This window comes from Streptomyces sp. NEAU-YJ-81 (assembly GCF_017592595.1).
Taxonomy (GTDB): Bacteria; Actinomycetota; Actinomycetes; order Streptomycetales; family Streptomycetaceae; genus Streptomyces; species Streptomyces hygroscopicus_B.
In genome coordinates this window covers 57,672-169,170 of sequence record NZ_JAGFNO010000002.1, presented here as the reverse complement: position 1 = coordinate 169,170, position 111,499 = coordinate 57,672, and the positions used below count along the sequence as shown (strand labels likewise).

Genomic DNA, 111,499 nt, shown 5'->3' with positions numbered 1-111,499 from the left:
ATCCGCCACCGAGAGCGGCGCCAAGCGAACGTTCACCGTGCGCGCCGGAGAAGCGAACGGTGACCGCATGCGGCTGAGCGTCTACGACATGCTCATCGGTCCGATCTATACACCGCGCGCCTTTTTCTACCGGGAGACGCTCGACGGCGAGGCGCTCCGCGCCTCCCTCGCCAGGACATTGCGCAACTTCCCGATCCTTTCCGGCCGCATGAAGAGGGATCCCGACGGCGGCCTCAGTGTGCTCTGCGACGACGGCGGTGTGCGCTTCGTCGAGGCATACGCATCCGAGCCCATGCCGGACTACGGGCCTCGCCATACGGCGAAAAAGGGGCTGGAGCGCCATCTCAGTCACGCCATGCCGTTCTGGGTAGTTGACCACGATACGCCGCTTTTCACGGTGAAACTCACCCATATGAAGGGCGGGGGCTCCATCCTGGGCCTCACGATGAACCACGCCGTGGCCGACGGGTCCAGCTATATGAGCTTCCTGGAGAGCTGGGTGAACGAGCACCGGGGCCTCGGATACGCCAAACCCAACCACGACCGCGGCGTCATCGACACGCTCGGCGCGTCGGCCACAGGTGACACCCGTACGGGCGGCGCCCATCTCACGGTCACCGGGCGAGCCCAGAAGGCCGCCTTCATCGGCCGCGCCCTGATGGGCAGCCTCGGCAACGTGACGACGGTGACCACCCGCTTCACGGCCGCCGAACTGGCCACGATGAAGGACACCGCGATGGCCGACCTCGCGGGCACGGAGCGGTGGGTGTCGACCAATGACGCGCTGACCGCCCATCTGTGGAAAGTGCTCGGCGAATTGCGTGACCGCCCCGACGCGAGCGAGGAAAGGCTCGGCCTCATCGCCGACTTCCGTTCGTTCGCCGGCGAATCCATACCGGATGACTACTGGGGCAACGCCGTCACCAACACCCGGCCCGGAATGACCGCGGCCGAACTGCGCGCCCGCCCTCTCGGCGAGGTCGCCGCGGCGGTCCGCGCGGGCCATGCCATGAACACGGAGGAGAGGATCCGCGAGGAAACGGCGTTCCTCTGCGCCGAACGCGATGCGGGACGCTTCAAGCGCCTCATGAACACCATGGGCCTGGACGCGTTCGACAGCACCATCGCGATCAACAACTGGTCGAGACTCCCCTTCTACCGCATCGATTTCGGCCAGGGCGCCCCGTTCTGGTACGACTTCACCTCGATCCCCATTGCCTGGACCGTGCACATAGCGCCGACCCCGGCCGACCAGAACGGCGCCCGCGATGTGCATATGGCACTGCCCCGCACCCAGGCCCGGGCCCTTCAGGAGCCGTCCTGGGCGAGCCGGTTCCACCGTTACGCGGAGTCCGGCGAGACATTTCCGCTGACTTTCATGGACGCCAAAGCCAAGCGGTAAGGAAAGCCAAGCGGTGAGGAAAGCGGCACGGAAGGTCGCGCGACCATAAAACGCCGGGGCTAACCCTCGTCGTCCTCCTCCTTGCCCGCGAGTTCGAACCAGACCCCCTTCGCGTACGTGCCGACCGTGTCCCCCTCCGCCGTCCCCCACGCGTCGGCCAGGGCCGCCACCAGTCCGAGGCCGCGGCCGTGGAGACGATCGCCCTCGGGGAGGCGTGCGGCGGTGGGGAGTTCGGCGGAGGCGTCGTAGACCAGGACGCGGAAGCGGGGCGGCTCGATCACCACGCGCAGCATGAGGGAGTCGCCCTCGGCGTGCAGAAACGCGTTGGTGGCCAGCTCCGAGGTGCACAGCGTCGCCGTGTCGACCAGTTCCTCCTGCCCCACGGAGTTCAGGACGCAGGCCACGAAGTCCCGGCAGACCTTGGGGGAGGTCGCGTGGCGGCTGCTCTGGAGGGTGTAGACGTACGGGTCCCTGGAGGGAACCGGCGGGCGGTGTGGGGGACGGTCGTCGGACTCGTGATCGGAATCCATGGGGCAACTCCCTGTGAGGGGGCCGACAGCGCGCGTACCGTTACGGCGATCAACGCGCAGTAGCGGCAACGACACCTACGGTAGAGGTTTTCACCTAACTAGTGCCACCGAGTCGTCGAAATTAGTGAGTAGATAGACCCATTCGTGGCCACGCGCCACACTGGGTGACGACCCACGAGGAAGGCAGGCATGGCTTCGAGGACCACCATCACGGCACGTCAGCGCCGACTTGGCACGGAGCTTCGGAGGATGCGCGAGCACGCGGGTCTTACCATCCAGGAAGCGGCCGACCGACTGGGCACCAACCGCTCGCATGTCACCAACATGGAGCTGGCCCGGTTCGGCGTCAGCGAAGAGCGCGTACGCACACTCGCCGCCAACTACGCCTGCCCGGAGGAGGCGTACGTGGATGCGCTGGTCGCGATGGCGACCGAGCGCAAGCGTGGCTGGTGGGAGGAGTACCGGGGGACACTCGGCGCCGCCGGTCTCGATCTGGCAGAACTGGAGTACTTCGCCACGAGCCTGCGCGTCGTGGAGCTGATGCACATCCCTGGACTCCTGCAGACCGAGGACTACGCCCGGTCGGTACTGAGCACGGCCGTCCCCGGCTGGTCTGCCACAGAGCTCCGCCGAAGACTCTCCCACCGTATGAAGCGCCGGGACATCCTGGACCGGGACGAGCCTCCATCCTGCACATTCATCATCCACGAGACCGCGCTCCGCGTACGGTTCGGCGATCGGCGCGTGCTGTGCGCGCAGCTCGACAGCCTGCTGGAGTCCTCGGACCGCCCGAACGTCTCCGTTCGGGTCGTCCCGATCGCGGCCGGAGGATTCCACGTCGCCGGTATCTCCGTTACCTACGCCACGGGTCCGGTGCCGCAGTTGGATACCGTTCAACTCGACGTCGCGCAGGACGCGGCGTTCCTCGACGGGGAGTCCCAGCTTCTGAACTACCGGGCGGTCATGGACCGGACCGAAGAGCTGGCGTTGTCAGAGAAGGAGTCACGTGACTTCATCCGCGAGACCGTTCAACACATGTGAGGGCGAAAGAATGTCCGAGGCCAACTGGCGCAAGTCGTCGTACTCCGGCGCGGGGGACGGAAACTCCTGCATAGAACTCGCCCTCATAGGCACGACCGTCGCCCTCCGCGAGAGCGACGACCCCCGCACCGTCCTCGCCACGACCCCCGTGAAGCTGGGAGCCCTGCTCCGGTCCATCAAGGCGGGCGAGCTCGATCACCTCGCGGCGGCACCGAAGGCGTAAAGGACCTACGTCCAGGGGACCAGGTGCTGCCCCCACCATGAGCGGAGGCCGGTGCCGGGGCCGCGGCGTTACGGTCGGCGGTATGGAACCGACCCGCACCGACCTCGATCTTGACGCCTATCTGGCCCGTATCGGCTGGACGGGCGACCGGCGCCCCGCGCCCACCGCGGAGACGCTGCGGGCGGTGCATCGGGCACACCTCATGACCATCCCGTTCGAGAACCTCGAGCCCCTCCTCGGCTCGGCCCCCTCCCTCGCCCTCCCCGACCTCGAGGCCAAGCTGGTCCGCAGTCGGCGCGGCGGTTACTGCTACGAGCACAACACGCTGCTGACCGCCGCCCTCACCGCCCTCGGCTTCGGCGTCACCGGCCTCTCCGGCCGCGTCCGGGTCGGAGCGGCCCCCGGGGCGGTCCGTCCGCGCACCCACATGCTGCTGCTGGTCGAGATCCCGGGCGAGGAGCGGCGTTATGTGGCCGATGTGGGCTTCGGCAGCATCGGCAGCCTCCTGGAGGCCGTGCCGCTCGTGGCCGGCACCGAGTTCCACGACGGCCCCCGCCGCCATCGCTACGTCCGCGAGCCGCACCCCGGGGGGCTGGAGGACCTGTGGGTGTTCCAGGCGTTCCTCGACGGCTCCTGGCAGGACCAGTACGCCTTCACCCGGGAGCCCTGCCACCCGTCCGACTACGTGGTGATCAACTGGTACGTCGCCACCAGCCCGCGTTCGCCCTTCCAGCACAGCCTCTACGTCCAGCGCACCACCCTGGGCCGCCATCTCTCCCTGTCCGGGCGGACCCTGGTCGAGACCGGTTCCGACGGCACCCGTAAGGAGCGCCAACTCGCCGACAGCGACGAGGTGCTGGGCGTTCTCGCCGCCGACTTTTGCATCGAATTGCCCCCGGACACGGTCCTGCCGGACTGACCCCTCCGCCCACCGCGCCCACGACTCCCCCACCACGCCGGGCCGTCCAGCCCCTTCGACCGAGGAGAAACAGCAAGTTGCCGACTGTTGATTCGGTTGTTGGCCGTGGTTGGCCGGGGTGTCGCTCGATGGGGTGAACGGGACCGCTTGTGGGGGTGTTGGGGGCGTGGGGAATGCATGATCGGTGATGGCGAGTTCGTTCGAGACGGCCGAGGGGGGTGGCTGGTGGCGCGCAAGCGGGGGAGGGAGCGTGAGCTGCGTGTGATCGCTGCCCCGTTCACGGTGGCCGCTCCGTGCGGGGGGCGGATCCGGGACCGGCTGAAGGATCTGACGGCGGCGGATGTGAAGGTCCTGACGCTGGTCGGCGAGCATCTGGGCCACCACCAGCGGGCCGATCTCGCCGCACGCGCCCGGACGGGGAACGTTCCGGCGCGGCAGACCGGGCGGGCGGAGCGGAAGAAGCAGCTGACGGCGGTGTCCTCGTCGCGGTGGGCGGGCGCGATGACCCGGGTATCGGAAGACCAGTACCAGCTGTCGATGCGCTGCCTGATCGATGAACGGGCCGGTCTGCGCTGCCGCATCCGGAAGATCGAGCAGCGGCTGGCGGTGGCGTGCGGGCACAGGCAGGGCCGGGTGCGCGGGTATGCCGACCGGGCTGAGCGCTGGCAGAAACAGCGACACCTGAGCAAGCTCCAAGCCCGGCTGGCGGTGGTGGAGCAGCAGATCGACCAGGGGCGACCGTCGGTCACGGTGGGCGGGCGCCGGCTGGCCAGGACCCGTCACCGCCTCGCGGAGACCGGCCTGACCGAGGCCGACTGGCGGAAGCGGTGGGATGCTGCCCGCCTGTTCCTGACCGCCGACGGCGAGTCCGGGGCCCCGCACGGCAACTACACCATCACCGTCGACCCCGCAGATGGCTCGCTCACGCTGGTGCTGCCAGAACCCTTGCGGTATCTGTCCAACGCCCCGCGCGGCCGCTACCGGCTCTCGTGCACGGTCACCTTCCATCACCGCCGCCCGGAGTGGCTGGACCGGGTCAGCGCCCACCGGGCCGTGCGCTACGACATCGTCTATGACCCCGCCCGCGACCGCTGGTACCTGGACGCCTCCTGGTCCACCAGCACCACCCCACCCCCCAGCCCGGAAGAGATCCCGGCGCCCGGCGCGAGGCTGCTCGCCGTCGACCTCAACGCCGACCACCTCGCCACCATCGTCCTCGACCCACACGGCAACCCCATCGGCGAACCCCACACGATCCCGCTAAAGCCAACCGGCCCCACCACCACACAGGACGGACACCTGCGAGCGGCCATCACCCGCCTCATCGCCCTCGCCCACGAGCACGACTGCGCCGCCATCGTGATCGAGAACCTGGGCTTCTCCGACGCCCGCACCACCGGCCGGGAGACCATGGGACGCGGCCGCCGGGGCAAGGCCTTCCGCCGCACCGTGGCCCAGATCCCCACCGCACGCTTCCGCGAACGACTGCGCTCCATGGCCTGTCACCAGGGCCTGGCCGTCATCGCCGTCGACCCCGCATACACCTCGATCTGGGGCGAGAGGTACTGGAAGAACCCACTCCAGCAGCAGACCAAGACCACCGTCACCCGGCACCACAGTGCCGCTGTGGCGATCGGACGGCGTGGCCTGGGACACAGGATCCGGCGTCGGCCAGGTGTGACCGCACCCGACCAGAGGATCGGGCGGCGGAGAGCTACCGGCCAGACCGCATCCCTGCCCAGGCCACGCGGGACCACGAGCCCACCCAGGACAGCGGGCACGCCCCACCAGGGCGGCAAGACCCGACCGCGCCGAAGTGACCAACTCGTGCCGCTCCCCGACCTCGAAGACCGTTCGCGAGGTCACCAGGCCCCAAACAGCCTGGTCTGTGATGAGTTGGCGGACACCGGCCAACTTCCATAGGAGCGGTGGCTCTCCACACCGGCCCCGGTCATGGCACGATCATCCCGCGAATGGGCCGATGGGAGGATGCAGAGACGGATGGAACATGAGTAAAGACAAACTGTCCGTATCGGACCAGGATCTGTCGGATCTCATCAAAGACCTTGAGGGAATGCTCAGTTACCTTGAGGAACAGATCGAGCGTCTCGGCCACCTGAAGCAGTCGGTCGACCCGGACGACCACAAGGGGCCCGCCGCCGCCGCGTACAAGAAGCTGGAGCGCGACGCCTATATGGACGCCGTGCGGATCAGGCAGCTACTGACCCGCATCGAGGAGGCGGCCAAGCAGCGCGGGGAGAGCCCGAACGAGCGGTACGAGGAGCTGCGGCACCGCTTTCAGTCACTGCAGAAGCCGTCGTCGCAGAAGCCGTCGTCGTAGGGGGAGCCGGGACCGCGCGTGTCCGGACCACACGTGCCCGGATCGCGGGTGTCCGGACCGTAGGCAGCCCGGCCGTGGGTATCCGGAACGCCGGTGTCGGGGCGGAGTTCGCGGCTGACCAGGCGGTAGTAGTCGATCGCCTTGGCCATGCCGAGCGCCCCGGCGACCGCGAAGACGATGCCGATACCGGCGACGGTGCCGAAGCTCTCCGTACCGATGTCCGCGAAGACGGCGAACCCGCCCAGTGCCAGCCCGAGGCAGGTCAGCACGATGGACGGACCCAGCCAGAGGAGCGCGCCGCCGGAGACGCGCCAGTGCGGCAGCGTCTGGGGATCACGCTCCAGCTCCGCCCAGTCGCGGAGGCACGCGCCAACGAAGACGTCGCGCCGGATGCCCGAGGCCACGCCGAGGCTGGAGGGGACCGTGGCGCCCAGGGCGAGACCCAGGAAGATCACGCCCAGCACGTGCTCGATGATCTCGCCCTTCACCAGGAACTGGAACCCCGAGACCGCGAGGCTCCACCCCAGCGCGAAGACGAGCGTGGACAGCCACAGCAGCAGCGCCCGATGCGGCGCCAGATACCACCGCGCCAGCGCCCCCATCGCCCGCGCCCGCTCGTCGAGCAACCCGGCGCGGTCCTTCCACGGCCGCTCGTCCGGGCCGGGCGGCGGTGGCGGAAGCTCGATGGGCGGCGTCATGACGTCCTTCCTCATGGCACTCATGGCACTGCTGGCACGCACGTCACTCGTGGCACTCACAGCACAGCGGGATACGCCGACGCAGTCTCTCAGCTCACGTGGTCACTCCTCATGCGAAGTCCCCGCCTGCGAAGCCCCCGCTTGACCTTCTCACTGATGTGAGGGTTTCACGATGCCCATCAAGCGAACCGAACCGAACCGCCGCACCGCACCTATGAGGTGAGCTCTGATGGACAACCAGCTCTTCGACTACAGCCCCATCGTCGAGCGCGAACCGATCCACTGGCCGGACGGCGCCCGCGTGGCCTTCTACGTCGGGCTGAACGTCGAGCACTACCAGGTCGACCGCCCCTCGACCAGTATCTTCGCCGACACCAGGGCGCTGGCGCCCGACCCGCTCAACTACGGGTGGCGGGACTACGGGCCCCGGGTGGGCATCTGGCGGCTGATCGAGAGCCTGGACCGGCACCAGGTGCGGGCGAGCGTGATGCTCAACTCCGACGTCGCCGAGCGCTACCCCCAGATCATCCGGGCCGGCCGCGAGCGGAACTGGGTGTGGGCGGCGCACGGCAAGAACAACTCGATCCTCCAGGCGGACATGTCCCCCGAGGAGGAGCGCGCCTACCTCACCGAGGTGATCGACACCATCGAGAAGGCCACCGGCAGCAGGCCGCGCGGCTGGCTGGGACCGGCGCTGACCGAGACCTTCCGGACCCCGGAACTCCTGGCCGAGCTGGGGCTGAGGTACGTGCTCGACTGGGCCAACGACGACCAGCCGTACCGGCTGAACGTGCCGGGCATGCTGAGCGTGCCGTATTCGATCGAGGTCAACGACGTCCAGATGTTCGTGGGCAAGAGCCTCAGCGGGCCGGATTTCGTCCGGATCGTCAAAGACCAGCTGGACCAGCTCTACGCCGACGCGGCCACCAGCGGCCGGGTGATGTCCCTGGTGCTGCATCCGTTCGTGATCAACCAGCCGTTCCGGCACAAGTACGTGGACCAGGCGCTGGAGTACGTCGTGAACCACCCCGGGGTGTGGGTGACGACCAGCGACGAGATCGCCGAGCACTACGCCGGTACGGCGTGACGGCGTGACGGCGTGACGGCGTGACGGCGAGGCTTTGGCGGACGCCGAGATTCTGGCTCTAGCGGGCGAGCAGCTCCCGCAGGTGCTTGGCGATGTCGGCGGGTGCCTCCTCGGCCATGAAGTGGCCGTAGCCGACGGTGTGGTGCTCCAGGTCGTCGGCCCAGGCGCGCCACACCGCCGCCGCGTCATAGCCGAGGGCGGCGCCCCAGTCCTGCTGGAGCACGGTGACCGGCATCGTCAGCCGGCGCCCGGCGTCCCGGTCGGCCCGGTCGTGGTCGACGTCGACACCGGCGGAGGCGCGGTAGTCGGCCACGATCGAGGGCACCGCGGCGCGGCAGGCGTCCAGATAAGCGGTGCGGACCTCGGCGGGGATGGCCCCCGGGTCGCCCGCCCACAGGTCCAGGAAGTGGCCGAAGAAGTCGTCGGGACAGGCGGCGATCATCCGCTCGGGCAGCCCCGGGGGCTGGGCCATCAGATAGAGGTGGAAGCCGACCGCGGCGGTGGTGCCGCACATCACGTCCCACATGTCGAGGGTCGGCAGCACGTCCAGGCAGGCGAGATGGGTGATCGCCGCGGGGTGATCGAGGCCCGCCCGGAAGGCGACCAGGGCGCCACGGTCATGCCCGGCCAGGGCAAAGCGGTCATGGCCGAGGGCGCGGGCCAGGGCGACGATGTCGGCGGCCATGGTGCGCTTGGCGTAGGCGGCGCCGTCGGCTTCAGCGTCGGCATCGGCATCGGCATCGGCAGTGGCGTCGGTGTCGGCGGCCGGTTTGTCGCTGGCGCCGTAACCGCGCAGGTCGGGGCAGATCACGGTGTGGTCGGCCGCGAGGTCGGCGGCGACATGCCGCCACATCAGGTGGGTCTGCGGGAAGCCGTGCAGCAGCACGAGGGGACTGCCCGACCCCGCGACGGCCGCGTTCAGGGACACGCCGTCGGCGACGGGGACGCGCCGGTAGTCGAAGCCGGGGATGAGAAGGCCCATGTTTCCGCCCTTGCTGTGGATGGTCCAGGTGACCAGGTGTGACCAGTTGCCTGTCAGCCTGCCGGGTGCGGATGAGCATCCGATCAGCGCGCTACGGTGACCGCATGCGGGTCGGGTTCGGAGTGCTGGGGCCGGTGGTGGCCTGGGACGCCGACGAGTGCGCCATCGCGTTGAAGGGGCCACGGCACCGCGCGGTGCTGGCCCGGCTGATCGTCGCCCGCCGTCGCGTCGTACCCGTATCCCGGCTGGTCGACGACCTGTGGACGGAGCCGCCCCCGGGGGCGGTCGGCGCGGTGCGTACGTTCGTGGCCGCGCTGCGCCGCGCGCTGGAGCCACAGCGCCCGCCCCGCACCCCGGCCCGGCTGCTGGTCACCGAGGGGCCCGGATACGCGCTGCGCGCCGATGCGGACGCGGTGGACGCCTGGCGCTTCGAACAGGACGTGTCCGCCGCCGCGACCCTGCGGCCGGACGGCGCGCTGCCCCGGCTGGAGGCGGCGCTGAGCCGGTGGCGCGGCCCCGCGTACGCGGAGTTCGCCGACGAGGACTGGGCCCGGGGCGAACGCTCCCGGCTGGCGGAGCTGCGGCTGCACGCCGTCGAACGGCAGGCGGAGGCCCGGCTGGCGCTGGGCCGAGCCGCCGAGGCGGTCCCGGACCTGGAGGCGCATCTGGCCGAGCACCCCTGGCGTGAGGGCGCGTGGCGGGCGCTGGCCCTCGCGCTGTACCGCACCGGCCGCCAGGGCGACGCGCTGGCGGTCCTGCGGCGGGCCCGGACGCTGCTCGTCGAGCAACTGGGCGTGGACCCGGGCCCGGAACTGCGCCGCCTGGAGACGGACATCCTCGACCAGGCACCCCACCTCGACCCCGCCACGGCCCGGGGCGGGACGGCCGCCCAGGTATGGGCGGAAGCGGCCGCCGCCTACGACCGCACGGTGGCCTCCGGCGCGCGGGCCCGTCTGGAGTCCACGGTCGGCCTGCTCCGCGACCTCTCGATGGCGGGGGGCGGCGGCCTGCGGACGGCCCGACAGCAACGCGTGGCCGCCGTCGCGGCGGCGGAGGAACTGGGCGACCCGGAACTGACCGCCCGGGTCATCGGCGCCTACGACGTCCCGGCAATCTGGACCCGCCTGGACGACCCGGAACAGGCGGCGTCGATCGTAGCCGCAGCCGAACACACCTTGGCCGCGCTCGCGGCCGGTCCCGGGGTGCCAGACGAAGGGGCTCCTGGCGTCGAGCCGCCTGGCTATGGGGGGCCCGGTCGTGGGGCGCCTGACCATGGGGGGCCTGGCCACGGGGCGCCCGGTCGTGGAGCGCCTGACCATGGTGGGCCTGACCACGGGGCGCCCGGTCGTGGAGCAATCGGCCCAGGGGCGCCCGGCCCCAAGGCAACCGGCCAGGAGTCCTCAGACCACGAGGCGCCCGCTCACGGGGCCCCCGGCCACGGGGCGCCCAGCCATGAGACAACCGTGCACGGGACGCCCGATCACGAGGCAACCGGCCCCGGCGCGCCCGACCACGAAGCACCGGGGCGCGCGGTGACCGGGCACGAGGGCCGCGGTCACGAGGCGCCGGGCAACGAGGTCCCCAGCCATGGGGCAACCGATCACGAGGGCCCTGCTCACGAGGCCCCCAGCCACGGGGCAACCGGCCGCGACACGCTTGGCCACGGCGTGCCGGAGCGCGCGGCGACCGGGCACGAGTTGCCCAGCCGCCGGGCCTTCGGCCACGAGACCGTCGGGCTCGGGAGCACCGCCCCTGGGGGAAACCTCGGCGCGACCGCCCACAGCACGCTCGGGCACGGCCCTACGGGCGACGCGGTCCCGCGTCATGAGGCGGTGCGGGCCCGGCTGTTGGCCACGATTGCCGTCGAGTCGCGTGGCGGTCGTTCCGAACGTGGCCGCCAAGCGGCCCGGCAGGCCGAGGAGATCGCCCGGCGGCTGGACGATCCCGCGCTGCTGGCGTTCGCCCTCAACGGTGTCTTCATGCAGACCTTCGACCACGCGGGGCTGGCCCCCCGCCGGGACGCGACCGGAGCCGAGCTGATCGCCCTGTCGGCCCGGCACGGCCTGGTCACCTTCGAGGTGCTCGGCCATCTCATCCGGCTCCAGGCCCGCAGCGCGCTCGCGGACTTCGCGTCGGCCGACCGGCACGCGGCCGCCGCCGACCATCTGGGCGAGCGCCATGAGCGGCCGCTGGTAAGCGTGTTCACCGAGTGGTACCGGGCACTACGGCTGGCCGCGACGGGGCAGGCGACCGAGGCCGAGGCGGCCTACCGGGACGCGGCCACACGGCTGGACGGCGCCGGGATGCCCGGTCTGGAGCACGGTCTGCTGCCGCTCGCGCTGCTCTGCCTGCGCGTGGAACAGGGGCGGCCCGCCCCGACCGACGCGGACCTCGACTGGGGGCCGTACGCGCCCTGGGCCCGCCCGCTGGTGCTACTGGCCCGGGACCACCGCGCCGAGGCCGCGGCGGCGCTGCGCGCGGTCCCGGAGCCGCCCCGCGATCTGCTGCTGGAGGCCCTGTGGTGTCTCACCGGCCGGGCGGCCATCGCCGTCGGCGACCGGGAGACAATGGCGCGCGCCCGCGCCGCCCTTGCCCCGGCGGCGGCGGAACTGGCCGGGGCGGGCAGCGGACTGCTCACCCTGGGCCCGGTCTCCCGGCACCTCGCCGATCTCGCCCATGCCCTCCGGTGAGGGCGTGACCGGGGGCGGTACGGTCGGGACGGCACTACGGCCGGGGGCGGAGTGCGGCAGGGGACGGCACCGCCAGGGCACACGGTACGGCCGGGGCGGCTCGGCCCGGGATGGCAGACGGCACGGCCCGCGACGGCACTACGGCCAGGGCGTGGGGTACGCCGGGGGCACGGGGTACGACCGGGGACGGCACCGCCAGGGGCCGTACAGCCGGGGCGCGCGGTACGGCCGAAGGCCGCACAGCCAGGGATCGGGGCACGGCCGGGGCCGCCGCACAGCCAAGGCGCAGGGCACAAACCGGGGCCGCCGTACAGCCAGAGCGCTCGGTACAGCCGAAGGCGCGCCACACAACCGAGGCGCGCCGTATGGCTCAGCTCTCGTCCGTGAGCGCTTCGAAGCGCCAGCGGTGCACCGCGCGTCGGGCCAAGTCCTCCCCCGGTTCGGGGAGTTCCGGCAGGCCCGGGGTGTCGTAGGCACCGTCCCACCAGGTGATGACGAGGACGCGGTCCTCGGGCGCGCGGAAGGTCTCGCGGCGCAGCGGGGCCGGGTCGAGGGGCTGGCGGGCGGCCCACGCCAGCAGCTCCTCGCCCTTCCCCGCCACGGCTCGGGCTTCCCACATCAGCGCGACGGTCATGCGTACAGGTTCTTCCGGCTCAGCTCGTGCACATGGTCGTGGGAGTGGGCGTGGGAGTGCGCGTTCGGGTCCGGGACATGCGGATCGGTCACCGGAAGCGAGGAGTCCGCCGACAGGTCCCAGGCCGAGGCGGACCGTCCCCGCGCCACCATCTCCGCGCCCAGCGCCGCGACCATCGCCCCGTTGTCCGTGCACAGCTTCGGCCGCGGCACCCGCAGGGTGAGGCCCGCGTCCTCGCAGCGGCGTGCGGCCATGGCCCGCAGCCGGGAGTTGGCGGCGACGCCGCCGCCGATCATCAGATGCTCCACGCCCTCGTCCTTGCAGGCGCGGACGGCCTTACGGGTCAGCACGTCCACGACCGCCTCCTGGAAGGAGGCCGAGACATCGGCGACCGGGACCTCCTCGCCCGCCGCCCGCTTCGCCTCGATCCAGCGGGCGACCGCGGTCTTCAGCCCCGAGAAGGAGAAGTCATACGCGGCATCCCGCGGACCGGTCAGCCCGCGCGGGAAGGCGATCGCGTCCGGGTCGCCCTCGCGGGCGATGCGGTCGATGACGGGGCCGCCGGGGAAGCCCAGGTTCAGCACCCGGGCGATCTTGTCGAACGCCTCGCCCGCCGCGTCGTCGATGGTCGAGCCGAGCGGGCGGACGTCGGAGGTGATGTCGGGCGCGAGGAGCAGCGAGGAGTGGCCGCCGCTCACCAGCAGCGCCATCGTCGGCTCGGGCAGCGGCCCGTGCTCCAACTGGTCGACGCAGATGTGGGAGGCGAGGTGGTTGACGCCGTAGAGCGGCTTGCCGAGGGCGTAGGCGTACGCCTTGGCGGCCGAGACGCCGACCAGCAGCGCGCCCGCGAGCCCGGGGCCCGCGGTGACGGCGATGCCGTCGAGGTCGGAGGCGGCGACCCCGGCCTCCTTCAGCGCACGCTGGATCGTGGGGACCATCGCCTCCAGATGGGCGCGGCTGGCGACCTCGGGGACGACACCGCCGAAGCGGGCGTGCTCGTCCACGCTGGAGGCGACGGCGTCGGCGAGGAGGGTGTGGCCGCGGACGATGCCGACGCCGGTCTCGTCGCAGGAGGTCTCGATGCCGAGGACGAGGGGTTCGTCAGCCATGGGTCTCGGTTCCTTGTACTGAGGTCGAGGGGTTCGCGGTGTTCGCGGAATTCGCTGTGTTCGCTGTGTTCGCTGTGGACGCGCTGGTCTCGGTGGACGCGCCGGCGTCAACGGGCGCGCCGGTCTCGGTGGGCACACCAGCCTCGGGGGACACACCACTCTCGGGGGACACACCAACCTCGCCGTCCGCGGCAGTCGCGATGCCCGCCGTCGTCACACCCGGCGCCGCCGGGTCGGACAGCCGCATGACCAGGGCGTCCACATTGCCGGGCTGGTAGTAGCCCCTGCGTATGCCGATGGGCTCGAAGCCGAAGCGCTCGTACAGCCGCTGCGCGCGGGCGTTGTCGACCCGCACCTCCAGCAGCACCTCACGGCATTCGAAGGCGGTGGCGGCCGTAAGGAGGTCGGTGAGGAGGCGGGCGCCGAGGCCGGTGCCCCAGTGGTCGCGGGCGGAGGCGATGGTCTGGACGTCGCCGGTGCGGTCGAAGACGGCGAGCCCGGCGTATCCGACCAGCCGGGGCCCGCTCTCCGCCACCACATAGTGCCGGGTGGCGTCCCGGCCCCGGGCATGGGCGAGCTCGGACCAGAACATCCCCCGCGACCAGGCGTCCTCGGGGAACAGCTCCTCTTCGAGCTCCATCACCCGGTCCAGGTCCCACCAGCGCATCTCGCGCAGCGTCACGGTCGCGCCGCTCACTTCGGGGTGACCACCTTGTAGTTGGCGGGCACCTTGGCGTCGGGCCGGCGCAGATACAGGGGCCGGGGCGGCGGCAGCTCCTCGCCGCGCGCCAGCTTCTCGGCGGCGAGCGAGGCGAGCGCCCCGGCCGACTGGTACTCCGGCATCCCGGGCGGTACGTCGGCGAAGGCCGCCGGGTAGAGCAGCGCGCCCGCGCCGACCGCGGGCAGCCCGGCGACCCGCTCGGCGAGATCGGCCGGGTGGTCGACGGCGGGCTCGGTGACGCGGGTCCGGGCGTCGTCGTAGCGCGCCCAGTAGACCTCCTTGCGCCGCGCGTCCGTGGCCACGACGAAGGGGCCGTCCAGACCGGCCCGCCCGGCGGCGTACGCGATCCCGTCCAGGGTGCACAGCCCGTGGACGGGGACGCCGAGGGCCGACCCGAAGGTGGCCGCGGTCACCAGGCCCACGCGCAGTCCGGTGTACGGGCCGGGGCCCGCCCCGACGACGATCTCCGTCACCGCGGCCAGTTCGGTGCCCGCCTCTTTCAGCGTCCGGTGCACGGCGGGCAGCAGCAGCTCGCCGTGGCGCCGGGCGTCCACGTCCGAGGACTCGGCGATCACTGCGGAGCCGTCGTGCAGGGCGACGGTCACGGCGGGGGTGGCGGTATCAAGAGCGAGCAACAGCACGAGAACAGCCTACGGCGCGCCGGAAGGTCGTTCTTTCGTACCGACCTTTCGTACCGACGGTGGAACAGCTCGGTCACCGGTCGGCCGGAGCGCGGCGGGGCGGCGGGCGCCGGTGCTACCGTCACCGTAAGTGTGTACGGGCCGTCAGCACGTACTGACCGCAGGAGAGGGTTGCCGCCGTGCCAAGGAGCAGTACCGGGCCTGCTGTGGCCGTACTCACCGCCGCCGCGCTGGGCGTCGTCGGGTTCCTCGGCTACCAGGCCGCCGCGACCGCACCCGACCATCCCACCCAGGCCCGGCCCGGGTCGCACTCCGCCGAGTCCAAGAAGAAGGACAAGGACGGGGCGGGGTCGAAGCAGAAGTCCACCGCCCTTCCGGCCGGCTCCGGCACCGGCGTACGGGTCGTCTACGCACTGGGCGACAAGCGGGTCTGGCTGGTCGGTGCCGACGGTAAGGCCACCGACACCTTCCAGGTGGGCCCGAGCCCGGCCAGCCCCGACCCGGGGACCTATTCCGTGACCTCGCGCAACAAGGGCGGGGTCGGATCGGACGGAGTACAGGTCGAGCACGTCGTCGTCTTCCACTCGGAAGGGGGGGTCGTGTTCGGTTTCAGTGCGGCGGTGGACGGGTCGATGCCGGACCCGAACGCGCGCAAGCGGACCGGGGCCGTCCGGGAGAGCCGGGCGGACAGTGCGGCGATGTGGGACTTCGCCCAGGTGGACACGAAGGTCGTCGTCATCCCGTAGTCCGGTACCCGGTAGTCCCGTAGCCCGTAGTCCGTAGTCCGTAGCGGAGATGACGCAGCCGCGACGGGCGCTACGCCGCGTCGCGCCCCTCGTCGTCCGCCTCGAGCTCGGACTCGGACTCGACTGACGCGGGCGTCTGGGCGGACGCGGGAGTCTCCTCCTCGGCCGGCCGCGGGGGCGTCGAGACCGCGCTCGCCGCCGCACACGCCGCCAGGAGCTCCGACATCGACGGTGACCGGTCGTCGCGCGCGCCGGTCCCGGCCACAGGGTCGTGGGCCGACATGGATGCCTCCTGAGGGTGCTGGGGCAGTCGAGCGGAGTTAGGCAGACCTAACCCACGCTTTCTCCCCCCATGTGACCACGGGCGATGCCCGGAATGCAACAGCATGCCGACGGCTTGTCGGAAACTACCCGGCATCTGCACGCGAGCTCTACCCGGCGGCCCTGCCAGGCCGGGCCGCCCGCGGCGCTACCCCGCTGCGCTACCCGGCGAGCGACGCCAGGTCCTCCCCCGCCCAGCGGGGGCCGACGCCCGTCACCACCACGTCCCGTACGTCGTCCACATCGGCGGCCATCGCGTCCGTGACCGCCATGTCGCTGCCCACCGTCCGCTGGATCACCACATGCAGCCGGTCCTCCGCCAGCCCCTCGACCTTCCCCTCGCCCCACTCCACGGCCACCACCGAATCCGGCAGGGAGACGTCGAGGTCCAGGTCCTCCATCTCGTCGAGGCCGCCGTTCAGCCGGTACGCGTCGACATGGACCAACGGCGGGCCATCGCCCAGCGAGGGGTGCACCCGGGCGATCACGAAGGTGGGGGAGGTGACGGCACCACGGACGCCGAGGCCCTCGCCCAGGCCCCGCGTCAGGGTCGTCTTGCCCGCGCCGAGTTCACCGGTGAGCAGGACCAGATCCCCGGGGCGCAGCAGCTTGGCGAGTCTGCGGCCCAGGTCCCGCATCTGGTCGGGAGAAGTGACGGTGATGCGCGTGCCTACGTCCATACCCGCCGATGGTACGGGCCCGAAAAGCCCAGCGCGGACCGGTACGAACGCCCTGGCCGGGCGGTCGGACAGCCGGGCTGACGGCCACGCGGAGACCGTCGGTCGGGACAGGCACCCGGGCCCACCGGGTACGGGCACCCGGCCGCCGGATACGGGCCACCGGACCGCCGAGGCCAGACGCTGGGCCGCCAGGAACGGGCACCGAGCCGCCAGGAACGGCCACCGGACCGACGCGGACACGCACGCACCGAGCACCGGCGACAGCCACGGGCCCACCGGAAACGGCTGCCGGGCCACCGGAGACGAGCATCGGCCGACCAGGGACGAGCACCTAGCCGCCAGGCACGAGCACCACTCCGCCAAAACACGCGCACCGCCCCGCCAGTCGGGCCCCCGCCCCTCAGCCCGACACGCCCCACTTCGCCCGGTCGCCCGCCCCGTCCACGGCCCGCGAGAGCAGCTCGGTCAGGTGGCCGTTGACCACCTCGGGATGCTCGAGGATCACCAGATGCCCGGCCTCTTCGAGGATCACCAGCTCGGCCCCGGGAAGCAGCTCCGCGATCGCCTCGCTGTGTTCCATCGGGGTGATCAGGTCCTTGTCGCCCGCGAGCACCAGCACCGGCCGCCCGTCGAAGTGCGGCAGCGCGGCCGCCTTGTCGTGGGCGATGAACGCCGGGTAGAACTCCGCGACCACATCGATCGGCGTCGCCTCGATCAGCCGCTCGGCGAACCGCGCGACCCCCGGGTCCACGTCCTTCGAGCCGAACGAATAGCGCTTGATCAGCCCCGCGAAGAGATCGGCGGTCGCCCGCCTCCCCCGCTCGACCAGGTCGGCCTGCCAGCCCAGCGCCTTGAGCAGCCCCGGCAGCACCCGCCGCACCGCGTTCACCCCGACCACCGGGAGGCCGAAGCTGACCTCGCCCAGCCGCCCCGCCGAGGTGCCGATGAAGGCCGCGCCGATCACGCGCTCGCGCACCAGGTCGGGGTACTGCGCGGCGAGCGCCATCATCGTCATCCCGCCCATGGAGTGGCCGACCAGCACCAGCGGGCCCTCGGGCGCGGCCGCGTCTATGACCGCTTTCAGATCGCGGCCGAGCTGGTCGATGCTGATCGCCTCGCCGTCCGCCTGGGCGCAGCCGCGCGCCGAGCGGCCGTGGCAGCGCTGGTCCCAGTAGACGGTGCGGACCACCTCGCGCAGCGCGGAGCGCTGGAAGTGCCAGGAGTCCTGGCCGAGGCAGTAGCCATGGCTGAAGACCATGGTGACGGGGGTGGGGGTGCGGCGCCCGAACCGCCGCTTGCGCCGCGGCGAGGGCGCGGCGGCGTTCTCCCGCACCTCTTCGACCTCGTAGTAGAGCTCGGTGCCGTCGTCGGCGATCGCCCTGCCCGGAGTGCCGCGCAGCGTGCCGTACGGGCCCTCGGCGTCCAGTGCGAGCCGGGCCTTGCGTCGTACGCCGCGGCCGACCGTCAGCCGCTCTAGCGCGACGCCCGCGGCCGCCCCCGCCGCGAGCACGCCGATCGTGGCTCCCGCGAATCCGGCGCCCCGGCGCCAGCTCACGGCTGTGGCCCCCGCCGCGACTCTCGTCGCCATCTCTGCCGTACTGCCGGCCGTGCTCTCGTCGCCCATGGTCAGTTCCCTGTGCCCCCGTCCTCACCTACATAAACGCGGGGGATCCGGGCCGAGATTCGCGTCACGATCTCATAGGCGATCGAGCCCACCGCACGTGCCCAGTCCTCGGCGGTCGGCTCGCCCCGGTCACCCGGACCGAACAGCACCGCCTCGTCCCCCGGGGCGGCGGTGTCCCCGCCCAAGTCCACCACGAACTGGTCCATGGCGACCGTACCCGCGATGGTCCGCCACTTTCCCGCGACCAGCACCGGGCCGGTGCCCGAGGCATGGCGCGGAATGCCGTCCCCGTACCCGACGGGCACCAGCGCGAGGGTCGTCTCGCCGGGGGTCACATAGCGGTGCCCGTAGGAGACGCCGTGCCCGCCCGGCACCCGCTTGACGGAGGCGAGCGCGGCGGAGAGCGTCATCACCGGCCGCAGGCCGAAGTCGGCGGCCGTGCCGAGTTCGGGGCTCGGGGAGATGCCATAGGTGGCGATGCCGGTCCGGACGAGGTCGAAGTGGGACTCGGGCACGGTCAGGGTCGCCGGGGAGTTGGCCAGATGGCGCACCTCCGGCCGCAGCCCCGCCTGCTCGGCGTGCGCCACCATTTCGCGGAAGACCGACAGCTGGGCGCCGATGGACGGATGGCCCGGCTCGTCCGCGCAGGCGAAGTGGGACCACAGCCCCGTCACCCGAATGGCCCCTTCGGCCTCGGCCGCGCGGGCCTCGTCGACCAGGGCGGGCCAGTCGGCGGGCTGGCAGCCGCTACGGCCGAGCCCGGTGTCCGCCTTGAGGTGGAGCCGCGCCGTACGGCCGCACGCGCGCGCTGCCGCGACGGCCTCGCGCAGCGCCCACAGCCCGCTGGCCGAAACGTCGATATCCGCCTCGATCGCCTGCCGCCAAGGCCCGCCGGGCGTCCACAGCCAGCACATCAGCCGGCCCGTGTCCCCCGCCGCCCGCAGCCCGAGCGCCTCCTCGGGCGTGGCCGCGCCCAGCCAGCTCGCGCCCGCCTTACGGGCGGCGCGCGCACACGGGATCATGCCGTGGCCATAGGCGTCCGACTTGACCACGGTCATCAGCTCGGCCGTGGGCGCCGCGTCGCGCAGCACCCTTACGTTGGCCCGTAGGGCGGCCAGATCGACCACGGCACGGGCGCGCATCGGTGTCTCGTCCATCTCCGTCAGTCTCTCAGGCCGATCAGCCCACCGGAGTGTGTGCTTCCACGCACGGAGTGCCCTCTGTTCGGGAGACTAAGAGCATGAGGATTGCCTACAGCGTGGAGACCGTAAGGGCCGCCGAGCGCGAACTGATGGCGCGGCTGCCCGAAGGAGCGCTTATGCAGCGCGCGGCGGCGGGGCTCGCGGCCGCGTGCGCCGATCTGCTGGGCCGGGTGTACGGCTCCCGGGTGGCCCTGCTCGTCGGCAGCGGCGACAACGGCGGTGACGCGCTCTACGCGGGCGCCCGGCTGGCCCGGCGCGGCGCCGGGGTCACGGCGGTGCTGCTCAACCCCGAACGGGCGCACGGGGGCGGCCTTGCCGCCTTGCGGGCGGCGGGCGGGCGGGTGGTGACCGCCGGTGGCGGGGCGGCGGGCGGCAGCGCGGCAGCGGACGGCGCGGCAAGCGGCGGCGCGGCGACAGGCAGTGGCCCGGCAGCGGGCGGGAACGCGGCGGCGGACGGCCGCGCCGAAGCGGCCGTCGCGCGCGCCGATCTCGTCATCGACGGAATCGTCGGCATCGGCGGCAAGGGCGGGCTGCGGCCCGACGCGGAGCGGCTGGTCCGGGCGGTGCGCGGCATCGCCGTCGCCGTGGACCTGCCCAGCGGGGTCGACGCCGACACCGGCGAGGTACGCGGCTCCGCCGTGCGCGCGAACGCCACGATCACCTTCGGCGCGTACAAGCCGGGGCTGCTCATCGACCCCGCCCACACTCACGCGGGCGCCCTGCGGCTGATCGACATCGGCCTGGACGCCCATCTTCCGGCCGACCCCGACGTGGAGGCGCTGCAGCACGAGGACGTGGCGGCGCTGCTGCCCCGGCCCACGCCCGAGAGCGACAAGTACCGGCGCGGCGTGGTGGGCGTCGTCGCGGGCTCCGCCCGCTACCCGGGCGCGGCCGTCCTGGCCGTCTCGGGCGCGCTGCGGGGCGGCGGGGGGGCGGTGCGCTACGTCGGCCCCGCCGCCGACGACGTCATCTCGCGCTTCCCCGAAACCCTCGTCCACACCGGGCCCCCGGCCAAGGCGGGCCGCGTCCAGTCATGGGTCGTCGGCCCCGGCCTCGGCGACGGCGCGGCGGCCAAGCACTCCCTGGACGACGTCCTCGCCTCCGACGTCCCGGTCCTGGTCGACGCCGATGGGCTCCACCTGCTGCCCACCGGCAGCGACCTGCGCAAACGCGAGGCGGCCACCGTCCTCACCCCGCATGCGGGCGAGGCCGCGGCGCTGCTCGGCGTGAGCCGCGAGGAGGTCGAGTCGGGCCGCCTCGCCGCCGTGCGGGCCCTGTCCGAACGCTACGGCGCGACCGTCCTCCTGAAGGGGTCCACCACACTGATCGCCGCCGAGCACCAGCCGGTACGCGTCAACCCCACCGGCACCGGCTGGCTGGCCACGGCGGGCAGCGGCGATGTGCTCTCCGGCCTGATCGGCTCCCTGCTCGCCACGGGCCTCCCCGCCCGCGATGCCGCCTCCGTCGGCGCCTACCTCCACGGCCTCGCCGCCCGCCGCGCCACGACCCCGCATGGCGCCCCTATCGCCGCGTACGACGTCTCGACGGCGCTGACGGACACGTGGCGGGACGTGCTGGCCTGAGTGCGGGTGCGTGGGTGGTGCGCCTGCCGTTCGTGGTGGGTGCCGGGGGCGGGGCCTCCGGTGCGGTGCCCTGGACCGCATATTTACGGCGCCGGTGCCCGGAGGTGTGGAGTGGGCCGGAGATTGGCGCCACAAATATGCGTAAGCGTCCAGGACACCACCCCTGCGACCCCACCCCCTCCCGTCGTCCCGCGACCACCCGCCGGTGGCCCCGGCCAGGTCCCCGGTCGCCCGGTGGCGGGTACCGGGCGGGGTGGGTACGACCCCGTCCCTCCCGCCTCGTCTGCGGCTACCCGCCGGTCGGCCCGGCCCGATCCATCACTCGGTCGCCGTCCTCTTCGTGGGCAGGCAGCCGTCCGCCACTGCCCCGTGAGGACGGGCGGCGGACGTTCGGGCTGATGGAGCTCGCCGTACGGGCCCCGTGGCGCCGTCTGGGGGTGGCACGCCGGATGCATGAAGCGGTGCTCACCGACACCACGGTGGAGCGCGTGCACGACCGGGCCATGATCATCTCGGTGCCAATCACGGTTCGATTGATCCTCGAGGCCGAAACGCCCTCTAACCGGCTGGGTGCGTGCAGTAGGACGTCCTGGTGTCCCCCACCCCGACGAGCACGGCATGGGTGACGAGTTCGGCGAAGTCCGGCCCCAGCTCGGCATGGCGAAACAACGCCCGGAAGACGATGGGCGCAGCGAACAGGTCCAGCAGGAGGTCAATATCGAGCTGCTTTACCTCGCCCCGTTCCTGCGCTCTGCGCAGGGAGACCACGCAGGCATTCCTGCGGGGTTCCCAGACGATGGCGAGGAATTCCTCGTGCAGCTGGGGATCGTTGGCGAGGTCGGCCAGCAGTGCGGGGATCACGCGGCTGAGGGCGGGATCGGCCATGCCGACGCGCAGCGCCTCCAGGTGCCCGATGATGTCGCAGTGCAGGCAGCCGGTGTCGATCTCCACGACGCCGACCCGTTCGTGCGCCATGGCCGCGACGACCAGGTGCTGCTGGCTCTTCCAGCGGCGGCGGATGGCCGGCTTGGTGGTGCCCGCGCGGGCGGCGACGGCCTCCATGGTCAGCGCCGAGTAGCCGACCTCCCGCACCAGTTCGGACACCGCGGCCAGCACGGCACGGTCGATGCGCTCGTCGCGTCGGCGTGCCATCGCACCTCCCTGCTGCCGCCGTGATCCGCCCACCTTACCGAGGAAGCAGCACCACCTTGCCGAACGGCGTTCCGCGTTCCAGCAGCTCCAGGGCGTGCTCGGCGTCGGTGAGCGCAAGACGCTGATGGAGCACGGGCGAGAGCAGGCCCTCGGTCCACAGCTCCGTGATCTCCTGCCAGGAGCGGCCCAACTCCTGCGGTGTCACCGAGTTCAGACTGAACGCCAGCAGCGTCGGCGACTTGTGGAAATCGCTCAGCAGCGTGGAGAGAAGGTCTTCGCCCGGAGCACCACCGGCGCCGCCACACATCACATAGCGTCCGTTGTCGCGCAGTAGTTTCAGGTACCGGCCCATGTCCGGGCCCGCGACCGTGTCCACGATCACGTCGTAGGTCTGGTCGGGGGCGGCGGAGGCAGTCCGGTCCACGATCCGCGCGGCGCCCAACTCCAGCAGACGCTCGCCACGGGCCGCTGAGGAAGTGACCGCGGTGACCTCGGTTCCACGAGCGGATGCGATCTGTGTTGCCAGCGAACCGATTCCGCCGCCCGCACCGCGGACGAGAACGTGTTCACCTGCCGCCGTCCCCGCTCGGTGCAGCGCGATCTCGGCGACGAGCGCGTTCACGCCCAGCGCGACCGCCTCGGCGGAGTCGGCCTCCTGCGGCACCGGCAGGACCCGGTCTGCGTCGACGACGACTCGCTCGGCGTAACCGCCGAGGGCGGGTATGGCCAGTACCCGCCGACCGACCAGATCGCCGGGCGCACCCGGTCCGGCCGCCTGTACTCGGCCGACGACTTCCACCCCTGGCACGGAGCCCGGGCCGGGAATGCCCCGGTACTCGCCTCGGCTGAGCATGACGTCGACATAGCCCGCGCCGATCACGTCGGCCTCGACGAGTACCTGGCCGGGCCCGGGTGCCGGCTGTGGCACGTCGATCAGGCCAAGCGCCCCGGACGGCTGCACGACCGCTGCTCGCATAGTGACCACCTCTCAATACGTTCCGATCCGCATCGGAACGATACGCCGGGTGTGGGCACCTGTTCAAGGCATTCACGCCGTCGAGGCGCCGAATACCGCCGGGCCACTCGGCCGGCATCCACGCCCCTTGGTGGTCGCCGACGAGGCGGGAGGGACGGGGTCGTACCCACCCCGCCCGGCACCCGCCACCGGGCGGTCCGGAACCTGGCCGGGGCCGGTGCCACCGGCGGGGAGCCGCGAGTGAGACGGGAGGGGGTGGGGTCGCAGGGGTGGTGTCCTGGACGCTTTCGCATATTTGTGGCGCCAATCCCCGGCCCACTCCACACCTCCGGGCACCGGCGCCGTAAATATGCGGTCCAGGGCACCGCACCGGAGGCCCCGCCCCCGGCACCCACCACACAACCGACCGCGCACCCCAGCAACCACCACGCACCCGCACCCGCAAGCCGCACCCACGCACCCGCACCCGCAAGCCGCACCCAGCGGACCCCGCGGACCCCGCGGACCCCTCACCCCTCCGCGATCACCACCGCCGACGCGACCCCCGCGTCATGGCTCAGGGAGACATGCAGCCCCCGCACCCCCAGCCGCTCCGCGCACACGGCGACCGTGCCGCGGACGGAGAGGCGGGGGCGGCCGCTGGGTTCGGTGAGGATCTCGGCGTCCGTCCAGCGGAGACCGCCGGGGGCGCCCAGGGACTTGGCCAGGGCCTCCTTGGCCGCGAAGCGGGCTGCCAGGGAGGCCATGCCACGGCGTTCCCCGCTCGGCAGCCACAGCTCGCGCTCGACGAAGAGGCGGTCCGCCATCCCGGGCGTGCGCTCCAGCGCTTCCGCGAAACGGTCGATACCGGCCACGTCGATGCCCACGCCGACGATCACGCCGTCATCCGTCGGGTCACTCCACGGTCACCGACTTGGCGAGGTTCCTCGGCTGGTCGACCTCGTTGCCGCGCGCCGTGGCCAGCTCGCATGCGAAGACCTGCAGCGGCACGGTCGCGACCAGGGGCTGCAGCAACGTAGGCGTGGCGGGGATCTCGATCAGGTGGTCGGCATACGGGGCCACCGTCTCGTCCCCGCGCTCGGCGATGACGATCGTGCGGGCGCCGCGCGCCCGGATCTCCTGGATGTTGGAGACGATCTTGTCGTGGAGGACCGACCGCCCACGCGGCGATGGGACGACTACCACGACCGGTACGTCCTGCTCGATCAGCGCGATCGGCCCGTGCTTCAGCTCACCCGCCGCGAAGCCCTCGGCGTGCATGTACGCGAGCTCCTTGAGCTTGAGCGCGCCCTCCAGGGCGACCGGGTAGCCCACGTGGCGGCCCAGGAACAGCACGGTGTTCTTCTTCGCCAGGGTCCGGGCCAGCTCGCGCACCGGCTCCATGGTCTCCAGGACCTGGTCCACCTGGGTCGCGATCTCCGACAGTTCGCGGATCACGGAAAGGATCTCGTCGCCCCACTTGGTGCCGCGCACCTGGCCCAGGTAGAGCGCCACCAGGTAGCAGGCCACGAGCTGGGTGAGGAACGCCTTGGTGGAGGCGACGGCGACCTCGGGCCCGGCGTGGGTGTAGAGCACGGCGTCCGACTCGCGCGGGATGGTGGAGCCGTTCGTATTGCAGATGGCCAGCACCTTCGCGCCCTGCTCCCGCGCGTGCCGCAGCGCCATCAGGGTGTCCATGGTCTCGCCGGACTGGGAGATGGCGATCACCAGCGTCCGCTGGTCCAGGATCGGATCGCGGTAGCGGAACTCGCTGGCCAGCTCCGTCTCGCAGGGGATCCGGGTCCAGTGCTCGATGGCGTACTTGGCGATCATGCCGGCGTGGTAGGCGGTGCCGCACGCCACGATCACGACCTTGCTGACCTCGCGCAGCACCGAGGCCGGGATGCGCACCTCGTCCAGGCAGAGGTTCCCGGCCAGGTCGATCCGGCCGAGCAGGGTGTCCGCGACGGCCTTCGGCTGCTCGGCGATCTCCTTGAGCATGAAGTAGTCGTAGCCGCCCTTCTCGGCGGCGGAGGCGTCCCAGTCCACGTGGTACGGGCGGACCTCGGCCGGCGCCCCGTCGAAGTCGGTGACGACCACACCCTCCCGGCGGGCCTCCACGACCTGGTCCTGGCCCAGCTCGATGGCCTCGCGGGTGTGCGCGATGAAGGCTGCCACGTCGGAGGCGAGGAACGCCTCGTCCTCCCCGACGCCGACGACCAGCGGCGAGTTGCGGCGCGCCCCGACCACCACATCGGGCGCGTCCGCGTGCACCGCGACCAGGGTGAAGGCGCCCTCCAGGCGGCGGCAGACCTGCCGCATCGCCTCGGCGAGGTCGCTACAGGACGAGAACGACTCGGCGAGCAGATGCGCCACGACCTCGGTGTCGGTCTCGGAGGCCAGGTCGTGGCCGCGCTCGGCCAGCTCCGCGCGGAGCGCGGCGAAGTTCTCGATGATGCCGTTGTGGACGACCGAGACCCGGCCCGCGTTGTCCAGGTGCGGATGGGCGTTGGCGTCGGTCGGGCCGCCGTGGGTGGCCCACCGGGTGTGGCCGATGCCGGTACTGCCGGTGGGCAGCGGGCGGTCGGCCAGCTCCTTCTCCAGGTTGGCCAACTTGCCCGCCTTCTTGGCGGCCGCCAGCCCACCATCGGCCAGCACGGCGACGCCCGCCGAGTCATAGCCGCGGTACTCCAGCCGCTTGAGTCCGGCGAGGACGACATCGAGGGCCGACTGCCCTCCCACATAACCAACGATTCCGCACATGGACGCAGCGTACGACCCCCGGCCCCGGGCCAGGGTGACCGACCCCACGCCGGGGCACCGCTCACTCGGCCGGTCCCTGGCATGACAATGAGGGGGTGATCACGTCAAGCGCGCGCGCGGCGCGCACCGTGCGCGGCCCGCAGCGGCGGAGCGGCGAGGCGACCCCGTATGTGGATCTGTCCCGCGCCGAGTGGAGCGCGCTGCGGGACAAGACCCCGCTGCCGCTGACCGCCGAGGAGGTGGAGAAGCTGCGGGGACTCGGCGACGTCATCGACCTCGAAGAGGTGCGGGACGTCTATCTGCCGCTGTCCCGGCTGCTCAACCTCTATGTGGCCGCCACCGGCAATCTGCGCGGCGCGCTCAACACCTTCCTCGGCGACACCAAGCGGGGCAACGGCGCCCAGCCCGGTACGCCCTTCGTCATCGGCGTGGCGGGCAGCGTCGCGGTCGGCAAGTCGACCACCGCCCGGCTGCTCCAGGCGCTGCTGGCCCGCTGGCCCGAGCATCCGCGGGTGGAGCTGATCACCACCGACGGCTTTCTGTACCCCAACGCCGAGCTGCGGCGCCGCGGGCTGATGTCCCGTAAAGGGTTCCCCGAGAGTTACGACCGCAGGGCGCTGACCCGCTTCGTCGCCGATGTGAAGGCGGGCCGGGCGGAGGTGTCGGCGCCGGTCTACTCACACCTGATCTACGACATCGTGCCGGACGAGCGGCAGACCGTGCACCGCCCCGACATCCTGATCGTCGAGGGGCTCAATGTGCTGCAGCCCGCGCTGCCGGGGAACGACGGGCTGACCCGGGTGGGGCTCGCGGACTTCTTCGACTTCAGCGTGTACGTGGACGCCCGGACCGAGGACATCGAGCGCTGGTACCTGGGACGCTTCAGGAAGCTGCGCGAGACGGCCTTCCAGGACCCCTCCTCGTACTTCCGCAAGTACACCCAGGTCTCCGAGGAGGAGGCGCTGGACTACGGCCGGATGATCTGGCGGACCATCAACAAGCCCAATCTGAAGCAGAATGTCCAGCCCACGCGGGGCCGGGCGACGCTGGTGCTGCGCAAGGGGCCGGACCACAAGGTCCAGCGGCTGTCCCTGCGCAAGCTGTGAGGAGCGTACGTACACCATGCTGCACTTGCGGTTGATCGTCCCCGCTGAGCGCACCGAGGCGGTGGTGCGCGCCGTCGAGAGGACGGTCGGCACCACCCATCTGGTGGTGCTGCCGGGCGCCGCCCGCGACCCCGCGGGGGACGTCGTCATGTGCGACGTGGCGCGCGAGGCCGGGGACGGTCTGCTGAGCGAGCTACGCGAGCTGGGGCTGGACGAGACCGGGTCGATCGCGGTGGAGAACATCGACCTGTCGCTGTCCAAGCGCGCCGACAAGGCGGAGGAGGAGGCGCCCGGCGAGGGAGCGGACGCGGTCCTGTGGGAGCACCTGGCCGACGCCACCCATGAGGAGTCCACCCTCTCGGTCACCTACCTCGCCTTTCTCGTCATCGCGACGATGATCGCGGCATGCGGTGTGGTGCTGGACAACGCGATCCTGATCGTCGGCGCGATGGCGGTCGGCCCGGAGTTCGGGCCGCTGGCGGGGCTGTGCACCGCGCTGGTGCGGCGCGCGCCGCGGCTGGCCGCCCGCTCGGCGATCGCGCTGCTGGTCGGGTTCGCCGCGGCGATGGCGCTGACCACCGGCTTCGGCATCGTGATGGACGCATTGGGTCTCTTCAGCAAGGAGATGCTGGACACCGCCCGGCCGAACACGGACTTCATCTGGAAGCCGGACATGTTCTCGTTCGTGGTCGCCGTGCTCGCGGGAATCGCCGGAACGCTCTCGCTGACCTCGGCGAAGTCCGGCGCGCTGGTGGGTGTGGCGATCTCGGTGACGACGGTGCCGGCGGCGGCCAATGCGGCGGTGGCACTCGGGTATGGGGAGATCGAGCAGATGTGGGGCTCTACGGAGCAGTTGCTGCTGAATCTGGTGGGGATCGTGGTGGCGGGGACGCTGACGTTGGGCGTGCAGAAGGTTTTGTGGGGGCGGCGGGGGTAGCCTCCCCCACCCCGCCCCGCCAGCGATATGCGGCTCCGACATTCGAGGAGCGGGGCCCAGGGGCGGAACCCCGGCAGGAGCCGGGCCCCAGGACCCCACCCGGCGGAACCGCATATCGAGGCTGCGGGAAGGGGCGGGGAGGGGAAAGATCCGCTAGCCCAGGGCCGACTTCACCGCGTCCGCCAGGCGTCCGGCGACCGAGCGGGCCTGTTCGATGTCGGCGGCCTCGACCATGACCCGCACCAGCGGCTCCGTGCCCGACGGGCGGAGGAGTACTCGGCCGGTCTCGCCCAGCTCGCGCTCCGCCTCGGCGACGGCCGCGGCCAGGTCGGCGCTGGAGGCGACGCGGGACTTGTCCACGTCGGGGACGTTGACCAGCACCTGGGGCAGTCGCTCCATGACGGCGGCGAGGTCGGCCAGGCTGCGGCCGGTCGCGGCGACGCGGGCCGCCAGCAGCAGTCCGGTGAGCGTGCCGTCACCGGTGGTGGCGTGGTCGAGGACGATCACATGGCCGGACTGCTCGCCGCCGAGCGCGTAGCCGCGGGTCTTCATCTCCTCCAGGACATAGCGGTCCCCGACCGCCGTCTGGACCAGCTCGACGCCCTCGCGCTTCATGGCCAGCTTGAAGCCGAGGTTGGACATCACGGTGCCGACCACCGCGTCCCCCCGCAGCTCGCCAGCCTCGCGCAGGGCCAGGGCCAGGACGGCGAGGATCTGGTCGCCGTCGACCTCGCGGCCACTCCCGTCCACCGCGAGACAGCGGTCGGCGTCCCCGTCGTGGGCGATGCCGAGGTCCGCGCGGTGCTCCACGACGGCGGCCTGGAGCCGGGCGAGGTGGGTGGAGCCGTAGCCGTCGTTGATGTTGAGGCCGTCCGGGTCGGTGCCGATCGTGATGACCTCGGCCCCGGCGCGTGCGAACGCCTCCGGGGAGACCCGGGCGGCGGCGCCGTGCGCGCCGTCGATGACGACCTTGAGGCCGTCGAGCCGGTTGGGGAGGGCGCCGACCAGATGGGCCACGTAGGCGTCGAAGCCCTCCTCGTAGGGCCGGAGCCGGCCCACCCCTGCGCCCGTCGGCCGGTCCCACGGCTCACCGGAGGCATGCGAGCGGTAGGTGGTCTCGATACGGTCTTCCAGCTCGTCGGCCAGCTTGTGGCCGCCGCGGGCGAAGAACTTGATCCCGTTGTCGGGCATCGGGTTGTGGCTCGCGGAGAGCATCACCCCGAGGTCCGCGTCCAGCGCCCCGGTCAGATGCGCGACGGCCGGCGTGGGCAGCACGCCGACCCGCAGGACGTCCACTCCGGCGCTGGCCAGCCCCGCCACCACGGCCGCCTCCAGGAACTCCCCGGACGCTCGCGGATCCCGCCCGACCACCGCCACCGGCCGGTGGCCCTCGAAGGTTCCCGCCTCGGCGAGCACATGCGCCGCCGCTACCGAGAGGCCGAGCGCCATCTCAGCCGTCAGATCGACGTTGGCGACGCCGCGCACACCATCCGTACCGAAGAGTCGTCCCACTGGTGTCCTCCGAAGTTACGAGCTGGGGGGCAGAAGCTTGCTTGTAGGTATACGCCCCCTGGTGGCGATAGCCGAACGCCCCGGGGCACAGGTGGTGCCGCCGGGGCGTTCGGGTGAAGCAGCGGTGCCGCGATGGGCGTCAGCGCTTGCTGTACTGAGGCGCCTTGCGGGCCTTCTTCAGACCGGCCTTCTTACGCTCGGTGGCGCGGTCGTCACGGGTCAGGAAGCCGGCCTTCTTGAGGGGGGCGCGGTTGTTGTCCACGTCCGCCTCGTTCAGCGCGCGGGCGATGCCCAGACGGAGCGCACCGGCCTGGCCGGACACGCCGCCGCCCGCGATGCGGGCGATCACGTCGTAGCGGTCGTCCAGCTCGAGCACCTTGAAGGGCTCGTTGACTTCCTGCTGGTGAACCTTGTTGGGGAAGTACTCCTCGAGAGTACGACCGTTGATCTTCCACTGCCCGCTGCCCGGCACGATGCGGACGCGCGCCACGGCGTTCTTGCGACGCCCGGTGCCGGCGGCCGGCTGCGGGTCACCGAAGCGGGAAGCGAGCGACTCGGAGGTGTACTCCGACTCGACCGTCTCAACGCTCTCGGTGGTGTACTCCTCGACCTCGATGGGGGTCTCGGCGGTGGTCTCGGCCACGATGCTCCTCAGATTCTCTTCGTCGTAAGGGGTGGCCGGGACTACTGCGCGACCTGGGTGATCTCGAACGGGACCGGCTGCTGAGCGGCGTGCGGGTGCTGGTCACCCGAGTACACCTTCAGCTTCGAGAGCATCTGACGGCCCAGGGTGTTCTTCGGGAGCATGCCCTTGATGGCCTTCTCGACGGCCTTCTCCGGGTTCTTCTCCAGCAGCTCGTCGTAGCGGATGGAGCGCAGACCACCCGGGTAGCCGGAGTGGCGGTACGCCATCTTCTGGGTCCGCTTGTTGCCGGAGAGGTGCACCTTGTCGGCGTTGATGATGATGACGAAGTCACCAGTGTCGACATGCGGCGCGTACACCGGCTTGTGCTTGCCCCGCAAGAGGGTGGCGGCCTGAGTGGCCAGACGGCCGAGAACAACGTCGGTGGCGTCGATGACGTGCCACTGACGCTGGACGTCGCCGGGCTTGGGGCTGAACGTACGCACGGTCGTAGCCTTCGCTTCTTCAGTGAGTGGGGTCTCCCCGGATCCGCTAGGACCGAGGGGACGGGTCCGGACAAGGCCACCCGGACGATCACGACAGCCTTGGCCGCACCTCGGTGACGCATCCGAGTGCCTGCCGCTGGTCATCGGCCCGGTGGACCGGCGTAACGGCCTCTCACGTGAGAACGAGCAAGCCAATACGCATAACGAACTGGCAGAATACCGGCCCGCCCCACCGCGGGTCAAAACGCCCCCGCGCTTGCGGGGATCCGTCAACCGCATGCGATCGCGGCCCGCACCCCTGGAGCGCCGACCGAGCCCGCACGCCTCACAGGAGCTCCGTCCACCGCCGGGAGGCGCCTGCCCGCAGGGACACCACGGCCATCCTGGCCGAACGCGGACATCACAACATCACAACACCCCCGCGAGTCAAAACGCCCGCGCGCGGCGGATGGGCCCCCCGACGCGGGCCGGTCGCGGGCCGCGCCCGGCGTCCCACCGGTGGGTCCAAAGCGTCACCCGGCCGGTCTAAGATGCGCGCCATGAGCTTTGGGCAAGGGGGGCCTTACGGGCCCGGGGGATCTCAGCCGCCTCAGCCGTCGACACCGGACTGGTCGGCGCTCGCCGACCAGTCCGCCGCGCGCAACCGGCGCCGCAAGCTGCTCTTCATCGGCGGCGGGGCGCTGGCCACCGCCGCCGTCGCCGCGATCGTCGCCACCGCCGTGGTCAGCAGCGGCCACAAGGACAAGGGCGGCGGCGACTCGGCCGGCGGGCTGCCCACCCCCCAGGACCTCCCCAGCGAGTCGGCGGCGCCCGAGCCCACCTTCTCCGATGTCGCCCCGCCCGCGCCGCCGAAGCCGCTGGACATCATCTCCAGTGCGCGGCGGGACAAGGCGCCGCTGTCCGCGGCCACCCTCTTCCCGGAGAAGCGCGCCGCGAAGGACGACCGCTCGTACACCAAGGCGGCGTCCGCCTCCACGACGAGCTGCGCCGCCGGCACCCAGGGGGCGCTCGGCTCGGTGCTGACGAACAACGGCTGCCGCAAGCTGCTGCGGGCCACCTTCTCCCGGGACGGGGTCGCGGTGACGGTCGGCGTCGCGGTCTTCGACGGCACGGCGGCGGCCGAGAAGGCCAAGGACCAGTACAAGCCCAATATCGCCTCGCTGACCGGCGGGGGCGTGCCGGCCTTCTGCCGCCGGACCGCCTGTCAGAGCTCGGCGAACGCGATCGGGCGGTACGCCTACTTCACGATCTCCGGCTATACGTCGGGCAAGGCGGTCACGGCGTCGGACACCGCCACCCTCCAGGCCGGGCGCGATGTGGCCGACTACACCTTCCGCCGCATCCTGGCCCGCGGCAGCGCCCAGGCGTCGGCGGAGGCGGCCGCCACCACCGCCAACTGAGCCGCCGCCGGCTGAGCCCCCGGTCCCCCCACCGGGGGGATCGGGGATCCGCTACGACGCTGCGCCCCGCGCGGCCTTCTCCACCTTCGCCACCTGGGCGTCCACCAGCGCGGCCGGGACCTCGGACTTCGTGGGGTCCGAGATGTTCGTCCCGAAGAACACCATCAGCTGCGGCCCGGACCGCACCACCGTGAACTTGATGACGGCCTTGTTCTCGCTCGCGTCATGCAGGCCGAAGGCCAGCGCCTCGTCCCCCGCCTTCGGCGCTTCGAGCTGTGCCACCTTCTTGACGTCCGACTTCTCCCCGGAGCCGTCCTTCGCCGCGAACCCGCCCTGGCAGGCGGTCGCCGCCTCGCGCAGGTCCTTGATCGTCTGCTCGGCGTCGCCCGGTCCGTAGGAGGAGACCCGGATCAGGCCGATGCCGCCGATCTTCGCCTTGGTGAGGTCGGTGGCGTAGGAGCGGTGGACGCTGGCCTTGGGCGCCGGGTCGTACTGGGACCCCATCAGCGCGGCCAGCGGCTGGCACTCGGCCTTCCCCGACTTGGCCGACCCGCCCTCGCTGATCTCCTTGTCGGTCATCTTCTGGATTTCGAACCCCTTGAGCTCACCGCTCGCCAGGGTGGCCCGCTCCAGGGCGGACGCGGACAGCGACTTCGCGGCCGGGGCGGTGCTCGCGGGCTTGTCGTCCTGCTTGGCGCCGTCGGACTTGCCGTCGCCGGAGTCGCTGCCGCATCCGGTCATCAGCCCCAGCGCCGCCACCGCCGCGATGGCCGCGCCCATGGTCCGCTTCGCACCGGACTCGTTCATTTCTCTGTCCACCCCTGGTCGATATCGGGCCCGTACGGCCACCGCACGGACACCCCGCAGACTCCCAGAACACCGGGAGGGTTGTACTCCCTTTCCCGAATGTGGTGGATCCCATATCACCATGCGCATAAGCAACCTTCGCGGCCCAGACCAGTCTTACGGACCGATCGGTCCTTTCTGGCTCCATACCGGCATCACGCCGACCCCAAATCAGCCCAATGCGGCCCGGTTCGGAACCAAAACACAGCACGGCCTCGGAGGGGAGGGCACGCCGCGGCGGATCAGCTACGCCGGGCGTACATCACCGTGAAGATTTCTTTCCTGCTCCACAACGCCTATGGCATCGGTGGCACCATCCGGTCGACCTTCAATGTGGCCGGGGCGCTCGCCGCCCACCACACCGTGGAGATCGTCTCCCTGATCCGCACCATCGACGCCCCGAACCTCCCCCTCCACCCCGCCGTACGGCTCAGACCCCTGATCGACCTGCGCCCCCACGACGACGGAGCCCGGGCCAACGACCTCGGCCATCCGCTGCTGTCGCGGCCCAGCGCCCATGTCCCGGACGCCGAGGCCAGGGGCACCACCAACTTCAACGCCCTCACCGATGAACGCGTCGCCGGCCATCTCGACCGCACCGACGCCGATGTCGTCATCGCCACCCGCCCCGGCCTGGTCATCTACCTCGCCACGCTCGGCCGCACCGGCCGCTTTCTGCGGATCGGCCAGGAGCACCGCCTCTACGGCACCCACCGCGCCGAGATCCGCGCCGCCTGCGACGCCGCCATACCCCATCTCGACGCGTACACCTCCGTCTCCGAGGCGGACGCGGCCACCCACCGGGCCCACCTCCCCGGCGTCACCACCCGGCTCACCGCCCTGCCCAACGGGGTGCCCGCCACCGGGATCGAGCCCTCCGACGGCCGCGCCAAACTGGTCGTGGCCGCGGGCCGGCTTATCCCGGTCAAGCGCTACGACCTGCTGGTGGCCGCCTGGGAGACGGTCGCCGCCAAACATCCCGACTGGCGGTTGCGCATCTACGGCCGCGGCCCCCAACTCCCCGCGCTGCGCCGCCAGATCGACAAGCTCGGGCTGGCCGGTCACATCACCCTGATGGGCGCCCACTCCCCCATCGAGACCGAGTGGGCCAAGGGCGCGATCGCCGCCGTCACCTCCCGCGAGGAGTCCTTCGGCATGACGATCGTCGAGGCGATGCACTGCGGGGTGCCCGTGGTCGCCACCGACTGCCCGCACGGGCCGGGCGAGATCATCACCGACGGCCGGGACGGGCTGCTGGTGCCGCCCGGCGACGCCGACGGGATCGCCAAGGGGCTGCTGACCCTGATCGAGGACGGCGAACTGCGCCGCTCGATGGGCGAGGCGGCCCGTATCGCGGCGCGGCGGTACGCCCCCGAGCGCGTGGCGGCCTCCTACGAGCGGCTCATCGAGGAACTCCGCACCGCCCGCGGCACCGAGGCCCCGGCCGGGCGGCGCCGTACGGTCACGCCCCTGCGCGGCCGGGCGGCCGGGACGCCGCTGACCGTCACCCTCAAGGGCGCGGTCAAGCAGCTCGTCCGCAGGCCGCTGCGGCCCGTCGCGTCCTGCCGGGTCACCGCCGAGGGCAATCTGTCGGTGCTGCTGGAGCCCGCCGAGGTGCGCGGCGGCGAGCTCGAACTGACCGTCACCCGCCGGAAGAGCGACGAGGCGCCGCTCCGCGTTCCGCTTCTGCCCCCGGCGGGCATCGCGCCGTCCGCGCCCTGGACGGCCACGCTCGACCGGGCGACGCTCGATCTCGCCGAGGGCCGCTGGGATCTGCATGTGGTCCGCCGCTCCGACGGCGTCCGCCGCCGGGTCGGCTGCCGCTTCGCCGAGGGGCGCGGGCTGTTGGACCTGGAGCCGCTGCCCGGCTCCCCCGTCGCCTGGTGGATCCCCTACGCCACCGTCGACGGCTTTCTCGCGCTGCGCGCCTGGCGGCGCCCGGTCCATGCCGAGGCCCGGGTGATCCGCATGGACGCCGAGGGGCTCGCCGTCGAAGGCACCCTGTACGGGGCGCGCTTCGGGCCCGGCGCCGCCCCGACCGCGGTGGCCACTCCGTCCCGCGGCCCGGCCCGCTCGTTCCTCACCGGCGCCACGGCGCTGGACGGCGGCCGGTTCCGCTTCACCGTCCCGTACGAGCGGATCCAGCAGGCCCGTACGGGCGACGAGGGGGCCGCCGCCTGGACCCTGACGCTCCATAAGTCCGCCGGGTCCGAGACCCCGATCCCGATCGGCCGCATCGTGGGCGACATTGTGGACCGCGATAAAACGGACCTCTTCCCGGTCACCCACGGTGTCCGACCCCACCTCACCCGCACCGGCGACCTCAGCATCATCTCCCCCATCACAGACAATTGAGAGACGTGAGTCATAGGTGCGGTGTTTGCCGCGGAGATCATCGGTAACACTCGGTGATACCAGCCTCGAGCGAGGAAAACTCTGCGGAAGGCACAGCGATGTCAACTGTCACGCTCATCATCCTGGTGGCGGCCCTGGCCGCCATGGCCGGCCTTGTGATCGCCCCCTCGGTCCGGCAGGGCCGCAAGGGCGAACTGCCGGTCCGAAGCCTGCCCTCGGAAGCCAGGGAGCAGTACACGGCGCGGTGGGCGGGAGTGCAGGAGCGATTCGTGGACTCTCCCGGGTGGGCGCTGCGCGAAGCCGACCGGCTGCTGGGCGCCTTGGCCGTCGACCGCGGCTATCCGGCCGAGTCCGACGACAAGCGGATGGACGCGCTGTCCATCCGTCACCCCGAGGAGATCGACGGCTACCGCCGACTGCACGCCATGGCGGCACAGGTACACGATGGCGAGGCCGCCCAGACCGCCGAAGCCGCCACCGAGCGGATGCGGGAGGCGCTGGTCGCGGCGCGGCCCCTGTTCGAGCAACTCGTGCGCGCACAGCCGCACGACGAGCGCCCGCTCCCGCCCCCGGTCCCCCGTCAGCGGGATCTTCAGCAGGGCCGTATCCCGCGGCAGCGCCTCGGCCCGGCCGCCGATCACTGACCGGTGAGCCGCACCGCCAGCGCGAGGGTGTCATCCGGATGCAGGATCACCGTGTGCATATCCTCCGCGATGGCGCCGGGGACCTCCTCGATCGGGCTCTGCAGATGCTTGTGCGCGGCCTCGATCAGGCGCCTCTCGCCCTCGATCGGGTCCCGGCGGCTCTCGGTGAGCCCGTCGGTGTAGAGCAGGAGGAGGTCCCCGGGGGCCAGCCGCTCGGTCAGCGGGGTCTCGCTCCCGGGCAGCGGAAAGCCGACCCCGCGCCCCCGGGCCTCCAGATACCGGGCCGTTCCGTCGCGGCGCAGCAACAGCGCGGGCGGATGGCTCCCGTTGGCCAGCCACAGCTCACCGGTGACCGGATCGATCCGGGCGAGCAGCACGGTGGCCATCACGGCCCGGTCGAAGGGGTGCAGGATCTCGTCGGTGCGGGCCACGATCGACTGGAGGCGGTGGCCCTCCAGGGCCAGGGTGCGCACCGCGTGGGTGACGTTGAGCGCGCTGCGCGTACTGGTCACCCCATGGCCCAGCGCGTCCACGATGGTGATGTGGACGGTGCCGTCGGGCAGCACGAACCAGTCGTACAGATCCCCGCCGGTCGGCGCGTCGGTGCCGGCCGGCTCGTAGTGCACGGCGAGTTCGAGACCGTCGGCCTCGATGAGCGGCGGGCGCAGCGCGTCCTCCAGCTCCCGCAGGGTCTGGCCGTGCGCGGTGCGCAACTGCTTGTCCCGCTCGTCGAGCTGGACGTAGAGCGCGAGCACCCCGCTGTTGGTCTCCTCGAGTTCGTCCTTGAGGCGGCGGTGCTCGGCGGTGAGCGCGTCGGCGGCGGCCAGAACGGCGCGCAACTCCTCCGCGGCGAGGGCCTCGTCGCCGGGGGCCTCCTCGGCGTCGTCCACCGGCGGGCCCGCCGGGAGGCGCCAGACCACCTCGTCCTCGGTCACCGCGTCGGGGGCCATCGGCAGCTCCGCCGCCGCCGGCCCCGTATCGCCCGGCGTCCGCAGCACCACCGTGAGCAGCCCGGCGCCCGGGTCGTACGCCCACTTGAGGCCGGTCTCCCGCCCGGCGCGCAGCGCCGCCCCGGCGGCCTCGGCGGCGGACAGCACAAGGCGCCCCCGGACCTCCGGGTCCAGGGCGTGCTCCCGGGCCAGCGCCCGAACGGCCCGGCTGAGCCCGGCCGTCGTGGCGCAGGTGAGGTTCCTCGTCGTCATGGAAGCCTTAAGGGTGACCTGGCCGCGAGCACCGTGGCGTCGTCGCGGACGCGGCGATGGCCATGGGCGAGTGCGGCGGACAGCAGGGACGGCGGAAGACGGAGCACGGAAGGGGGCGGGTCCAGCGCCCAGCGGGCGTCTATACCGTCGCTGTGCAGCACCGCCGTGGCGCCCTGGGACAGCGGGAAGCCGTGGACGCGCGGGGTGGGCATGCCCCAGCCGACGATCCCGGGCTGTCCGGTCAGCCGGTGCTCGACCCCGCCCGGGGTCAGGGCGAGGGCGCGGATGTTGCCGATACCGCAGTAGTCGGCGCGATCGGCGTGCAGCCGCAGCAGCCCCACGGCGGCCCCGCGAGTGTGCCGCAGGGCCCGGTTCATCCGGGTGAGCACGTCCGGCAGCGGCCGGTCGGGGTCGGTGTGGAAGGTCCGCAGCGCCGCCTGGGCCGCCTCCTCGGCGGCCCGGCCATGGCCGAGGCCGTCGAGGACGACCGCGGTGCGGGCGGCGTCCGTGTCGACGATCCCGCGGGCATCGCCACAGCCCTCCTCCCCTTCGGCGGGCAGACAGATCGCGCCCACCCCCTGCCACTCCGGCCGCTGCTCGCCCGGCGCGGTGAGGCGGGCGCAGGCCCAGGTGCCCGCGCCGGTGCCGTCGGTGCTGCGCATGGTGAAGTGGGTCGCCATCCTTTTGACGGCGCCGAGCCCGACCCCCAGCGTGCCGGAGGTGGTGTAGCCGTCGGCCAGACAGCGCTCGGGGTCGTGCATACCGGGGCCGCGGTCGGCGGCGAGGATCTCCACCCCGTGGCCCAGCGGCAGCGGCTGGACGTAGAGCGTGCCGTCGCTGGCGTGCTTGTCCAGGTTGGTCGCCAGCTCCGAGGCGATCACCGCCGCCTGATCGGGCAGTGCCCCCGGCAGCTCGCAGTCCCGGGCCACCGCACGCGCCGTCTCGGCGGCCAGATGCACGGCGCTGTGGTGGTCGACGCGCACCTGGGCGGTGGGCACCGTGAACGGACGGGTCACCGGACCGCCCAGCGGGTGACGACCACGACGGTGCCCTCGCCCGGGCCGGTGCGCACCGTGAACTCGTCCATCAGCCGCCGGGCGCCGCCCAGCCCGTGGCCCAGGCCCGAGCCGGTGGTGAAGCCGTCGGTGAGCGCCGCCTCCAGGTCCGCGATGCCCGGCCCCTCGTCCTTGACGGTCAGCCGCAGCCCCCGCCGCCCGGAGGGCTCGCGCGGATAGTCGAGGGTGACGGTGCCGCCGCCCCCGTGGACATAGGCGTTACGGGCGAGCTCGCTGGCGGCCGTGACCACACGGGTCTGGTCCACCAGGCCGAAGCCCACATCGATGGTGGCCGCGCGCACCGCGTGGCGGACCGTCAGCAGGTCCTCCTCCGTGCGCACCGGATACGTGGCCGGCGCGGGCGGGCGCCGGCTCTCCGCCCGCGCGGGCCGCTTGGGTCCGTGGGAGGCGAGGGTGAATTCACCGGGCAGTGCCACGTCGGGCCCCTTCCGGGGGCTGCGGGGCCTGACGCCACCCCAGCGCGGCCAGCCCCTGCTCCGGATTGAGTGCGGTCTCCACACCGACCAGTTCGATCCCCAGCTCGACCAGGGTGATCGCCACTGGCGGTCGCATCCCGGCCACGATCACCCGGGCCCCCAGCAGCCGGGCCACCGTGGTCAGCTCCATCAGCGTCCGGGCCACGAAGGAGTCGATGACCTCCAGCCGGGAGATGTCGATGAGCACCCCACGGGCGCCCTCGGCCGAGATCCGCTCGGTGAGCTCCTCGGTGAAGGCGATGGCGGCCCGGTCGTCGAGCTCATTGAGCAGGCCGGTGACCAGGACATCTCCCAGTCGCAGAATCGGAACGCCGGGCGAGCGATGACCGTTCACCGACCATCTCCTTCGTCACCGTCGGGACCGGGCCCGTCGATCAGCTTGATCGCGGCGGCCAGCGCGTCGGCCAGCGTCGCCCGCGTGAGGATGGTGGACAGATCGATGCCGAGCTGGGCGATGGTCTGGGCGATCGAGGGGCGGACCCCGCTGATCACGCAGTCCGCGCCCATGAGCCGCACCGCGTTGACGGTCTGCATCAGATGCTGGGCGACGGCGGTGTCCACCGTCGGCACACCCGTGATGTCGATGATCGCGACCAGCGCCTCATGGTCCTGGATGGCCTGGAGCAGATTCTCCATCACCACCTGGGTCCGGGCGGTGTCCAGCGTGCCGATCAGCGGCACCGCAAGCACCTGCCGCCACAGCCGCACCACCGGTGTCGACTGCTCCATCAACTGCTGGCTCTGCCGGCGGATGATCTCCTCCCGGCCCTCCACATACGTCTCGAAGGACAGCGCCCCGGCCACATCCAGCAGCCGGTTCATGAAGACGGCCGAGGCGAACAGCTCCTCGGCGTCCCGAGTGTCCCGCTGCACCGCCTTGAGCAGCGCCTCCTTGAGCGCCAGCACCGCGAGCGAGGTCGCCGTCGGCGTGGCCCCCGCCCGCGCCCGGCGCATCGACAGCCCCACCACGGCCTCGTGCAGCCCCGGGGTGGAGGTCACCACCCGGTCCACCGGCACTCCGCTCTGCAGGCCGGGAACCAGCGCCTCGATCAAGGCGTCGGCCTCCTCGCGGAGTTCGGCCTCGCCGATGTCGGTGTCAAGCAGGGCCTGCTCCATCTGCAGCTCGACCCAGCGATCGGCGATTTCCTCGTCGCGCTCCTGAAGAGCCCTGGTCAGGCGCTCTCGCACAGCGGCCTCGCTGGTACTCACGCGGATCCCTTCGCGGTCGGCGACCGTGGTCGGTTGGCAAATTTTATCGATCTTCCGGAGGCCCCGGAAGTCGCATCATGCCGATCGCCCCGCCGCCTTGACTCACTCGCCCAGTCGTCGGCACACGAAGCGCGTGGCGAGTACCCAATGATCGGCCGCCCACACCCGCCGTTTTCAGCAGCAGCCGGAACCGATCGCCGTCGCGCCCGGCAGGGAGCGCTTGTTGCGGGACTCCCGGTTACGGGCGGCGAGTTGGTCATCGGCCGGATAGCCGACCTCCTCCAGGGTCAGGCCATGAGGACGGACGACATGGACGGCGGAGTCGCGCACCCCCGCGGCGAGCACCTTGGCCGGCCAGTCCGGGGGACGGTGGCCGTCGCCGACGAAGAGCAGGGCGCCCACCAGCGAGCGCACCATGTTGTGGCAGAAGGCGTCCGCCCGCACCGTCGCCGTGATGACCCCGTCCGTACCGCGCACCCAGTCCAGCCGCTGGAGGGTGCGGATGGTGGTGGCGCCGTCGCGCTTCTTGCAGTACGCGGCGAAGTCGTGCTCGCCCAGGAGCCGTTCACCGGCCGCGTTCATGGCGGCCACGTCCAACGGCCAGTCATGCCACAGCACATGGCCGCGCAGCAGCGGATCGACCCCGCCGGGGTGGTCGGTGACCCGGTAGGCGTAGCGCCGCCAGATCGCGGAGAAGCGTGCGTTGAACCCGGACGGGGCCCGCTCGACCTTCCAGACCCGTACGTCATGGGGCAGCCGGCCGGCGAGCCGCCGCAGCAGCCTGTCCCGGTGCTCGGCCCATAGCGCCTCCGGGAGATCCACATGCGCCACCTGGCCGCGGGCATGGACCCCCGCGTCGGTGCGGCCCGCGACGGTCAGCTCAAAGGTCTCCGAGGAGCGCGTCACCGTCCGCAGCGCGCTCTCCAGCTCGCCCTGCACGGTGCGCCGCTCGCGCTGCTTGGCCCAGCCCGAGAAGTCCTTGCCGTCGTAAGCAAGATCCAGCCGGACCCGTACGAAACCGGGCGCCGCCTCGTCACTCACCCAACTGTTCCTCTCCATGCGGAACGGGCCCGCTCCCAGATTCTGGGGGCGGGCCCGTCCGTGACAACGAAAGCCGTAGCGACGCCTCAGGCGTCCTTCGGCTCCTCGGCGGCCGGAGCCTCAGTCGCCTCGGCCTCAGCGGCCGGGGCCTCGGTGGCCTCGTCCTTCTTGAGGTTCGCGGCGGCCGTGTCACCGGCAGCGTCCTTGGCGGTGCGCTTGGTGGCGGCCTCGGCCTCGCCGACGGCCTCCTGCTGCACGGTCAGCGCCTCGACCAGCTCGATGACCGCCATCGGGGCGTTGTCGCCACGACGGTTACCGATCTTGGTGATGCGGGTGTAGCCACCCGGCCGGTTCTCGTAGCGCGGCCCGATCTCGGTGAAGAGGGTGTGCACGACGCTCTTGTCGCGGATGGTCTGCAGCACCAGACGGCGGTTGTGAAGGTCGCCCTTCTTCGCCTTGGTGACCAGCTTCTCCGCGACCGGGCGCAGGCGGCGGGCCTTCGCCTCGGTGGTGGTGATCCGGCCGTGCTCGAACAGCGCGGTGGCGAGGTTCGCCAGCAGGAGCCGCTCGTGCGCAGCGCTGCCGCCCAGACGGGCGCCCTTGGTGGGCTTCGGCATTGGTGTATCTCCTAGGTGTCTGCACCGGCCGTATGAGGTACCGGTGTCAGTTACCGGCGAGCGGCCGCCCGCCGGAAATTTTCGTCGCCCGCCGCACGGACTCGATCAAGCTCAGCGAGATCAAGCCCGTCCGGCGATTGAGGACAGCGCCTCAGCCTCAGCGGCGGGACAGCGATCAGTACTGCTCGGTCTCGACGAAACCCGCATCCGCGTCGTCATCAGCGCCGAAGGCGTCAGCGGCGGCGGTCGGGTCGAATCCGGGCGGGCTGTCCTTGAGCGCCAGGCCCATACCGGCCAGCTTCGCCTTGACCTCGTCGATCGACTTGGCGCCGAAGTTCCGGATGTCGAGCAGGTCCGCCTCGGACCGCGCCACGAGCTCACCCACGGAGTGGATGCCCTCGCGCTTGAGGCAGTTGTACGAGCGGACGGTGAGCTCGAGCTCCTCGATCGGCAGCGCCAGATCGGCGGCGAGGGCGGCGTCCGTCGGGGACGGGCCCATGTCGATGCCCTCGGCGTCCACGTTCAGCTCGCGGGCCAGGCCGAACAGCTCGACCAGGGTCTTACCGGCCGACGCCATGGCGTCACGCGGCCGCATGGCCTGCTTGGTCTCGACGTCGACGATCAGCTTGTCGAAGTCGGTGCGCTGCTCGACACGGGTCGCCTCGACCTTGTAGGTGACCTTGAGCACCGGCGAGTAGATGGAGTCGACCGGGATCCGGCCGATCTCCTGGCCGACCTGCTTGTTCTGCACGGCGGAGACGTAACCGCGGCCACGCTCGACCGTGAGCTCCATCTCCAGCTTGCCCTTGCCGTTCAGCGTGGCCAGGACCAGGTCGGGGTTGTGCACCTCGACACCGGCCGGCGGGGCGATATCGGCGGCGGTGACCAGACCCGGGCCCTGCTTGCGCAGGTACATCACGACCGGCTCGTCGTGCTCCGAGGAGACGACGAGCTGCTTGATGTTGAGGATCAGGTCGGTGACGTCCTCCTTGACGCCCGGCACGGTGGTGAACTCGTGCAGGACCCCGTCGATCCGGATGCTGGTGACGGCCGCACCGGGGATCGAGGAGAGGAGCGTACGACGCAGGGAGTTTCCGAGGGTGTAGCCGAAGCCCGGCTCCAGCGGCTCGATCACGAACCGGGAGCGGAACTCGTCGACGACCTCTTCGGTCAACGAAGGACGCTGAGCGATCAGCATGGGGTTTGCCTCCAGTCTTCGGCGCCCGCTATTTGACGCCGAACCCTTCAATGGTACGGGCGGTACGCGCCAAATGGCTCCGTACCGCCCGTATCGCCTTTGTCTACTACTTGGAGTAGAGCTCGACGATCAGCTGCTCCTGCACCTGGGTGTCGATCACCTGGCGCTCGGGCATGGAGTGCACGAGGATCCGCAGCTGCGACGGAATGGCCTCCAGCCACGCCGGCACCGTGCGCTCGCCCGCCTCGGCCTGAGCCACCTGGAAGGGGGTCAGGGTCCGGGACTTCGTGCGGACCTCGATGATGTCGTTCACGGTGACGCGGGCCGACGGGATGTCGGTCTTGCGGCCGTTCACGGTGATGTGTCCGTGGCGGACCAGCTGACGGGCGTGGTCGCGGGACTTGGCGAAGCCGGCCCGGTAGACCACGTTGTCGAGGCGGGTCTCGAGGATGCGAAGCAAGTTCTCACCGGTCTTGCCGGACTTCTTGTTCGCCTCCGCGTAGTAGCCACGGAACTGCTTCTCAAGGACGCCGTAGATGCGGGTCGCCTTCTGCTTCTCACGGAGCTGCAGCAGGTACTCGCTGTCCTTGGTGCGCCCGCGACCGTGCTCACCCGGGGGGTAAGGACGGATCTCGATCGGGCACTTCGCGCTCTCGCACTTGCTCCCCTTGAGGAAGAGCTTCTGCTTCTCCCGACGGCAACGCTTGCAGTCGGCCCCGGTGTAACGCGCCATGTTTCTGTTGTCTCCTACTTCAGCCGGTCAGACGCGCCGACGCTTGGGCGGGCGGCATCCGTTGTGCGGAGTCGGAGTGACGTCCTGGATCGAACCCACCTCCAGGCCGGTGGCCTGGAGCGAGCGGATCGCGGTCTCACGGCCGGAGCCCGGACCCTTGACGAACACGTCGACCTTGCGCATGCCGTGCTCCTGCGCGCGGCGGGCGGCCGACTCGGCGGCCATCTGCGCGGCGAACGGAGTGGACTTGCGCGAGCCCTTGAAGCCGACGTGGCCGGCAGAGGCCCAAGAGATCACATTCCCGGTCGGGTCCGTGATCGAGACGATGGTGTTGTTGAACGTGCTCTTGATGTGAGCGTGCCCGTGGGCGACGTTCTTCTTCTCCTTGCGGCGCACCTTCTTGGCGCCGGCCGTCCTGCTCTTCGGAGGCATTCCTGAATTCTCCCGTGGAGGTGGTCGGTCCTACAGCTCGGACCGCTTGACAGCGTCCGGTGCGGACTACTTCTTGCCCGGCTTCTTCTTACCGGCGATGGCGCGACGCGGGCCCTTGCGGGTGCGGGCGTTGGTGCTGGTGCGCTGGCCGTGGACCGGAAGGCCGCGGCGGTGGCGCAGACCCTGGTAGCAGCCGATCTCGACCTTGCGGCGGATGTCGGCCTGGATCTCGCGACGGAGGTCACCCTCGGTCTTGATGTTGTTGTCCACGTACTCGCGGATCTTGACCAGGTCTTCTTCGCCCAGGTCACGAACGCGGGTGTCCGGGCTCACACCGGTGTTGGCGAGCGTCTGCTGGGCAAGGGTGCGACCGATGCCGAAGACGTAGGTGAGGGCGACCTCAACGCGCTTTTCGCGCGGGAGATCAACGCCTGCGAGGCGTGCCATGAATCTGGCTCCAGATGGTTGTCGGAGGTCTTCCGCAGCACCACTCCCGGCCACCGTTCGCACGGCTGCCGGGTCCCCGGCCTCCGACCGGGGGTGTCGTCCCCGCGAGGCGGGAACGGGTGACTGCGTATGTACGCAAAGTTATGACGTCGCGCGAAGATGCTGCGAGTGGTGCAGGATTCCGGCCGGTGTGCGTCAGCCCTGGCGCTGCTTGTGGCGCAGGTTGTCGCAAATGACCATGACCCGGCCGTGGCGGCGGATCACCTTGCACTTGTCGCAGATCTTCTTGACGCTCGGCTTGACCTTCATGGTGTGAGGTTCTCCGGGTCGTGAGATCTACTTGTAGCGGTAGACGATCCGTCCGCGCGTGAGGTCGTACGGAGACAGCTCCACCACGACCCGGTCATCGGGCAAAATGCGGATGTAGTGCATACGCATCTTGCCGCTGATGTGCGCGAGGACCTTGTGACCGTTCTGAAGCTCCACCTTGAACATCGCGTTCGGCAGAGACTCGATCACGGTGCCCTCGATTTCGATGGCGCCTTGCTTCTTGGCCATGTCCTGCTTTCGGGATCGGCTACCTTGATCGGCCCGCCACATGCGGGAGGGCATGCGTGAGCCGACGTGTCAGTCTACGTCAGGGCATCCCGAAACACGAATCCGGGGCATGATGCCCCGGGATCGAGATCTTTATGCCCACGGAGATCGTCAGGCCAGGGGATCGGGCGCGGTCTCCACACCCAGCTCGGCCAGCTTGGCCTTGCCGCCGTCCACGGCGGTCAGCACCAGCGGGCCCTCCTCGGTCAGCGCGACCGAGTGCTCCCAGTGGCTGGACCAGGTGCCGTCGTCCGTCTTGACGGTCCAGTCGTCGGACAGCACATGCGTCTTCGCGGTGCCCAGGCTCACCATCGGCTCGATCGCGATGCAGAAGCCGGGGCCCAGCCGCGGGCCCTTGCCGCGCTTCCGGGAGACGTAGTTCAGCAGATGCGGGTCCATGTGCATCTGGGAGCCGATGCCATGGCCGCCGTAGTCCTCGATGATCCCGTACTTGCCGGAGGCCGGGCGGGGCTGGCGGCGGATGTAGCCCTCGATCGCCTTGGAGATGTCGATCAGCCGGTGGCCCTTGCGGACCGCCGCGATCCCGGCCCACATCGACTCCTCGGTCACCCGGCTGAGCTCGTACAGCTCCGGGGCGTGACCGGTGCCCACGAAGGCGGTGAAGGCGGCGTCGCCATGCCAGCCGTCCACGATCGCGCCCGCGTCGATGGAGATGATGTCGCCGTCCTTGAGGACGGTCTCCTGGTCCGGGATGCCATGCACCACGATGTCGTTCACCGAGGTGCAGATCGTGGCGGGGAAGCCGCCGTAGCCCAGGAAGTTCGACTTGGCGCCGTGGTCGGCGATGACCTTACGGGCGACGTCGTCCAGGTCCTTGGTGGTGGCGCCGGGGACGGCAGCCGCCCGCGTCGCCTCATGGATGGCGGCGACGACCAGTCCCGCCTCACGCATCTTCGCGATCTGCTCGGGAGTCTTGATCTCCACCATCACTCAGCCTTCCGCGGTCCATCGATTCTGCTCAACAGTACGGCCGCGATGCCCCTGGCGGGGCATCGCGGCCGATCAGCTCTGTTCTCTAGGCCGCCTTGGCCGCCAGGGCGTCCATCGCCCGCTGGGTGACCTCGGACACCTTGCCGAGCGCCGAGATCGTCACGACCAGGCCCTTGGCCTTGTAGTAGTCGATGATCGGCTCGGTCTCCCGGTGGTAGACCTCGAGTCGTTTGCGGACCGTCTCCTCGCTGTCGTCCTCGCGCTGGTACAGCTCGCCGCCGCAGACGTCGCATACGCCCGGGGCCTTCGGCGGCTTGTACTCCACGTGGAACGTGTGCGAGCTGTCCTGACGGCAGGTACGGCGGCCCGCGATGCGCTTGATCACCTCGGACTCGGGGACCTCCAGGTCCAGCACCGCGTCCAGCGAGACACCGCGCTCGCCCAGGTAGGTGTCCAGGGCCTCGGCCTGGATCTGGTTCCTCGGGAACCCGTCCAGCAGGAAGCCGGGCTGTGCGTCCGACTGGTCCAGCCGGTCCTCCGCCATGCCGATGGTGACCTCGTCCGGTACCAGCTGCCCGGCCCGCATGTACTCCTGCGCCTGCTTGCCGAGGGGAGTGCCCTGGCTGATGTTCGCGCGGAACAGGTCGCCTGTGGAGATATGCGGGATCGACAGCTTCTCGGCAAGGTACGCGGCCTGCGTACCCTTGCCGGCTCCCGGAGGCCCGACGAGGACGATTCGCATCAGCGGAGGAACCCTTCGTAGTGTCGCTGCTGAAGCTGGCTCTCGATCTGCTTCACAGTCTCCAGGCCGACACCCACGATGATCAGGATGCTCGTGCCGCCGAACGGGAAGTTCTGATTGGCGTTGAGCGTCACCAGTGCCACCGTGGGCACCAGGGCGATCAAGCCCAGATAGAGCGCACCGGGCCACGTGATGCGATTCAGCACGTAGCTCAGGTACTCCGCGGTGGGACGACCAGCCCGGATACCCGGGATGAACCCACCATACTTCTTCATGTTGTCGGCAACTTCTTCGGGGTTGAAGCTGATGGCGACATAGAAGAATGCGAAGAAGACGATCAGCAGGAAGTACGTGGCGATGTAGACCGGGTGGTCGCCCTTGACGAAGTTCTGCGAGATCCAGGTCGCCCAGCCGGCCTTCGAATTGGAGAACTGGACGATCAGCGCCGGAATGTACAGCAGCGATGAGGCGAAGATCACGGGGATCACACCCGCCTGGTTCACCTTCATCGGGATGTAGGTGGACGTACCGCCGTACGAGCGACGGCCGATCATGCGCTTGGCGTATTGCACGGGGATCCGGCGCTGGGCCTGCTCGACGAAGACCACCAGGCCGACCATGGCCAGACCACAGAGGATCACCAGGCCGAACTCCAGCCAGCCACCCATGATCTTGCCCTGCTGCTTGATGCTCCACATCGCGCTCGGGAACCCGGCGGCGATCGAGACGAACATCAGGATCGACATGCCGTTGCCGATGCCGCGGTCGGTGACCAGCTCACCGAGCCACATGATCAGCGCGGTGCCGGCGGTCATCGTGATGACCATCACGGCGGTGGTGAAGATCGAGTCGTCCCGGACGATCTGGCCGCCGACGGGGCAGCTCTGGAAGAGCGAACCGCTGCGGGCGGTGGCCACCAGGCCGGTGCCCTGCAGGATCGCCAGCGCGATGGTCAGATAGCGGGTGTACTGCGTGATCTTCGACTGACCGGCCTGGCCCTCCTTCTTGAGGGCTTCGAGGCGCGGGATCACCACAGTCAGAAGCTGCAGGATGATGCTCGCCGTGATGTACGGCATGATCCCGAGCGCGAAGATGGTGATCTGGAGCAGTGCGCCACCACTGAACATGTTGACCAGGCCGAACAGCCCCTGCTGGCCCTTGGCGAGGTCCATGCACGTCTGGACATTCTTGTAGTCGATGCCCGGGATCGGGATATGTTGCCCGAGCCTGAAGAGCACGATGATGGCCAGCGTGAACAGCAGCTTCTTGCGCAGGTCGGGCGTCTTGAACGCCCGGGCGAACGCGGTGAGCACGGTGCCTCCTGCGCCCCCCGCGTGCGTGCGCGAGAGGTGACGGTCTTGAGGATCGACGGATACTTATCAGCCAGGACCCGCGCGGAGGCGTACCGCGCGGAAGGTAACAACGCACGCCACCTTACCGGCGACCTGGCCCCGCTTGGAACGACCAACCGGGGATGCCCCATATCTGGAGCATCCCCGGTCGGGTGTACACCGTGCTCAGACGAGCTCGGTGACGGTGCCACCGGCAGCGGCGATCTTCTCCTTGGCGGAGCCGGAGACGGCGTCGACCGTCACCTGGAGCGCCACGGAGACCTCACCGGAGCCCAGCACCTTGACGAGCTGGTTCTTGCGCACCGCGCCCTTGGCGACCAGATCGGCCACCGTGACCTCGCCACCCTGCGGGTAGAGCGCGGCCAGCTTGTCCAGGTTCACGACCTGGTACTCGGTGCGGAAGGGGTTCTTGAAGCCCTTGAGCTTCGGGAGCCGCATGTGGAGGGGCATCTGCCCACCCTCGAAGCGCTCCGGAACCTGGTAGCGGGCCTTGGTGCCCTTGGTGCCACGACCAGCGGTCTTACCCTTGGACGCCTCACCACGACCGACACGGGTCTTGGCGGTCTTGGCGCCCGGGGCGGGCCGGAGGTTGTGGACCTTCAGCGGGTTGTTCTCCGCCATCTCAGTCGACCTCCTCGACCGTCACGAGGTGCCGCACGGTGGTCGCCATGCCGCGGAACTCGGGGCGGTCCTCCTTGACAACCACGTCGCCGAGCTTCTTCAGCCCGAGCGAACGCAGGGTGTCGCGGTGGTTCTGCTTGCTGCCGATGTAGGACTTCGTCTGCGTGATCTTCAGGCGGGCCATGCTCACACACCCACCCCGGCACGCGCCCGCAGCAGAGCGGCGGGAGCGACATCCTCCAGCGGCAGACCACGGCGGGCGGCGATCTCCTCGGGGCGCTGAAGGCCCTGCAGAGCGGCCACCGTGGCGTGCACGATGTTGATCGGGTTCGACGAACCGAGCGACTTGCTGAGCACGTCGTGGATGCCCGCGCACTCCAGCACGGCGCGCACCGGGCCACCGGCGATCACACCGGTACCGGGGGACGCCGGCTTCAGCAGCACAACACCCGCGGCCTCCTCACCCTGGATCGGGTGCGGAATGGTGCCGGCGATCCGGGGGACCTTGAAGAAGTGCTTCTTGGCCTCCTCCACGCCCTTGGCGATCGCGGCCGGCACCTCCTTGGCCTTGCCGTAACCGACACCCACGGTGCCGTCACCGTCGCCCACCACGACCAGCGCAGTGAAGCTGAAGCGACGACCACCCTTCACAACCTTGGCGACGCGGTTGATCGCGACAACACGCTCGACGTAAGCGGTCTTCTCGGCGGCAGCGCCACCGTCCCGCCGGTCCTTCCGGTCCCGCCGCTCGCCGCCACCGGCGCCGCCACCGCGGCGCTGGGGTCCAGCCATTGGATTTACCTCTCTCGTTTCCGCTTTGCGTTGGAACCGGGGCTCAGAACTTCAGCCCGGCCTCGCGGGCGGCGTCCGCCAGAGCGGCAATCCGCCCGGCGTACTTGTTGCCACCACGGTCGAACACGACGGCCTCGATACCCGCGGCCTTCGCCCGCTCGGCCACCAGCGCGCCGACCTGCTGCGCCAGGGCGCTCTTGTCGCCCTCGGCCGCCCGGATGGCGCTGTCCAGCGTCGACGCCGAGGCCAGCGTGTGGCCCGCGATGTCGTCGATGACCTGCGCCACCATGTGACGGTTGGACCGCGTCACCACGAGGCGAGGACGGACCGGCGTGCCGGAGACCCGCTTGCGGACGCGGATGTGACGCCGCTTGACGGCAGCCGCCTTACGCGCGTTGCCCTTGGCGATCTTCACACCGTATGCCATGGCTTACTTACCAGCCTTTCCGACCTTGCGGCGGATGACCTCGCCCGCGTACTTCACGCCCTTGGCCTTGTACGGGTCGGGCTTGCGCAGCTTGCGGATGTTCGCGGCGACCTCGCCGACCTTCTGCTTGTCGATGCCCTCGACGCTCAGCTTGGTCGGGGACTCCACCTTGAAGGTGATGCCCTCGGGGGCCTCGACCAGGATCGGGTGGCTGTAGCCCAGGGCGAACTCCAGGTTGGAGCCCTTGGCCTGGACGCGGTAACCCACACCGCTGATCTCGAGCGCCTTGCTGTAGCCCTGGGTCACGCCGGTGATCATGTTCGCCACCAGCGTGCGGGACAGGCCGTGCAGGGCCTTGTTCTGACGCTCGTCGTTGGGGCGGATGACAACGAGCGTGTTGTCCTCACCCTTGGCGACATCGATCGGCGCGGCGACGGTGTGCGAGAGAGAACCCTTGGGGCCCTTCACGGCGACCGTGCGGCCATCGATGGTGACGTCCACACCAGCGGGAACCTGGATGGGCAGCTTGCCAATGCGCGACATGTGCTTCCTCCGTTCCCTGGTTACCAGACGTAGGCGAGGACTTCCCCACCCACGCCCTTCTTGCCGGCCTGCTTGTCGGTGAGGAGCCCGTGCGACGTGGAGATGATCGCCACGCCCAGGCCGCCGAGCACCTTCGGCAGGTTGGTGGACTTTGCGTAGACCCGCAGGCCCGGCTTCGAAATCCGCTTGATGCCGGCGATCGAGCGCTCGCGGTTCGGGCCGAACTTCAGCTCGAGGGTGAGGTTCTTGCCAACCTCGGCGTCCTCGACCTTCCAGCCGGTGATGTAGCCCTCCTGCTGGAGGATCTCCGCGATATGCGACTTGATCTTGCTGTGCGGCATCTCGACGGAGTCGTGGTACGCCGAGTTCGCGTTTCGCAGACGTGTCAGCATGTCTGCGATCGGATCGGTCATGGTCATGATGGCCTTCGGCCTCTCTCGCCGGGGTTTCCTGTATGCGCCATCCCTCTCACCCTCTTGACGAGGGCACGGGTGCGGCGCGGGGACCTACGGCGTAGTAAGGATTCTGGGCGGCGAGCGCCCAACCGTTCCACTCTACGGGAGTGGACGGGCGGGGCTCGCCATCCATTTGCTTACCGAGAGTCCGGTACCAGCCCAAAATTCCATCTTTCGCCCGCCAGGACGTCCGTTGAGGGCGGTGGCGGGAGACGACGGGTGGGCTGTTACCAGGAGCTCTTGGTCACGCCCGGCAGCTCGCCACGGTGAGCCATCTCACGAAGGCACACGCGGCACAGGCCGAACTTGCGGTAGACGGAGTGCGGACGTCCGCAACGCTGGCAGCGCGTGTACCCACGCACGCCGAACTTGGGCTTGCGGGCGGCCTTGGCAATGAGAGCCTTCTTCGCCACGGCTCACGCCTCCTTGAACGGGAAGCCGAGGTGACGCAGTAGGGCGCGGCCCTCGTCGTCGTTGGTCGCCGTGGTCACCACGGTGATGTCCATACCCCGGACGCGGTCGATCTTGTCCTGGTCGATCTCGTGGAACATGACCTGCTCCGTGAGACCGAAGGTGTAATTGCCCCGGCCGTCGAACTGCTTCGGCGACAGACCGCGGAAGTCGCGGATGCGCGGCAGCGCGAGCGACACCAGACGGTCCAGGAACTCCCACATGCGGTCACCGCGGAGGGTGACGTGGGCGCCGATCGGCTGGCCCTCACGCAGCTTGAACTGCGCGATGGACTTACGGGCCTTGGTGACGGCGGGCTTCTGGCCGGTGATCGTGGAGAGGTCGCGGATGGCGCCCTCGATCAGCTTGGAGTCGCGGGCGGCGTCGCCCACACCCATGTTGACCACGACCTTGGTCAGACCCGGGATCTGCATGACGTTCTCGTAGGAGAACTGCTCCTGCAGCTTGCCCTGGATCTCTTCGCGGTAGCGCGCCTTGAGGCGCGGTGCAGTGGTGGTGGCAGTCATCAGATGTCCTCACCGGTCCGCTTGGCAACGCGGATCTTGTTGCCCTCGTCGTCGAAGCGGTATCCGACGCGGGTGACGACCTTGTTGCCGTCCTTCTCCACCACGAGCTGCACGTTGCTCACGTGGATCGGGGCTTCGGTCGTCACGATGCCGCCGGTCTTCGAACCACGAGCGGTCTGTCCGGCCTTGGTGTGCTTCTTGACCCGGTTGACACCCTCGACCAGGACACGGTCCTCGCGCGGGAAGGCCGCGATGACCTTGCCCTGCTTGCCCTTGTCCTTACCGGTGATGACCTGGACCAGGTCGCCCTTCTTGATCTTCATCGGTTACAGCACCTCCGGCGCGAGCGAGATGATCTTCATGAACTTCTTCTCGCGCAGCTCACGGCCCACCGGGCCGAAGATACGGGTGCCACGGGGGTCGCCATCGTTCTTGAGGATGACGGCCGCGTTCTCGTCGAAGCGGATGTACGAACCGTCCGGGCGGCGGCGCTCCTTGACGGTGCGCACGATGACCGCCTTGACGACGTCACCCTTCTTCACGTTGCCACCGGGGATCGCGTCCTTGACGGTGGCGACGATGACGTCACCGATGCCCGCGTAGCGGCGACCGGAGCCACCGAGAACACGGATGCAAAGGATTTCCTTCGCGCCCGTGTTGTCGGCGACGCGCAGTCGCGACTCCTGCTGGATCACGTCTATCTCCTGATCGTCTGCCGGTTCCCGGCAGGGGCTGGATATATCCAGCCCCTGCCGAGCCTGGCGGAACTGTCCTGCGGACTATTGCCCGCAGGCTGCATTACTTGGAATTCCCTTACGGGAATTACCTACTTGGCCTTCTCGAGGATCTCGACGACGCGCCAGCGCTTGGTCGCGGACAGCGGCCGGGTCTCCATCAGGAGGACACGGTCGCCGACACCCGCGGCGTTCTGCTCGTCGTGCGCCTTGAGCTTGTTCGTACGGCGGATGACCTTGCCGTACAGCGCGTGCTTGACGCGGTCCTCGACGGCGACGACGACGGTCTTGTCCATCTTGTCGCTGACGACCAGACCCTCACGGGTCTTGCGGAAGCCGCGGTTCTGCGTTGCGTTCTCAGTCACATTCGTCTCGCTCATCAGGCGCTCTCCACCGTCTCGATGCCGAGCTCGCGCTCCCGCATCAGGGTGTAGATCCGGGCGATGTCCTTGCGGACGGCCTTCAGCCGGCCGTGGTTCTCAAGCTGTCCGGTCGCCGCCTGGAAGCGGAGGTTGAACAGCTCTTCCTTGGCCTCACGCAGCTTGCCAACGAGGTCCTCGTTGTTCAGCTCACGCAGCTCGGACGCCTTGGTACCGGCCGCCATCACGACTCACCTGCCTCGCGCCGCACGATCCGGCACTTCATCGGGAGCTTGTGAGCAGCGCGGGTGAGCGCCTCACGCGCAGTCTTCTCGTTCGGGAAGGACAGCTCGAACATCACCCGGCCGGGCTTGACGTTCGCGACCCACCACTCCGGCGAACCCTTACCGGAACCCATGCGGGTCTCGGCAGGCTTCTTCGTCAGCGGACGGTCCGGGTAGATGTTGATCCAGACCTTGCCGCCACGCTTGATGTGGCGGGTCATCGCGATACGAGCGGCCTCGATCTGACGGTTGGTGACGTACGCCGGGGTGACGGCCTGGATGCCGTACTCGCCGAACGCCAGCTCCGTGCCGCCCTTGGCCATGCCGGACCGCTTGGGGTGGTGCTGCTTGCGGTGCTTGACCCTGCGAGGGATCAGCATGTCGGTCAGGCCTCCGTTCCAGTGCTCTCAGCAGCCGGAGCGGCGGTGGCCTCGGCCTTGGGGGCCTCGGCGGGGGCGCTCTGCTGCTGCTGCGGCTTACGGCCACGGCCACCACGCTCGCCACCACGGCGCTGCGGGCGGTCGCTGCCGCCACCACGCGACGGGCGGTTGCCGGCGCGGGCGGCGGCGTTCTCGGCACGGACCTCGGCGATGTTCTTCACGTCGCCCTTGTAGATCCACACCTTGACGCCGATGCGGCCGAAGGTGGTCTTGGCCTCGAAGAAGCCGTAGTCGACGTTCGCGCGGAGCGTGTGCAGGGGCACGCGGCCCTCGCGGTAGAACTCCGAGCGGGACATCTCGGCGCCGCCGAGACGGCCACCACACTGGATCTTGATGCCCTTGGCACCGGCCTTCATCGAGCTCTGCATCGACTTGCGCATCGCACGACGGAAGGAGACGCGGGAGGAGAGCTGCTCGGCGACGGCCTGGGCCACCAGCTGAGCGTCGACCTCGGGGTTCTTCACCTCGAGGATGTTGAGCTGCACCTGCTTGCCGGTCAGCTTCTCCAGCTCGCCGCGGATACGGTCGGCCTCCGCGCCGCGGCGGCCGATGACGATGCCCGGCCGGGCGGTGTGGATGTCGACGCGGACGCGGTCACGGGTGCGCTCGATCTCCACCTTGGAGATGCCCGCGCGCTCCATGCCCTTCGTCATCATCCGGCGGATGGCGACGTCTTCCTTGACGTAGTCCTTGTACAGCTTGTCGGCGTACCAGCGCGACTTGAAGTCGGTGGTGATGCCGAGCCGGAACCCGTGCGGGTTAACCTTCTGGCCCATTACCGGGTTCCTTCCTTGCTGCTGACGACCACGGTGATGTGGCTGGTCCGCTTGCGGATCCGGTAGGCGCGGCCCTGGGCACGCGGACGGAACCGCTTCAGGGTCGGGCCCTCGTCGACGTACGCCTCGGAGATGACGAGGCTGTCGGCGTCGGTGTGGTCGTAGTTGTGCGCGGCGTTGGCGATGGCGCTGTCCAGCACCTTGCCGACCGGCACGCTCGCGGCCTGCGGGGCGAAACGCAGGACCGCCTGAGCCTCCGTGGCACTCATGCCACGGATGAGGTCCACCACGCGGCGGGCCTTCATGGGCGTGACGCGGATGTACCGCGCCTGGGCCCTGGCTTCCATGGTTGTCCCTTCGGTGTCTGTCATGAGTCTGTTCCGCCGATCAGCGACGACGCGACTTACGGTCGTCCTTCTCGTGGCCGCGGAAGGTGCGGGTCGGCGCGAATTCGCCGAGCTTGTGGCCGACCATCGACTCGGTGACGAACACCGGGACGTGCTTGCGGCCGTCGTGCACCGCGATCGTGTGGCCGAGCATGGCCGGGACGATCATCGAGCGGCGGGACCAGGTCTTGATGACGTTCTTGGTGCCGGCTTCGTTCTGGACATCCACCTTCTTGATCAGGTGGTCGTCGACGAAGGGCCCCTTCTTGAGACTGCGCGGCATCTAAACCCGCTCCTAGCGCTTCTTGTTCGTCTTGCGGCGGCGGACGATGTACTTGTTGCTGGCCTTCTTCGGCGAGCGCGTACGGCCCTCCTTCTGACCCCACGGCGAGACCGGGTGGCGACCACCGGAGGTCTTGCCCTCACCACCACCGTGCGGGTGGTCGACGGGGTTCATGACCACACCACGAACGGTCGGGCGGACGCCCTTCCAGCGCATGCGGCCGGCCTTGCCCCAGTTGATGTTCGACTGCTCGGCGTTGCCGACCTCGCCGACAGTGGCGCGGCAGCGGACGTCGACCAGGCGGATCTCACCGGACGGCATGCGGAGGTGGGCCATGGAGCCCTCCTTCGCCAGCAGCTGCACGGAGGCACCCGCGGAGCGGGCGAACTTCGCGCCGCCGCCGGGCCGCAGCTCGATGGCGTGGAGCGTGGTACCAACCGGGATGTTGCGCAGCGAGAGGTTGTTACCGGGCTTGATGTCGGCGCCGGGGCCGTTCTCGATCCGGTCGCCCTGCTTCAGGCCGCGCGGCGCGAGGATGTAGCGCTTCTCGCCGTCGGCGTAGTGCAGCAGCGCGATGCGCGCGGTGCGGTTGGGGTCGTATTCGATGTGCGCGACCTTCGCCGGGACGCCGTCCTTGTCGTGACGGCGGAAGTCGATCACGCGGTACGCACGCTTGTGACCGCCACCCTGGTGGCGGACCGTGATGCGGCCGGCGTTGTTACGACCACCCTTGCTGTGCAGCGGGCGGACCAGCGACTTCTCCGGCGTGTCCCGCGTGATCTCGACGAAGTCGGCGACGCTGGAGCCACGACGGCCCGGGGTCGTCGGCTTGTACTTGCGGATACCCATTTCTCAGTCCTCGGAAGATTCCGGACTTCTGGACGTTCCGATCTCCGTTAGGAGACCGGGCCGCCGAAGATGTCGATACGGTCGCCCTCGGCGAGGGTCACGATGGCGCGCTTGGTGTCCTTGCGCTTGCCGAAACCGGTCTTGGTGCGCTTGCGCTTACCCTGCCGGTTGATCGTGTTGACCCCGGTGACCTTGACCGAGAAGACCGCCTCGACGGCCTGCTTGATCTGGGTCTTGTTGGCGCCGGGCGCGACGATGAACGTGTACTTGTTCTCGTCGAGCAGCGCGTAGCTCTTCTCCGAGACCACCGGCTTGACGAGAATGTCGCGGGGGTCGGTGAAGGTCTTGCTGGTGACAGCGGTCGCCTCACTCATCAGGCGGCGCTCCCTTCGGTCTTCTCAGCGGCCTTGGGACCAGCCACGAAGGACTCGAAGGCGGCCTTGGTGAAGACCACGTCGTCGGAGACGAGCACGTCGTACGTGTTCAGCTGGCCCGGCTCCAGGATGTGCACCTGGGGCAGGTTGCGGGCGGACAGCCACGCGGCCTCGTCGCTCCGCTCGGCGACCAGGAGCAGGTTCTTGCGCTCGCTGATCTTGCCCAGCAGGGTCTTCGCGGCCTTGGTGGAGATGTCGCCGTCGACCACGCCGGTCACGACGTGGATCCGCTCGTGGCGCGCCCGGTCGGAGAGGGCACCGCGCAGCGCGGCGGCCTTCATCTTCTTCGGGGTGCGCTGGCTGTAGTCGCGCGGCACGGGACCGTGCACGACGCCACCGCCGGCGAACTGCGGCGCGCGGGTCGAGCCCTGGCGCGCGCGGCCGGTGCCCTTCTGGCGGTAGGGCTTCTTGCCACCGCCCCGGACCTCACCGCGGGTCTTGGTCTTGTGCGTGCCCTGGCGGGCAGCGGCCAGCTGGGCGACGACGACCTGGTGGATCAGCGGAACGCTGACCTGCGCGTCGAAGATCTCCGTGGGGAGCTCGACGGTCCCGGCCTTGTCGCCTGCCGGCGAAAGGATGTCAATGGTGCTCATCGGTTACCTCAGGCCCCCTTGGCCGCGGTACGGACCAGGACGAGGCCGCCGTTCGGACCAGGAACCGCTCCCTTGATCAGGAGCAGACCCTTCTCCGCGTCAACGGCGTGGACGGTCAGGTTCTGGGTGGTGACCCGCTCATTGCCCATGCGGCCGGCCATGCGCAGGCCCTTGAACACGCGGCCCGGGGTGGCGCAGCCACCGATGGAGCCAGGCGAGCGGTGCTTGCGCTGGGTGCCGTGGCCGGCGCCGAGGCCGGCGAAGCCGTGGCGCTTCATGACACCGGCGGTGCCCTTGCCCTTGCTGGTGCCGGTCACATCGACCTTGACACCGGACTCGAACGCCTCGGCGGTGACCTCCTGGCCGAGCGTGTACTCGCTGGCGTCAGCGGTACGCAGCTCCACCAGGTGGCGGCGCGGGGTGACGTCGGCCTTGGCGAAGTGGCCCTTGAGGGGCTTGTTCACCTTGCGCGGGTCGATCTCGCCGAAGGCGATCTGGACGGCGCTGTAGCCGTCCGCGTCATCGGTACGGACCTGGGTCACGACGCACGGCCCGGCCTTGACGACGGTGACCGGGACGACACGGTTGTTCTCGTCCCACACCTGCGTCATGCCGAGCTTCTCGCCCAGGACGCCCTTGATCTGCTTAGCCATCTCGCGCGTCACCTCAGAGCTTGATCTCGATGTCGACGCCCGCCGGCAGGTCGAGACGCATCAGCGAGTCGACGGTCTTCGGCGTGGGGTCGAGGATGTCGATGAGGCGCTTGTGCGTACGCATCTCGAAGTGCTCGCGCGAGTCCTTGTACTTGTGCGGCGACTTGATGACGCAGTACACGTTCTTCTCTGTGGGCAGCGGCACCGGGCCCGCGACCGACGCACCAGTGCGGGTCACCGTCTCGACGATCTTCTTCGCCGAGGAGTCGATGACCTCGTGGTCGTAGGCCTTGAGCCGGATGCGGATCTTCTGTCCCGCCATGGCTACTTCGTAGTCCTGTCTCTCGTAACGCTCTGGGACCTGGTGGCGTTCGCGTCCCTCTCCACCCCACTTCCGACCCACGCGGTCGGGCGTGTCGCAGTCCTTCTCATAAATCTCCATACGGAGATCCCTGGTGAAGGGGGTTGCTGGGGGAGAAAGTCACCCACCGGGCGCCTGGCTGGGGCCCCGCTGACGCTTCCCGGAAGATTCCCGTACTTCCGCCCCTGATCAGGGGCGACGAGTACCGTGGGACTCGCTTCCAGTCCTCCCGGCGAGAGGCGCGCAGCATCGGCACTCAACCGAGCAACCTGGTCAGTGTGCCATAGCGGGCACCGCCGACGCCAATCAGGGAGCGGGGAAGCATACCCCCTACGAGTGAGCCCGCAAACCCGCGGCCATCAGCCCCGCGGGCCCCTGGCCCGTCAATGGCGCCGAAGGCGCGAGACCGAACCCGCGCCGCGCCACCGGCAGGACGATGTGTCCGGACTGTGACCGATACCTCCCGGCCATCGGACAACCTGTCAAGATCACCGCCCGTCCTCTCACTCGGAGCAGCCGGAGACTACGCGCTGCCGAAGTGACAGGGTCACCAAATTGAACAGTCGATGGACAGTGCGGGGAACGGGCACCACCCGCAGGCAGACGCTGGCCGCGCTGGCGGCACTCACCGCGGCCGGAGCGGCCGGGGTCGCCGGTTGCGGGGGTGGAGGCTCGCGCGGCACGGCATCCGTGCCCGCCGGGCCCGCGCGGGCCGGTGCCCCGGGGGCGGCGGAGCCCTTCACCTCGACGGTGGGCGACAAGCGGGCACTGCTCCTGCAGATCATGGCGCACCCCGACGACGATCTGTACTTCATGAACCCGGACGCCGAGCATGTGCTGCGCTCCGGCGTCCCGGTGGTGAGCGTGTACGTCACGGCCGGTGAGGCCCTGGGGATCAACCACCAGGCGGGGACGCCGATCCCGCCCGCCGACAAGGCCGGCTACTCCGCCTCCCGCCATCAGGGGCTGCGGCAGGCGTACGCGCGGATGATCGGGCTGAACCAGTTCGCGCCCTGGCAGCGGTCGGTGCTGCGGCTGCCCGGCGGGGTCGCCGCGGAGACCAACACCCTCGCGAACGGTGCCCGCAGGGTCCGGCTGATCTTCCTCAACATCGCGATGCTGTCGGAGGGCGGCGTACGGATCCCCGCGCTGTGGAACACCCCGGGCACCGTGATGAGCACCCTCCTGGCCACCGGCTCCCCGGTGCCGCACCCGAGTTCGTACGGCCATCAGACGCTGGTCGACGTGCTCGCCGAGATCATGGACCGCTATCGGCCCACGCTGATCCACACGCTGGACCCGGACCCCGACTTCCAGGTGCACGACGTGCTGCACCCCAAGGACAACGATCAGCCGGAGTGCTCGGACCACCGCGACCACACCCCGGTGGCGCTGTTCACCTGGAAGGCGATCGCCCAGTGGGTGGCCGCGTCCGCCCAGCGGGACAAGCACGCCCCGCGCTTCACCACCACCGCGTTCCGCGGCTACTACAACCAGCGCTGGCCGCACAATCTGCCGCCCGCGGTGCTCGCCCGGAAGGCGCGGGTGATCAAGTCCTACGGCGGCGCCCCGGACTGGGACTGCGGCAACGCGTCCGGTTGCGGCGACTACAGCCAGGGCGGTGTGCGCCCGCTGCGGAACCGGAAGGGCTGGATCCGCTCCACCCACTACCGCTACCCCACCGCCCTGCCCGCCCCCACCACCGACGCCCAGGGCCGGCTCGTGGCGTACGGCGTGCTCGGCGCCCAGGCCGTGCGGTGGCGCGAGACGGCGCCCGGCAGCGGCCGGTTCGGGGCGCCGCTGGGGCTCGGCGGCGGACCGCTCGCCCCGGCGCTCGCCGCGGTGCGGGACAGCGCGGGGCGGCAGGTGCTGTTCGCCCTGCGGTTCGCGGCGCTGGGGGGCCAGGGCGCGGCCGACCTGCGCGAGATCGTGGTGCTGGAACAGCGCCGCCCGGACGGCCCGTTCCGCGCCTGGACCGGACTCGGCACCCCCGAGACCAGCACCGAACACGGCCGCCGGGTCGGCTGCCCGGCGGCGGTCGCCACCCCCGACGGCCGGGTCCATCTCTTCGTACGCACCGCGGACAAGGGCCTGGCCACCCGCGTACGGGACGGGAGCGGCCACTGGAGTCCCTGGCAGCGACTCGGCGGCGCCGAGGTCCAGGACGGGCTGACCGCGCTGCTGGACGCGGAGGGTCGGGTCCATGTCCTCGCCCCCGGCCGCGACACCGTCCACCACTGGGCCCAGGAGTGGGCCGGTGGCCCGGTCGCCCTGCGCCCACCGACCGGTCTGCCGCGCCCCGGCGGGGATCCGCTGGGCGCCGCGGTGGCCCCCGACGGCTCGCTCGCGCTGGTCTACCGCACTCCCGCGGCTACCGTGCCCGCCATCCACGGCGACGACACCTCGCTCACGGTGCGGCACTTCGAGGGCTACGGGGCGATCGCCGCGCGCACTGTGGCCGAACCGTCCGGCCGCCGCGAGGCGAAGACGCTGCTGCTGGTCGGCCGCGACCTGGGCGGGGAGGTCCAGGTCCAGTACGGCACCGGCCCGGACGCCAGGCCCCTGCGCTCCCCCGGCCACCTGATCCCGGTCGGCGCCCCGGCACTGCCGGCGGACGACGGCCACCAGGGCGTCTGCGTGGTGGGCATGGCCCCGGACGCCACCCCGTGGATCTGGCGCCCACGCCCCACGAAACGGGCCTGACGGCCCGGCTTACCACCGGGTGCGGCGGGGCCGGGGACACCGTCCCCGGCCCGCGCCCGGCCCACGCCCCCGTGGCGCCCTCGTGGCGGTGCGCCTGGTGCGGCGCGCTCCTGGCGGCATGCCTGGTGCGGCGCCTCCTGGCCATCTCCCCGTACGGCACCTCCCAGGCCGCCCGCCTGGCATCGCACACCCATAGCCGTCCCCTGCTGCGGCGCTCCCCTGGGCGGCATCCCCGGTGCACGTCCCCGTCCGCATCCCCGGTGACTCACTCCCCGGGCGGCGTCCCTGGTCCGCGCCCCGGTGCGGCGCCCCTGGGCAGCGCCCCTGGGCAGCGCCCCTGGGCAGCGCCCCTGGGCAGCGCCCCTGGGCAGCGCCCCTGGGCAGCGCCCCTGGGCAGCGCCCCTGGGCAGCGCCCCTGGGCAGCGCCCCTGGGCAGCGCTAGGCGGCTGCCCAGGTCCGCGTGCCCGGTGCAGCGATCCTCGGTCCGCGTCCCAGTGCGGCGCCCATGAACGGCCACCCCGATCCGCGTGCCTGGTGCGGCCTCCCCGATCCGTGTGCGGCAGACCTTCCCGCCGTACGGCATGACGGGGCCCCACTCGCCGTCTCCGGTCCGGGTGGGGCCCCGTCATGTCCGGCTCTCGGCCGGGGGCGCGTTGGTGCGCGCGCTCAGCGCCGGGCCGCGGCGGCGCGCCGTCGGGGGCGAGCGGCCTCGGGTTCCTCGGCCTCTTCGGGCTCTTCAGGCTGTTCGGACTCCTCGTACGCCTCGGCGTCGTCGGCGTCCTCCGGCTCCTCCTCGTACTCCTCGAAACCGGATTCCGGCTCGGACTCGGCGTCTTCGGGCTCCTCCTCGTACTCCTCCTCCGGCGCCTCATCCGCATCCGCATCCGCATCCGCGGCCGCGTCGTCCTCGTCCTCGTACGCGTCCTCCGCCGCGTCCGCGCGCTCTCCCCCGGCGTCGCCTTCGACTTCGCCCTCGTCGCCGGACTCGGACCGCGGCTCATCGGCTTCTCCCCCGGCCTCGTCCTCGGCCTTGTCGCGCTCTTCCTCCTCCACGGCCGTCTCGTGATCGAGCACGACCTCGCCGTCCCGGATCTCGCCGCGCCAGCCGTCCGTGGCCTCGCCGCGCATCATGATGAACTTGCGGTAGAGCTTCAGGTCGAGGCGCGCCCGTCGGCCCTGGGCCCGCCAGATGTTGCCGGTCTTCTCGAAGAGGCCCTTGGGGAAGTACTCCAGGACCAGCAGCACGCGGGTGAGGTTGTCGCCGAGCGGATGAAAGGTGACGACGCCCTTGACGGTGCCCTTCGCACCCTCGGTGGTCCAAGTGATCCGCTCATCGGGCACCTGCTCGGTGACGTTCGCCCGCCAGCTACGGGTGGACTTGGCGACCTTCACCTTCCAGTTGCTGCTGGTGTCGTCGGCCTTCTCGACGCTGACGACCCCCTTGGCGAAGGTGCTGAACTCCTGGAACTGGGTCCACTGGTCGTACGCCTCGCGGACCGGCACCCCGACGTCGATGTCCTCGACGACCGTCACGCTCTTCGACTTGCCGCCTCCGCTCTTGCCCCGGCCCTTGCCGAAGGCGCCCTTGACCTTCTCCTTCAGCGACTCCGTGAGTGAATCCTTGAGCTGGGACGAGCCGGCCTTCATCAGCGCCTGCCCAGGCGACTTGCCCTCGGCGAGGGACTGCGCGCCCTTGGCGAGGCCGGTGCCGAGGCCGGAGATCGCATGCGTCGCCCGCGCCTGGACGTAGTGGCGCAGCTCGTCCTTGAGACGGTCGGTGGCCGGGTTCGTGACGATGTCGTCCTTGAGCTTGCCCAGCGTGTCAGCCATTGCGGCCCCCCGCGGTCCTGGCGGTCTTCTTGGCCCGGGCGGCACCTGAGGCGGCGGTCTTCTTGGCCTTGCCGGAGCCGGAGGCGGCGGTCTTCTTCACCGGGCGGGCCGGGGCCTTGGCCGCCGCCTTGCGGGGAGCCTTCGGCGGCCTCGGTTTCCGCTTCGGCCCGGATTCCGCGTCAGCATCCTCCGTCTGGGCGGGTTCCTCGTCCTCGGCGCGGTCCTCGTCCCGGGCGTCCTCGTCCTCGCCCCGCTCCTCCTCGCTCTCACCGCGCAGCAACGCGGTGCGCTCATGCAGCGAATCGGCGAGGCCGCCCACCCGGTCGGACACGGCCTTGGTCGCCGCCTGCCGGGTGGCGTCGACGAGTTCCTGGCGCACCTGTCCGTTGAGGCCGCTCAGCAGCGGCATCTCGGCGAGGGACTTCTTCAGCTGCTGCGGATCCAGGGTGATCTTCTTACCGGCCAGCAACATGCCCAGCCCGAAGGCGAGTTTCGCCTTCTTGGTGCGCCCGAGGAGGTAGCCTCCCACGATCGCGACCGTGATCTTGCCATTTGTCATCATCTGTTCGCTCCCGAAGTCGAACGCGGCTTCGATGTGGACGGCCGGGTACCCACATACGAAAGAGCCCCACCCGCCAGTGGCGAATGGGGCTCTTTGCTCCGGGGAGCGTCAGGTCACTTGTTGATCTTGGTGACCTGGCCGGCGCCGACGGTCCGGCCACCCTCACGGATGGCGAACTTCAGGCCCTCCTCCATGGCGACCGGCTGGATCAGCGAGACGGACATCTCGGTGTTGTCGCCCGGCATGACCATCTCGGTGCCCTCGGGGAGGGTCACAACGCCCGTCACGTCCGTGGTACGGAAGTAGAACTGCGGACGGTAGTTGTTGAAGAACGGCGTGTGGCGGCCACCCTCGTCCTTGGACAGGATGTACGCCTGGGCCTCGAACTCGGTGTGCGGAGTGACCGAACCCGGCTTGATGATGACCTGGCCGCGCTCGACGTCCTCGCGCTTGATGCCGCGGAGCAGCAGACCGACGTTCTCACCGGCCTGGCCCTCGTCGAGCAGCTTGCGGAACATCTCGATACCGGTGACGGTGGTCGAGGTCTTCTCCTGCTTGATGCCGATGATGTCGACGTTCTCGTTGACCTTCAGCACACCGCGCTCGATACGGCCGGTGACGACCGTACCGCGACCGGTGATGGTGAAGACGTCCTCGATCGGCATCAGGAACGGCTTGTCGACGTCGCGCTCGGGCTGCGGGATCGACTCGTCGACGGCCTTCATCAGGTCGAGGACGGACTTGCCCCACTCGGCGTCACCCTCGAGCGCCTTGAGCGCCGAGACCTTGACGACCGGAACGTCGTCGCCCGGGAACTCGTACTCGGAGAGCAGCTCGCGGACCTCGAGCTCGACGAGCTCCAGGATCTCCTCGTCGTCCACCATGTCGGCCTTGTTCAGGGCGACAACGATGTACGGCACGCCGACCTGGCGGGCCAGGAGCACGTGCTCCTTGGTCTGCGGCATCGGGCCGTCGGTGGCGGCGACCACGAGGATGGCGCCGTCCATCTGCGCGGCACCGGTGATCATGTTCTTGATGTAGTCCGCGTGACCGGGGCAGTCAACGTGCGCGTAGTGACGCGACTCGGTCTGGTACTCGACGTGCGCGATGGAGATGGTGATACCGCGCTGGCGCTCCTCAGGAGCCTTGTCGATCTGGTCGAAGGCCGAGGCCTCGTTCAGGTCCGGGTACGCGTCGTGCAGCACCTTGGTGATCGCAGCGGTAAGCGTGGTCTTACCGTGGTCGATGTGACCGATGGTGCCGATGTTGACGTGCGGCTTAGTCCGCTCGAACTTCGCCTTCGCCACTGGGGTCCTCCTGTGGAGTGGTTCTGTAACGCATCCACGCTTTGCGGATGGGTTCAGGTTTTCTTACCGAACCGGCCAGGACCCCGAGGGGGATGCCCTTCGCCGTATTCGTCTGGGGGGCCGGCGCCAGGGGCCCCGTCATGGAACGCGGTGGACGCGCTCCACGACGAATGCCCCGATGCCTTGTGCTTCCAGCCTAAAGGGTGAGGAAAGCGGATGAACCCGCCTTACTCGCCCTTGGCCTTCGCGATGATCTCCTCGGCGACGTTCCGCGGAACCTCGGCGTAGGAGTCGAACTGCATGGAGTAGCTGGCGCGGCCGGACGTCTTGCTGCGCAGGTCGCCCACGTAGCCGAACATCTCCGACAGCGGAACCAGGCCGGTGACCAGCTTGGCGCCGCTCCGGTCCTCCATGGACTGGATCTGCCCGCGACGGGAGTTGATGTCGCCGATCACGTCACCCATGTAGTCCTCGGGCGTGGTGACCTCGACCTTCATCATCGGCTCGAGCAGGGCCGGGCTGGCCTTGCGGGCAGCCTCCTTGAAGGCCATCGAACCGGCGATCTTGAACGCCATCTCGGACGAGTCGACCTCGTGGTAGCCACCGTCGAGCAGGGTGACCTTCACACCGGTCAGCGGGTAGCCCGCGAGCACGCCGAACTCCATGGCCTCCTGGCAGCCCGCGTCCACGGACGGGATGTACTCCCGCGGGATGCGGCCACCGGTGACCTTGTTCTCGAACTCGTAGCCGTCGCCCTCGAGCGGCGCCAGCGCGATCTGCACCTTCGCGAACTGGCCGGAACCACCAGTCTGCTTCTTGTGCGTGTAGTCGTACCGCTCGACCGCCTTGCGCAGCGTCTCGCGGTAGGCCACCTGCGGCTTACCGACGTTGGCCTCGACCTTGAACTCGCGGCGCATACGGTCGACCAGCACGTCCAGGTGCAGCTCGCCCATGCCGGAGATGATCGTCTGGCCGGTCTCCTCGTCGGTCTTGACGCGGAAGGACGGGTCCTCCTCGGCAAGCCGCTGGATCGCGACGGCGAGCTTCTCCTGGTCGCCCTTGGACTTCGGCTCGATGGCCACCTCGATGACCGGGGCCGGGAAGTCCATGGACTCCAGGATCACCGGGTTCGACGAGTCGGAGAGGGTCTCACCGGTGGTGGTCTGCTTCAGACCCATGACGGCGACGATGTCGCCGGCACCCACCGAGTCGATCTCCTCACGCTTGTTCGCGTGCATCCGGTAGATCTTGCCGATGCGCTCCTTCTTGCCCTTCACGGAGTTCAGCACCTGGGTGCCGGCCTCCATGCGGCCGGAGTACACACGGATGAAGGTGAGCTTGCCGAGGTGCGGGTCGCTCGCGATCTTGAACGCCAGAGCCGAGAGCGGCTCCTCCTCGGACGGACGACGCTTGATGACCTCGTCCGGGTCCTTGACCGAGTGCCCTTCGATCGCCTCGATGTCGATCGGCGACGGGAGGTACCGGACCACGGCGTCGAGCAGGGGCTGCACGCCCTTGTTCTTGAACGCGGTGCCACAGAACACGGGGGTGACGGTGGTGCCGTCGCCCTTGCCGGAGGCGATGGTGATGCGGCGGATCGCCGCGTACAGCTGCTCCACGGTGGGCTCCTCGCCCTCCAGGTACAGCTCCATCATCTCTTCGTCGTTCTCGGCGACGGTCTCGAGCAGCTTGCCGCGCCACTCGTCGGCGGCCTCGGTGTGGGTGTCCGGGATGTCGACGGTGTCGTACATCTCGCCCTTGGTCGCCTCGGCGGACCAGACCAGCGCCTTCATGGTGACGAGGTCGACGACACCCTTGAAGTCGGCCTCGGTGCCGATCGGCAGCTGCATGACGATCGGCACCGCGCCCAGACGGTCCGTGATCATGTCGACGCAGCGGTGGAACTCGGCACCGGTGCGGTCGAGCTTGTTGACGAAGCAGATACGCGGAACGCCGTAGCGGTCCGCCTGACGCCACACCGTCTCGGACTGCGGCTCCACACCGGCGACGCCATCGAACACGGTCACGGCACCGTCGAGCACGCGCAGCGAACGCTCCACCTCGACGGTGAAGTCGACGTGCCCCGGGGTGTCGATGATGTTGATGGTGTGATCGACGTTCTCAAGCGGCCAGTGACAGGTCGTCGCGGCCGACGTGATCGTGATGCCGCGCTCCTGCTCCTGCTCCATCCAGTCCATGGTGGCAGCGCCGTCGTGGACTTCACCGATCTTGTAGCTCACGCCGGTGTAGAACAGAATCCGCTCGGTGGTGGTCGTCTTGCCCGCGTCGATGTGTGCCATGATCCCGATGTTGCGGACCTTGGCCAGGTCAAGTGAAGTGGTGGCCATCTGGCTCAGTCTTCTCTCGGTTCTCGATGGGGTAGCGACTACCAGCGGTAGTGCGCGAAGGCCTTGTTGGACTCGGCCATCTTGTGGGTGTCCTCACGCCGCTTGACGGAGGCGCCCAGACCATTGCTGGCGTCCAGCAGCTCGTTCATGAGCCGCTCGGTCATGGTCTTCTCGCGACGGGCGCGGGAGTAGCCCACGAGCCAGCGCAGGGCGAGGGTGGAGGAGCGGCCGGGACGGACCTCGACCGGCACCTGGTAGGTGGCGCCACCGACACGACGGGAGCGGACCTCGAGGGTCGGCTTCACGTTCTCCAGGGCGCGCTTGAGCGTGATGACCGGGTCGTTGCCGGACTTGTCGCGCAGGCCCTCCATGGCGCCGTAGACGATGCGCTCGGCGGTGGAGCGCTTGCCGTTCAGCAGCACCTTGTTGATGAGGGACGTCACAAGAGGAGAGTTGTAAACCGGGTCGATGATGACCGGGCGCTTCGGGGCGGGACCCTTACGAGGCATTCTTACTTCTCCTTCTTGGCGCCGTAGCGGCTGCGAGCCTGCTTGCGGTTCTTGACGCCCTGCGTGTCGAGGGAGCCGCGGATGATCTTGTAACGAACACCCGGCAGGTCCTTCACACGACCGCCGCGCACGAGCACGATGGAGTGCTCCTGCAGGTTGTGCCCCTCACCCGGGACGTAGGCGGTGACCTCGATCCCACTGCTCAGCCGGACACGCGCGACCTTGCGGAGCGCCGAGTTCGGCTTCTTCGGCGTCGTGGTGAACACGCGAGTGCATGTCCCACGGCGCTGCGGCGACCCCGCGAGGGCGGGGGTCTTGTTCTTCTCGACCTTGTCCTGCCGGCCCTTGCGGACCAGCTGCTGGATCGTAGGCACCGTTTCTCCGGTTTCTGTGTGCCGATCTCGATAAAGCTAACCTGGGGCTTCTCCGACCCACGCGGTCGGGTGTGTCGCGCACCGCAGCCCTCTGCGAATGTTCGGAGAGTGCGGATTGTTGGTGTCGACACCTCGGCCCCTCGCATGCTGAGGCACCTCCCCGCCGAAGGCTGGGGGCGCACACGCAAGGACCCGGGCACACCCCAGGCACAAGGTCTGAGCGTACCTACCTCATCGACTTCGGTCAAAACAAATGCAGAGCGCCCCGACACGCCGGAAATGGGCTACTCGACTTTTGCCTCCGGCCGAGCCGTCCGGAAACGCCGTAGGGCGGCCACCCCACCATGGGGGTGACCGCCCTGCGAGCGGATCGGGACTTACTGGTTGTACGGACCGTAGTCGTAGTCCTCCAGCGGAACCGCCTGGCCGGAGCCCGTGCCGAAGGGCGAGTAGTCGATGTCGTCGTAACCGACGGCCGAGTACATCGCGGCCTTCGCCTCCTCGGTCGGCTCGACCCGGATGTTGCGGTAGCGGGACAGGCCCGTACCGGCCGGGATGAGCTTACCGATGATCACGTTCTCCTTGAGGCCGATCAGGGAGTCCGACTTGGCGTTGATCGCCGCGTCGGTGAGCACCCGGGTCGTCTCCTGGAAGGACGCCGCCGACAGCCAGGACTCGGTCGCCAGCGAGGCCTTGGTGATACCCATCAGCTGCGGACGGCCGGAGGCCGGGTGGCCGCCTTCCTGGACCACACGACGGTTCTCCGACTCGAAGCGCGAGCGCTCCACGAGCTCGCCCGGCAGCAGCTCAGCGTCGCCGGACTCGATGATCGTCACCCGGCGCAGCATCTGCCGGATGATGATCTCGATGTGCTTGTCGTGGATCGACACACCCTGCGAGTTGTAGACCTTCTGGACCTCGCCCACCAGGTGCACCTGGACGGCGCGCTGGCCGAGGATGCGCAGCACGTCGTGCGGGTTGACGGCACCCACGGTCAGCGGCTGGCCGACGTCGACGCGGTCGCCCTCGCCCACCAGGAGACGGGCTCGCTTGGAGACGCCGAAGGCGGTCTCGTCGGAGCCGTCGTCCGGGGTGACGACGAGCTTCTTGGTCTTCTCGGTCTCCTCGATCCGGACGCGGCCGGCCGCCTCCGAGATCGGGGCGACACCCTTGGGCGTACGGGCCTCGAAGAGCTCGACGACACGCGGCAGACCCTGGGTGATGTCGTCACCGGCCACACCACCGGTGTGGAAGGTACGCATCGTCAGCTGGGTGCCGGGCTCACCGATGGACTGGGCGGCGATGATGCCGACCGCCTCGCCGATGTCCACCAGCTTGCCGGTCGCCAGCGAGCGGCCGTAGCACATGGCGCAGGTGCCGACGGCGGACTCGCAGGTGAGCACCGAACGGGTCTTGACCGTCTCCACACCGTGGCGGACCAGCTCGTCGATGAGCACATCGCCCAGGTCGGTGCCGGCCGGGCCCAGGACCTTGCCTTCGACGACGATGTCCTCGGCGAGGCAGCGCGCGTACACGCTGGTCTCGGCGTCCTCCGCCTTGCGCAGCACGCCGTCCGCACCCTTGGACGCGATCACGAGCTTGAGGCCGCGGTCGGTGCCGCAGTCCTCCTCGCGGATGATCACGTCCTGGGAGACGTCCACCAGACGTCGGGTCAGGTAACCCGAGTCGGCGGTACGCAGGGCGGTGTCGGCGAGACCCTTACGGGCACCGTGGGTGGAGATGAAGTACTCCAGCACGGAGAGACCCTCACGGAACGACGCCTTGATGGGCCGCGGGATGGTCTCGTTCTTCGCGTTGGACACCAGACCACGCATACCGGCGATCTGACGCATCTGCATCATGTTTCCGCGCGCGCCCGAGTCGACCATCATGAAGATCGGGTTGGTCTTCGGGAAGTTCGCGTTCATCGCCTCGGCGACCTCGTTGGTCGCCTTGGTCCAGATCGCGATCAGTTCCTGGGTGCGCTCGTCCTTGGTGATCAGACCACGCTCGTACTGCTTCTGGACCTTCTCGTCCTGCGCCTCGTAGCCCGTGATGATGGCCTTCTTGGCCTCGGGCACGACGATGTCGGAGATGGCGACGGTGACACCGGAGCGGGTGGCCCAGTGGAAACCGGCCGCCTTCAGGTTGTCCAGCGTCGCCGCGACGATGACCTTGGGGTAGCGCTCGGCGAGGTCGTTGACGATCTCGGAGAGCTGCTTCTTGCCCACCGAGTAGTCGACGAACGGGTAGTCCTCGGGCAGCAGCTCGTTGAAGAGCGCGCGGCCCAGCGTGGTGCGCAGCCGGAAGCTGTCACCGGGCTGCCAAGCGGGCTCGCCCTCCTCCGGGATCGGCGGGGTCCAGCCGCGCGGCGGGACGGTGCCGATCGGGAAGCGGATGTCGATCTTCGCCTGGAGCGAGAGCTCCCGGGCGTCGAACGCCATGGTCGCCTCGGCGGCCGAGCCGAAGAACCGGCCCTCGCCCTTGACCTCGCGCTCCTCCTCGTCGGTGGTGAGGAAGAACAGGCCCAGCACCATGTCCTGGGTCGGCATGGTCACCGGCCGGCCGTCGGCCGGCTTGAGGATGTTGTTCGAGGACAGCATCAGGATGCGGGCCTCGGCCTGCGCCTCCGCGGACAGCGGCAGGTGCACGGCCATCTGGTCACCGTCGAAGTCCGCGTTGAACGCGGTGCAGACGAGCGGGTGGATCTGAATGGCCTTGCCCTCGACCAGCTGCGGCTCGAAGGCCTGGATGCCGAGGCGGTGCAGGGTCGGCGCACGGTTCAGCAGCACCGGGTGCTCGGCGATGACCTCTTCGAGCACGTCGTACACGACCGTGCGGCCGCGCTCGACCATGCGCTTGGCCGACTTGATGTTCTGCGCGTGGTTCAGGTCCACCAGGCGCTTCATCACGAACGGCTTGAAGAGCTCCAGCGCCATGGCCTTGGGCAGACCGCACTGGTGCAGCTTGAGCTGCGGGCCGACGACGATGACCGAACGGGCCGAGTAGTCGACACGCTTACCGAGCAGGTTCTGACGGAACCGGCCCTGCTTGCCCTTCAGCATGTCGCTGAGGGACTTCAGCGGACGGTTACCGGGACCGGTCACCGGGCGGCCGCGGCGGCCGTTGTCGAACAGCGCGTCGACGGCCTCCTGCAGCATCCGCTTCTCGTTGTTCACGATGATCTCGGGGGCACCGAGGTCAAGGAGACGCTTGAGGCGGTTGTTCCGGTTGATCACACGGCGGTACAGGTCGTTCAGGTCGGAGGTCGCGAAGCGGCCACCGTCCAGCTGCACCATCGGACGCAGGTCCGGCGGGATCACCGGGACGCAGTCCAGCACCATGCCGTTGGGGCTGTTGCGGGTCTGCAGGAAGGCGGAGACGACCTTGAGGCGCTTGAGCGCACGGGTCTTCTTCTGGCCCTTGCCGGTCCGGATGATCTCGCGGAGCTTCTCGGCCTCCTCGTCGAGGTCGAAGGACTCCAGGCGCTTCTGCAGCGCCGCGGCGCCCATGCCGCCCATGAAGTACGTGCCGAAGCGGTCACGCAGCTCGCGGTAGAGCAGCTCGTCGCCCTCCAGGTCCTGGACCTTGAGGTTCTTGAAGCGGTTCCACACCTCGTCGAGACGGTCGATCTCGCGCTGGGCGCGGTCACGAAGCTGCTTCATCTCGCGCTCGGCGCCCTCGCGCACCTTACGGCGCACATCGGCCTTGGCACCCTCGGCCTCGAGCTCGGCGAGGTCCGCCTCGAGCTTCTTGGCGCGGGCCTCCAGGTCGGCGTCGCGGCGCTGCTCGATCTGCTGACGCTCGACGGAGACATGAGCCTCCAGCGAGGGCAGGTCGCGCGTGCGGCGCTCCTCGTCCACCCACGTGATCATGTAGGCGGCGAAGTAGATGACCTTCTCGAGGTCCTTCGGGGCGAGGTCGAGCAGGTAGCCCAGACGGCTGGGCACGCCCTTGAAGTACCAGATGTGGGTGACGGGAGCGGCCAGCTCAATGTGGCCCATCCGCTCACGGCGCACCTTGGCGCGGGTGACCTCGACGCCACACCGCTCACAGATGATGCCCTTGAATCGGACGCGCTTGTACTTGCCGCAGTAGCACTCCCAGTCCCGGGTCGGACCGAAGATCTTCTCGCAGAAGAGTCCGTCCTTTTCGGGCTTGAGGGTGCGGTAGTTGATGGTCTCCGGCTTCTTGACCTCACCGTGGGACCACTGACGGATGTCGTCAGCAGTGGCGAGGCCGATCCGCAGCTCGTCGAAGAAGTTGACGTCGAGCACTTGTCGTCAATCCCTCTTTCAGGGTCGTGTCTTCGGGTCTGACTGGGGGTCCGGGGAGAGGCCGGGGCTGAGCGTACGTACCGCCCCGGCCAGACCCGTCAGACCTCTTCGACGCTGCTCGGCTCGCGCCGGGACAGGTCGATACCGAGCTCCTCCGCAGCGCGGAAGACGTCCTCGTCGGTGTCGCGCATCTCGATGGACATGCCGTCGGACGACAGCACCTCCACGTTGAGGCACAGGGACTGCATCTCCTTGATGAGCACCTTGAAGGACTCGGGGATGCCGGGCTCGGGAATGTTCTCGCCCTTGACGATGGCCTCGTAGACCTTCACGCGGCCGGTCACGTCGTCGGACTTGATGGTCAGCAGCTCCTGGAGGGCGTACGCGGCGCCGTAAGCCTCCAGCGCCCACACCTCCATCTCGCCGAAGCGCTGGCCACCGAACTGAGCCTTACCACCCAGCGGCTGCTGGGTGATCATCGAGTACGGACCGGTGGAACGGGCGTGCAGCTTGTCGTCCACCAGGTGGTGCAGCTTGAGGATGTACATGTAGCCGACCGAGATCGGCTCCGGGAACGGCTCACCGGAGCGGCCGTCGAAGAGCCGGGCCTTGCCGGACGACTGGACCAGGCGGTCGCCGTCGCGGTTCGGGATCGTCGAGTCGAAGAGACCGGCGATCTCGTCCTCGCGGGCGCCGTCGAAGACCGGGGTCGCGACGTTGGTGCCGGGCTGGACCTCGTCGGCGCCGATGGCCTGGAGCCGCTGCATCCAGTCCTCGGAGCCCTCGACCTTCCAGCCGCGAGAGGCCAGCCAGCCGAGGTGGATCTCCAGGACCTGTCCCGGGTTCATTCGGGACGGGACACCCAGCGGGTTGAGGATGATGTCGACCGGGGTGCCGTCCTCCAGGAACGGCATGTCCTCGACCGGCAGGATCTTGGAGATGACGCCCTTGTTGCCGTGACGGCCGGCGAGCTTGTCACCATCGGTGATCTTGCGCTTCTGCGCCACGTAGACGCGGACCAGCTGGTTCACGCCCGGCGGCAGCTCGTCGCCCTCTTCGCGGTCGAAGACGCGGACGCCGATGACCTTGCCGATCTCACCGTGCGGCACCTTCAGCGAGGTGTCACGGACCTCACGGGCCTTCTCACCGAAGATCGCGCGCAGCAGCCGCTCCTCCGGGGTCAGCTCGGTCTCACCCTTCGGGGTGACCTTGCCGACCAGGATGTCGCCGGCGACGACCTCGGCACCGATCCGGATGATGCCGCGCTCGTCGAGGTCGGCGAGGACCTCCTCGGAGACGTTCGGGATGTCCCGGGTGATCTCCTCGGGGCCGAGCTTGGTGTCCCGGGCGTCGACCTCGTGCTCCTCGATGTGGATCGAGGAGAGGACGTCGTCCTGCACCAGACGCTGGCTGAGGATGATCGCGTCCTCGTAGTTGTGGCCCTCCCACGGCATGAACGCCACCAGGAGGTTCTTGCCGAGCGCCATCTCGCCGTCCTCGGTGGACGGGCCGTCGGCCAGCACCTGGCCGGCGATCACCCGCGCACCCTCGTCCACGACGACCTTCTGGTTGAAGGAGGTGCCCTGGTTGGAGCGGGAGAACTTGGCCACCCGGTAGGTGGTGTAGGTGCCGTCGTCGTTGGCCACCGTCACGTAGTCGGCGGAGACCTCCTGGACGACACCGTCCTTCTCGGCCTTGATGACGTCGCCGGCGTCGACCGCACAGCGGTACTCCATGCCAGTGCCGACCAGCGGGGACTCCGCCTTGATCAGCGGCACGGCCTGGCGCATCATGTTCGAGCCCATGAGCGCGCGGTTGGCGTCGTCGTGCTCGAGGAAGGGGATCATCGCGGTCGCGACCGACACCATCTGGCGCGGCGAGACGTCCATGTAGTCGACGTCGTCGCCGGGGATGTAGTCGACCTCGCCGCCACGGCGGCGGACCAGGACACGGTTCTCGGCGAAGCGCAGGTCGTCCGCCAGCGGGGCGTTGGCCTGCGCGATGACGAAGCGGTCCTCTTCATCGGCGGTCAGGTAGTCGACGTCGTCGGTGACGACACCGTCGACGACCTTGCGGTACGGGGTCTCGATGAAACCGAACGCGTTGACCCGGCCGTACGAGGCGAGCGAGCCGATCAGACCGATGTTCGGGCCTTCGGGCGTCTCGATCGGGCACATGCGGCCGTAGTGCGACGGGTGCACGTCACGGACCTCGAAGCCCGCCCGCTCACGGGAGAGACCACCGGGGCCGAGCGCGTTCAGACGGCGCTTGTGGGTCAGACCCGACAGCGGGTTCGTCTGGTCCATGAACTGCGACAGCTGGCTGGTGCCGAAGAACTCCTTGATGGAGGCGACGACCGGCCGGATGTTGATCAGGGTCTGCGGCGTGATCGCCTCGACGTCCTGAGTCGTCATGCGCTCACGCACGACGCGCTCCATACGGGCCAGACCCGTGCGGACCTGGTTCTGGATCAGCTCGCCGACGTTACGGATACGGCGGTTGCCGAAGTGGTCGATGTCGTCGGTCTCGACGACCACGGACTGGCCGTTGTCCCCGACGGTCTCGGTCTCACCGGCGTGCAGCTTCACCAGGTACTTGATCGAGGCGATGACGTCCTCGACCGTCAGGACACCCGCGTCCAGCGGAGCGGCCGAACCCAGCTTCTTGTTGACCTTGTAGCGGCCGACCTTCGCGAGGTCGTAGCGCTTCGGGTTGAAGTAGAGGTTCTCGAGCAGCGTCTGCGCGGCCTCACGCGTGGGGGGCTCGCCCGGACGCAGCTTGCGGTAGATGTCGAGCAGCGCGTCGTCCTGGCCCTGGGTGTGGTCCTTCTCCAGGGTGGCGCGCATCGACTCGTACTCGCCGAACTCCTCCAGGATCTGCTCGGTCGTCCAACCGAGAGCCTTCAGGAGAACGGTGACGGACTGCTTGCGCTTGCGGTCGATGCGCACACCGACCATGTCGCGCTTGTCGATCTCCATCTCCAGCCAGGCACCCCGGGAGGGGATGACCTTGACGGAGAAGATGTCCTTGTCGGACGTCTTGTCGATGGAGGAGTCGAAGTAGACACCCGGCGAGCGGACCAGCTGCGAGACGACGACACGCTCGGTGCCGTTGATGCAGAAGGTGCCCTTGTCGGTCATGAGCGGGAAGTCGCCCATGAAGACCGTCTGGGACTTGATCTCGCCGGTCTCGTTGTTGGTGAACTCGGCCGTGACGAAGAGCGGAGCTGCGTAGGTGAAGTCACGCTCCTTGCACTCGTCGATCGAGTTCTTCGGCGGCTCGAAACGGTGATCACGGAAAGTCAGGGACATCGACCCGGAGAAGTCCTCGATCGGGGAGATCTCCTCGAAGATCTCTTCCAGACCGGACTTGGTGGGGACGTCCTGACCGCTGTCCAGCGCAGCCTCGACGCGAGCCTTCCAGGCGGCATTGCCGAGCAGCCAATCGAAGCTCTCGGTCTGCAGCGCGAGGAGGTTCGGAACCTCGAGAGGCTCCCTGATCTTCGCAAAGGAGATGCGCAGCGGGGCGGTGCTGGCGCCATTGTTCGTATTGGCAGTCGAGGCGTTGCGCGAGGCGGCCAAGAGGGGGTCCTTCCGAGGGCTCGGACTCACTACGCGCGTACCGGTCCTACCGAGAGCCCATGGATGAAATCCCTGGTCAGGGTGTTTCCATCAGTAGTGCTCGAAGGTAGGTATGCCCCTGGTGACGGGCAGGGAGCAGCTAACAGGCAGCGCAAAGGGTCAGTGTAGCCACTTGGCACACTGATGTCCAGCGCCGAGTTCCTGAGACCGGCAGTGCCAATCTCTCCCTCCGGTGAGGGGCGCGCCCCTCGTTGTCTTCATCCGCCCTGTCGGCAGCCCGCGCGCTCGATGCGCATACCGATACTGCCCGCTTCGCCGACGATCCATGCCTCGGACTTTTGGATCGATGTGGCGTCGCGTCCTGAGAATTGCGCGCTGCGTGCCGTTCGTCAAGGCCCCCCACTCCGGCGAGATCGTCACAGGGCGTGGCGACAGGCAACGAAGATCACCCTACCTCCACAACCCCGTAAGACAATGTAGCCGTGACGGGAACGCCGAAGGGCGACCACCCGAACGGGTGATCGCCCTTGGCTGGAACCGGGCCGCGCCGCCGGACGTCCTACCGGCGTGTGGCGGCGGACCGAGAGGTCACTTGACCTCGACGGAGGCGCCGGCGCCCTTGAGGGACTCGGCGGCCTTCTCGGCGGCGTCCTTGGCGACCTTCTCGAGAACGGGCTTCGGGGCGCCGTCCACGAGGTCCTTGGCCTCCTTCAGACCCAGGGAGGTCAGCTCACGCACAACCTTGATGACCTGGATCTTCTTGTCGCCGGCGCCGGTGAGGATGACGTCGAACTCGTCCTGCTCCTCCTCGGCCGGGGCAGCGGCACCCGGGGCGCCCGGGGCGGCGGCCACGACGGCGGCCGGGGCGGCGGCGGTGACGTCGAACTTCTCCTCGAAGGCCTTCACGAACTCGGAGAGCTCGATGAGGGTCATCTCCTCGAACTGCGCGAGCAGGTCGTCCTGGCTGAGCTTCGCCATGATGGCGGTCCTTCCACTAATTCGGCAGGTGGTGCCGGATGAACATGTCGGCGGGCTTCCCGGCCCGCTGCGACCGGAGCCTGATTACTCGGACTCGGCCTCGGCGGGAGCCGGGGATTCGGCACCGCCCTGCTCGGCCTGCTTCTGCCGGAGCGCCTCGGCGGTCCGGATGAACTTGGACAGCGGGGCCTGGAAGAGCGCGGCAGCCTGGGACTGCTTGGCCTTCATCGCACCCGCCAGCTTGGCGAGCAGCACCTCACGGGACTCGAGGTCCGCGAGCTTCTTGATCTCATCGGCGGACAGCGCCTTGCCATCAAGGACACCGCCCTTGATGACGAGAGCGGGGTTCTCCTTGGCGAAGTCACGGAGACCCTTCGCCGCCTCGACCGGGTCACCGGTCACGAAGGCGACGGCCGACGAACCCGCGAACAGGTCGTCGAGCTGGTTGATCCCGGCCTCGTTGGCCGCGATCTTGGTCAGCGTGTTCTTCACCACACGGTACTGAACGTTCTCACCGAGCGAACGGCGCAGCTCCTTGAGCTGCGCAACGGTGAGACCGGTGTACGCGGTCACGAGAGCCGCGTGGGAGGTGCGGAACTTCTCCCGCATCTCGTCGACGGCTGCGACCTTGTCAGGACTCGCCATGAGCCTCGGCCTCCTTCCGGGTGATGAGGACCGCTACGGCCTGAAGGAAGGAGACTGGACAATGCGAAAACGCCCCGGCGCAGGCGCTCGGGGCGTAACTCGACCGGCACAGGCTCACGGCCCGTTCGGGAGTTCAACCACATACACCTACGCAGGTCGCCCGCAGCTAGCGGATCCTTCAGCCACCGAACCCCTCACGGGGGCACAGCGACAACCAGCGGTCTTTGGCTTCTGTAGGAGATTACGCGAACGGGCCGCGGCCAGGCAAATCGGCTCTACTGCTGGAGCATGTCCTGGAAGTCAACGGTGTCCGAGGACGTCGGCTCCTCGACCGTCACGGCGGTGCCGTAGTCCGAGTAGTAGACGGTGGAGTCGTAGGAGCCGTTGTTGCTCTGGGCCTGCTCACGCTTCTTGACCAGCAGGTTCTGGTCGTCGACCCACAGGTCGATGGTCTCGGTGTCCATGCCGGAGGTCTCCAGCTGCTTCTGCAGAGCGTCCAGGTCCGACTGGCTCAGCTCCTTGGACTGCATCTTGGCGATCTCGGAGACCTTGACCGTGCCCGTGTAGTGCGTGGCCTTGACGCCCTTCACGTTCTCCGAGCCCACGCTCTTGACCTTGCCGGTGGCGAGCAGCAGCTCGACCGAGCGCGACGGGTTGTTGTTCTGCATCTGGTCCTTCAGGAACGCGCCCGAGGGACCGGCCTTCTGGGCCAGCACGTCATAGTCGTACTTCACCCAGTGCTTGCCACTGCCGGCCTGCGCGGCGAACTCGTCGCCCATGTTCAGGAACATCGCGTCCGGGGTGTAGCGCGCGTCCATCGCCTTGCCCTCGATCGGGGAGGAGGCGATGGCGCCACCGCTCTGGGTGATGGACATGTTGGCCCGGATGCCGTTGGCCCAGTCCATGGAGCCGGACATCTGCGAGTTCTGCTCGCCCATCTTGGTGGTGCCCTCGACCTTGGCCGAGTTCTTCTGGTCAGTCCGCTGCGAGGCCAGTTTGAGCGCCGCCAGCGGGCTCATCGCGGACTGGCCGGACTTGTCGCCCGTCTTCTCGCCGGCCTTGTCGTCGTCGGACTTCTCGCTCCCGCACGCGGTGAGGCCGACCATGAGAACGACGCTTCCAGCGGCTATAGCCCAACGCGCACCGACATGAGTACCGCGCACGGCTCCCCCTTATTTTTTATTTCTCTTTTACGTCTGCAGTGACTTTAGCGGAGCGGACCGACAACGGAAGACGCCGGGCCCCCGCACCTTCGACGCGGTGCGGGGGCCCGGCGGTTGCACACCGTGGTGCGCTGGTTCAGGGGCGGCCTCAGACGGCCTCTTCCTCGACCAGCAGGTTGCGGGTGCGGTTGGCGTCCAGCGGGATGCCGGGGCCCATCGTGGTGGTCAGGGTCGCCTTCTTGATGTAGCGGCCCTTCGCGGCGGACGGCTTGAGACGGTTGATCTCCTCCAGCGCCGCGGCGTAGTTCTCCACCAGCTTGGTCTCGTCGAACGAGAGCTTGCCGATGATGAAGTGCAGGTTGGAGTGCTTGTCGACGCGGAACTCGATCTTGCCGCCCTTGATCTCCGTGACGGCCTTGGCCACGTCCGGGGTGACGGTTCCGGTCTTCGGGTTCGGCATCAGACCACGCGGACCGAGCACCCGGCCCAGGCGGCCGACCTTGCCCATGAGGTCCGGGGTGGCGACGACGGCGTCGAAGTCCAGACGCCCCTTGGACACCTCGTCGATGAGCTCGTCGGAGCCGACGATGTCGGCGCCGGCGGCCTCCGCGGCCGCAGCACGGTCACCGGTCGCGAAGACCAGGACCCGGGCGGTCTTACCGGTGCCGTGCGGCAGGTTCACGGTGCCGCGGACCATCTGGTCGGCCTTGCGCGGGTCGACGCCCAGGCGCATGGCGACCTCGACGGTCGCGTCGAACTTGGTCGCGGAGGTGTCCTTCGCGAGACGGACGGCCTCGAGCGGGGCGTAGTTGCGCTCCCGGTCGATCTTGGCCTCTGCAGCGCGGAGAGTCTTGCTGCGCTTGCTCACTGTTGCTCCTGATGTTGTGGAGTTCGTGGTCCGGGCCAGCGCTTGGCCCTGCCACACGTGGCTGCGGGGGCTTTGAGCCCTCGCCGTGGAGGTGTCAGCCCTCGACCGTGATGCCCATGGAACGGGCGGTGCCGGCGATGATCTTCTCGGCGGCGTCCAGGTCGTTGGCGTTCAGGTCGGGCATCTTGGTGGTGGCGATCTCACGCACCTGGTCGCGGCTGATCTTGGCGACCTTGGTCTTGTGCGGCTCGCCGGAGCCCTTCTCCACGCCCGCGGCCTTGAGGATCAGCTTGGCGGCCGGCGGGGTCTTGGTCACGAAGGTGAAGGAGCGGTCCTCGTAGACCGTGATCTCCACCGGCACGACCATGCCACGCTGCGACTCGGTCGCGGCGTTGTAGGCCTTGCAGAACTCCATGATGTTGACGCCGTGCTGGCCCAGCGCGGGGCCGACCGGCGGGGCCGGGTTCGCGGCGCCGGCCTGGATCTGGAGCTTGATCAGCCCCGTGACCTTCTTCTTCTTGGGAGGCATGCTCTCTCCGGGTCCTAGTGAGAGGTGGTTCGCCTCCGAACCGGATCATCCGGATGGAGGCATACCGCACAACGATAACGGGTATAGGTGTGCGCCTTAAAACCGAGCAGGTCAGACCGGCCGCGAAAGCCCGTCTGACCTGTTCGGAAGTTCTGGTGAGGAGACTCAGTTCTTCTGGATCTGGTCGAAGCTCAGCTCGACCGGGGTCTCCCGGCCGAAGATCTCCACCAGGCCCTTGACCTTCTTCGAGTCGGCGTTGATCTCGTTGATCGTCGCCTGCAGGGTCGCGAACGGGCCGTCGGTGACCGTGACCGAGTCGCCGACCTCGAAGTCCAGCACCTGGACCTCGACCTTGCGGCTCGGCGCCGGCATGCCGCTCTCCTCGGCGGCGGCCTTGGCGGCCTTCTCCTCGGCCTCGGGGGCGAGCATCTTGACGATCTCGTCCAGGGTCAGCGGGTACGGGTCGTAGGCGTTGCCCACGAAGCCGGTGACACCCGGAGTGTTGCGGACGACGCCCCACGACTCGTTCGTCAGGTCCATGCGGACGAGCACATAGCCGGGCAGCTTGTTCTGCCGGACGTTCTTGCGCTCGCCGTTCTTGATCTGGACGATCTCTTCCTCGGGGACCTCGGCCTGATAGATGAAGTCCTCGACGTTCAGCGAGACGGCACGCTGCTCCAGGTTGGCCTTCACGCGCTTCTCGTAGCCCGCGTAGGTGTGGATCACGTACCACTCACCGGGCAGTCCGCGCAGCTCCTCGCGGAGCGCCTCGACCGGGTCGACCTCGATCTCGGCCGCGCCCTCAGCTTCCGCCTCGGCCGCGTCCTCTGCCTCGTCCAGCCCGTCCGGCTCGGCCTCGGGGGCCGCATCGGCCTCGAGGGCGTCCTCGCCCTCGACATGCAACGCGTCCTCCTCGGCGGGCACGCCCGCTGAGGCGTCGGCTGCTTCAGCCTGGTCGGAGTCCGCCGCCTCAACGATGTCGAGCTCGTCCTCACGGGACTCGACGGGCTCGGCGGCGCCGTTCAGGTTCGGGTCAGACACTGTGGCTGCTTCTTCCTGGCTTCAAGGGGGTGGAACGTGCGAAAGAGGCGACGCCGGGACGGCGGCCGCCTTTCGCGTGGGTCTCAGCCAAAGACGTACTTGATGGCGTTATTGAACCCATAGTCAATCACGGTCACGATGCCGATCATGATGAGGACGAAAACGATCACCACACTGGTGTACGTCGACAGCTGACCGCGGGTGGGCCAGACGACCTTCCGCAGCTCAGCGATGATCTGGCGGTAGAAGAGCGCGAGGCGGCCGAAGGGCCCCTTCTTCGCGCGCTTGCCACCACGGCGACCCCGCTTGGTCGCCACCTCGTCCTCATCGGGACGACCGCTCTCAGGCGTCGCGGTGGAGCCAAGGGCTTCCGTCACTCGTCCTCACCTGAATCCGGGTCGTGGCCGTGCCGCGTCCGGCCCGGCCGCACAGCGGTGCTTGTCCTTGCGTACGCATGCACGCACCCTGATCACAAGTGCGTGTAGCAGGGCCGGAGGGACTTGAACCCCCAACCGCTGGTTTTGGAGACCAGTGCTCTACCAATTGAGCTACGACCCTTCGCGGCACCACCAACCTACCGCATACATCCGGCTGCACGGAGTGTGCGGTCGGATGCGGCTGTTGATCGGCCAACGACGGTTGAGTGTACGTGCTTGGCGGCCGGGCGTCGAACGAGAAGCGCGCGAAGTCTCCGCAAACCCGTGTGCCACCCATTTCGCCCGTCTGCGACGATGCATCTATGACCGCTGCTACTCCCCCCGTACAGTCCCCGACCGACCGGCGGGTATCGGCCCGGATCGGCTCGATCTCCGAGTCCGCGACCCTCGCCGTCGACGCCAAGGCCAAGGCCCTCAAGGCCGCCGGCCGTCCGGTGATCGGCTTCGGCGCCGGTGAGCCCGACTTCCCCACGCCCGACTACGTCGTCGACGCCGCGGCGGCGGCCTGCCGCGACCCGAAGTACCACCGCTACACGCCGGCCGGCGGGCTCCCCGAGCTCAAGGCCGCGATCGCCGCGAAGACGCTGCGCGACAGCGGGTACGAGGTCGAGGCGGCCCAGGTCCTGGTGACCAACGGCGGCAAGCAGGCGATCTACGAGGCGTTCGCCGCGATCCTGGACCCGGGCGACGAGGTCATCGTCCCCGCGCCCTACTGGACCACCTACCCGGAGTCGATCCGGCTGGCCGGCGGTGTCCCGGTGGAGGTCGTCGCCGACGAGACGACCGGCTACCGCGTCTCCGTCGAGCAGCTGGAGGCGGCCCGCACCGAGCACACCAAGGTGCTGCTCTTCGTCTCCCCCTCGAACCCCACCGGCGCGGTCTACAGCCGTGAGCAGATCGAGGAGGTCGGCCGCTGGGCCGCCGAGCACGGGCTGTGGGTGCTGACCGACGAGATCTACGAGCACCTGGTCTACGGCGACGCGGAGTTCCACTCGCTGCCGGTCGTGGTGCCCGAGCTGCGCGACAAGTGCATCGTGGTCAACGGTGTCGCGAAGACGTACGCGATGACCGGCTGGCGGGTGGGCTGGGTCATCGGCCCCAAGGACGTCATCAAGGCCGCGACCAACCTGCAGTCGCACGCCACCTCGAATGTGAGCAATGTCGCTCAGGTCGCCGCGCTGGCCGCCGTCTCCGGCGATCTCGACGCCGTGGCCACGATGCGCGAGGCGTTCGACCGCCGCCGCCGCACCATCGTGCGGATGCTGAACGAGATCGACGGCGTCGAGTGCCCGGAGCCGGAGGGCGCCTTCTACGTCTATCCCTCGGTCAAGGGGCTGCTCGGCAAGGAGATCCGCGGCAAGCGGCCGCGGACCAGCGTCGAACTGGCGGAGCTGATCCTGGAGGAGGCCGAGGTCGCGGTGGTGCCGGGCGAGGCTTTCGGCACCCCGGGCTATCTGCGGCTGTCGTACGCGCTGGGCGACGAGGACCTCGTCGAGGGCGTCTCCCGGCTGCAGAAGCTGCTGGGCGAGGCGAGCGCGTAAGGCGCGCGGGTCGCACGCACGTAGGGAACGGGCCGGAATCCGCGGGGGCGGATCCGGCCCTTCCTCATGTGTGCACCTCCCCGTTCGGGGAAAGCGGTACCGGCGGATCCGCTCGTGCGGCAGGATCTGCAGATGGCACGCGATGTACACCTGCTCCCCAAAGCGCATCTGCATCTTCACTTCACCGGCTCCATGCGCCCCGCGACCCTCCTGGAACTCGCCGACAAGTACGGCGTCCACCTGCCCGAGGCACTGAGCGGCGGTGAGCCGCCGAAGTTGCGGGCCACCGATGAGCGCGGCTGGTTCCGCTTCCAGCGGCTGTACGACATCGCACGATCCTGCCTGCGGGACGCCGACGACATCCGGCGGCTGGTGCGCGAGGCGGCCCAGGAGGACGTGCGGGACGGGGCCCAGTGGCTGGAGATCCAGGTCGACCCCACCTCGTACGCCCCGCGTCTGGGCGGGCTGATCCCGGCGATGGAGGTCATCCTGGACGCGGTCGAGAGCGCCTCCGCGGACACCGGGCTGGGGATCAGGGTGCTGGTCGCCGCCAACCGCATGAAGCATCCGCTGGAGGCGCGCACCCTCGCCCGGCTCGCGGTGCGCTACGCGGACCGCGGTGTGGTCGGCTTCGGCCTCTCCAACGACGAGCGGCGCGGATTCGCCCGTGACTTCGACCGGGCCTTCGCCATCGCCCGGGAGGGCGGGCTGCTGGCCGCGCCGCACGGCGGCGAGCTGTCGGGCGCCGGCAGCGTGCGGGACTGCCTGGACGACCTCGGCGCGGCCCGGGTCGGCCACGGGGTGCGCGCGGCGGAGGACCCACGGCTGCTCGCCAAGCTCGCCGAGCGCCAGGTGACCTGCGAGGTGTGTCCCTCGTCGAACGTGGCGCTCGGGGTCTACGAGAAGCCGGAGGACGTCCCGCTGCGGACGCTCTACGACGCGGGGGTGCCGATGGCGCTCGGGGCGGACGACCCACTGCTCTTCGGCTCGCGGCTGGCGGCGCAGTACGAGCTGGTGCGCGAGCACCACGGCTTCACGGACGCCGAACTGGCCGAGCTGGCGCGCCAGTCGGTGCGCGGGTCGGCCGCGCCGGAGGAGGTCCGGCAGCGGATGCTGACGGAGATCGACGACTGGCTGGCGGGCTGATCCCACATACGGTTTTCCGTATGTGGTCGTGGATCAGAGGCTCACGCCGACCGTCACCGGCTCGTTGACGAGGGTCACCCCGAACGCCCCCTCGACCCCGGCCACCACCTCGCGGGCCAGCGCCAGCAGATCCTCGGTCGTGGCCTCGCCCCGGTTGGTGAGGGCGAGCGTGTGCTTGGTGGAGATCCGGGCCGGGCCGGTGCCGTAGCCCTTGGTGAAGCCCGCCTTGTCGATCAGCCAGGCCGCTGAGGTCTTGATCAGACCGTCGCCCGCCGGGAAGGCGGGCGGCGCGGTGTCCGGGCCCAGGCGGTCGGCGACGCGGGCCAGGAAGGCGGCGTAGGCGTCCTCGGTGAGCACCGGGTTGGTGAAGAACGACCCGGCGGACCAGGAGTCGTGGTCCCCCGGGTCGAGCACCATGCCCTTGCCCGCGCGCAGTCCCAGGACGGTCTCGCGGGCGACGGCGGCCGGCACCCGGTCCCCCACCTCGACGCCGAGTACCCGCGCGGTCTCGGCGTACCGGACGGGCGCGGAGAGGCCGCCCGCGTCCTCCAGCTCGAAGCGGACCCGGAGCACCACATGGCGGTCGGGGTCGGCCTTGAAGCGGCTGTGGCGGTAGGAGAAGGCGCAGTCGGCGTTCGGGATCGTGACGACCTCGTCGGCGCGGCGGTCGTAGGCGATCACCTCGGTGATCGTGGCGGAGACCTCCTGGCCGTAGGCGCCGACGTTCTGTATCGGCGTGGCCCCCGCGGAGCCGGGGATTCCGGCGAGGCATTCGATGCCCGCGAGCCCGGCCCGGACCGTACGGGCCACGGCGTCCGACCAGTTCTCGCCCGCGGCGAGCTCCAGGCGGGTGCCGTCGAGCGTGAAGCCGCTGGTCGCGATCTGCAGGGCGGTGCCGTCGAAGCCCTTGTCGGCGATGACCAGATTGCTGCCGCCGCCGATCACCAGCAGCGGGGTTCCGGCCGCGTCGGCCGCCCGGACCGCGGCGATGACCTCGTCGTCGGTCGTGGCCGTGAGCAGCCGGTTGGCCGGTCCGCCGAGGCGGAAGGTGGTGAGGGGGGCGAGAGGGGCGTCGTGGAGTTCCTGCACGCGCTCAAGAGTACGGGGGCGCCCCCTGGGGCCCTGGGGTGGCCGCCCCCGGTGTGGGGAGTCCGGGGGCCGACGGGGCGTGCGCCCCGTAAGGGGCTCAGGCGGGCTTCACACGCTGTGGCGCGCTCTCATCCGCCGGGGGGCCGCTCCGGCGCGGTCGAGGGCTCAGACGAGCCGTACGACGGCGCGGGCCCGGCCCAGCACCTTCTGGCCGGCGCTGGTCGCCGTGATGTCGAGGCGCACCGTACGGGCCTCGTCGTCCAGTTTGGCGGTGACCTTGGCGCCGATCTCGATGAGCGCGCCCTTGTCGTCGTTGGGGACCACGACCGGCCTGGTGAAGCGGACGCCGTACTCGACCAGGGCGCCGGGGTCGCCGGCCCACTCGGTCACCACGCGGGCCGCCTGGGCCATGGTGTAGGCGCCGTGCGCGATGACGTCGGGGAGGCCGACATCCTTGGCGAACTTCTCATTCCAGTGGATCGGATTGAAGTCGCCCGACGCGCCCGCGTACCGCACGAGGTCGGCGCGGTTCACCCGGAACTCGCGCATCGGCACCTCGGTGCCGACCTCCACGGCGTCGTACGAGATCTTGGCCGTCGTCATCTGCTCTCCTCCACCTCTGCGTCGGCGGCGCGGGCCACCAGCGTCGTGAACGACGTCGCTACATGATCACCCGCCTTGTCGTGGACCTCACCGCGGACGGACAGGATGTCGTTGCCGGCCAGCGACTTGATCGAGTCGATGATCGAGGTGACCGACAGGTGGTCCCCCGCGCGGACCGGGCGGGTGTACTCGAACTGCTGATCGCCGTGGACCACCCGGCTGTAGTCCAGCCCCAGTTGCGGGTCCTCGACAACCTGCTTCCCGGCCGCCTTGAAGGTGATCGTGAAAATGAACGTCGGCGGGGCGATCACGTCGGGGTAGCCGAGGGCCCTGGCCGCCTCGGGGTCGGTGTAGACCGGATTGGTGTCACCCAGGGACTCGGCGAATTCCCGGATCTTCTCCCGGCCGACCTCGTAGGCCGCGGTGGGCGGGTAGGTCCGCCCTACGAAGGACTGGTCGAGCGCCATCGGCGCACACCTCCTGCGATTGAATTACCAACGAAACGAGGCCGCCCCCCGCGAGTGGGGGCGGCCTCGAATGAGAGCTTATTGCTATCGCGTCTCACGGTGCGCGGTGTGCGCGTTGCAACGCGGGCAGTGCTTCTTGATCTCAAGCCGATCCGGGTCGTTGCGCCGGTTCTTCTTGGTGATGTAGTTCCGCTCCTTGCACTCCACGCAGGCCAGCGTGATCTTCGGGCGGACGTCGGTGGCAGCCACGTGAGTGCTCCTTGACGAACGGATAAAGGATTAACGCAGAAAGAGTAGCCGATCGAAGGACCGACCCCGCAATCGGCTACTGTCAGTAGCGGTGACCGGACTTGAACCGGTGACACAGCGATTATGAGCCGCTTGCTCTACCGACTGAGCTACACCGCTGTGATGCGAGTGACTCCCCGCTCGACACAGCGTAGTCGAACGGGAAACCTCACACATCAGAGCCCCAATACGGAATCGAACCGTAGACCTTCTCCTTACCATGGAGACGCTCTGCCGACTGAGCTATTGGGGCGAGCGATGAAGACATTACACGGTCGGCCGCCGAAGGTGAAATCCGTATCGACCCCTCGTCACCCTGGGCTCAGGCACCACACCGGTACGACTATTCGGCTCCTCCGCGAAGCCGCCCCCACCGGGTCCTAGGCTTCGGATCGCACCCGCGTGATCTTGGCTGCGCACGCATCCGACGCGTGCCCGGCGCCTTGCTCGTCGCCTTACCCCTCGCGTGCTCGGCGCGTACCCGTGGCGCCCTGGCGACACCGCCACCGCCCTCGTCACGCAACCGTCGCGCGCCCCTGTGCGCCCCGCGTACGCCCTGCGAATCCCAGGAGTGCGATGCCCGAGAGCCAGCAGCAGCCGCAGCAGCCTCAGCAGCCGCCCAGGAACGGCGGCGCGGGCCCCGAGCCCACCGCTCTGGTGCTCGGCGGCGTCCGGCTCACCGACGGGCGCACCGTGGACGTCCGGCTCAGCGGCGGGCGGATCGAGGCCGTGGGCACGGCCGGCAGCCTCGTCCCCGGCACCCGGCTGGACCTCGGCGGCTATCTGCTGTTGCCCGCCCCCGCCGAACCCCACGCCCACTGCGACACCGCCCTTACGGCCGACATGGCGGGCCCGGTCCCGTACGTCCCCGGGGACATCCAGCGCCGCACCGTCGAGGCCGCGCTGCTCCAGCTCGGCCACGGGGCGACCGCGCTGCGCACCCATGTCCGCATCGGCGGAGTGCACGGGCTGCGCTCCCTGGAGGCGGTCCTGGAGGCCGGCCGGACCCTGCGCGGGCTCACGGAGCTGAGCGCGGTGGCGGTGCCCCGGGTGCTGACCGGCGCCGCCGGGGCGGACGGCCTGGCGATGCTGCGGGACGCGGTGGAGATGGGCGCGGCGGTCATCGGCGGCTGCCCCGACCTCGACCCGGACCCGACCGGCCACGCCGAGGCCGTCCTCGATCTCGCCGCCCGCCATGGCTGCGCCGTCGATCTGCATACGGACGGTGACGACCCGGCCCGCCTCGCCCGGCTCGCGGCGATGGCCGGGGGCTTGCGGCCGGGCGTCACCATCGGCCCCTGCGGCGGGCTGCCCCGGCTGCCCCTGGAGAGCGCGGGGAGGATCGCCGAGCGGCTGGCGGCGGCCGGGGTGACCGTCGTCTGCCTCCCCCAGGGCGACTGCGCCGGGCTGGAGCACCAGGGGATGCGGGGAGCGCGCCCCTGTGCCTGCGCGCCGGTGCGGCTGCTGCGCGCCGCGGGCGTCCGGGTGGCCGCGGGCAGCGGGGCGCTGCGGGACGCGGTCAACCCGGTGGGGCGGGGCGATCCCCTGGAGGCCGCCTTTCTGCTGGCGTCCCGGGGCGAGCTGCGGCCACAGGAGGCGTACGAGGCGGTGTGCGGGCGGGCCCGGGCCGCGATGGGGCTCGCCGAGGTGCGGGTGGAGGCCGGTTTCCCGGCGGAGCTGCTCGCGGTGCGCGGGGACGGGCTCGCGGGGGTGCTCTCGCTCGCGTACAGCAGGGTCGTGGTGCACCGGGGCCGGGTGGTGGCCCGTACCAGCGCGGTGCGGGAGTACTGCGACTCGGCGGCCGCGGTGGCGCTGGACCTGCCCCGGCAGGCGCGGTCGCAGAGCGGCGGCGAGCAACAGTAGGCCGCACGGCGTACGGTCGGGATCATGCGCATTGTCATCGCTGGTGGACATGGACAGATCGCGCTGCGGCTGGAGCAATTGCTCACCGCGCGCGGAGACGAAGTGGCGGGCATCATCCGCAAGCCGGAACAGGCGGGCGACCTGCTGACGTCGGGTACCGAACCCGTCGTCTGCGACCTCGAGTCGGCCTCGCTGGAGGACGTGGTCAAGCATCTGGAGGACGCGGACGCGGCCGTCTTCGCTGCCGGGGCGGGCCCCGGCAGCGGTGCCGCCCGTAAGGACACCGTCGACCACCGGTCCGCGGTGCTCTTCGCGGACGCGGCCGAACGGGCGGGGGCCCGGCGGTTCCTGATCGTCTCCTCGATGGGCGCGTCCCACGAGCCGCCGCCGGACACCGACCCGGTCTTCGCCGCCTATCTGCGCGCCAAGGCCGCGGCGGACGACGACATCCGCGCCCGGGACGGCCTCGACTGGACCGTGCTGCGCCCGGGCCGGCTGACGAACGACCCGGGCACGGGCCGGGTGAAACTGGCCGAACACACGGGCCGGGCCGAGGTCACCCGCGACGATGTGGCGGCGGTCCTGGCCGCCCTCCTGGACGAGCCGCGTACGGCGGGCCGCACGCTGGAGCTGATCAACGGCGACACGCCGGTGGCGGACGCGGTGGCGGCGGTCGCCGCCGAGCGGGGCTGAGGCGCGGGGGTAGCCGGGGCGGCCGGGGTGGTCGGTTCCGGCCCGATGGCTCACGGGGGGGTCGGTTCCGGCCCGATGGCTCACGGGGGGGGTCGGTTCCGGCCCGATGGCTCATGGGGTGGTCGGCTCCGGCCCGATGGCTCACGGGGTGGTCGGCTCCGGCCCGATGGCTCAGAAGTCCACCCGGGCCGGGGCGTCGGCCCGGGCCACGGACTCCTGGGCGTACTGCCGCTCGTACGCCGTCCGGATCCGTTCGATCCGCGGGTCCTGCGTCGGGGCCTCGGACGTCGGGTAGAGCAGGATCACCTCGTACGAGCGCTCCCGCTCGATCGTCCCGTTCTGGTCCCGCCACTGCCCCCGGCCGTCGTGGATCGTCAGGCCGGCGGGGAAGCGCGGAGTGATCTGCCGGTCCACGAAGGCCAGGAACTGCTTCTCGGTGACGGGCGGCCCGCCGTCGGGTCGCTCGGTGCCGAAGAAGAGCCGGGTCTCGACGTACGGCTTACCCCGGTCCACGGCGCCGGAGACCGCGGCGTCGGAGGCCGTCGCGGCGGGCGGGTCGTCCAGCGCGGCGTACGCGGCGACGGGGGTGGCGGCCGCGAGGGCGAAGGCCGCCCCGATGGCGGCGATACGGGCGCGGGGCTTCATGGCCGGCACGCGGGGCCTGATGGTCGGCATCGTCCGATGGTCCCGGCGCCCGGAACCCCGGGGAAGACCGCCTTACGGGGCACATCCGTGCGAGACGCGCGAGGCGCGGGGGCGGGGCCCGGTGCCAGGGGACACAGGGACAACGAGGGACAGCAGACGGCCGGCCCCGAGAACCCGAGACCCCGGCACAGGAATCGCGCTCAGACCCGGCGCCACGAGCACAGGGACAGAGCCAGGCCCGACCCCCAGGCATGAGCAGCGCGCTCAGACCCGCCGCCACCGGGCCATCGCGAACGAGAACACCCCGAAGAGCGCCAGTCCCAGCGCGACCGCCATCAGCAGCCAGGGCCCCGCCGCCGTCCCGGCAAAGGTCCGCAGGGTGTCGTCGATGCCCTTCGCCTTGCCCGGGTCGTAGCGCACGGCGGCCGAGAGCGCGAAGCCACCCGCCACCGCGAACACGGCCCCGCGGGCCACCCCGCCGCAGACCCCCAGCGCCTCCACGGCCCGCCGCGTCCGCCGGGACATCGCGCCCACCTTGAGGTGCTTGCGGAAGCCGCGCCGCAGCGCCCGTACGGCGATCCACACCCCGGCCGCGGCCACCGCGGTCCCGCCGGCGGCGACCAGCCACCGGCCGTACGGCAGGTCGAGCGCGCGGGCCGTCACGTCCTGGGACTGGCGGTCGCTGGAGCCGCTGCCCTGCTCGCCGGTGGCGAAGGAGAGCACGGAGTACGCCACGACGCCGTAGAAGACCGCACGGGCCGCCCCCGCCAGCCGCTTGCGTGCCGCGCCCCCGTCCGGCCCCGCGGCCCCGAAGACCGCCTCGGACAGCCGCCACAGCGCCATGCAGACCAGCCCGATGCCGACCGCCCAGACCAGCGCCGCGCCGAACGGCTGCTGGGCGAGGACCTGGAGGGCCCCGCCCCGGTCGGCCTGCTCGCCGCGGTCGCCCAAGGCGATGCGCAGCGCCAGGACGCCGATGAGCAGATAGAGCACCCCCCGGGTGGCCAGCCCCCAGCGGGCCGCCGCCTCGATGGCCCGGCTGCCCGCCTCGCGTGGGGTACGTGTGCGCGTTGCCGAACCCAGTCCGCGTGCGATCGACGATGCGTTCACCGTTTCCTCCCGGTTGTCGCACATCGTGTGCCCTGGACGTAGGTGCGGAAACGGGACTTTCTCTTGTTGGTTGAAGCGATCCGCCCTACTCTGCCGCCAGAATCTGACGAACCGTCAGATCAATCGGAGCGACAGGATCACCACGAATAGACCGGGGAGATGGCGAGATGACCGACGAGACGAACGGCACGACCGAGCTGCCTCGGGTCATCAGCGTCGATGACCATGTGATCGAGCCCGCGCACCTCTTCGAGACCTGGCTCCCGGCCAAGTACCGGGACCGCGGCCCCAAGCCCCTCACGGCCGGGATCGGCGAACTGGCCTATGTCGGCGGCAAGTACAAGTTCACCACCGACCCGGACGGCCAGCTGACCGACTGGTGGAGTTACGAGGGCGACCTCTTCCCCTACAAGCGGATCATCGCCGCCGTCGGCTTCTCCCGCGACGAGATGACCCTCGACGGCATCACCCGCGAGCAGATGCGCCGCGGCTGCTGGGACCCCAAGGACCGGCTCGCCGACATGGACCTCAACCATGTCGAGGCGTCGCTGTGCTTCCCGACCTTCCCCCGCTTCTGCGGCCAGACCTTCGCCGAAGCGAACGACAAGGAGGTCGGACTGGCGTGCGTCCGGGCGTACAACGACTGGATGGTCGAGGAGTGGTGCGGCGACAGCGGTGGACGCCTCATCCCGCTCTGCCTGATCCCCCTGTGGGACGTCGACCTCGCTGTGCGGGAGATCCGCCGTAACGCGGCCCGCGGCGTCCGCGCGGTGACCTTCAGCGAGATCCCCACCTACCTCGGGCTCCCCAGCATCCACAGCGGCTACTGGGACCCCTTCTTCGCCGAGTGCGAGGCCACGGGGACGGTCGTGTGCATGCACATCGGCTCCTCCTCCCAGATGCCTGCCGCCTCCCCCGACGCCCCGCCCGCCGTCCAGGCCGCCTTAAGCTTCAACAACGCCATGGCCTCGATGATGGACTTCCTCTTCAGCGGCGTCCTGGTCTCCTTCCCGCGCCTCAAGCTGGCCTACGCCGAGGGCCAGATGGGCTGGATCCCCTACGCCCTGGAGCGCGCCGACGACGTCTGGGAGGAGCACCGCGCCTGGGGCGGCGTCCGCGACCTCATCCCCGAGCCGCCGTCCACGTACTACTACCGGCAGATCTACTGCTGCTTCTTCCGCGACAAGCACGGGGTCGCGTCGCTCGACACGATCGGCGTGGACAACGCCACCTTCGAGACCGACTACCCCCACGTCGACTCCACCTGGCCGCACACCCGCCGCATCGCCGCCGAGCATGTCGCCGGACTCTCCCCCGAGACCACGTACAAGATCCTCCGCGGCAACGCGATCCGCATGCTGGAGCTGGACCTCGACGGGGCGCGGTAGGCGGGGGCGGGCGGCCAGGCGGCCGATCGGCCCGGCGACTAATCCATCCGTGGCTGATCCGAGCCGCGTAACGGCACTTGCGCGCCGCCTCGGGGATGTCCTCGGCGAGGCATTCCGGGCAGGTCTTGACCGGGCCCGGCTCGCCGAAGACCTCCGCGCCCCGGCGGGCCTGGGTGTACTTGTACGGCATGACGATCAGGAAGTAGATGACGGCCATGAAGATGATGAAGTAGATCAGGGCGGAGATGAACGACCCGATGTTGATGTAGGTCGCGTTGTTCCCCTCGTCTCCGAGCTGCCAGCCGAGCCCGGCCGACTTGCCGCCCTGGAGCCGGGCGATGATCGGGTTGATCACGGAGTCGGTGAACGCCTTGATCAGCGTCGAGAACGCCAGCGCTGTGACCAGGCCGATGGCGACAACAATGACATCACCGCGCATGAGGAAGTTCTTGAAGCCCCTGCCCACGATCCGCCCTCTCTGTCCTGATACGGGGGAATCACCACCCTAGGAGCGGCCCCACGGAGCCCAGGGCGCGCCACGACGGACGGCCGCCCGTACGGCGGCAGGGGCACTTAATCCACGCCATGAGGTAAGTCGTTCGCGAGGCTTGACGCCCGGCGGCGCGCCTCGGATCATCACAGTCACCGAGCACCGTGAACACACCGGTGCTTCGCTGCTCAGCCGCTCCGCCGCTCCGTTGCCGTGAACACACCGGTCACCGGAGTTTCCCCTTCCTTCTCTCCGGCCGTGACCACACCGGCCCGAGCCTGTCCGTACAGGAAAGGCATCGGTTTCATGAGATCCGTCAGATCCAGATCCCCTCATACCATGCGCACCGCCCTGGTGAGTTCCCTGGCCGCGGTCGCCGTGGCCGCCGGCCCATGGCTGACCTCCCCGGCCGACGCCACGACCGCCGATACCGGCTCGGTCAGGGCCGGCGAGACCGTCAACGTCTATCTGACCACCACCTCCGGATCCGACGGCCGCACCGTCGTGAAGGGCCTGGAGCAGCAGGCGCCCATCCGGTTCGGCTCGGGCGGGGGTGGCAGTGTCACCGTCGACGAATCCAGGACGTACCAGGAATTCTCGGGCGCCGGGGCCTCGTTCACGGACACCGCCGCATGGCTGTTCAACAGCAGCGGCGCACTCAGCCAGAGCACCCGCGACGAGGTGATGCGCAAGCTCTTCTCGCCCACGGACGGCATCGGGGTGAGCTTCCTGCGCAACCCGCTCGGCGGCTCCGACCTGGCCCGTTTCGGTTACACCTTCGACGATGTGCCGGCCGGGCAGACCGACCCCGACCTCGCCAGGTTCTCCATCAACCACGACCTGGCCGACGTCCTGCCGCTGACGAAGCAGGCCAAGCAGCTCAACCCGGCACTGAAGGTCATGGCCTCGCCCTGGACCGCCCCGGCCTGGATGAAGGACAACGACCAGCTCAACCAGGGCTGGCTGGAGGCGCAGTACTACGGCACGTACGCGAACTACTTCGTGAAGTACATCCAGGAGTACCAGAGCCGGGGTGTGCCGATCGACTACGTGACCGTGCAGAACGAGCCCACCTGCTGCGGCGGCTACCCGTCGATGCAGTGGAACGGCTCCGGGCTCAACTACTTCACCAAGAGTGAGCTGCTGCCCAAGCTGGCGACCGCGGGCCTGAAGACCAAGGTGCTCGCCCTCGACTGGAACTGGGACCAGTGGGCGGGCTACGGCGCGCCCGTCGTGGACGACGCCGCCATCCGCAACCACCCGAACTTCGGCGGCATCGCCTGGCACGGCTACGGCGGCAACGTCGGCCAGCAGACGACCGTCCACAACCAGTACCCGAACGTGGACGCCTTCGACACCGAGCACTCCGGCGGCACCTGGATCGCCAATCAGCAGCAGGAGGACATGCACAACCTGATCGACTACACCCGCAACTGGGGCAAGAGCTGGATCAAGTGGAGCCTCGCCGTCGACCAGAACAAGGGCCCGCACAACGGCGGCTGCGGCACCTGCACCGGCCTGGTCACCGTGCACAACGGCGACAGCCAGAGCGGCCGGGTCGACTACACCGTCGAGTACTACACGATGGGCCACCTCACGAAGTTCGTGAAGCCCGGAGCCCGCCGCATCGACTCCAGCGCCAGCTCCACGGTGCCGAACGTGGCCTGGAAGAACCCGGACGGCTCCAAGGCGCTGATCGCCTACAACGACACCGGCAGCCAGCAGACCCTGAAGGTCAACTGGGGCAGCCAGTCCTTCAGCTACCAGCTCCCCGCCCGGGCCTCCGCCACCTTCACCTGGGCCGGCACCCAGTCCTAGGCCCGGCGCGAGACCGCGCCCCCGCTCCACCCTGACACAGCAAACGGCCCCTGGCTGCGTTCCCGCAGTTCAGGGGCCGTTTTCCACTGTGGCGGCGCCAGGATTCGAACCTGGGTAGGCTAAGCCGACGGATTTACAGTCCGCTCCCATTGGCCACTCGGGCACACCGCCTGGGATGTGGCCAGGTGCCCCGCTCTCGCGGCGCTGCTCCCTGGCAACGACGTAAACAATACCTGATGCGCGGGGGTGCTTCGCCACCCGGTTGATCGCCTCTGGATCATGGCCGAGATCGCTAGGCTGGCTGGAGCGGTCCGCTGGGCCGTGCCACTGACGGATCTACGTACGAGGAGCCAACTCAAGATGGCCGACTCCAGTTTCGACATCGTCTCGAAGGTCGAGCGGCAGGAGGTCGACAACGCTCTGAACCAGGCGAGCCGCGAGATCTCCCAGCGCTACGACTTCAAAAACGTCGGCGCCTCGATCGAGTGGTCGGGCGAGCGGATCGAGATGCGAGCCAACTCCGAGGAGCGGGTCAAGGCGATCCTCGATGTCTTCCAGTCCAAGCTGGTCAAGCGCGGGATCTCGCTAAAGGCCCTGGACGCGGGCGAGCCCCAGGCGTCGGGCAAGGAGTACAAGATCTTCGCCTCGCTGCAGGAGGGGATCTCGCAGGACAACGCGAAGAAGGTCGCCAAGATCATCCGCGATGAGGGGCCCAAGGGCGTCAAGGCGCAGGTGCAGGGCGAAGAGCTGCGGGTGACCTCCAAGAGCCGGGATGATCTGCAGGCCGTGATCGCCCTGCTCAAGGGCAAGGACCTGGACTTCGCGGTGCAGTTCGTGAACTACCGGTAGCCGGCACTCGGACCGGTGCGGCAGGGGCGGTGCGGCGTGGCCGTGCCGCCCCTGGTGTTGTCGGCGGGCAGGTCAGCGCTGGCCGAAGGGCTGGTCGGTGGGGACGATGTCGACGCCGAGGGGGGCCAGGGAGATCGGGATGAGCTTGAAGTTGGCCAGGCCCAGGGGGATGCCGATGATCGTGAGGCAGAGGGCGACGCCGGTGAGCAGGTGGCCGAGCGCCAGCCACCAGCCCGCGAGGATGAGCCAGAGGACGTTGCCGACGCAGGAGGCGGCTCCGGCGCCGGGGCGGGGGACGGCGGTGCGGCCGAAGGGCCACAGGGCGAAGCCGGCGATGCGCCAGGAGGCGAGCGCGAGGGGGATGCCGATGATCGTGAGGCAGAGGAGAACGCCGGCGAAGACGTAGAGGATCGCCATCCAGACGCCGGCGAAGATCAGCCAGATGAGGTTCAGGAGGGTTTTCACGGTTGGTGTCCTGCCATCTGCTCGAGTCGTGCGATGCGCTCCCGCATGGGCGGGTGGGTCGAGAAGAGCTTGGCCATGCCCTCACCGGCCCGGAACGGGTTGGCGATCATCAGGTGGCTGGCGGTCTCCAGGCGGGGCTCGGGCGGCAGCGGAAGCTGCTTGGTACCGGCTTCGAGCTTGCGCAGGGCGCTGGCGAGGGCCAGGGGGTCGCCGGTGAGCTGGGCTCCGGAGGCGTCCGCCTCGTACTCGCGGGAGCGGCTCACGGCGAGCTGGATGATGGAGGCCGCGAGCGGGCCGAGAAGCATGATCAGCAGCATGCCGACAAAGCCGGGGCCCTCGTCGTCGTCGGACCGGCCCATCGGGATCAGCCACGCGAAGTTCACCAGGAACATGACGACGCTGGCGAGCGCGCCCGCGATCGAGGAGATCAGGATGTCGCGGTTGTAGACATGGCTGAGCTCATGGCCGAGGACGCCGCGCAGCTCGCGCTCGTCCAGCAGCCGCAGAATGCCGTCGGTGCAGCAGACCGCCGCGTTACGGGGGTTGCGGCCGGTCGCGAAGGCGTTGGGGGCCTCGGTCGGGGAGATGTAGAGCCGGGGCATCGGCTGGCGCGCTGCCGTGGAGAGCTCGCGCACCATGCGGTACAGCCCTGGTGCCTCGAACTCGCTGACGGGGCGGGCGCGCATCGCGCGCAGGGCCAGCTTGTCACTGTTCCAGTAGGCATATGCGTTGGTCCCGAGTGCGACGACGACCGCGATGATCAGCCCGGTGCGGCCGAAGAGGCTGCCGATGAGGATGATGATCGCGGACAGACCACCGAGGAGTACGGCGGTCTTCAGCCCGTTGTGCCGGCGGTGCACTGTGTGCCCTCCCGTTGTGCCGCAGGGGAACGCTTTGCCTGGTGTCTCCACCTTCCAGTGGACCCTCCTGAAAAAGTCAACGCCAGGCGAAGGGCACCAGTTCCCTTGTGCACACGGGTGCGGGCGCGCGGCCGGTGCCGACGGCGCGCGAGGCCGGTGCGACGGCCCGCACGGCCGGTGGCCGATGACCGAGTTGAGGCCGATGGCGGCCGTAAGTAAGGCGACCGGAGGCCCGCGGCGGACGCGGGAGCGGTTACAGCAGGGTGTCCGAGGCGAACCGCAGGACGAGCTGCGGGGCGCCGGAGAGGGCGATGCCGACGACCGCGGTGAGGCCGATGGCGGCCGTAAGGGGAACGGCGCGCGGGCGGGCGACGGCCGCCCCGGTGGCGGGTGCGGGCTCCGCCCCGGCGGCGGGCTCGGGGGCGCGGAAGAGCACCGCCGTCCACTGGAGGTAGTAGTAGAGCGCCACGACCACGTTGAGCGCCATCACCACCGCGAGCCAGCCCAGCCCCGCGTCCACGGCCGCCGAGAAGACGGTCACCTTCGCGAAGAGCCCGATGACGCCCGGGGGCAGCCCGGCCAGGCACAGCAGGAAGAAGCCCAGGGCCAGGGCGGCGGCCGGGCGGGCCGCGTACAGCCCGCGGTAGTCGGTGAGGCGGTTGGCCGGGCTCGTACGGGCCACCAGGGCGGCCACGGCGAAGGCGCCGAGGTTCACGGCCGCGTACATCAGGGCGTACGCGACGGTGGAGCCGATGGCGCGGGAGGCGTCCTTGTCGGAGTCGGCGTAACCGGCCGCGGCGATCGGGACCAGCAGATAGCCCGCCTGGGCGACGGAGGACCAGGCGAGCAGGCGTACGGCGCTGAAGGCGCGCTCCGGGCGCTGGCGCAGCGCCGCGGCGTTCCCCGCGGTCATGGTGAGGGCGGCCAGGACGGCGACGGCAGGGCCCCACACATCGGAGTACGAGGGGAAGGCGAGGACGGTCACCAGGATGAGGCCGGAGAAGCCGACCGCCTTACCGACGACCGATAGATACGCCGCGACGGGCACGGGGGCGCCGACGTAGGTGTCGGGCACCCAGAAGTGGAAGGGCACGGCGGCGGTCTTGAACGCGAAGCCCACCAGGGTGAGCACGACCCCCGCCTGGGCGAGCGTGTCGAGCCGCGGGTCGACATGGGTGAGGGCGTCGGCGATCCGGGACAGATGGAGGCTGCCGGTGGCGGCGTAGACGAAGCTGACGCCGAGCAGCATCACGGCGGTCGCGGTGACCGAGGAGAGGAAGAACTTCAGCGCGGCCTCGGAGGACAGGCGGTCGCCGCGGCGCAGGCCCACGAGGGCGAAGGCCGGGAGCGAGGCCACCTCGAGGGCGATGACCAGCGTCGCCAGATCACGGGATGCGGGCAGCAGGGCCGCCCCGGCCGCCGAGGACAGCAGCAGGAACCAGAACTCGCCCGCGGGGAGTTTGAGGTCGTCGAGGGCGCTGAAGGACAGCAGCCCGGTGAGCAGCGCCCCGCCGAGCACGAGGAACTGGATGACGAGGGCGAAGGTGTCGGCCGTATAGCTGCAGGCGTGGGCGCCGCTGGTCAGGCAGAAGGTGGAGCGGTCGCCGTCCAGCAGCGGCAGCAGGGCGAGCGCGGCCAGGGCCAGTCCCGCTATCGCTCCCCAGCCCAGCAGATGCTTCCTGCGCTCGGGCAGGAAGAGGTCCGCGACGAGGACGGCGAGGCCGGCCAGGGCCGCGATGGTGGGCGGTGCGACGGCGAGCCAGTCGACGGACTGGACGAGGCTGGTGGCCAGGCTCGTGGCGTTCGCAGTCATCGGTTGCCTCCCGCGAGGAGCTGCTGCACGGCCGGGTCGGTGAGGCCGAGGAGGGCCGCGGGCCACAGTCCGGCGAGGACGGTGAGTGCCACCAGGGGGCTCCAGGCGGCGAGTTCATGGCCGTGGACGTCGGCGAGGGCGGGCCGCGCGGGCTCGGTCCCGGTGCGGGGCTCGATCGGATGGTCGCCCATGCAGACGCGCCGTACGACGATGAGCATGTAGGCGGCGGTGAGCAGGGTGCCGAGGCCGGCGAACGCCATATAGGTGAGATACGCCGGGCGGCTGAGCCCGTCGGCGGGGTCGAAGGCCCCGAACATGGCGAGCATCTCGCCCCAGAACCCGGCGAGTCCGGGCAGCCCCAGGGAGGCCACGGCGCCGAAGGCGAGCAGTCCGCCGAGGCGCGGCGCCCTGCCGTACAGGGCGGCGCCGCTGGTGCCCGCGAGCTGGTCGAGGTCGGTGGTGCCGGAGCGGTCCTTGAGGGCGCCGACGAGGAAGAAGAGCAGCCCGGTGATCAGGCCGTGGGCGATGTTGGCGAAGAGCGCGCCGTTCACCCCGGTGGGGGTGAGGGTCGCGATGCCCAGCAGCACGAAGCCCATATGGCCGACGGAGGAGTAGGCGATCAGGCGCTTGAGGTCGCCCTTGGCGCCGGTGCGGGCCAGGGCGAGGCAGGCGAGCGATCCGTAGATGATGCCGACCACGGCGAACGCGGCGAGGTAGGGCGCGTAGGTGTGGGCCGCCCCGGGGGTCATCGGCAGCACGATGCGGACCAGCCCGTAGGTGCCCATCTTGAGCAGCACGCCCGCCAGCAGCACCGAGCCGACGGTGGGGGCGGCGGTGTGGGCGTCGGGCAGCCAGCTGTGCAGCGGCCACATGGGGGCCTTGACGGCGAGTCCGACGATGATCGCGAGGGCCGCGATGAGCTGGGTGGTGTGGGTCAGCTTCGCGCCGTTGTCAGTGGCGAGTGCCACCATGTCGAAGGTGCCGCCCTTGACCCCGATGAGGAGGAGGCCGAGCAGCATGACGACGGAGCCGAGCAGCGTGTAGAGGATGAACCGCCAGGCGGCGCGCTCTCGTTCGCCGCTGCCCCACCGGTTGATGAGGAAGTACATCGGGATGAGGACCATCTCGAACGCCAGGAAGAACAGCATCAGGTCCAGCACCGCGAAGCTGGCCAGGGTGCCGGACTCCAGGAGCAGCAGCAGCGCGACGAAGGCCCTGGGGGACGGCCCGGAGGGCCGGTTGAAGTAGGCGTAGAGCGCGCTGAGGAAGGTCAGCAGCGCGGTCAGCACGAGCAGCGGCAGCGAGACGCCGTCCACGCCGAGGTGGATGCGGATGTCCAGCGCCGGGATCCAGCTGATGTCCGTCTGGGCCTGCATCCTGGCCGGGTGGTCGTGGTCGAAACCGGCGGCCAGGGCGATGGCGGCGGCGAGCACCACTCCGGTGACGGTCACGCCGTGGCGCAGTACGGCCTGGTCCGGTCCGCGGCCGCGCAGCCCGGGCGGGGCCGGGAGCAGGGCGGCGGCGCTGCCGAGCAGGGGGAGCACGACCAGGGCGGCGAGGAGGAGTTGCTGGACGGTGTGGTTCACGGGTCAGGCTCCCGCTGCGACGAGGACGGCGGCCACGGCCAGGACGAGGGAGCCCGCGAGCAGCGCGCCGAGGTAGGTCTGCACATTGCCGGTCTGGGCGCGGCGGACGGCCGCGCCGAGCAGGCGGGGCGCACCGCCCGCGCCGCGTACGTACGTCTCGACGACCTCGCGGTCGAGGAAGCGGACGAGCCGGGCGGCGGCGGCCACGGGCCGGACGAACAGGGCGCTGTAGACGGCGTCGAGGTGGAAGCCGACGGCCGCGTGGCGGTGCAGCGGGCCCAGGAGCAGCCGCCCGGGGTCGGCGGGGTCGCTGGCGCCCGAGATGGAGCCGTAGGCCGCCTCGTGGGTGGCGATGGCCTCGGCCTCGGAGACGGCGTCGGCGGCTTCGGGGTGAGCGGCCACCGCGCCGAGCGGGACGCGGGCGGCCCGGGCCGAGCTGTGCCGCCAGGCGCCGTACATGACGAGGGCGCCGACCAGGGCCAGCCCGGTGCCGAGTACGGAGGTGGTGAGGGTCGGGGTGAGCGTCTCGCCGTCGAACCAGTCGGGCAGCGTGCCGTAGGCGAGGCCGAGGGCGGCCGTGGGGATGAACAGCACCCACAGGACGGCGTTCATGGCCACCGGCTGCTTGCCGTGGTCGGGGACGGGCTCGCCCCGGCCGCGGAAGGCGAGCAGCCACAGCCGGGCCGCGTATCCGGCGGTGAGGAGCGCGGTAAGGAGCCCGGCGAGGAGGACGGTCCAGCCGACGCCCGCCGGGACGCCGGAGGTGTGGCCGGTCGCGGCGTGCTCGGCCGTGCCGAGGACGGCCTCCTTGGAGAAGAAGCCCGCGAAGGGCGGGATCGCGGCGAGCGCGAGCAGCGCGACCGTCATCGTCCAGAAGGCGTCGGGGATGCGCTGGGCGAGGCCGCTCATCCGGGACATGGCCGCGAGGGAGTTGGTCCCGGCGGCGTGGATCACTACGCCCGCGCCGAGGAAGAGCAGCGCCTTGAACGCGCCGTGGGTGATGAGGTGGAAGACGGCGGCGCCGCGGTCGTCGACGGCCAGCGCGCCCGTCATATAGCCGAGTTGGCCGACGGTCGAGTAGGCGAGGACCCGTTTGATGTCGTCCTGGGCGAGCGCGGCGAGCGCCGAGCCGACCATCGTCACGGCCGCCATGGCGGCCAGTACGGCGAGCGCGGCGGCGGAGGAGGCGAAGACGGGCAGCAGCCGGGCCACGACAAAGACACCGGCGGCGACCATGGTGGCCGCGTGGATCAGCGCGGAGACCGGGGTGGGACCGGCCATCGCGTCCGGCAGCCAGGTGTGCAGCGGGAACTGCGCGGACTTGCCCGCGACCCCGGCCAGCAGCAGCAGCGCGATCAGGGTGGGGTGGTCCAGCGGCACCCCGGCGGTCTCGGAGGTCAGCCGGGTGTGGATCTCGCTGATGCGGAACGTGCCGGTGTCGCCCGCGAGCGCGAAGATGCCGATCAGGAACGGCACGTCGCCGAGCTTGGTGACCAGGAACGCCTTCAGGGACGCCGAGCGCGCGGCCGCGGTCTCCCAGTAGTGGCCCACCAGGAAGTACGAGCAGATGCCCATGATCTCCCAGCCGACGAGCAGCACGATCAGGTCGTCGGAGTAGACGACCAGGAGCATCGCGGCGGTGAAGAGGGAGACGAGCGCGGCGTAGGAGGGGTAGCGGGGGTCGTCCCGCAGATAGCCGGTCGAGTAGATCTGCACACAGCAGGCGACGACGGCGACGAGGACCGCGACCAGGGCGGCGAAGCCGTCGACCTGCAGGGCGAGGTCGATGGGGACCGAGCCGGTGTCGGCGAGCCGGGTCGCGGCGGTGAGCGGGGCCGTACCGCCGCCCGCTCCCCCGCCCTGCCGTACGGCGACGAGCACGGCGAGCCCGGCCGCGGCGAGGGTCGGCAGCACCGCGAGGGGGCGGACGAAACCGGGGGCGCGGCGGCCCAGCAGGAGCCCGGCGACGGCGCCGAGGAAGGGCAGCAGGGGGACGAGAACGGCGGCGGTCGTGGTCGTCACGCGGTCTGCCTCCGGGCGCGTCGTGCCTGGTCGGCGGCGTTGTCAGTGGGGGCTGCCATGCTGTCGTCCATCGGGTCCTGGCCGTCCGACGGGGGGTCGGCCAGGTCCCGGAGCTTGTCGACGTCGGCGGTGCCGCGGTTGCGGTGGACGAGGAGGACGATGGCGAGGCCGATGCCGATTTCGGCGGCGGCGATGGCGATGGTGAAGAGGGTCAGGGCCTGGCCCGCGTGCAGGGTGTCGCGGAGCCAGACGTCGAAGGCGACGAGGTTGAGGTTGACGGCGTTGAGCATCAGCTCGACCGACATCAGCACCAGGATCGCGTTGCGGCGGGCGAGGACGCCGTACAGGCCGGTGCAGAAGAGGAGGACGGCGAGCACGGCGGGGTAGGCGAGGTGCATCAGCGCTTCTCCTTGCCGCTCAGGGCGTCCCGCGGTTCGGCGGTCTTACGGGACAGGACGATCGCGCCGACGAGCGCGGCGAGGAGGAGCACGGACAGCGCCTCGAACGGCAGCACCCAGTGGCGGAAGAGGCTCTCACCGGAGACGGCGGTGGAGCCCTGGACGCCCTTGTCGAGCTCGATCCAGGTGGTCCGGAAGGCGTCCACGACCACCCACACCAGGACGCCCGCGGCGGCCACGGCCACCGCGAGCGCGGCCGGGCGATTGCCCGAATCGGCGTCCGGGGAGGGGCCGATGGGCGCCTTGGTGAGCATCAGCCCGAAGAGGAGGAGGACGACGACGGAGCCGACGTAGATCAGCACCTGCACCCAGGCGATGAACTCCGCCGTGAGCAGGAGGTACTCCACGGCGATGCCGCCGAGCGCCACCACCAGCCATAGGGCGGCGTGCACCAGTTGCTTGGTGGTGACGGTGAGGACGGCCGCGCTGAGGGTCGCGATGCCCACCAGCAGGAAGGCGATCTCGACGCCGGTCGGCGACAGGAACCCGTGGCCGGTGGCGGCCAGGTGGACCGCGGGACTCACGTGGCGGCTCCGTTTCCGTCGGATCCGTCGGTGCCGTCGCTCGCGTCGGTGCCGTCGCTCGCGTTGGGCCCGTTGGTCCCGTTGGGCCCGTTGGTCCCGTCGCCGGCGTCGGAGGCGCGCTCCGCCTCGGCCTGCGCGGCCTCGGCGGCGGCCGCGGCCTCCGCGGCGGCGAGCTTGTCGGCGGCCTTACGGGCGGCGCCGATCTCCTTGGGCTCCTCCGCACGCGGGTCGAGCGCGGGCGGCGCGGGCACCGTCCACATCCACTCGCGGAGCTTGTCCCGCTCATGGGTGAGATCGCGGATGTCCTCCTCCGCGTACTCGAACTCCGGCGACCAGAAGAGCGCGTCGAAAGGACACACCTCAATGCAGATACCGCAGTACATGCACAGGGCGAAGTCGATCGCGAACCGGTCCAGCACATTCCGGCTGCGCTCGCGCCCGCCCGGCGCGGCCGGGGGGACGGTCTCCTTGTGCGAGTCGATATAGATGCACCAGTCCGGGCATTCGCGGGCGCACAGCATGCAGACCGTGCAGTTCTCCTCGAACAGCCCGATCACCCCGCGGGTGCGGGGCGGCAGCTCGGGCTGCGCGTCCGGATACTGCGCGGTGTGCGACTTCCGGGTCATCGTGCGGAGCGTGACGGCCAGGCCCTTGGCCAGGCCGGATCCGGGGATGCCCATCAGGAGATCACCACCTTGACGACGCCGGTGAGGGCGATCTGGGCCAGTGAGAGCGGAATGAGGCAGGTCCAGGCGAACCGCTGGAGCTGGTCCTCGCGCAGCCGCGGATAGCTGACCCGCAGCCAGATCACGACGAAGGCGAGGACGGCCGTCTTCAGCAGCGTCCACAGCCAGCCGAGGCCGTCGGCGAACGGACCGTGCCAGCCACCGAGGAAGAGGACGGTGGTCAGCCCGCACAGGATGACGATGCCCGCGTACTCGGCAAGCAGGAAGAGCGCGAACCGCAGCCCCGTGTACTCGGTGTACGCACCGAAGATGATCTCGGAGTCGGCGATCGGCGCGTCGAACGGCGGGCGCTGCAGCTCGGCGAGACCGGCGGTGAAGAACACCACCCCGCCGACGATCTGCCACGGCACCCACCACCACTCGAACGCCTCGAGGATGCCGGGCAGCGAGACCGTGCCGGCCGCCATCGCCACGGAGGCGGCGGTGAGCAGCATCGGCAGTTCGTACGCCATGAGCTGGGCGGCCGTACGCAGGCCCCCGAGGAGGGAGAACTTGTTCGCCGAGGCCCAGCCCGCCATCAGCGAACCCAGCACCCCGACACCCATTACGGCGAGCACGAAGAAGATGCCCGCGTCCACGACCTGGCCCACGGCGCCCTCGGCGGGGCCGACCGGGATCGCGACGAGGACGAGCAGGTACGGCAGCAGGGCGACGGCGGGCGCGAGCTGGAAGATCCGCCGGTCGGCGCCGGTGGGTACGACGTCTTCCTTCTGCGCGAACTTCACCCCGTCCGCGACGAGCTGGGCCCACCCGTGGAACCCACCCGCGTACATCGGGCCGAGGCGGCCCTGCATATGGGCCATGACCTTGTGCTCGGTCTGCCCCACGAGCAGGGGCAGTACGAGAAAGGCGAGCAGGAGGGCGAGCAGTCGCAGCGCGACGTCGAGGACGTCGTTCACGCGGTGCCTCCTGGCTGGTCGTCGGAGTTGGTGTCGGGGGTGTCGGGGGTGTCGGAGGCGGAGTCGGGTTTCTTGCCGCCGCGTTCGTCTCCGTGTGCCTCGGCCTCCGGCGCCTCCGCTGCCTCCGGCTCGCGCGGGGATTCGGCGTCCTCGTCCCGCGCGGGGCGGGCGTGATGCCAGGGGGCGTCGGACGATCGGGTCCGCGGCGCGGGGCGCCGCGGGTGCGCCGGGGACGCGGATGCAGGCGGTTCGGCCCCGGCGGCGCCATCGGCCGCGGGCGCTTCGGGCGCCGAGGCTTCGGGCGCCGGGGCTTCGGGCGCCGAGGCTTCGGGCGCCGGGGCTTCGGGCGCCGGTGGCTCGGCGGAGGCCGAGGGCTCACCGGCTGCGGCCCGCCGACTGGCGGCCGCGTCCGAGGCCGAGGCTTCCGCCGTCGGCTCCGCACCCGCCGGGCGCTCGGCCGCCGGGGCGGGAGTCTCCCCCGCCGCCCCAGCCCCTGCCGGACGGTCCGCCGCTGGGCGCTCGGCCGCCGGGGTCTGAGAGTCGGCCGTCGACTCGGCGCTTCCCGGACGCTGGACCGCCGGGGTCTGAGCGTCCGCTGCCTCCGCGCCTGCCGGACGCTGGCTTGCCGAGCCCTCGCTCACGCCGCGCGAGCGCCGCGCCGGACGTTCGGCCGCCCGAGTCTGGGCCTCCGCCGTCGGCTCCGCGCCCGCCGGACGCTCCGCCGCCGAGGTATGAGCCTCCTCCCCCGCCTCCGCGCCCGCCGGACGCTGGCTCGCCGAGCCCTCGCTCACGCCGCGCGAGCGCCGCGCCGGACGTTCGGCCGCCGGAGTCTGGGCCTCCGCCGTCGGCTCCGCACCGGCCGGACGCTGGCTCGCGGAGCCGGCTGTCGCGGTGCGGGTGCGGCGGGCGGGGCGCTCGCCTGCGGCGCGGGCGCCGCCGCGGGCCGGGCGGGCCGGGGCGGGGGGTAGCTGGCCCTTGAGGGGGCCCCACTCGTTGGGGTCGGGGACGCCTGGCGGCAGCATCTGCCGTCGCTTGGGGCCGTGGCCGGTACCCGACTCCCCCGGCTCCTTCGCGCCCGGCCACGCCTTGACGACCCGGGCCGCCAGCACGAAGTCCTTGCGCAGCGGATGTCCCTCGAAGCCGTCGGGCAGCAGCAGCGGCGCGAGACCGGGGTGGCCGGTGAAGCCGATGCCGAACATCTCGTGGGTTTCGCGCTCATGCCAGGCCGCCCCGGCATAGACGCCGGTCGCGGTCGGCAGCGCGGCCGCGTCGTGCGGCACGGTGGTACGCACCAGCAGACCGCGCACCGCACGCCCGGCCACACCCGCGCCCCCGCTCCCGCCGAGGGCGACGACGTACGCGGCCACCCGGAAGCCGGTGCCCGGCTCGTCGACCGCGCTCAGCCAGTCGAAGTAGGTGCAGCCGAGGGTGTCGCGGGCCGTCTCCAGCGACGCGATCCAGGAGTCGGCGGGGACGTCGACCGTGAGCAGGTCGTACGCCTCCTCCGCCGTGGCGCCCTCGCCGAACAGCTCGGTGGCGGAACGCGGCAGCCAGCCCACGGGCGGGGCGGCCGCAGCGGGCTCCGCCACCTCCGCGGGCTCGACCGCTGCGGCGGCCTCCGGCGTCCCGGTCCGCTCCGGCGTCTCGTTCGGCTCGTTCGGCTCGGTCATGTCGTGTCTTCCCGCCCCGGAGGCGTGACCAGCCCGCTGCGCAGCGCGGCCGCGGACGGGCGGCCCGAGGCCGTGGATTCGGCACCGCGCCCCGAAGTCCCGTAGCGCTCGCCCAGCGACTCGCGCGCGATCTTCTCCTGGAGCTTGAGGATGCCCTGCAGCAGCGCCTCGGGCCGGGGCGGGCAGCCGGGGACGTAGACGTCGACGGGGATGATCTGGTCGACACCCTTCGTCACGGCGTACGAGTCCCAGTAGGGGCCGCCGCAGTTCGAGCAGGCCCCGAAGGAGATCACGTACTTCGGCTCCGGCATCTGCTCGTACAGCCGCTTGACCGCGGGCGCCATCTTGTCCGTGACCGTGCCGGAGACGACCATCAGGTCGGCCTGGCGCGGCCCCGGCGCGAAGGGGATCACGCCGAGCCGGATGAAGTCGTGGCGGGCCATCGACGCGGCGATGAATTCGATCGCGCAGCAGGCGAGCCCGAAGTTGAAGACCCACAGGCTGTAGCGGCGGCCCCAGTTCAGGACCACCTTCATCGGCTCGGGAGCCAGCCGGGCCAGCGTGCCGAGACGGCGCGGCTCCGGCAGGTCCACCGGAGCGGAGGCGGGGACCGGCGCGGGGACCGCCGCGGCGGCCGGCGTCGGTGTCGGCGTCGGGTTCGGTGTCACGTCCACTCCAGGACGCCCTTCTTCCATGCGTACAGCAGACCTACGGCGAGGAACCCGAGGAAGATGAACATCTCCACCAGCGTGGCGGCCCCGAAGCCGGGCGCCGCGAAGACTGTCGCCCACGGGAACAAGAAGATCGAGTCCACGGCGAAAATCACATACAGAAAAGCGTAGACGTAGTAACGGACCTGGGTGTGGGCCCAGCCCTCGCCCACCGGGTCCACTCCGCACTCGTAGGTCAGCAGCTTCTCCGGCGTCGGCACGACGGGCCGCAGCAGCCGCCCGGCCCCGAAGGCCACGGCGACGAAGATCACGCCGATCGCCGCCAGCAGTCCGACCACCGTATAGCCCTGGAAGTAGCCGTCCGCGAGCTGGACGCCGGCGCCACTCGTGGTGTGTACGGTCGTCGCCTCCGGCACGTCCGCCCTCGCTCCCTGGTCTCGTGGTCCCTGCCCGCTCCTCGTCGACCTCGCGTGTTCGACGATCCGTACGGACGGGAAGTCTAGGCCCTGCCGCCGCCCGTCCGAGCGGCCCGTCCGCCATGCGGTAGGGCTACCCCCATGGCGATCCCCCTGCCGGGCCGGGCAGTCTTGCCGCCATGACCTCCAGTTCCCCCGTCCACGACCCCGACGGCGGCGGCCGTGGCCGCGGCGACGAGCGGCTGCCGCGGCCGCCCGCGTTCGCCTTTCCCGCGCAGACCTGGAAGGAGATCGCCTATCTCCTGGCCAATCTGCTGGTGGGCATTGTCTGCTTCGTCTTCACGCTGGTCTGGCTGGCCGTGGGGCTGGGGCTGTCCGTCACGGTGGTGGGGCTGCCACTGCTGGCCCTGGGGCTGCGCTTCAGCCGGCTCCTCGGCCGGTTCGAGCGGAACCGCGCCAGGTCGCTGCTCTCGGTGCGCATCGATGAGCCCAGCCCCCTGCCGTACCGGCCGGACAGTGGCGTTCTCAGCCGACTGTGGACGAGTCTGCGGGATCCGGTGGGCTGGCGCGCCACGCTGTACGCCCTGATCCGGCTGCCGTGGGCGGTGGTCACCTTCGCTCTCACCCTGACCTCGCTGTTCGTCGCCTGGCCGGTGCTGCCGTGGATCGCCCGGGGGCTGACGCATGTGGACCGGGCGATGGTGCGCGGGCTGCTGTTCCCCTCCGATGAGCTGGAGCGGCGGATCGCCGAGCTGGAGTCGGACCGGGGCACGGTGGTCGACACCGCCGCCGCGGATCTGCGCCGCATCGAGCGCGATCTTCACGACGGCGCCCAGGCCCGGCTGGTCGCCCTCGCCATGGGGCTCGGTCTGGCGAAGGAGAAGCTGGAGGAGGACCCGGAAGCCGCCGCCAAGATGGTCGACGAGGCCCACGGCGAGGTGAAGCTCGCCCTCCAGGAGCTGCGCGACCTCGCCCGCGGCATCCACCCCGCGATCCTCACCGACCGCGGCCTCGGCCCCGCCCTCTCCGCCCTCTCGGCCCGCTGCACCGTCCCCGTCACGGTGAGGGTCGAGTTGCCCGCACGCCCGGCGCCCGCGATCGAGGGGATCGCCTACTTCACCGTCTCCGAACTGCTCCAGAACATCAGCAAGCACAGCGGCGCCCGCACCGCCGAGGTCGACCTGTGGCGCACCGAGGACCGGCTGCTGATCCAGGTACGGGACGACGGACACGGCGGTGCGTCCACCGACGGGGGCACGGGGCTGGCGGGGCTGACGGAGCGGCTGGGCTCGGTCGACGGGCTGTTCGCGGTGGACTCGCCGCCCGGTGGGCCGACCTCGGTGACCGCCGAGCTGCCCTGGCGCCACCGGACGGGGTCGGCGGCGGGCACGGCGGTGACACGTTCCCGGTAAGGCGCCTGACGCCGGAGGGCAGGGCCGGCCCCGGGGGCGAAGAACCTGCCCCCAAAGACAGAGTCGGCCCCCGAAGACAGAGCCGGCCCCCAGCAAGGCCCCTGGCCCCTGGCCCCTGGCCCCCGAAGGTAGGGCTAACCCCCCGGTGAAGAGGCCGATCCGCCCGATGGTCGGGCCGACCGCGCTCCGGGACTCTTGGGTGTACGCAGACGACGCGACCACCTCACCGCGGATCGCGTGACCGACCAGGCTCCCGGAGGACGGACGAGACGATGGCCACCGCATACCGACCCTACGAGCCGGGGACCGAGCCCCGTGGCCATCTGGTGCCCGCGGCACTGAAGGCGCCGTTCCAGGCCCGGGTCTGGCGTGAGTTCCTCTATCTCGTGATCAGCCTGCCGATGGCCATCCTCACCTTCGTCTACACGATCACGATGATCGCGCTCGGCGCCGGGCTGCTGATCACCTTCCTCGGCGTCCCGGTGCTCGGCGCCGCCCTCGCGGGCTGCCGGGCGCTCGGTGTCGTCGAGCGGGCCCGCGCCCGTGCGCTGCTGCGGCTGGACGTGGCCGAGCCCGAGCCCGTCCTCGGCCGGAGGGGTGGCCGCGGGGGCAAGCGCGGGCCGGTCGCCTGGGTGGGCGCGCTGCTCAGGAGCGGCACCTCCTGGCGTCATGTGATCTACGCGCTGATCCATCTGCCGTGGGCGGTCTTCTCCTTCGCTTTCGCGATCGCCTTCACCAGCTACGGCTGGGGCTTCGCGACCTATCCGCTGTGGCGCTGGGTCTTCCCCCGGTACGTGGACGAGCCGGGCCTGCAGGTCTTCGGGGACGACCACGGGCGCGCGTTCTATCTGGACACCCCGTTCGAGATCACCGCGGCCTGTGTCGTGGGTGTGCTGGTCCTGCTGCTGACCCCGTGGGTGATGCGGGCGCTGACCTCGGTCGACCGGATCTTGGTGGCCGGGCTGCTCGGTCCGTCCCGGCTGGCGAGCCGGGTCTGGGAGCTGGAGTCGGACCGGGGCACGGTGGTCGACACCGCCGCCGCGGATCTGCGCCGCATCGAGCGCGATCTTCACGACGGCGCCCAGGCCCGGCTGGTCGCCCTCGCCATGGATCTGGGCCTGGCGAAGGAGAAACTGGACGAGGACCCGGAAGCCGCCGCCAAGATGGTCGACGAGGCCCACGGCGAGGTGAAGCTCGCCCTCCAGGAGCTGCGCGACCTCGCCCGCGGCATCCACCCCGCCATCCTCACCGACCGCGGCCTCGGCCCCGCCCTCTCCGCCCTCTCGGCCCGCTGCACCGTCCCCGTCACGGTGACGGTCGACCTTCCGCAGCGGCCCGCACCCGCGATCGAGGGCATCGCCTACTTCACCGTCTCCGAACTGCTCCAGAACATCAGCAAGCACAGCGGCGCCCGCACCGCCGAGGTCGATGTCTGGCGCACCGAGGACCGGGTGATGCTGCAGATCACGGACGACGGGCAGGGCGGGGCCGGCACCTCCGCCGGTTCGGGTCTGGCCGGGCTGGCCGAGCGGATCGACGCGGTGGACGGGATCCTCGTCGTCAACTCCCCGGCAGGCGGTCCGACCACCGTGACCGCCGAGCTCCCCTGGCGCTGAGGGCGCACGACCCTGCCGGCCGACGCTGAGGGCGCACGACCCCACCGGCCGTACGCCCTCGGCGTCGGCCGGTTCTGTGCGACGCGGGCGGCCCAACCCTGGGATGCTGGTCCCCACGGAACAAGCGAAACGGGGGCCGAGTGGAACGGGGACCGAGCATCGTGCCGGACAGAGTACGGGTGGTCATCGCCGAGGATTCGGTGCTGCTCCGGGAGGGGCTGACCCGGCTGCTGACCGACCGGGGCCATGAGGTGGTCGCGGGCGTGGGGGACGCGGAAGCGCTGATCAAGTCGGTGCGGGAGCTGGCCGACGAGGGCGTGCTGCCGGATGTGGTGGTGGCCGACGTACGGATGCCGCCCACGCACACCGACGAGGGGGTGCGGGCGGCCATCCGGCTCCGCCGTGACCATCCGGGCCTGGGGGTGCTGGTCCTGTCGCAGTACGTGGAGGAGCAGTACGCCACGGAGCTGCTGGCCGGGAACAGCCGCGGCATCGGCTATCTGCTCAAGGACCGGGTGGCCGAGGTGCGCGAGTTCGTGGACGCGGTGGTGCGGGTCGCCGAGGGGGGTACGGCGCTCGACCCGGAGGTGGTAGCCCAGCTTCTGGGCCGCAGCCGCAAGCAGGATGTGCTGGCCGGGCTGACCCCGAGGGAGCGGGAGGTCCTGGGGCTGATGGCCGAGGGGCGGACCAATTCGGCCATCGCCCGGCAGCTCGTGGTGAGCGATGGCGCGGTCGAGAAGCATGTGAGCAACATCTTCTTGAAGCTGGGTCTGTCGCCGAGTGACGGGGATCACCGTCGGGTGCTCGCCGTCCTCACATATCTCAATTCCTGAAAGCAGACTTCCGCGGGCCAAAGCCGGGCCAAAGGCTGAACGGGGGATCAGCGGAAATGACAGCACGGGGGATGGGACACGTCATGCCAAACCGTGACATATATGGTTCTTCTTTGGACGTCCACCATGTGATCCGGCCAAGGAAGGCCACCCTTACCGACGTACGATGGTCATGGGACAACAACCGGTCGGCACCGACTGTCCAGGAGCGCCGCCTCAAGGGAGGTCCGAAGCAGTGACCAGCCAGGTCAGCAGCCCGGCCGAGCAGGCCGAACCAGCCGATCAGCAGGGCGGGCAGACGCCCGCCGGGGGGCAGCGAACAGCAGAGGGCGGCAAAGAGGTCCGCCGTCTGGA

Annotated in this window: 115 protein-coding genes, 4 tRNA genes and 2 pseudogenes (2 of these 121 only partly in view); 27 read left to right on the top strand and 94 right to left on the bottom strand. The window is 70.2% G+C overall.

Annotation, left to right across the window (positions count from 1 at the left end):
* A protein-coding gene (locus tag J5X86_RS06330) for an acyltransferase (protein WP_208515788.1) crosses the window boundary here: on the top strand, positions 1-1,402 show its 3' portion. The gene continues 8 nt to the left of window position 1, outside the view; the window shows 1,402 of its 1,410 coding nt (coding positions 9-1,410); its start codon lies off the left edge, out of view; it ends in the stop codon at positions 1,400-1,402.
* Between the two features lie 59 nt (positions 1,403-1,461).
* Here the strand turns inward: J5X86_RS06330 and J5X86_RS06325 are convergent, their stop codons facing one another.
* Positions 1,462-1,932, bottom strand: coding sequence for an ATP-binding protein (locus J5X86_RS06325; protein WP_208515787.1), 471 nt, complete (start codon positions 1,930-1,932; stop codon positions 1,462-1,464).
* Positions 1,933-2,121: 189 nt separating this feature from the next.
* Between J5X86_RS06325 and J5X86_RS06320 the strand changes: the two genes are divergently transcribed.
* From J5X86_RS06320 to J5X86_RS06300, 5 genes are all read left to right on the top strand, one after another.
* Positions 2,122-2,973, top strand: a complete 852-nt coding sequence (locus J5X86_RS06320; protein WP_208515786.1) for a helix-turn-helix transcriptional regulator — start codon at positions 2,122-2,124, stop codon at positions 2,971-2,973.
* A gap of 10 nt (positions 2,974-2,983) precedes the next feature.
* Complete coding sequence (locus J5X86_RS06315; protein ID WP_208515785.1) at positions 2,984-3,196, top strand: DUF397 domain-containing protein; 213 nt, start codon at positions 2,984-2,986, stop codon at positions 3,194-3,196.
* A gap of 82 nt (positions 3,197-3,278) precedes the next feature.
* Complete coding sequence (locus J5X86_RS06310) at positions 3,279-4,115, top strand: arylamine N-acetyltransferase (RefSeq protein WP_208515784.1); 837 nt, start codon at positions 3,279-3,281, stop codon at positions 4,113-4,115.
* 261 nt (positions 4,116-4,376) lie between these two features.
* The gene (locus J5X86_RS06305) at positions 4,377-6,038 is read left to right on the top strand and encodes a hypothetical protein (protein ID WP_308124451.1); all 1,662 of its coding nucleotides are present in this window, start codon (positions 4,377-4,379) and stop codon (positions 6,036-6,038) included.
* 85 nt (positions 6,039-6,123) lie between these two features.
* Positions 6,124-6,456 (top strand): hypothetical protein, encoded by a 333-nt coding sequence (locus J5X86_RS06300; RefSeq protein ID WP_208515783.1) that lies wholly within the window; start codon positions 6,124-6,126, stop codon positions 6,454-6,456.
* Here the strand turns inward: J5X86_RS06300 and J5X86_RS06295 are convergent.
* Positions 6,414-7,154 (bottom strand): hypothetical protein, encoded by a 741-nt coding sequence (locus tag J5X86_RS06295; RefSeq protein ID WP_208515782.1) that lies wholly within the window; start codon positions 7,152-7,154, stop codon positions 6,414-6,416. The genes J5X86_RS06300 and J5X86_RS06295 overlap by 43 nt on opposite strands.
* 229 nt (positions 7,155-7,383) lie before the next feature.
* Here J5X86_RS06295 and J5X86_RS06290 point away from each other — a divergent pair, with 229 nt between their 5' ends.
* Positions 7,384-8,241, top strand: a complete 858-nt coding sequence (locus J5X86_RS06290; RefSeq protein WP_208515781.1) for a polysaccharide deacetylase family protein — start codon at positions 7,384-7,386, stop codon at positions 8,239-8,241.
* 58 nt (positions 8,242-8,299) lie between these two features.
* Here J5X86_RS06290 and J5X86_RS06285 read toward each other — a convergent pair whose 3' ends face one another.
* Positions 8,300-9,223: an alpha/beta fold hydrolase gene (locus J5X86_RS06285; protein WP_208515780.1), complete on the bottom strand. Its 924-nt coding sequence runs from the start codon at positions 9,221-9,223 to the stop codon at positions 8,300-8,302.
* 104 nt (positions 9,224-9,327) lie between these two features.
* Between J5X86_RS06285 and J5X86_RS06280 the strand changes: the two genes are divergently transcribed.
* Complete coding sequence (locus tag J5X86_RS06280; RefSeq protein ID WP_208515779.1) at positions 9,328-11,913, top strand: BTAD domain-containing putative transcriptional regulator; 2,586 nt, start codon at positions 9,328-9,330, stop codon at positions 11,911-11,913.
* 370 nt (positions 11,914-12,283) lie between these two features.
* On the opposite strand, the gene J5X86_RS06275 is transcribed toward J5X86_RS06280, so the two are convergent.
* The 4 genes and pseudogenes from J5X86_RS06275 to tsaB all read right to left on the bottom strand — a co-directional run bounded on the left by J5X86_RS06275 (position 12,284) and on the right by tsaB (position 15,018).
* On the bottom strand, positions 12,284-12,547 hold the full coding sequence (locus tag J5X86_RS06275; protein WP_208515778.1) for a hypothetical protein: 264 nt from the start codon (positions 12,545-12,547) through the stop codon (positions 12,284-12,286).
* A complete protein-coding gene (gene tsaD, locus J5X86_RS06270) occupies positions 12,544-13,656 on the bottom strand; it encodes a tRNA (adenosine(37)-N6)-threonylcarbamoyltransferase complex transferase subunit TsaD (RefSeq protein ID WP_208515777.1) in 1,113 nt (370 codons plus the stop codon). Before tsaD ends, J5X86_RS06275 begins: the two co-directional genes overlap by 4 nt.
* 220 nt (positions 13,657-13,876) lie before the next feature.
* Positions 13,877-14,323 (bottom strand): annotated as a pseudogene (gene rimI, locus J5X86_RS06265) (ribosomal protein S18-alanine N-acetyltransferase); the annotation flags it as partial.
* A gap of 26 nt (positions 14,324-14,349) precedes the next feature.
* Positions 14,350-15,018 (bottom strand): tRNA (adenosine(37)-N6)-threonylcarbamoyltransferase complex dimerization subunit type 1 TsaB, encoded by a 669-nt coding sequence (tsaB, locus tag J5X86_RS06260; RefSeq protein WP_014054212.1) that lies wholly within the window; start codon positions 15,016-15,018, stop codon positions 14,350-14,352.
* Between the two features lie 179 nt (positions 15,019-15,197).
* Between tsaB and J5X86_RS06255 the strand changes: the two genes are divergently transcribed.
* Complete coding sequence (locus J5X86_RS06255; protein WP_208515776.1) at positions 15,198-15,764, top strand: hypothetical protein; 567 nt, start codon at positions 15,198-15,200, stop codon at positions 15,762-15,764.
* 70 nt (positions 15,765-15,834) lie between these two features.
* Here the strand turns inward: J5X86_RS06255 and J5X86_RS06250 are convergent, their stop codons facing one another.
* The 4 genes from J5X86_RS06250 to alr all read right to left on the bottom strand — a co-directional run bounded on the left by J5X86_RS06250 (position 15,835) and on the right by alr (position 19,546).
* The gene (locus J5X86_RS06250; RefSeq protein ID WP_208515775.1) at positions 15,835-16,047 is read right to left on the bottom strand and encodes a hypothetical protein; all 213 of its coding nucleotides are present in this window, start codon (positions 16,045-16,047) and stop codon (positions 15,835-15,837) included.
* A gap of 199 nt (positions 16,048-16,246) precedes the next feature.
* On the bottom strand, positions 16,247-16,765 hold the full coding sequence (tsaE, locus tag J5X86_RS06245) for a tRNA (adenosine(37)-N6)-threonylcarbamoyltransferase complex ATPase subunit type 1 TsaE (protein WP_161560382.1): 519 nt from the start codon (positions 16,763-16,765) through the stop codon (positions 16,247-16,249).
* Positions 16,766-17,165: 400 nt separating this feature from the next.
* Complete coding sequence (locus J5X86_RS06240) at positions 17,166-18,389, bottom strand: alpha/beta fold hydrolase (protein WP_208515774.1); 1,224 nt, start codon at positions 18,387-18,389, stop codon at positions 17,166-17,168.
* A gap of 2 nt (positions 18,390-18,391) precedes the next feature.
* Positions 18,392-19,546, bottom strand: a complete 1,155-nt coding sequence (alr, locus tag J5X86_RS06235) for an alanine racemase (RefSeq protein WP_208515773.1) — start codon at positions 19,544-19,546, stop codon at positions 18,392-18,394.
* A gap of 83 nt (positions 19,547-19,629) precedes the next feature.
* Here alr and J5X86_RS06230 point away from each other — a divergent pair, with 83 nt between their 5' ends.
* On the top strand, positions 19,630-21,174 hold the full coding sequence (locus tag J5X86_RS06230; protein ID WP_208515772.1) for an NAD(P)H-hydrate dehydratase: 1,545 nt from the start codon (positions 19,630-19,632) through the stop codon (positions 21,172-21,174).
* A 558-nt stretch (positions 21,175-21,732) separates the two neighbouring features.
* Here the strand turns inward: J5X86_RS06230 and J5X86_RS06225 are convergent.
* From J5X86_RS06225 to glmS, 4 genes are all read right to left on the bottom strand, one after another.
* Positions 21,733-22,326, bottom strand: a complete 594-nt coding sequence (locus J5X86_RS06225; protein ID WP_208515771.1) for a TetR/AcrR family transcriptional regulator — start codon at positions 22,324-22,326, stop codon at positions 21,733-21,735.
* Positions 22,327-22,360: 34 nt separating this feature from the next.
* Positions 22,361-23,302, bottom strand: a complete 942-nt coding sequence (locus J5X86_RS06220) for a zinc-binding dehydrogenase (RefSeq protein WP_208515770.1) — start codon at positions 23,300-23,302, stop codon at positions 22,361-22,363.
* Between the two features lie 509 nt (positions 23,303-23,811).
* Positions 23,812-24,180 carry a holo-ACP synthase gene (locus J5X86_RS06215; protein ID WP_208515769.1) on the bottom strand — a complete coding sequence of 123 codons (369 nt, stop codon included), beginning with the start codon at positions 24,178-24,180 and terminating at the stop codon, positions 23,812-23,814.
* A 16-nt stretch (positions 24,181-24,196) separates the two neighbouring features.
* Complete coding sequence (glmS, locus tag J5X86_RS06210) at positions 24,197-26,044, bottom strand: glutamine--fructose-6-phosphate transaminase (isomerizing) (protein WP_208515768.1); 1,848 nt, start codon at positions 26,042-26,044, stop codon at positions 24,197-24,199.
* Positions 26,045-26,172: 128 nt separating this feature from the next.
* Here glmS and coaA point away from each other — a divergent pair, with 128 nt between their 5' ends.
* A complete protein-coding gene (gene coaA, locus J5X86_RS06205) occupies positions 26,173-27,150 on the top strand; it encodes a type I pantothenate kinase (RefSeq protein WP_374229232.1) in 978 nt (325 codons plus the stop codon).
* Positions 27,151-27,166: 16 nt separating this feature from the next.
* Entirely contained in the window at positions 27,167-28,087 is a 921-nt protein-coding gene (locus J5X86_RS06200; RefSeq protein ID WP_208515766.1) for a DUF389 domain-containing protein, read from the top strand.
* Positions 28,088-28,240: 153 nt separating this feature from the next.
* On the opposite strand, the gene glmM is transcribed toward J5X86_RS06200, so the two are convergent.
* The 3 genes from glmM to rplM all read right to left on the bottom strand — a co-directional run bounded on the left by glmM (position 28,241) and on the right by rplM (position 30,727).
* The gene (gene glmM, locus J5X86_RS06195; RefSeq protein ID WP_208515765.1) at positions 28,241-29,599 is read right to left on the bottom strand and encodes a phosphoglucosamine mutase; all 1,359 of its coding nucleotides are present in this window, start codon (positions 29,597-29,599) and stop codon (positions 28,241-28,243) included.
* A gap of 139 nt (positions 29,600-29,738) precedes the next feature.
* A complete protein-coding gene (rpsI, locus tag J5X86_RS06190; protein ID WP_078642933.1) occupies positions 29,739-30,242 on the bottom strand; it encodes a 30S ribosomal protein S9 in 504 nt (167 codons plus the stop codon).
* 41 nt (positions 30,243-30,283) lie between these two features.
* Positions 30,284-30,727 carry a 50S ribosomal protein L13 gene (rplM, locus tag J5X86_RS06185; RefSeq protein ID WP_078642932.1) on the bottom strand — a complete coding sequence of 148 codons (444 nt, stop codon included), beginning with the start codon at positions 30,725-30,727 and terminating at the stop codon, positions 30,284-30,286.
* A gap of 539 nt (positions 30,728-31,266) precedes the next feature.
* Here rplM and J5X86_RS06180 point away from each other — a divergent pair.
* Positions 31,267-32,127, top strand: coding sequence for a hypothetical protein (locus J5X86_RS06180; protein WP_208515764.1), 861 nt, complete (start codon positions 31,267-31,269; stop codon positions 32,125-32,127).
* A 51-nt stretch (positions 32,128-32,178) separates the two neighbouring features.
* Here the strand turns inward: J5X86_RS06180 and J5X86_RS06175 are convergent, their stop codons facing one another.
* Entirely contained in the window at positions 32,179-32,934 is a 756-nt protein-coding gene (locus J5X86_RS06175) for a hypothetical protein (protein WP_208515763.1), read from the bottom strand.
* Positions 32,935-33,240: 306 nt separating this feature from the next.
* Here J5X86_RS06175 and J5X86_RS06170 point away from each other — a divergent pair, with 306 nt between their 5' ends.
* Both J5X86_RS06170 and J5X86_RS06165 read left to right on the top strand, forming a co-directional pair.
* Positions 33,241-35,328 carry a glycosyltransferase gene (locus J5X86_RS06170; protein ID WP_208515762.1) on the top strand — a complete coding sequence of 696 codons (2,088 nt, stop codon included), beginning with the start codon at positions 33,241-33,243 and terminating at the stop codon, positions 35,326-35,328.
* 98 nt (positions 35,329-35,426) lie between these two features.
* On the top strand, positions 35,427-35,972 hold the full coding sequence (locus tag J5X86_RS06165) for a hypothetical protein (protein WP_208515761.1): 546 nt from the start codon (positions 35,427-35,429) through the stop codon (positions 35,970-35,972).
* Here J5X86_RS06165 and J5X86_RS06160 read toward each other — a convergent pair.
* The 37 genes from J5X86_RS06160 to rpsJ form a co-directional block, all read right to left on the bottom strand.
* Complete coding sequence (locus tag J5X86_RS06160) at positions 35,966-37,174, bottom strand: PP2C family protein-serine/threonine phosphatase (protein WP_208515760.1); 1,209 nt, start codon at positions 37,172-37,174, stop codon at positions 35,966-35,968. The genes J5X86_RS06165 and J5X86_RS06160 overlap by 7 nt on opposite strands.
* Positions 37,171-38,190 (bottom strand): SpoIIE family protein phosphatase, encoded by a 1,020-nt coding sequence (locus J5X86_RS06155; RefSeq protein WP_208515759.1) that lies wholly within the window; start codon positions 38,188-38,190, stop codon positions 37,171-37,173. The genes J5X86_RS06160 and J5X86_RS06155 overlap by 4 nt, the downstream gene beginning before the upstream one ends.
* Positions 38,187-38,666, bottom strand: coding sequence for an ATP-binding protein (locus J5X86_RS06150; protein WP_208515758.1), 480 nt, complete (start codon positions 38,664-38,666; stop codon positions 38,187-38,189). Before J5X86_RS06150 ends, J5X86_RS06155 begins: the two co-directional genes overlap by 4 nt.
* The gene (locus J5X86_RS06145) at positions 38,650-39,060 is read right to left on the bottom strand and encodes an STAS domain-containing protein (RefSeq protein ID WP_208515757.1); all 411 of its coding nucleotides are present in this window, start codon (positions 39,058-39,060) and stop codon (positions 38,650-38,652) included. Before J5X86_RS06145 ends, J5X86_RS06150 begins: the two co-directional genes overlap by 17 nt.
* On the bottom strand, positions 39,057-39,935 hold the full coding sequence (locus J5X86_RS06140; protein WP_208515756.1) for an STAS domain-containing protein: 879 nt from the start codon (positions 39,933-39,935) through the stop codon (positions 39,057-39,059). Before J5X86_RS06140 ends, J5X86_RS06145 begins: the two co-directional genes overlap by 4 nt.
* A gap of 174 nt (positions 39,936-40,109) precedes the next feature.
* Entirely contained in the window at positions 40,110-40,976 is an 867-nt protein-coding gene (gene truA / locus J5X86_RS06135) for a tRNA pseudouridine(38-40) synthase TruA (protein WP_208515755.1), read from the bottom strand.
* An 86-nt stretch (positions 40,977-41,062) separates the two neighbouring features.
* Positions 41,063-41,593, bottom strand: a complete 531-nt coding sequence (gene rplQ, locus J5X86_RS06130) for a 50S ribosomal protein L17 (protein ID WP_208515754.1) — start codon at positions 41,591-41,593, stop codon at positions 41,063-41,065.
* A 175-nt stretch (positions 41,594-41,768) separates the two neighbouring features.
* The gene (locus J5X86_RS06125; RefSeq protein ID WP_009715858.1) at positions 41,769-42,791 is read right to left on the bottom strand and encodes a DNA-directed RNA polymerase subunit alpha; all 1,023 of its coding nucleotides are present in this window, start codon (positions 42,789-42,791) and stop codon (positions 41,769-41,771) included.
* Positions 42,792-42,897: 106 nt separating this feature from the next.
* Positions 42,898-43,524: a 30S ribosomal protein S4 gene (gene rpsD / locus J5X86_RS06120; RefSeq protein ID WP_014054184.1), complete on the bottom strand. Its 627-nt coding sequence runs from the start codon at positions 43,522-43,524 to the stop codon at positions 42,898-42,900.
* 27 nt (positions 43,525-43,551) lie between these two features.
* Positions 43,552-43,956, bottom strand: coding sequence for a 30S ribosomal protein S11 (rpsK, locus tag J5X86_RS06115; RefSeq protein WP_009715860.1), 405 nt, complete (start codon positions 43,954-43,956; stop codon positions 43,552-43,554).
* A 66-nt stretch (positions 43,957-44,022) separates the two neighbouring features.
* Positions 44,023-44,403, bottom strand: coding sequence for a 30S ribosomal protein S13 (gene rpsM / locus J5X86_RS06110; protein ID WP_201851669.1), 381 nt, complete (start codon positions 44,401-44,403; stop codon positions 44,023-44,025).
* Positions 44,404-44,598: 195 nt separating this feature from the next.
* Entirely contained in the window at positions 44,599-44,712 is a 114-nt protein-coding gene (gene rpmJ, locus J5X86_RS06105) for a 50S ribosomal protein L36 (protein ID WP_003956441.1), read from the bottom strand.
* A 27-nt stretch (positions 44,713-44,739) separates the two neighbouring features.
* Positions 44,740-44,961 carry a translation initiation factor IF-1 gene (gene infA, locus J5X86_RS06100; protein ID WP_003956442.1) on the bottom strand — a complete coding sequence of 74 codons (222 nt, stop codon included), beginning with the start codon at positions 44,959-44,961 and terminating at the stop codon, positions 44,740-44,742.
* Positions 44,962-45,111: 150 nt separating this feature from the next.
* Positions 45,112-45,948, bottom strand: a complete 837-nt coding sequence (map, locus tag J5X86_RS06095) for a type I methionyl aminopeptidase (protein WP_208515753.1) — start codon at positions 45,946-45,948, stop codon at positions 45,112-45,114.
* Between the two features lie 88 nt (positions 45,949-46,036).
* The gene (locus J5X86_RS06090) at positions 46,037-46,693 is read right to left on the bottom strand and encodes an adenylate kinase (protein ID WP_208515752.1); all 657 of its coding nucleotides are present in this window, start codon (positions 46,691-46,693) and stop codon (positions 46,037-46,039) included.
* Positions 46,693-48,006 carry a preprotein translocase subunit SecY gene (gene secY / locus J5X86_RS06085; RefSeq protein ID WP_078642919.1) on the bottom strand — a complete coding sequence of 438 codons (1,314 nt, stop codon included), beginning with the start codon at positions 48,004-48,006 and terminating at the stop codon, positions 46,693-46,695. Before secY ends, J5X86_RS06090 begins: the two co-directional genes overlap by 1 nt.
* Positions 48,007-48,210: 204 nt before the next feature.
* Positions 48,211-48,666 carry a 50S ribosomal protein L15 gene (rplO, locus tag J5X86_RS06080; RefSeq protein WP_055556103.1) on the bottom strand — a complete coding sequence of 152 codons (456 nt, stop codon included), beginning with the start codon at positions 48,664-48,666 and terminating at the stop codon, positions 48,211-48,213.
* A 1-nt stretch (position 48,667) separates the two neighbouring features.
* Complete coding sequence (gene rpmD / locus J5X86_RS06075; protein ID WP_009715866.1) at positions 48,668-48,850, bottom strand: 50S ribosomal protein L30; 183 nt, start codon at positions 48,848-48,850, stop codon at positions 48,668-48,670.
* 2 nt (positions 48,851-48,852) lie between these two features.
* On the bottom strand, positions 48,853-49,458 hold the full coding sequence (rpsE, locus tag J5X86_RS06070) for a 30S ribosomal protein S5 (protein WP_030835127.1): 606 nt from the start codon (positions 49,456-49,458) through the stop codon (positions 48,853-48,855).
* Positions 49,459-49,501: 43 nt separating this feature from the next.
* Positions 49,502-49,885, bottom strand: coding sequence for a 50S ribosomal protein L18 (rplR, locus tag J5X86_RS06065; RefSeq protein ID WP_078642918.1), 384 nt, complete (start codon positions 49,883-49,885; stop codon positions 49,502-49,504).
* 3 nt (positions 49,886-49,888) lie between these two features.
* Complete coding sequence (rplF, locus tag J5X86_RS06060) at positions 49,889-50,428, bottom strand: 50S ribosomal protein L6 (RefSeq protein WP_014054176.1); 540 nt, start codon at positions 50,426-50,428, stop codon at positions 49,889-49,891.
* A 20-nt stretch (positions 50,429-50,448) separates the two neighbouring features.
* Positions 50,449-50,847: a 30S ribosomal protein S8 gene (gene rpsH / locus J5X86_RS06055; RefSeq protein ID WP_078642917.1), complete on the bottom strand. Its 399-nt coding sequence runs from the start codon at positions 50,845-50,847 to the stop codon at positions 50,449-50,451.
* 263 nt (positions 50,848-51,110) lie between these two features.
* The gene (locus tag J5X86_RS06050; protein ID WP_003948630.1) at positions 51,111-51,296 is read right to left on the bottom strand and encodes a type Z 30S ribosomal protein S14; all 186 of its coding nucleotides are present in this window, start codon (positions 51,294-51,296) and stop codon (positions 51,111-51,113) included.
* A 3-nt stretch (positions 51,297-51,299) separates the two neighbouring features.
* On the bottom strand, positions 51,300-51,860 hold the full coding sequence (gene rplE, locus J5X86_RS06045; RefSeq protein WP_014054174.1) for a 50S ribosomal protein L5: 561 nt from the start codon (positions 51,858-51,860) through the stop codon (positions 51,300-51,302).
* Entirely contained in the window at positions 51,860-52,183 is a 324-nt protein-coding gene (gene rplX / locus J5X86_RS06040; RefSeq protein ID WP_014054173.1) for a 50S ribosomal protein L24, read from the bottom strand. The genes rplE and rplX overlap by 1 nt, the downstream gene beginning before the upstream one ends.
* A 3-nt stretch (positions 52,184-52,186) precedes the next feature.
* The gene (gene rplN, locus J5X86_RS06035; protein WP_003998823.1) at positions 52,187-52,555 is read right to left on the bottom strand and encodes a 50S ribosomal protein L14; all 369 of its coding nucleotides are present in this window, start codon (positions 52,553-52,555) and stop codon (positions 52,187-52,189) included.
* Between the two features lie 131 nt (positions 52,556-52,686).
* Positions 52,687-52,974 (bottom strand): 30S ribosomal protein S17, encoded by a 288-nt coding sequence (gene rpsQ, locus J5X86_RS06030; RefSeq protein ID WP_014054172.1) that lies wholly within the window; start codon positions 52,972-52,974, stop codon positions 52,687-52,689.
* Positions 52,974-53,198 (bottom strand): 50S ribosomal protein L29, encoded by a 225-nt coding sequence (gene rpmC / locus J5X86_RS06025; RefSeq protein ID WP_009715874.1) that lies wholly within the window; start codon positions 53,196-53,198, stop codon positions 52,974-52,976. Before rpmC ends, rpsQ begins: the two co-directional genes overlap by 1 nt.
* A complete protein-coding gene (gene rplP, locus J5X86_RS06020) occupies positions 53,198-53,617 on the bottom strand; it encodes a 50S ribosomal protein L16 (RefSeq protein ID WP_014054170.1) in 420 nt (139 codons plus the stop codon). Before rplP ends, rpmC begins: the two co-directional genes overlap by 1 nt.
* Before the next feature lie 5 nt (positions 53,618-53,622).
* Positions 53,623-54,453 carry a 30S ribosomal protein S3 gene (rpsC, locus tag J5X86_RS06015; protein ID WP_208515751.1) on the bottom strand — a complete coding sequence of 277 codons (831 nt, stop codon included), beginning with the start codon at positions 54,451-54,453 and terminating at the stop codon, positions 53,623-53,625.
* Positions 54,453-54,800 carry a 50S ribosomal protein L22 gene (gene rplV / locus J5X86_RS06010; protein ID WP_014054168.1) on the bottom strand — a complete coding sequence of 116 codons (348 nt, stop codon included), beginning with the start codon at positions 54,798-54,800 and terminating at the stop codon, positions 54,453-54,455. The genes rpsC and rplV overlap by 1 nt, the downstream gene beginning before the upstream one ends.
* 40 nt (positions 54,801-54,840) lie before the next feature.
* A complete protein-coding gene (gene rpsS / locus J5X86_RS06005; protein ID WP_014178772.1) occupies positions 54,841-55,122 on the bottom strand; it encodes a 30S ribosomal protein S19 in 282 nt (93 codons plus the stop codon).
* Positions 55,123-55,134: 12 nt separating this feature from the next.
* Complete coding sequence (gene rplB / locus J5X86_RS06000; RefSeq protein WP_208515750.1) at positions 55,135-55,971, bottom strand: 50S ribosomal protein L2; 837 nt, start codon at positions 55,969-55,971, stop codon at positions 55,135-55,137.
* 47 nt (positions 55,972-56,018) lie between these two features.
* Positions 56,019-56,345, bottom strand: a complete 327-nt coding sequence (gene rplW / locus J5X86_RS05995; protein ID WP_078642914.1) for a 50S ribosomal protein L23 — start codon at positions 56,343-56,345, stop codon at positions 56,019-56,021.
* Positions 56,345-56,998 carry a 50S ribosomal protein L4 gene (gene rplD / locus J5X86_RS05990; protein WP_078642913.1) on the bottom strand — a complete coding sequence of 218 codons (654 nt, stop codon included), beginning with the start codon at positions 56,996-56,998 and terminating at the stop codon, positions 56,345-56,347. Before rplD ends, rplW begins: the two co-directional genes overlap by 1 nt.
* 8 nt (positions 56,999-57,006) lie before the next feature.
* Positions 57,007-57,651, bottom strand: coding sequence for a 50S ribosomal protein L3 (gene rplC / locus J5X86_RS05985; protein WP_078647580.1), 645 nt, complete (start codon positions 57,649-57,651; stop codon positions 57,007-57,009).
* 13 nt (positions 57,652-57,664) lie between these two features.
* Positions 57,665-57,973, bottom strand: a complete 309-nt coding sequence (rpsJ, locus tag J5X86_RS05980; RefSeq protein ID WP_003948644.1) for a 30S ribosomal protein S10 — start codon at positions 57,971-57,973, stop codon at positions 57,665-57,667.
* A 594-nt stretch (positions 57,974-58,567) separates the two neighbouring features.
* Between rpsJ and J5X86_RS05975 the strand changes: the two genes are divergently transcribed.
* A complete protein-coding gene (locus J5X86_RS05975; protein WP_243979617.1) occupies positions 58,568-60,715 on the top strand; it encodes a PIG-L family deacetylase in 2,148 nt (715 codons plus the stop codon).
* 666 nt (positions 60,716-61,381) lie between these two features.
* Here J5X86_RS05975 and J5X86_RS05970 read toward each other — a convergent pair.
* The 16 genes from J5X86_RS05970 to J5X86_RS05895 form a co-directional block, all read right to left on the bottom strand.
* A complete protein-coding gene (locus tag J5X86_RS05970) occupies positions 61,382-62,545 on the bottom strand; it encodes an SRPBCC family protein (RefSeq protein ID WP_208515749.1) in 1,164 nt (387 codons plus the stop codon).
* Entirely contained in the window at positions 62,538-63,107 is a 570-nt protein-coding gene (locus tag J5X86_RS05965) for a hypothetical protein (RefSeq protein ID WP_208515748.1), read from the bottom strand. Before J5X86_RS05965 ends, J5X86_RS05970 begins: the two co-directional genes overlap by 8 nt.
* A 113-nt stretch (positions 63,108-63,220) precedes the next feature.
* Positions 63,221-64,414, bottom strand: a complete 1,194-nt coding sequence (tuf, locus tag J5X86_RS05960; protein ID WP_078642909.1) for an elongation factor Tu — start codon at positions 64,412-64,414, stop codon at positions 63,221-63,223.
* A 227-nt stretch (positions 64,415-64,641) separates the two neighbouring features.
* Entirely contained in the window at positions 64,642-66,762 is a 2,121-nt protein-coding gene (gene fusA, locus J5X86_RS05955) for an elongation factor G (RefSeq protein WP_208515747.1), read from the bottom strand.
* 38 nt (positions 66,763-66,800) lie between these two features.
* Complete coding sequence (gene rpsG / locus J5X86_RS05950; protein ID WP_078642907.1) at positions 66,801-67,271, bottom strand: 30S ribosomal protein S7; 471 nt, start codon at positions 67,269-67,271, stop codon at positions 66,801-66,803.
* 2 nt (positions 67,272-67,273) lie between these two features.
* Positions 67,274-67,645, bottom strand: a complete 372-nt coding sequence (rpsL, locus tag J5X86_RS05945) for a 30S ribosomal protein S12 (RefSeq protein WP_014054153.1) — start codon at positions 67,643-67,645, stop codon at positions 67,274-67,276.
* A 377-nt stretch (positions 67,646-68,022) separates the two neighbouring features.
* Positions 68,023-71,922: a DNA-directed RNA polymerase subunit beta' gene (locus tag J5X86_RS05940; protein WP_208515746.1), complete on the bottom strand. Its 3,900-nt coding sequence runs from the start codon at positions 71,920-71,922 to the stop codon at positions 68,023-68,025.
* 98 nt (positions 71,923-72,020) lie between these two features.
* Complete coding sequence (gene rpoB / locus J5X86_RS05935; protein WP_078642905.1) at positions 72,021-75,503, bottom strand: DNA-directed RNA polymerase subunit beta; 3,483 nt, start codon at positions 75,501-75,503, stop codon at positions 72,021-72,023.
* A gap of 588 nt (positions 75,504-76,091) precedes the next feature.
* Positions 76,092-76,481, bottom strand: a complete 390-nt coding sequence (gene rplL / locus J5X86_RS05930; RefSeq protein WP_014054150.1) for a 50S ribosomal protein L7/L12 — start codon at positions 76,479-76,481, stop codon at positions 76,092-76,094.
* 84 nt (positions 76,482-76,565) lie between these two features.
* Positions 76,566-77,126, bottom strand: coding sequence for a 50S ribosomal protein L10 (rplJ, locus tag J5X86_RS05925; protein ID WP_014054149.1), 561 nt, complete (start codon positions 77,124-77,126; stop codon positions 76,566-76,568).
* A gap of 275 nt (positions 77,127-77,401) precedes the next feature.
* Positions 77,402-78,232 carry a hypothetical protein gene (locus J5X86_RS05920; RefSeq protein ID WP_078642904.1) on the bottom strand — a complete coding sequence of 277 codons (831 nt, stop codon included), beginning with the start codon at positions 78,230-78,232 and terminating at the stop codon, positions 77,402-77,404.
* A gap of 205 nt (positions 78,233-78,437) precedes the next feature.
* Positions 78,438-79,157 carry a 50S ribosomal protein L1 gene (gene rplA, locus J5X86_RS05915; RefSeq protein WP_014054147.1) on the bottom strand — a complete coding sequence of 240 codons (720 nt, stop codon included), beginning with the start codon at positions 79,155-79,157 and terminating at the stop codon, positions 78,438-78,440.
* Between the two features lie 94 nt (positions 79,158-79,251).
* A complete protein-coding gene (gene rplK / locus J5X86_RS05910) occupies positions 79,252-79,686 on the bottom strand; it encodes a 50S ribosomal protein L11 (RefSeq protein ID WP_044571693.1) in 435 nt (144 codons plus the stop codon).
* Between the two features lie 165 nt (positions 79,687-79,851).
* Positions 79,852-80,727, bottom strand: coding sequence for a transcription termination/antitermination protein NusG (gene nusG, locus J5X86_RS05905; protein WP_208515745.1), 876 nt, complete (start codon positions 80,725-80,727; stop codon positions 79,852-79,854).
* Between the two features lie 83 nt (positions 80,728-80,810).
* Positions 80,811-81,104: a preprotein translocase subunit SecE gene (gene secE / locus J5X86_RS05900; protein ID WP_043235335.1), complete on the bottom strand. Its 294-nt coding sequence runs from the start codon at positions 81,102-81,104 to the stop codon at positions 80,811-80,813.
* Positions 81,105-81,212: 108 nt separating this feature from the next.
* Positions 81,213-81,285, bottom strand: a tRNA-Trp gene (locus tag J5X86_RS05895).
* Positions 81,286-81,466: 181 nt separating this feature from the next.
* Here J5X86_RS05895 and J5X86_RS05890 point away from each other — a divergent pair.
* Positions 81,467-82,705 (top strand): pyridoxal phosphate-dependent aminotransferase, encoded by a 1,239-nt coding sequence (locus J5X86_RS05890; protein ID WP_208515744.1) that lies wholly within the window; start codon positions 81,467-81,469, stop codon positions 82,703-82,705.
* 132 nt (positions 82,706-82,837) lie between these two features.
* On the top strand, positions 82,838-83,851 hold the full coding sequence (locus J5X86_RS05885; protein ID WP_208515743.1) for an adenosine deaminase: 1,014 nt from the start codon (positions 82,838-82,840) through the stop codon (positions 83,849-83,851).
* Positions 83,852-83,884: 33 nt separating this feature from the next.
* On the opposite strand, the gene J5X86_RS05880 is transcribed toward J5X86_RS05885, so the two are convergent.
* From J5X86_RS05880 to J5X86_RS05855, 6 genes are all read right to left on the bottom strand, one after another.
* Entirely contained in the window at positions 83,885-84,940 is a 1,056-nt protein-coding gene (locus J5X86_RS05880; RefSeq protein ID WP_208515742.1) for a UDP-N-acetylmuramate dehydrogenase, read from the bottom strand.
* 165 nt (positions 84,941-85,105) lie between these two features.
* Positions 85,106-85,543 carry a MaoC family dehydratase gene (locus J5X86_RS05875; protein ID WP_208515741.1) on the bottom strand — a complete coding sequence of 146 codons (438 nt, stop codon included), beginning with the start codon at positions 85,541-85,543 and terminating at the stop codon, positions 85,106-85,108.
* Positions 85,540-86,010 (bottom strand): MaoC family dehydratase N-terminal domain-containing protein, encoded by a 471-nt coding sequence (locus J5X86_RS05870; protein ID WP_059148990.1) that lies wholly within the window; start codon positions 86,008-86,010, stop codon positions 85,540-85,542. The genes J5X86_RS05875 and J5X86_RS05870 overlap by 4 nt, the downstream gene beginning before the upstream one ends.
* Positions 86,011-86,094: 84 nt before the next feature.
* On the bottom strand, positions 86,095-86,259 hold the full coding sequence (rpmG, locus tag J5X86_RS05865; RefSeq protein WP_009715907.1) for a 50S ribosomal protein L33: 165 nt from the start codon (positions 86,257-86,259) through the stop codon (positions 86,095-86,097).
* Positions 86,260-86,345: 86 nt separating this feature from the next.
* Positions 86,346-86,418 (bottom strand) — tRNA-Met (locus J5X86_RS05860).
* Positions 86,419-86,478: 60 nt separating this feature from the next.
* Positions 86,479-86,551 (bottom strand) — tRNA-Thr (locus J5X86_RS05855).
* A gap of 323 nt (positions 86,552-86,874) precedes the next feature.
* Between J5X86_RS05855 and J5X86_RS05850 the strand changes: the two genes are divergently transcribed.
* Both J5X86_RS05850 and J5X86_RS05845 read left to right on the top strand, forming a co-directional pair.
* Positions 86,875-88,161, top strand: coding sequence for a hydrolase (locus tag J5X86_RS05850; RefSeq protein WP_208515740.1), 1,287 nt, complete (start codon positions 86,875-86,877; stop codon positions 88,159-88,161).
* Positions 88,162-88,185: 24 nt separating this feature from the next.
* On the top strand, positions 88,186-88,854 hold the full coding sequence (locus J5X86_RS05845) for an NAD(P)H-binding protein (protein WP_208515739.1): 669 nt from the start codon (positions 88,186-88,188) through the stop codon (positions 88,852-88,854).
* Between the two features lie 171 nt (positions 88,855-89,025).
* Here the strand turns inward: J5X86_RS05845 and J5X86_RS05840 are convergent, their stop codons facing one another.
* Both J5X86_RS05840 and J5X86_RS05835 read right to left on the bottom strand, forming a co-directional pair.
* Complete coding sequence (locus J5X86_RS05840) at positions 89,026-89,529, bottom strand: DUF3574 domain-containing protein (RefSeq protein WP_208515738.1); 504 nt, start codon at positions 89,527-89,529, stop codon at positions 89,026-89,028.
* Between the two features lie 234 nt (positions 89,530-89,763).
* Positions 89,764-90,633, bottom strand: a complete 870-nt coding sequence (locus tag J5X86_RS05835; RefSeq protein ID WP_243979615.1) for a DUF1206 domain-containing protein — start codon at positions 90,631-90,633, stop codon at positions 89,764-89,766.
* A gap of 143 nt (positions 90,634-90,776) precedes the next feature.
* Here J5X86_RS05835 and J5X86_RS05830 point away from each other — a divergent pair, with 143 nt between their 5' ends.
* Positions 90,777-91,997: an amidohydrolase family protein gene (locus J5X86_RS05830; RefSeq protein WP_208515737.1), complete on the top strand. Its 1,221-nt coding sequence runs from the start codon at positions 90,777-90,779 to the stop codon at positions 91,995-91,997.
* Between the two features lie 223 nt (positions 91,998-92,220).
* On the opposite strand, the pseudogene J5X86_RS52785 reads toward J5X86_RS05830, so the two are convergent.
* A pseudogene (locus J5X86_RS52785) lies at positions 92,221-92,436 on the bottom strand (MscL family protein); the annotation flags it as partial.
* A gap of 357 nt (positions 92,437-92,793) precedes the next feature.
* Between J5X86_RS52785 and J5X86_RS05820 the strand changes: the two are divergent.
* Positions 92,794-94,305, top strand: coding sequence for a glycoside hydrolase family 30 beta sandwich domain-containing protein (locus J5X86_RS05820; protein ID WP_208515736.1), 1,512 nt, complete (start codon positions 92,794-92,796; stop codon positions 94,303-94,305).
* 89 nt (positions 94,306-94,394) lie between these two features.
* Here the strand turns inward: J5X86_RS05820 and J5X86_RS05815 are convergent.
* Positions 94,395-94,476, bottom strand: a tRNA-Tyr gene (locus tag J5X86_RS05815).
* A 189-nt stretch (positions 94,477-94,665) separates the two neighbouring features.
* On the opposite strand from J5X86_RS05815, the gene J5X86_RS05810 reads away from it, so the two are divergent.
* Complete coding sequence (locus tag J5X86_RS05810; RefSeq protein WP_078642890.1) at positions 94,666-95,154, top strand: YajQ family cyclic di-GMP-binding protein; 489 nt, start codon at positions 94,666-94,668, stop codon at positions 95,152-95,154.
* A gap of 72 nt (positions 95,155-95,226) precedes the next feature.
* Here J5X86_RS05810 and J5X86_RS05805 read toward each other — a convergent pair whose 3' ends face one another.
* The 12 genes from J5X86_RS05805 to J5X86_RS05750 form a co-directional block, all read right to left on the bottom strand.
* A complete protein-coding gene (locus J5X86_RS05805; RefSeq protein ID WP_208515735.1) occupies positions 95,227-95,619 on the bottom strand; it encodes a YccF domain-containing protein in 393 nt (130 codons plus the stop codon).
* Positions 95,616-96,479 (bottom strand): zinc metalloprotease HtpX, encoded by an 864-nt coding sequence (htpX, locus tag J5X86_RS05800; RefSeq protein WP_078642888.1) that lies wholly within the window; start codon positions 96,477-96,479, stop codon positions 95,616-95,618. Before htpX ends, J5X86_RS05805 begins: the two co-directional genes overlap by 4 nt.
* A 253-nt stretch (positions 96,480-96,732) precedes the next feature.
* Positions 96,733-98,292 carry an NADH-quinone oxidoreductase subunit N gene (locus J5X86_RS05795; RefSeq protein WP_208515734.1) on the bottom strand — a complete coding sequence of 520 codons (1,560 nt, stop codon included), beginning with the start codon at positions 98,290-98,292 and terminating at the stop codon, positions 96,733-96,735.
* Positions 98,289-99,878, bottom strand: a complete 1,590-nt coding sequence (locus J5X86_RS05790) for a NuoM family protein (RefSeq protein WP_208515733.1) — start codon at positions 99,876-99,878, stop codon at positions 98,289-98,291. The genes J5X86_RS05795 and J5X86_RS05790 overlap by 4 nt, the downstream gene beginning before the upstream one ends.
* Positions 99,879-99,881: 3 nt before the next feature.
* Positions 99,882-101,900, bottom strand: a complete 2,019-nt coding sequence (locus J5X86_RS05785; protein ID WP_208515732.1) for an NADH-quinone oxidoreductase subunit L — start codon at positions 101,898-101,900, stop codon at positions 99,882-99,884.
* Positions 101,897-102,298, bottom strand: coding sequence for an NADH-quinone oxidoreductase subunit NuoK (gene nuoK, locus J5X86_RS05780; protein WP_078642884.1), 402 nt, complete (start codon positions 102,296-102,298; stop codon positions 101,897-101,899). Before nuoK ends, J5X86_RS05785 begins: the two co-directional genes overlap by 4 nt.
* The gene (locus tag J5X86_RS05775; protein ID WP_208515731.1) at positions 102,298-102,882 is read right to left on the bottom strand and encodes an NADH-quinone oxidoreductase subunit J; all 585 of its coding nucleotides are present in this window, start codon (positions 102,880-102,882) and stop codon (positions 102,298-102,300) included. Before J5X86_RS05775 ends, nuoK begins: the two co-directional genes overlap by 1 nt.
* Entirely contained in the window at positions 102,879-103,562 is a 684-nt protein-coding gene (locus tag J5X86_RS05770) for an NADH-quinone oxidoreductase subunit I (protein ID WP_208515730.1), read from the bottom strand. Before J5X86_RS05770 ends, J5X86_RS05775 begins: the two co-directional genes overlap by 4 nt.
* A complete protein-coding gene (locus J5X86_RS05765) occupies positions 103,562-104,527 on the bottom strand; it encodes a complex I subunit 1 family protein (protein WP_208515729.1) in 966 nt (321 codons plus the stop codon). Before J5X86_RS05765 ends, J5X86_RS05770 begins: the two co-directional genes overlap by 1 nt.
* Positions 104,524-106,197, bottom strand: a complete 1,674-nt coding sequence (locus J5X86_RS05760; protein WP_208515728.1) for an NADH-quinone oxidoreductase subunit C — start codon at positions 106,195-106,197, stop codon at positions 104,524-104,526. Before J5X86_RS05760 ends, J5X86_RS05765 begins: the two co-directional genes overlap by 4 nt.
* Positions 106,194-106,871, bottom strand: a complete 678-nt coding sequence (locus J5X86_RS05755) for an NADH-quinone oxidoreductase subunit B (RefSeq protein ID WP_208515727.1) — start codon at positions 106,869-106,871, stop codon at positions 106,194-106,196. The genes J5X86_RS05760 and J5X86_RS05755 overlap by 4 nt, the downstream gene beginning before the upstream one ends.
* Positions 106,862-107,284: an NADH-quinone oxidoreductase subunit A gene (locus J5X86_RS05750; protein WP_093463811.1), complete on the bottom strand. Its 423-nt coding sequence runs from the start codon at positions 107,282-107,284 to the stop codon at positions 106,862-106,864. The genes J5X86_RS05755 and J5X86_RS05750 overlap by 10 nt, the downstream gene beginning before the upstream one ends.
* Before the next feature lie 179 nt (positions 107,285-107,463).
* Between J5X86_RS05750 and J5X86_RS05745 the strand changes: the two genes are divergently transcribed.
* The 4 genes from J5X86_RS05745 to J5X86_RS05730 form a co-directional block, all read left to right on the top strand.
* Entirely contained in the window at positions 107,464-108,696 is a 1,233-nt protein-coding gene (locus J5X86_RS05745) for a sensor domain-containing protein (protein WP_208515726.1), read from the top strand.
* 272 nt (positions 108,697-108,968) lie between these two features.
* Entirely contained in the window at positions 108,969-110,312 is a 1,344-nt protein-coding gene (locus J5X86_RS05740; protein ID WP_208515725.1) for a sensor domain-containing protein, read from the top strand.
* Between the two features lie 161 nt (positions 110,313-110,473).
* On the top strand, positions 110,474-111,145 hold the full coding sequence (locus J5X86_RS05735; protein WP_014054096.1) for a response regulator transcription factor: 672 nt from the start codon (positions 110,474-110,476) through the stop codon (positions 111,143-111,145).
* Between the two features lie 235 nt (positions 111,146-111,380).
* On the top strand, positions 111,381-111,499 hold the 5' end (the start) of the coding sequence (locus tag J5X86_RS05730; protein ID WP_208515724.1) for a 2-oxoacid:acceptor oxidoreductase subunit alpha. It continues 1,834 nt past the right edge of the window; the window shows 119 of its 1,953 coding nt (coding positions 1-119); the start codon lies at positions 111,381-111,383; the stop codon falls past the right edge of the window.

Coding starts and splice junctions, on each gene's coding strand:
- J5X86_RS05740 (WP_208515725.1), top strand. CDS start 108,969: ATGGCCACCGCATACCGACCCTACGAGCCGGGGACCGAGCCCCGTGGC.
- J5X86_RS06090 (WP_208515752.1), bottom strand. CDS start 46,693: ATGCGAATCGTCCTCGTCGGGCCTCCGGGAGCCGGCAAGGGTACGCAG.
- rpsK (WP_009715860.1), bottom strand. CDS start 43,956: ATGCCTCCGAAGAGCAGGACGGCCGGCGCCAAGAAGGTGCGCCGCAAG.
- J5X86_RS05830 (WP_208515737.1), top strand. CDS start 90,777: ATGACCGACGAGACGAACGGCACGACCGAGCTGCCTCGGGTCATCAGC.
- J5X86_RS06300 (WP_208515783.1), top strand. CDS start 6,124: ATGAGTAAAGACAAACTGTCCGTATCGGACCAGGATCTGTCGGATCTC.
- tsaE (WP_161560382.1), bottom strand. CDS start 16,765: ATGGACGTAGGCACGCGCATCACCGTCACTTCTCCCGACCAGATGCGG.
- rpsQ (WP_014054172.1), bottom strand. CDS start 52,974: ATGAGCGAGACGAATGTGACTGAGAACGCAACGCAGAACCGCGGCTTC.
- rplF (WP_014054176.1), bottom strand. CDS start 50,428: ATGTCGCGCATTGGCAAGCTGCCCATCCAGGTTCCCGCTGGTGTGGAC.
- J5X86_RS06310 (WP_208515784.1), top strand. CDS start 3,279: ATGGAACCGACCCGCACCGACCTCGATCTTGACGCCTATCTGGCCCGT.
- fusA (WP_208515747.1), bottom strand. CDS start 66,762: ATGGCCACCACTTCACTTGACCTGGCCAAGGTCCGCAACATCGGGATC.
- J5X86_RS06275 (WP_208515778.1), bottom strand. CDS start 12,547: ATGACCGTCGCGCTGATGTGGGAAGCCCGAGCCGTGGCGGGGAAGGGC.
- rplB (WP_208515750.1), bottom strand. CDS start 55,971: ATGGGTATCCGCAAGTACAAGCCGACGACCCCGGGCCGTCGTGGCTCC.
- J5X86_RS05770 (WP_208515730.1), bottom strand. CDS start 103,562: ATGGGCATCCCCGGATCCGGCCTGGCCAAGGGCCTGGCCGTCACGCTC.
- rplC (WP_078647580.1), bottom strand. CDS start 57,651: ATGGCTAAGCAGATCAAGGGCGTCCTGGGCGAGAAGCTCGGCATGACG.
- J5X86_RS05965 (WP_208515748.1), bottom strand. CDS start 63,107: ATGATGACAAATGGCAAGATCACGGTCGCGATCGTGGGAGGCTACCTC.
- glmS (WP_208515768.1), bottom strand. CDS start 26,044: ATGTGCGGAATCGTTGGTTATGTGGGAGGGCAGTCGGCCCTCGATGTC.
- J5X86_RS06230 (WP_208515772.1), top strand. CDS start 19,630: ATGAGGATTGCCTACAGCGTGGAGACCGTAAGGGCCGCCGAGCGCGAA.
- J5X86_RS05840 (WP_208515738.1), bottom strand. CDS start 89,529: ATGCCGACCATCAGGCCCCGCGTGCCGGCCATGAAGCCCCGCGCCCGT.
- rplQ (WP_208515754.1), bottom strand. CDS start 41,593: ATGCCGAAGCCCACCAAGGGCGCCCGTCTGGGCGGCAGCGCTGCGCAC.
- J5X86_RS06325 (WP_208515787.1), bottom strand. CDS start 1,932: ATGGATTCCGATCACGAGTCCGACGACCGTCCCCCACACCGCCCGCCG.
- J5X86_RS06175 (WP_208515763.1), bottom strand. CDS start 32,934: ATGAACGAGTCCGGTGCGAAGCGGACCATGGGCGCGGCCATCGCGGCG.
- rplK (WP_044571693.1), bottom strand. CDS start 79,686: ATGCCTCCCAAGAAGAAGAAGGTCACGGGGCTGATCAAGCTCCAGATC.
- rpmJ (WP_003956441.1), bottom strand. CDS start 44,712: ATGAAGGTCAAGCCGAGCGTCAAGAAGATCTGCGACAAGTGCAAGGTG.
- J5X86_RS05885 (WP_208515743.1), top strand. CDS start 82,838: ATGGCACGCGATGTACACCTGCTCCCCAAAGCGCATCTGCATCTTCAC.
- rplP (WP_014054170.1), bottom strand. CDS start 53,617: ATGCTGATCCCTCGCAGGGTCAAGCACCGCAAGCAGCACCACCCCAAG.
- rplJ (WP_014054149.1), bottom strand. CDS start 77,126: ATGGCGAGTCCTGACAAGGTCGCAGCCGTCGACGAGATGCGGGAGAAG.
- J5X86_RS06280 (WP_208515779.1), top strand. CDS start 9,328: ATGCGGGTCGGGTTCGGAGTGCTGGGGCCGGTGGTGGCCTGGGACGCC.
- J5X86_RS05845 (WP_208515739.1), top strand. CDS start 88,186: ATGCGCATTGTCATCGCTGGTGGACATGGACAGATCGCGCTGCGGCTG.
- rpmC (WP_009715874.1), bottom strand. CDS start 53,198: ATGGCGGCCGGTACCAAGGCGTCCGAGCTGCGTGAGCTGAACAACGAG.
- alr (WP_208515773.1), bottom strand. CDS start 19,546: ATGGACGAGACACCGATGCGCGCCCGTGCCGTGGTCGATCTGGCCGCC.
- J5X86_RS06225 (WP_208515771.1), bottom strand. CDS start 22,326: ATGGCACGCCGACGCGACGAGCGCATCGACCGTGCCGTGCTGGCCGCG.
- J5X86_RS06125 (WP_009715858.1), bottom strand. CDS start 42,791: ATGCTGATCGCTCAGCGTCCTTCGTTGACCGAAGAGGTCGTCGACGAG.
- rpsH (WP_078642917.1), bottom strand. CDS start 50,847: ATGACCATGACCGATCCGATCGCAGACATGCTGACACGTCTGCGAAAC.
- rplX (WP_014054173.1), bottom strand. CDS start 52,183: ATGAAGATCAAGAAGGGCGACCTGGTCCAGGTCATCACCGGTAAGGAC.
- map (WP_208515753.1), bottom strand. CDS start 45,948: ATGGTGGAGATCAAGACTCCCGAGCAGATCGCGAAGATGCGTGAGGCG.
- J5X86_RS05835 (WP_243979615.1), bottom strand. CDS start 90,633: ATGTGCGACAACCGGGAGGAAACGGTGAACGCATCGTCGATCGCACGC.
- rplR (WP_078642918.1), bottom strand. CDS start 49,885: ATGGCATACGGTGTGAAGATCGCCAAGGGCAACGCGCGTAAGGCGGCT.
- rpsG (WP_078642907.1), bottom strand. CDS start 67,271: ATGCCTCGTAAGGGTCCCGCCCCGAAGCGCCCGGTCATCATCGACCCG.
- J5X86_RS06240 (WP_208515774.1), bottom strand. CDS start 18,389: ATGGGCGACGAGAGCACGGCCGGCAGTACGGCAGAGATGGCGACGAGA.
- rplE (WP_014054174.1), bottom strand. CDS start 51,860: ATGACTGCCACCACCACTGCACCGCGCCTCAAGGCGCGCTACCGCGAA.
- J5X86_RS05970 (WP_208515749.1), bottom strand. CDS start 62,545: ATGGCTGACACGCTGGGCAAGCTCAAGGACGACATCGTCACGAACCCG.
- J5X86_RS05795 (WP_208515734.1), bottom strand. CDS start 98,292: ATGACTGCGAACGCCACGAGCCTGGCCACCAGCCTCGTCCAGTCCGTC.
- rplW (WP_078642914.1), bottom strand. CDS start 56,345: ATGAGTGAGGCGACCGCTGTCACCAGCAAGACCTTCACCGACCCCCGC.
- J5X86_RS05875 (WP_208515741.1), bottom strand. CDS start 85,543: ATGACGACGGCCAAGATCTCGTACGACGCCGTGGAGGTCGGCACCGAG.
- J5X86_RS06315 (WP_208515785.1), top strand. CDS start 2,984: ATGTCCGAGGCCAACTGGCGCAAGTCGTCGTACTCCGGCGCGGGGGAC.
- infA (WP_003956442.1), bottom strand. CDS start 44,961: ATGGCCAAGAAGCAAGGCGCCATCGAAATCGAGGGCACCGTGATCGAG.
- J5X86_RS06180 (WP_208515764.1), top strand. CDS start 31,267: ATGAGCTTTGGGCAAGGGGGGCCTTACGGGCCCGGGGGATCTCAGCCG.
- J5X86_RS06220 (WP_208515770.1), bottom strand. CDS start 23,302: ATGCGAGCAGCGGTCGTGCAGCCGTCCGGGGCGCTTGGCCTGATCGAC.
- rpsM (WP_201851669.1), bottom strand. CDS start 44,403: ATGGCACGCCTCGCAGGCGTTGATCTCCCGCGCGAAAAGCGCGTTGAG.
- J5X86_RS06165 (WP_208515761.1), top strand. CDS start 35,427: ATGTCAACTGTCACGCTCATCATCCTGGTGGCGGCCCTGGCCGCCATG.
- J5X86_RS05920 (WP_078642904.1), bottom strand. CDS start 78,232: ATGGTCGGCCTCACCGCGTGCGGGAGCGAGAAGTCCGACGACGACAAG.
- J5X86_RS05870 (WP_059148990.1), bottom strand. CDS start 86,010: ATGGCGCTCGACCAGTCCTTCGTAGGGCGGACCTACCCGCCCACCGCG.
- J5X86_RS05810 (WP_078642890.1), top strand. CDS start 94,666: ATGGCCGACTCCAGTTTCGACATCGTCTCGAAGGTCGAGCGGCAGGAG.
- rpsD (WP_014054184.1), bottom strand. CDS start 43,524: ATGGCGCGTTACACCGGGGCCGACTGCAAGCGTTGCCGTCGGGAGAAG.
- rpmD (WP_009715866.1), bottom strand. CDS start 48,850: ATGGCCCGCCTGAAGATCACGCAGACGAAGTCCTACATCGGCAGCAAG.
- rpsS (WP_014178772.1), bottom strand. CDS start 55,122: ATGCCGCGCAGTCTCAAGAAGGGGCCCTTCGTCGACGACCACCTGATC.
- J5X86_RS06200 (WP_208515766.1), top strand. CDS start 27,167: ATGCTGCACTTGCGGTTGATCGTCCCCGCTGAGCGCACCGAGGCGGTG.
- J5X86_RS05850 (WP_208515740.1), top strand. CDS start 86,875: ATGCCCGAGAGCCAGCAGCAGCCGCAGCAGCCTCAGCAGCCGCCCAGG.
- J5X86_RS05760 (WP_208515728.1), bottom strand. CDS start 106,197: ATGACCGAGCCGAACGAGCCGAACGAGACGCCGGAGCGGACCGGGACG.
- J5X86_RS05745 (WP_208515726.1), top strand. CDS start 107,464: ATGACCTCCAGTTCCCCCGTCCACGACCCCGACGGCGGCGGCCGTGGC.
- J5X86_RS06250 (WP_208515775.1), bottom strand. CDS start 16,047: ATGTCGGCCCACGACCCTGTGGCCGGGACCGGCGCGCGCGACGACCGG.
- rplL (WP_014054150.1), bottom strand. CDS start 76,481: ATGGCGAAGCTCAGCCAGGACGACCTGCTCGCGCAGTTCGAGGAGATG.
- rplD (WP_078642913.1), bottom strand. CDS start 56,998: ATGAGCACCATTGACATCCTTTCGCCGGCAGGCGACAAGGCCGGGACC.
- rplV (WP_014054168.1), bottom strand. CDS start 54,800: ATGGAAGCCAGGGCCCAGGCGCGGTACATCCGCGTCACGCCCATGAAG.
- J5X86_RS06285 (WP_208515780.1), bottom strand. CDS start 9,223: ATGGGCCTTCTCATCCCCGGCTTCGACTACCGGCGCGTCCCCGTCGCC.
- rpsC (WP_208515751.1), bottom strand. CDS start 54,453: ATGGGCCAGAAGGTTAACCCGCACGGGTTCCGGCTCGGCATCACCACC.
- J5X86_RS06160 (WP_208515760.1), bottom strand. CDS start 37,174: ATGACGACGAGGAACCTCACCTGCGCCACGACGGCCGGGCTCAGCCGG.
- rplO (WP_055556103.1), bottom strand. CDS start 48,666: ATGGCGGAGAACAACCCGCTGAAGGTCCACAACCTCCGGCCCGCCCCG.
- nuoK (WP_078642884.1), bottom strand. CDS start 102,298: ATGCACCTCGCCTACCCCGCCGTGCTCGCCGTCCTCCTCTTCTGCACC.
- J5X86_RS05890 (WP_208515744.1), top strand. CDS start 81,467: ATGACCGCTGCTACTCCCCCCGTACAGTCCCCGACCGACCGGCGGGTA.
- J5X86_RS05820 (WP_208515736.1), top strand. CDS start 92,794: ATGAGATCCGTCAGATCCAGATCCCCTCATACCATGCGCACCGCCCTG.
- J5X86_RS06295 (WP_208515782.1), bottom strand. CDS start 7,154: ATGACGCCGCCCATCGAGCTTCCGCCACCGCCGCCCGGCCCGGACGAG.
- rpsE (WP_030835127.1), bottom strand. CDS start 49,458: ATGGCTGGACCCCAGCGCCGCGGTGGCGGCGCCGGTGGCGGCGAGCGG.
- J5X86_RS06290 (WP_208515781.1), top strand. CDS start 7,384: ATGGACAACCAGCTCTTCGACTACAGCCCCATCGTCGAGCGCGAACCG.
- rpsJ (WP_003948644.1), bottom strand. CDS start 57,973: ATGGCGGGACAGAAGATCCGCATCCGGCTCAAGGCCTACGACCACGAG.
- tsaD (WP_208515777.1), bottom strand. CDS start 13,656: ATGGCTGACGAACCCCTCGTCCTCGGCATCGAGACCTCCTGCGACGAG.
- J5X86_RS06320 (WP_208515786.1), top strand. CDS start 2,122: ATGGCTTCGAGGACCACCATCACGGCACGTCAGCGCCGACTTGGCACG.